The organism is Streptomyces sp. NPDC043876, assembly GCF_056435825.1.
In genome coordinates this window covers 223,277-335,033 of the sequence record NZ_JBWKDV010000010.1, presented here as the reverse complement: position 1 = coordinate 335,033, position 111,757 = coordinate 223,277, and the positions used below count along the sequence as shown (strand labels likewise).

The window sequence follows — 111,757 nt, the reverse complement described above, 5'->3', positions numbered from 1 at the left end:
TCGAGTACCTCGTCTACCAGATCTCCCGCGAGCTCGGGCTGACCCAGGACTGGCCCGTCGTCATCGTCGGCATCGGCAACCTCGGCGCGGCCCTCGCCAACTACGGCGGCTTCGCCTCGCGCGGCTTCCGCGTGGCCGCGCTCATCGACGCCGACCCGGCCATGGCCGGGAAGCCGGTCGCGGGCATGCCGGTGCAGCACACCGACGAGCTGGAGAAGATCATCTCGGAGAACGGCGTCTCCATCGGGGTCATCGCGACCCCCGCGGGCGCCGCCCAGCAGGTCAGCGAGCGGCTGATCGCGGCCGGAGTGACCTCCATCCTGAACTTCGCGCCGACCGTCCTGTCGGTGCCGGACGGCGTGGACGTGCGCAAGGTCGACCTCTCGATCGAGCTGCAGATCCTCGCCTTCCACGAGCAGCGCAAGGCCGGCGAGGGCGCCGCGGCGGCCGCGGCCGCCGCCGGCGAGGACGAGGACCTCCCGGTCCCCGCGCCCTCCCTGCCGCAGCCCGCCGCAACCCGCGCCCCGGCCGCGGCCGTCGCCGCCCCGGCGCGCAAGAACGGCCCGGAGGGCGACGTACCGGCGGTGATGCCGGCATGAGTCTGCTCGTCGTAGGGCTGAGCCACCGCAGCGCGCCGGTCAGCGTGCTGGAACGCGCCTCCCTCACCACCGATGCCAAGGCGAAGCTGCTGCACGACACCCTGGCCGCCGAACCGGCGACCGAGGCGGCCGTGCTCGCCACGTGCAACCGCATCGAGCTGTACGCCGACGTGGACAAGTTCCACGCCGGTGTCGCCGAGCTGTCCACGCTCCTCGCGCAGCACAGCGGTGTCGCGCTGGAGGAGCTCACTCCCTATCTCTACGTGCACTACGAGGACCGGGCCGTCCACCACCTCTTCTCGGTGGCGTGCGGGCTGGACTCGATGGTGGTCGGCGAGGGCCAGATCCTCGGCCAGATCAAGGACGCGCTCGCGCTGGGGCAGGAGCTCCACACCGCGGGGCGCCTGATCAACGACCTCTTCCAGCAGGCGCTGCGGGTCGGCAAGCGGGCGCACTCCGAGACCGGGATCGACCGGGCCGGGCAGTCGCTCGTCACCTTCGGGCTGGAGCAGCTCGCCGGGCGGGTGCCGGTCGTGGACTGGGCCGGCGGCAAGCGGGCGCTGGTGATCGGCGCCGGTTCGATGTCCTCGCTGGCCGCGGCGACGCTCGCGCGGGTGGGGGTGGCGGAGATCGCCGTCGCGAACCGTACCGCTGCGCGGGCCGAGCGGCTGGTGGAGATCCTGTCCGCCGGGGGCGCTGCCGCGCGGGTCGTGCCGATGGGTGACGTGGCCGGTGAGCTGACACGAGTCGACGTGGTGGTGTCCTGTACCGGGGCCACCGGGCTGGTGCTGACCGGGGACGACGTGGCCGGCGCGCTGGCCAAGGGCGATGCCGAGGCCGGTACCGGTACCGGGGGCGCAGGCGCCCTGCCGGGACCCCGGGGCTCCGCCCCCGACCCCGCGCCCCAAGCTCCGGCGGGGCTGGACGTGGCCCGGCCCGGGCTGGACCGTGCGCTCGGTGCCGAGGCGCGGGTCGGGTCCGTGCGGGACGCCGAGGTCGTGGCGCGGCTCGTGGCCGCGGCCGAAGGGGGGCGGCGGCTGGCGGATGCCGGGGCCGCCCGTACCCTGAGCGCCGCCGCGGTCACCGAGGCGGACGGCTGCCCCGTCGGGGCCGACGCGCTCGCCGCCGACGGGCGCTCCGCGCTCACCGGGGTCGACGCGAACGCCCTGGAGCTGCACGGGACCTGGGCCGACCAGGGCGAGGCCGCCGCGCAGCGGCAGCCGCGCCGGACCGGCCGGGCCCTGGACGCGGGTGCCGAGGTACGGCTCGCCTTCCTCGACCTGGCCATGCCCCGCGACATCGACGCCGCCGTGCACCGGATCCCCGGGGTGCGCCTCGTCGACATCGAGTCGCTCGCCGAAGCCTCCGCCGACGCGCCGATGGCCGCCGACGTGGACGCGGTGCGCACCATCGTCGCGGACGAGGTGGCCGCCTTCGGGGCGGCCCAGCGCGCCGCGCGCATCACCCCCACCGTCGTCGCCCTGCGCGCGATGGCCGCCGAAGTGGTGGCCATGGAAGTGGCGCGGCTCGACGGCCGGGTACCCGATCTCGACGAGCGGCAGCGGGCCGAAGTGACCCAGACCGTGCGCCGCGTCGTCGACAAGCTCCTCCACGCGCCGACCGTGCGCGTCAAGCAGCTCGCGAGCGAGCCCGGCGGCGCCGGGTACGCCGAGGCGCTGCGTGAACTCTTCGACCTCGACCCGCAGACGGTGGCATCCGTCAGCCGGGCTGACGCGGCCGATCCGAAGAACGACGACCCAGGACGGGCATCATGAACTCACGTCCCGACCAGCCCCTCCGGCTTGGGACACGGCGCAGCAAACTGGCCATGTCCCAGTCGGGACACGTGGCCGAGGCGGTCAGCGCCGTCACCGGCCGGCCCGTCGAACTGGTGGAGATCACCACCTACGGCGACGTCTCCAAGGAGCTGCTCGCGCAGATCGGCGGGACCGGTGTGTTCGTCACCGCCCTGCGTGACGCCCTGCTGCGCGGCGAGGTCGACTTCGCCGTGCACTCGCTCAAGGACCTGCCGACCACGCAGCCCGACGAGCTGGTGATCGCCGCGATGCCGCAGCGCGAGGACGCGCGCGACGCGCTCGTCGCGCGCGACGGCCTGACCTTCGCGCAGCTGCCCGACGGCGCCCGGATCGGTACCGGTTCGCCGCGCCGCATGGCCCAGCTGAACCATTACGCCCGCGCGCTCGGCAAGGTGATCGAGACGGTCCCGATCCGGGGCAACGTCGACACCCGCATCGGGTTCGTGCGCGGTGGCGAGCTGGACGCCGTGGTGCTGGCCGCCGCCGGGCTCAACCGGATCGGCCGCGGCGACGAGGCGACCGAGCTGCTGTCGGTCGACAGCGTGCTGCCCGCTCCCGGCCAGGGAGCCCTCGCGGTCGAGTGCCTCGCGTCCAACGCGGACCTCATCGCCGCGCTCGGTGAGCTGGACGACCCGTACACGCGGGCCGCCGTCACCGCCGAGCGTGCCCTGCTCGCCGCCCTGGAGGCCGGCTGCAGCGCCCCCGTGGGCGCGCTCGCCGACCTCCTGGCCGACGGGCAGACTGTCAACGAAATGCGCCTGCGGGGTGTCGTCGGAACGCTCGACGGCGCGACGCTGGTGCAGCTGTCCACCACCGGACCCGTCCCCCACTCGTACGAAGAGGCAGTGGCGCTCGGCCGCGAACTCGCGGACGAGATGCTGGCCAAGGGCGCGGCCGGTCTGATGGGGGAGCGATCGCTTTGAACCCCTCACGTCCCACCACCCCCGCCTTCGCGGCCGTTCCCGCGCACGGGCAGGTCACCTTCCTCGGTGCCGGCCCGGGCGACCCGGGACTGCTGACGCTGCGCGCGGTCGAGGCCCTCGCGGCCGCCGATGTGCTGATCGCGGAGCCGGAGGTGCTGGAAGTCGTCCGTACGCATGCGCGCACGGGTGTCGACACGCCTCAGCTGACGGTTGCTGACGAGAAGTCAGCAGCCGCCGGTGTACCGGTCATCCGGGACGCGGCCAATCTTGTCATGGAGGCCGCGCGCTCGGGCAAGCGGGTCGTCCGTGCGGTGACCGGCGACCCCGGTCTCGACGGGACCGCCGCCGAGGAAATGCTGGCCTGCGCCAACGAGGGGATCCCCTTCGAGGTCGTGCCGGGCGTCGCCAACGCGGTGGGCGTGCCCGCCTACGCCGGGGTGCCGCTGCGCGGCCGGTCCGGCGCGGACGTGCGCTTCGTCGACGCGAAGAACGCCTCGGCCCGCTGCTGGAGCGAGGTCGGCGCCAGCGACGGGATCCTGGTGGTCTCCGCGACCCTGGAGACCGTCGCCGCCGCGGCCGCGGAGCTGGTGAGCGCCGGGCGCAAGCCCGACACCGAGCTGACCGTGACCGTGGGCGGTACGACGACCCGCCAGCGGACCTGGACCGCGACCCTGGGCACCATCGCCCAGGTGTTCAAGCAGGGCAAGGTGCTCCCCTCGCCCGAGGGCGGCCGTCCGGTCATAGCCGTGGTCGGTGAGCACGGCGCCGCCGCGCGGCGCGAGGAGCTGGCCTGGTTCGAGTCGAAGCCGCTGTTCGGCTGGCGGGTGCTCGTGCCGCGGACGAAGGAGCAGGCCGCTTCGCTCTCCGACCAGCTGCGCTCCTACGGCGCGGTGCCGCACGAGGTGCCCACCATCGCGGTGGAGCCGCCGCGCACCCCGCAGCAGATGGAGCGGGCGGTCAAGGGCCTGGTGACGGGCCGCTACGAGTGGATCGCCTTCACGAGCGTCAACGCGGTGAAGGCGGTGCGGGAGAAGTTCGAGGAGTACGGGCTCGACGCGCGCGCCTTCGCCGGGATCAAGGTCGCCGCGGTGGGCGAGCAGACCGCGGCCGCGCTGGTCGAGTTCGGCGTGAAGCCGGACCTGGTGCCGAGCGGCGAGCAGTCCGCGGCCGGGCTGCTGGAGGACTGGCCGCCGTACGACCCGGTCTTCGACCCGATCGACCGCGTCTTCCTGCCGCGCGCCGACATCGCGACCGAGACGCTGGTGGCCGGGCTGATAGAGCTGGGCTGGGAGGTCGACGACGTCACGGCCTACCGGACCGTGCGCGCGTCGCCGCCGCCGGCGGACACCCGTGAGGCGATCAAGGGCGGCGGCTTCGACGCGGTGCTCTTCACGTCGTCCTCGACCGTGCGCAACCTGGTCGGCATCGCGGGCAAGCCGCACAACGTGACGGTCATCGCCTGTATCGGCCCGGCGACGGCGAAGACGGCGGAGGAGCACGGCCTGCGGGTCGACGTCCTGTCGCCCGAGCCGAGCGTGTCCAAGCTGGCGGAAGCCCTGGCCGAGTACGGGGCCGCTCGCCGCGACGCGGCGAAGGAGGCCGGCGAGGCCGTGTGCCGGCCTAGCGAGCGCAGGCCGGGGGCGCGGCGGCGTCGTACGACCTGACCTGCCGGTCGTGGAATGACCCCTACCGGGGCCCGGGTGCGATGCGCGCCCGGGCCCCGTGGCATGTTCGGGGCCATGGGGGATCTGATCGCGGCGGTGACGGCGTACGACCACGAGGCGGCCGGGGAGTTGGTGGCGGCCGGGGCGGACCCGTGCCGGGTGCTGCCGGACGGGACGACCCCGCTGCTGCGGGCCGTCGAGGGCGGTTCCCCGGCGGTGGTCTCGGCGATGCTCCATGCCGATCCACAGGCGCGGTGGCCGGAGGCGGAGCGGGCCCGGCTGCTGGCGGCGGCCCGCCGGTGGTCGGAGGCGGGCGCGGAAGCGGAGCTGCGGCGGCTCACGGGGGCGCGGGGGCCGGTGGAGGTGCGCGCCGTCGAGGAGGAGTGGACCGACATCGAGGAGCTCTCCTTCGGCGGGGCGACGGTCCGGGACGGGCACGCGGGCGTGTTGACCGCGCTGGAGCGGGCGTTCGGCATCGCGACGCCGCTCGGGGAACTCATCGACCGGGCGGCCCGGTACCCGGACGTGTGCCACGCCGTGTGGGCGCAGTCCCGGGCCGCGGTGGTGTCGGGGCCCCTCGTGCGGAGCTGGGAGGAGGTGCTGGCCTTCCGGACGCACCCGTCGCCCGACCATCGCCGTTTCGTGATCGACTACTTGGCGTCCCGGAGCTGGTGCGTGAACGTCGGCGCGGACTCCTACGAGGAGGAGTGCCGCGTGCTCTTGGCCTGGGCGGCGGGGGAACCGGACGCGGGCGTGCTCGCCGCGCTCCTCGATGTCTTCACGGGCGAAGAGGACCTGGACACCGAAGCGGCGGCCCTGCCCCATGTGGCGCATCCGGACGCACGGGTGCGCCGCGAGGTGCCGTACTGCCTGCACCGGCTCGGCTTCCCGCTGACGCCCGTGTCCAGGACGGCCCTGCACGCCTTGGCGGGCGATCCGGACGCGGGGACGCGGTGTGCGGCGGCCGGTGTCCTCGGCCATGCGCGGGAGTCGACGGCTGCCACCCGGGAAGTTCTCCTCGGACTGCTGGGCGACCCCGAGCACGCCGTACGGCTCGCCGCCGCCGGAGCCCTGGCGGCGTGGCCGCACCACAGGGCGGAGGAGGTCGAGCGGGCGCTGGTGGCCCTGCTGGACGAGGAGGACCAGCTGCTGCGCCTGGAGGGTGCCTACGGGCTGGCGCTGCGGGACGACCCGCGCACGCCGGAGGCGTACGAGCGGGTGGGCCCGCTGGGGCCGGAGTTTGAGCACGATAGCCGGGCCGACGAGCTGTGGCGCTGGGAATTCAGGCAGCGACCCAGCGGGTGAGGCCGACCCAGGCGGCGGGGGAGACGGCGAGGGTGGGGCCGTCGGTGACCTTGGAGTCCCGGACGTGGACGGTGTCGGTGCAGGGTGCGACTTCGACGCACTGGTCGCCTTGGTCGCTGCTGTGGGAGGACTTCCTCCAGGCGAGGGCGACCTCCAGGCACTGCGCGCCCTCCTCGCCGCTGTAGCTGGACTTGAACCACTTCAGTGGGATGCTCATCGCTCTCCTAGTAGCCGGTCCAACAAAGCTTTCGTGTCGGTGCAGTTGAGGGCTTGCGATCGCAGCATTGCATACCTCTGGGCGAGGTTGCTGACCTCGTTCGGGTCGCTCATGAGAAAACTGCCCCGCTGGGATTCCGAATAGGCGAAGTGCTCGAACTCCGGAGTTTCCAAGAGGATGAACGGGCCGCTCAGGCCCGCATGGGTGGTGCCACCAAGGGGCAGCACCTGGAGAGAGACGGCCGGTCGATCAGCGCAGGCCCGGAGGTGGCGCAGCTGTTCCCGGTGGACGTCGTCACCGCCGAGGCGGTCGCGCAGAGCGGCTTCCGAGATGACGAAGCTCAGCGTTGGCGGGATCGCGCGGTCCAAGACCGTTTGGCGGCCGATACGGCGGGCGGTCTGCGTCTCGATCACCTCCTCGCCCGTGTACGGGATACGGGACTTGAACAGGGCGCGAGCGTATTGCTCTGTCTGCAGCAGGCCAGGTACGAGGAGGACTTCGTACCACGAGAGTGCTACTGCTTCGGCCTCCCGGGCGAAGTACTCCTCCACCCAAGGCGGGAGCACGTCCACGTCAGGCATTCGGTCGGCGGCGACGGTCAGTAAACCCGGCAGTCCCAGGATTTGGTCCATCCGCTTGGCAACATCCGGCATCAGGACGCGGCGGCCCTGCTCAATCGAGGCGAGGGTCTCGACGTCGATATGCAGTTTGGCGGCGAGGGCGCTCTGGGTCATTCCCTTGGCTACGCGGGCTGCGGAGACCAGGGCGCCGACCATCTTCATCGACGTCACGTTGGGCCGTGACTGCTTCCTTGGAGACATGAGGGTGAACTCCCTGTGTCCGCACGAGGGCTATCCGAGCTGACCCGTACTCCTGAGGCAGTACGGGTCCTGGCTCTTCTCCACGCTAGTCACGCACCGCGACCATCACCTTGTGAACGTGGAAATGGATGTGGCCGTGCTGCGTGAGCGGGTCTACCCTCGCAGCCGCCAAACTGTGCACTGTGCAAGGCAGTTCGCCCGAGTGACACTGCACGCGTGGGGTGTCACACAGCGCCAGGACGAGATGTTGCTTTGCGTGAGCGAGCTGGCGACCAACGCCCTGCTGCACGGTGTCCCACCCGGGCGGGGGTACCGGCTGCGGCTGCTGCGGTGCGGGGGCTACGTACGGTTCGAGGTTCACGACAGCGGCGGGGGACGGCCGTGCGTGGCGGACCGGGATCCGGCGGCCGAGGGCGGTCGCGGGCTGCTGCTCGTGGCGGCGCTCGCGGACCGGTGGGGGGTCGGGGTGCGGGTGCCCGGGAAGGTGGTGTGGTGCGAGTTCGGGCTGGGGGAGAACGGCCGACGCGACCCCCTACGCTGGGAGGCGACTGCTGTCGATGCTCGAAGAGGCGACTGAAGATGAGCGCGTACGGATCCTTCCCCGGCTCGCGGCCCCGCAGGCTCCGCACCACCCCCGCCATGCGGCGGATGGTCGCGGAGAACCGGCTGCACCCCTCCGACCTGATCCTCCCGGCGTTCGTCCGGGAAGGCATCAGCGAGCCCATCGCGATCTCGGCCATGCCGGGCGTCGTCCAGCACACCCGGGACACGCTGCGGAAGGCCGCGGCCGAGGCCGTGGCGGCGGGCGTCTCGGGGATCATGCTCTTCGGCGTCCCGGCGGACGAGAACAAGGACGCGCTCGGCACGGCGGGCACGGAGCCGGACGGCATCCTCCAGCTCGCGATCCGCGACGTGAAGGCGGAGGTCGGCGACGACCTCGTCATCATGTCGGACCTGTGCCTGGACGAGTTCACCGACCACGGCCACTGCGGCGTGCTGGACGAGCACGGCCGGGTCGACAACGACGCGACGCTGGAGCGGTACGCCGAGATGGCGCAGGTCCAGGCCGACGCGGGCGTCCACGTGGTGGGGCCGAGCGGCATGATGGACGGGCAGGTCGGCGTGGTCCGCGACGCCCTGGACGAGACGGGCCACGAGGACGTCGCGATCCTGGCGTACACGGCGAAGTACTCCTCCGCCTTCTACGGCCCCTTCCGCGAGGCCGTCGCCTCCTCGCTCCAGGGCGACCGCAAGACGTACCAGCAGGACCCGGCGAACTCGCGGGAGTCGATGCGCGAGCTGGCGCTCGACCTCGAAGAGGGCGCCGACATGGTGATGGTGAAGCCCGCGGGGCCCTACCTGGACATCCTGTACCGGGTCGCGCAGGCCGTGGACGTGCCGGTGGCCGCCTACCAGATCAGCGGCGAGTTCGCGATGGTCGAGGCGGCGGCGGAGAAGGGCTGGATCGAGCGCGAACGCGCCATCCTGGAGACCCTGACCGGCATCAAGCGCGCGGGTGCCGACACGATCCTGACGTACTGGGCGACCGAGGTCGCGGGCTGGCTGCGCGAGGTGCGCTGAGCGGATCCGGGGTCCGGATCCGCCTTCCTGAACCGGTCGCGGGCAGGCGACACTTGGGGTCATGACCGGTGACGACCCCGCCCCCGCGCCGGACCCCGTGGAGTACCTGGAACGGGTGCTGTGGGAGGCCTTCCGGCGGGCCTGCGCCACCATGCGGCTGCACGACGCGGTGCAGCGGCGGATCTGGGCCTTCCGCTCGCCGCGGGTGGAGGCGCTGGGCTGGTTCCCGGACGAGGGCGAGTCGGCGGGCCTGCGGTCCCTGCTGGCGCGGGCGGACGCCGAATGCGCCGTGTACGTACGCGAGTCGCCCGGTCCGTGGCCGCCGGCCGGTCCGGGGGCGGACCCGCGCGGGACGCGGTTGGTGGTGGCCGCCGCCGTCTGGCCGGGCGCGGGCCTCTCGGGCCTGCGGATCGCCGCGTACGGCCGGGACGGATCGCTGGAGGAGGTTACCGGCGACGGGGTGCGGCTGGAGGACACCCACCTCGACGTGCCGTGGCTACGGTCCTGCCTGCCGATGGCGGTGACGCTGCCGGTGCCCCGGCCCCCGCTGCGGGCCCTGGAGCGGTGGCGCCGGGCGGCCGGGGCCCGCTTCGACTGGCTGTAGCGCGGGGCGGGGCGCAGGCTGGAGGCAGAGGCCTGGAGGTGGTCCGTCATGTCCACGCTCGTCGGATGGCATGTGGAACTGGAATTCTCCGAGGAGGGCCACCGCACCAGCACGGCGGCGCTGCTCAGGCTCGGTGACGGCTCGGAAGTGCGGGGCCGGGGGTACGCGATGCGGCACCCCTCCGACCCGGAACAGTTGCGGGTCGGAGAGGAGATCGCGGGCGCGCGGGCCCTGATGGACCTCGCGTCCCAGCTGCTGCAGAAGGCGCACGGTGAGATCGACGCGGCGACCGGCCGGCACTCCTACCCGCTCAACCACTGAACGGACCGCGTCCCCGGGACACCGGAGACACCGGGACGGCCTCCGGTCAGGCGGGCTGTCCCGGGGCCTTCGCCGTGATCACCGCGCGTCCGTCCTGCCCGGCTACTGCCAGAAGATCTCTTCCACCACGATCTGGGGCTCGGCCACCCGAGGAAGGAAGACGAACCGGACCCAGCCGCGGTTGCCGTCGAAGTAGGCGATGTGCGGGCCCCGGGGGACGGTGGAACGTGCGGGCTCCACGTTGTAGCAGTGGTACGGATGGCGTGCGGTCAGCAGCTCGAAAACGGTCTCGCGGAGCGCCTCGCGGACATCGTCCGTGAGGCTGAGCCGGTACTTCTCGGCGTCCTGGGTGTAGTCCACGGCCCAGGGCGGCCCGGTGAACTCTTCGCTCACTCGCCGGGCTCCAGGTCCCGCAGCCCGTGCCGGATGCGGGAAGCCTCGTCCAGGAACTTGCGGGCCGCTTCGGAGTCGGTGGCCGCCGCCGCCCGTGCTTCGAGTTCGGCGACGTGCCGGTCGAGCCCGGGATCGCGTGCGAGGGCGTACTCCGCCCACCAGCGGGCCATGAACCCGGGGACGGGCCCGATGTCGTACGCGTCGGCGATCTGTCGCCGCCAGGAGGCGTCGAAGTCGGGCAGCAGCTCCGGGGCATGAAATGCCATGGCAGCGCGCAGAGCCTTCGGTGTGTACTCCGGCATGGGCGGCACGGATTCGTCGGGCGCGGGCATCGCGGGCGTCATTTCCGCTTCCTCCTCGGATCGGACGCCTCCACCCTAGCCGTCCGCTTCCGGTCCGTCCGGGGAACGCGACGGCCCCCGGGGCGGGTGCGCCGGGGGCCGTCCGGGTGTTAATCGGAGCCGCTGGTGACCGCTTACGGGCAGAGGTGGTTCGGGCGCGGGTGGCAATCGCCGGGGTCGGTCGGGTCGACGGGGCCGCCGGGCCGGTGGTTCGACCACCACAGCGGGGTGGACCCGCTGTAGACCACCATGTTGCCGCCGTCCTGGATCGCCAGGTAGGCGCCCGGGTGGTGGTCGGTCGCGCTGTTCCACAGCGGGCGCATGGCGGCGTCGTAGGAGACGAGGTTGCCGTCGGCCTGCACGTAGAAGGTGTTGCCGTAGCCGTAGCTGCCGACGGCCGTCCAGATCGCGACGTTGTCGCGGTACAGCACCACGTGCCCGTCGTACTGCTGGATCAGCATGGTCCGCTGGTCGGGCGAGTACCAGGCTTCGCCGCGGTTCAGGCCAGCGGTGCCGTGGATGACGGTCTGCGGGACGGTGACGTTCACGGCGGCCGGGGCGGCGACGGACGCCGACGGCGGGGCCGCCGGGGCGGCCTGCGCCGTCGCGGCGCCCAGACCGGCCGGGACCAGGGCCAGGACGGTGGCGGCCACCCATAAGGCGGGGCGGATGCGAACTCGGTTCATGCGGACTCCCTGCGGTCGATCCGGATGGACGTCCGCAGGCTGTCAGTGGAATCCGGGACACAGCAGCAGGAATTCGGCCGTTTCACCACAGGTCCGGAAACGACCGTCGGCCCCGCCTCCGGTGCGGAGGCGAGGCCGACGACGGCCGGTTCCGGGTCGGCGCGGAGCCGGCCCGGAGGCGCGTCAGAGCTTCTCGGGCGTCCTGATGACCAGGAGGGACATGCCCTTGGAGAGGGTGCGGGCGGTGAGGTCGGCCAGGAAGAGGCGGTTCTCGCCTACGGCGAGTTCCGGCTCCGGCTTGATGACCGGGCACTGGTCGTAGAACGTGGTGAAGAGCGAGGACAGCTGGTAGAGGTACGCCGCCAGCTTGTGCGGCGCGTACTCCTTCGCCGCCTCCTCGATCAGTTCGCCGAACGTGTCCAGGTGCAGGCCCAGCGCGCGCTCGGCCGGGGCCAGCTCCAGCTCCGGGTGCGCGAGGGGGCTGCGGTCGCCCGCCTTGCGCAGGATGGAGCGGATGCGGGCGTACGCGTACTGGAGGTAGACCGAGGTGTCGCCGTTCAGCGAGACCATCTGGTCCAGATCGAACTTGTAGTCGCGCGCGGCGGAGGTGGAGAGGTCCGCGTACTTCACCGCGCCGATGCCGACGTGCTGACCGTTCTCGACGATCTCGGCCTCGGTCAGGCCGACCTTCTCGGCCTTCTCGCGCACCACCGCCGTAGCCCGCTCCACGGCCTCGTCCAGGAGGTCCACCAGCCGGACCGTCTCGCCCTCGCGGGTCTTGAACGGCTTGCCGTCCTTGCCGAGGACGGTGCCGAAGGCGAGCTGGACGGCCTTGGTGTCCTCGTTCAGCCAGCCCGCGCGGCGGGCCGTCTCGAAGACCATCTTGAAGTGCAGGGACTGGCGGGCGTCCACGACGTACAGGAGGGTCGACGCCTTGAGGTTGCCGACGCGGTCGCGGATCGCGGACAGGTCGGTCGCGGCATAGCCGAAGCCGCCGTCGGTCTTCTGGACGATCAGCGGGGTCGGGTTGCCGTCCGGGCCCTTGACGTCCTCGAAGAACACGCACAGCGCCCCGTTGGAGCGGACGGCGACGCCCGACTCCTCCAGCAGGCGGCAGGTCTCCACCAGCATGTCGTTGTAGCCCGACTCGCCGACGACGTCGGCGTCGCGGATGTCCATGTCCAGCTTGTTGAAGACGGAGTAGAAGTAGATCTTCGACTCGTCGACGAAGCGCTGCCACAGCGCGAGGGTCTGCTCCTCGCCCGCCTGGAGGTCGACGACCCGGGCGCGGGCGCGGGTCTTGAACTCCTCGTCGGAGTCGAAGAGCGCGCGCGAGGCCTTGTAGAGGCGGTTGAGGTTCGACATCGCCTCTTCGCCCGAGACCTCCTCGCGCGGGCCGTGGTCCAGCTCGTGCGGGTGCTCGATCAGGTACTGGATGAGCATGCCGAACTGGGTGCCCCAGTCGCCGATGTGGTGGCGCCGCACCACGCTCTCGCCGGTGAACTCCAGGATCTCGACCATCGCGGCGCCGATCACGGCGGAGCGCAGGTGGCCGACGTGCATCTCCTTGGCCACGTTCGGCTGCGCGTAGTCGATGACCGTGGTGCCCGCGGTCGGCGAGAGCGGCACGCCGAGGCGCGCGTCGGCGGCGCGGGCCGCCAGGGTCTCGATGATCGCCCGGTCGGTGACCGTGATGTTGAGGAAGCCGGGTCCGGAGACCTCGATCTCCTTGATCAGGTCGCCCTCACCGCCGGCGGGGATCCCGCCGACCACGGTGGTCGCCAGCTCGCGCGGGTTGGCCTTGGCCTTCTTCGCGAGCGCCAGGATGCCGTTGGCCTGGAAGTCGGCCCGGTCGCTTCGTCGCAGCAGCGGGTCCGCGCCACCGGCCTCCGGCAGGGCGGAGGCGAGGGCGTCGGCGACGCGCTGGTTGACGGACGAAGCGAGGGAAGGGACCGAGGCCATGAGCTGCCGTTCCTGTGAGGATGTACTTGAGCGCGCGGCGGGGCGCGCACTTGGGTGTTCCGACAAGTGCCGAGTATCCCACGCGGGCGCCTTCGGTTTCACGGGAGAAAACAACCGCGGAGCCCTCTCTTCCGTCTGGGAGAATGGCAGCAGCCAGCATTCGAGATAGAAGGACGTGTCGTGGCTCAGAGCAGCACCGAGACCGACTGGGTCTCCCGTTTCGCGGACGAGGTCATCGCCGAGGCGGAGCGCCGAGCACCCGGCAAACCTGTCGTCGTCGCGTCCGGACTCTCCCCGTCGGGGCCGATCCACCTGGGCAACCTCCGCGAGGTCATGACCCCGCACCTGGTCGCGGACGAGATCCGCCGCCGGGGCATCGAGGTGCGGCACGTCCTGTCCTGGGACGACTACGACCGCTACCGCAAGGTGCCGGCCGGCATCCCGGGCGTGGACCCCGAGACCTATGGCCAGTACATCGGCATGCCGCTGACCGCGGTCCCCGCGCCGGCCGGCTCCGCGTACGCGACGTGGGCCGAGCACTTCAAGGCCGCCATGGTGGAGGCGCTGGCCGAGCTGGGCGTCGAGTACGACCCGATCAGCCAGACCGAGCAGTACACGACGGGCGTCTACCGCGAGCAGGTGCTGTTCGCGATGAAGCACCGCGGCGACATCGACGCGATCCTCGACCAGTACCGCACCAAGCAGAAGCCGGGCGGCAAGAAGCCCCAGCAGAAGCAGGTCGACGAGGCCGAGCTGGAGGCCGCCGAGGGTTCGGGCGCCGCCGCCGAGGACGACGGCAGCGTGGGCGAGGGCGGGTACTTCCCGTACAAGCCCTACTGCGGTCAGTGCGGCAAGGACTTCACCAAGGTGACGTCCTACGACGACGAGAGCACCGAGCTGACCTACGTCTGCACCGAGGACGCGTTCACCGAGACGGTCAAGCTCAGCGAGTTCAACCGCGGCAAGCTGGTCTGGAAGGTCGACTGGCCGATGCGCTGGGCCTACGAGGGCGTGATCTTCGAGCCCTCCGGCGTCGACCACTCCTCGCCCGGCTCGTCGTTCCAGGTCGGCGGCCAGATCGTGCACATCTTCGGCGGTGAGCAGCCGATCGGCCCGATGTACGCGTTCGTCGGCATCAGCGGCATGGCGAAGATGTCCTCCAGCAAGGGCGGGGTCCCGACCCCGGCCGACGCGCTGAAGATCATGGAGCCGCAGCTGCTGCGCTGGCTGTACGCCCGCCGCAAGCCGAACCAGTCCTTCAAGATCGCCTTCGACCAGGAGATCCAGCGGCTCTACGACGAGTGGGACAAGCTGGAGGCCAAGGTCGCGGACGGCAGCGTGCTGCCCGCCGACGCCGCCGCGCACGCGCGCGCCGTGCGGACCGCCGCCGGTGAGCTGCCGCGCACCCCGCGGCCGCTGCCGTACCGCACGCTCGCCTCGGTCGTGGACATCACGGCCGGGCACGACGAGCAGACGGTCCGCATCCTCAACGACCTCGACCCCGCGAACCCGCTGGGCTCGCTGGACGAGGTACGCCCGCGGCTGGACCGCGCCGAGAACTGGATCACCACCCAGGTCCCGGCCGACCAGCGCACCCTGGTGCGCGAGGAGCCCGACACGGAGCTGCTGGCCTCGCTGGACGACGAGGGCCGCGAATCGCTGCGCCGGCTCCTGGACGGCCTGGACGCGCACTGGTCGCTCGACGGGCTGACCACGCTCGTCTACGGCGTGCCGAAGGTGATGGCGGGCCTGGAGCCGGACGCCAAGCCGACGCCGGAGCTGAAGGTCGCGCAGCGGACGTTCTTCGCGCTGCTCTACCGGCTGCTGGTGACCCGGGAGACCGGGCCGCGCCTGCCCACGCTGCTGCTCGCGGTCGGGGCGGACCGGGTGCGCAAGCTGCTCGCCGTCTGAGTCCGGTGCGAGAAGGGCCCGAACCCCCGCGGGGGTCCGGGCCCTTCTCCATGCCATCCGGTCGGCCGGTCGCCGGGGGGCGTCAGGCGATGTGTTCGTTCTCCAGGTCCGTCTGGTAGCGCTGCTTCAGCTCGGGCATCAGCCGCTTGAGCGTGGTGGAGCTGCGCGGGTGGACGATGCCGTGGCCGTCGGAGAGGTGTATGTCGAGCTGCTCGGGGCTCGGCCAGTTGCCGTGCTCGTCGACGTAGGTGCGGAACACCTCGTACGCCGCCTCGGCGAACTTCACCTCGTCGACCGGGGTGAGGTCCCGGCCGTCGGCCGGGCCGTCGGCCGGGACCGCGCCGGGGGCCGCCGCCACCGGGCCGGGGGCCTGCTGCGCCGCTTCCTGCTGCTGGGCGTCCGGGCCGGTCGGGGGAAGCACCGGGGTGGGCTCCAGGCCCTCGACGTACTGCGGGTTGTAGCCGCCCTCGTACGCCGCCTGCGGGGCCAGCGGGGCCGCGAACCACGCGCTGTTGTGGGCCGCGGGCATCGCGGTCGGGTCGACGGCGAAGGGCGGCGGGGCGGCGCTGTGGACGGGCCCCGGCGCGGGCGCGGGGCCGCTCGCCTGGGCCGGCAGCACGGGCTGCGCCTGCGCCGTGGCGGCCTGCGGCAGTCCGGCCACGTCCGGCTGCCCGGCCGGTTGGCGCGCCTCCAGGGCCGTCGGCGCCGCCTGGGCGTCCGCGAGCGGGGGCAGCAGCGCGGGCTCGATCCCCGCGGCCGCGAGCCCCTCGGGCACCGTCTGGGACAGCGGTACGCCGATCCGGGCGAGGCGCAGCGGCATCAGCGCCTCGACGGGGGCCTTGCGGCGCCACGCGCGCCCGTAGCGGGCCTGGAGGCGGGCCTGGTAGATCAGCCGGTCCTGCTCCATGCCGACCGCCTGCTCGTAGGAGCGCAGCTCCCACAGCTTCATCCGGCGCCACAGCTTGAAGGTGGGGATCGGCGAGAGCAGCCAGCGGGTGATCCGCACGCCCTCCATGTGCCGGTCCGCGGTGATGTCGGCGATCCGCCCCACCGCGTGCCGGGCGGCCTCGACCGTCACCACGAACAGGATCGGGATGACGGCGTGCATGCCCACGCCCAGCGGGTCCGGCCAGGCCGCCGCGCCGTTGAAGGCGATGGTGGCGGCGGTCAGCAGCCACGCCGTCTGGCGCAGCAGCGGGAAGGGGATGCGGATCCACGTCAGCAGCAGGTCGAGCGCGAGCAGCACGCAGATGCCCATGTCGATGCCGATCGGGAACACCAGCGAGAAGCTGCCGAACCCCTTCTGCAGCGCCAGCGCGCGCACCGCGGCGTAGGAACCGGCGAAGCCGATTCCCGCGATGACGACGGCGCCGGCGACGACGACGCCGATGAGTATCCGGTGCGTTCGAGTCAGCTGCATCGCGGCCACCCGCGATCCCCTCCCACTATCGAGCTACGGCAGGCACAGCGTACGGGTGAGGTGATCTCACCTGGTCCGCGGGCCCGTTCGGCCGGGCGAGCAGGTCAGGCGGCGGACGCGGGAGCGGAGGCCGAGGCGGAGGCGGGGGCGGACGGTGCGCCCGAGGCCGCCGGCTGCGCGTTGGCGGCGGCGACCGCGTTCACGGCCTCGCGGCTCGCGGCGACCGCGCCCTCCAGCAGCTTCGCCGGGTCGGGGGCGGCTGCGCCCTCGTAGGCGGCGCCGTTGTAGTCCAGGGAGACCACGACGTTCTGGGTGCGCACGATGACCGTGGTGTTGAAGAAGTCGGCGCCGTCCTTCTTCGTGGTGTAGGTGACCGAGGTGCCCTGGTCGCCGACGCCGCCCACCTGGTCGTTCTTCGCGTTCTGGGCGCCCTGGACGGTCTTGGCCGTCTGGAGCTGCTTGTTGTACTGCTCCTCGGCGCGCTTGTTGCCGCTGCCGAGGGACTCGTGGGAGTCGTAGCGGACCAGGGAGACCGCGAGCCAGTGGTAGTCCGAGCCCTTGAGACCGTTCTCGTCCAGGCCGTTCCAGGAGCAGCTGGCGCGGCTGGTCAGGTCGTTCGACTTGGTGGCCGTGCCGTTCTTGTCCTTCGCCTCGGGGACCAGCGCGTCGATGGTCTTCTCCTGGACCGTCTTGCACGGGTCGGGCAGCGTGGCGAAGGCGGCCTTCTCCAGAGGGGCGGACGGCTTCTTGCTCGGAGCCTTGGACGCGGCGGACGAATCGGACTTCTTGCCCGTGTCGGTGCTCTTGCCCGAGTCGGACGAGCAGCCGGAGACGGCGAGGATCACCGGGACGGCTGCGCAGGCGATGACACGGGTGAGGCGCGAGGCTGATCGGTGCATGATTCCTTCGTACGTTGGTGGTCGGTGGGCACGGGGACCCGGGCAACGGTAGCCCGACCGGGCGCCGGCCTGCTGTGCCCGCCGTCACGCGAGGCTGTGGCCGGGGGCCGGCGGGGGCCCGGGCGGGCCGGTCCGTCCGTCGGCTGTCGGTCGGCCGTCAGTCGTTGAAGCGCTCCACCAGGGCCTGTGCCACCTGCCGCGCCTCCTCCTGCGTCTCCGCGCTGGAGGGGACGCCGCCGGGCAGCGCGGGCTGGACGCTGTACTCGACGGTGACGATGACGTTCGCGGTGCGGAAGACGATGCGTACGGTCCGTGCCTGGGCGGCGGACCCGGCCGCGCTGAGCCGGTCCTCGACGAAGGCGGCGTCCCCGAGCCCGTCCAGGACGCGGGAGCCCAGCTCGGGGGGAGTGGGCGTGGCGGAGGGCACGGGGGCGGTGGTGGCGGGTGCGCCGGTGGCGGGGGTGCCCGGGGCGGGTGCGGTGGCGGGCGGCGCGGTGGCGGGCGGCGCGGTGGTTGCGGGCTGCGCGGCCGTGCCGGGGGCGGGAGCGCCGCTCGGGGCGGTGCCGGGGGCCGGGGGCGTGGTGCTCGCGCCGGGGGTCGGGCCGTTCGGCGGCACGGGGGCCGGCAGGTGGGCGTCGGTGAGGCGGCGCTCGTAGACCTGGCGCGTCTTGGCGTCGTCGCTGCTGGTGGCGCGGTCGTAGGAGACGACCCGCTCGAAGCCGACGGACAGCAGCCGGGTCTCCTCGGGGGTCTGCGCCTTCCAGCGGCAGCCGACGCGGCGGTCGCCGTCGTACGAGGTGTCGGCGGCCCCGGCGTAGAGCTGGTCGCGCTGCGGTGAGGTGAGCGTGGCCGCGGCCGGGAGCATGGCCCGCAGCCGCTTCCCGTCGACCGCCTTGCACGGCGAGGGCAGGCTGCGGTACTTCCCCGGCGGCGCGGCGACGGGCGTGCCGCCGCCCGCCTTGGAGTCGGTGGTGGTCCCGGTCCCGCCGCCGCCGGTGCACCCGGCCAGAAGCGCGGTGAGCATCACGATGCCCGGGAGGACTTGCCGTACCGCGTTGCGCTGCACGTCGTCTGGCTCCGTTCGACAGGCGAAATTGCGTTGCCGCTGCTGGGCCGCGCGTGGACACAATGTCTATCGCACACGCTGGTGCTGACGCCGGTCCCATGTCGTCTTTGGGCCCTGATGCGAGGCTTTTTGCGTATGGAGACTTTTCTGAGGTTGACGGGTGTTGAGGAAGTTATGTCGTATGTAGAGGTGCCCGGGGCGAAGGTCCCGATCCGGATGTGGACCGATCCGAGCGCGGTCGAGGACAGCGCGATGCGGCAGCTGCACAACGTCGCGACGCTGCCCTGGATCAAGGGCCTGGCCGTCATGCCGGACGTGCACTACGGCAAGGGCGCCACCGTCGGCTCGGTGATCGCCATGAAGGACGCGGTCTGCCCGGCCGCGGTGGGCGTGGACATCGGCTGCGGGATGTCGGCCGTACGGACCTCGCTGACCGCGGGCGACCTGCCCGGGGACCTGTCGCGGCTGCGCTCGAAGATCGAGCAGGCGATCCCGGTGGGTACGGGCCTCCACAAGGAGGCGGTGGACCCCGCGCGCCTCTACGAATTCGCGGCGGACGGCTTCGACGACCTCTGGACGCGCTTCGACTACATCGCGGACGCGGTCAAGTTCCGCCGGGAGCGTGCCGCGAAGCAGATCGGGACGCTCGGGGGAGGCAACCACTTCATCGAATTCTGTCTCGACGAGACGGGATCGGTCTGGCTGATGCTGCACTCCGGCTCCCGGAACATCGGCAACGAGCTGGCCGAGCACCACATGGGCGTGGCCCGCGGGCTCGCGCACAACCGGGACCTGGTGGACCGCGACCTCGCGGTGTTCCTGGCGGCCACGCCGCAGATGCAGGACTACCGCAACGACCTCTTCTGGGCGCAGGAGTACGCCAAGTACAACCGCGCCGTGATGATGAGCCTCTTCAAGGAGGTCGTCCGCCGGGAGTTCCGCAAGGCGAAGGTGTCCTTCGACCACGAGATCAGCTGCCACCACAACTACGTGTCCGAAGAGCGCTACGACGGCATGGACCTGCTGGTCACCCGCAAGGGCGCGATCCGTGCGGGCAGCGGCGACTTCGGGATCATCCCGGGGTCGATGGGGACCGGCTCGTACATCGTGAAGGGCCTCGGCAACGAGAAGTCCTTCAATTCGGCCTCGCACGGCGCGGGCCGCAAGATGAGCCGTACGGCCGCGAAGAAGCGCTTCTCCACGCGGGACCTGGCGGAGCAGACCAAGGGCGTGGAGTGCCGCAAGGACTCCGGCGTGGTGGACGAGATCCCGGGCGCGTACAAGCCGATCGAGCAGGTCATCGACCAGCAGACCGACCTCGTCGAGGTCGTGGCCAAGCTGAAGCAGCTCATCTGCGTCAAGGGCTGAACCGGGCCCGGGGCGCAGTTGTCGGGGGAGCGGAGGGACCCGGACCTAGGGTGGTCCGGGTCCCTCCGCGTGTGTGCGGGGGGTGCGCTGCGGTGGCCGGACGGCAAGCCGCAGGTCGGCATCGCCGGGGAGTTCGACATGCGGGGGAGCAGTACGGTGCAGCGGCACGAGCCGTGGAGCGGGTGGCGGCCCGGGGTCGTCGGCGGGGTGGTCGTGCTCGCCGGGCTGGTGGCCGGGTGTTCGGGGGGCGCCGGGGACGGCGCGCCGGCGGCGGGCCGGTCGGCGCGGCAGGTGGCGCAGTGGGTGGACGGGGCCACGGTGCAGTCGGTCGCCGAGGTGCTGCACGTACGGGTGCCGACGACGGCGACCGGGGCGAAGGCGGCGCACCTGCGGGGGCCGCAGGACGACGGCCTGATCATGGCGTTCCAGCTCCCCGCGGGGGAGGTCGACGGGTTCGTCGCACAGCTCAAGCCGGAGCAGCCGCTCAGTCTGCGCGAACAGCCGCTCCCCCGCACCAGGGACCCGGCCACGCCGTTCTCGCACCTGGGTCTGCCGGAGCCGGATCTGCTGGCCGGCGTCCGCGAAGGCCAGGTGTGCGCGCCGTGCGCGGGGAACCTCGACTGGCTGAAGGTCGCGGTGGTACGCGTCGACGAGGGCACGAGTCGCGTCTACCTCACGGGCGTCGACTGAGTCGACTGCGGGGGCAACTTGCCTGCTGTGCGCGGACGTTGGTCGTGCGCGGGGGTTGACGGTCGGAGTTGGTCTAGACCAGGGTGGCGCCATGAGGAGATCTCGGGTCGTTCTCGGTGTGTTCGCTTCGCTGTCGCTCACCTTCGGGGTGGCCGGGTCGGCCGTGGCGGGGGTGGGGGCCGGGGAGCCGGTCGTGGCCGCCGTCGAGGGGGTGGGGCTGCCGCCCGTCGTGTCGCGGGTGCCGACCGACGACCAGGTCGTCTTCCTGACGATCGACGACGGGTGGTACCACGACCCCGCCGCCGCGCGGACGCTCATCGGCAAGCGGGTGCCGGTGACGCTGTTCCTGCTGCCCGGAGCCACCTCGTACGACACGGCGTACTTCACGGACCTCGTCGAGCAGGGGCGGGCGACCGTCGAGAACCACACCGTCGACCACCCGGACCTGACCACGCTCGACGCGGCCGGCAAGGACGCGCAGGTCTGCGGGGCGCGGGCGCGGCTCAAGGGGACGTTCGGGCGGGCGCCGCAGCTGCTGCGGCCGCCGTACGGGGCCGTCGACGACGACGTGCGGCTCGCGGCGAAGGCGTGCGGCGTGAAGACGCTGGTCACCTGGACCCACGACTTCACCACCTGGAACGAGACGCCGCCCACCCCGCGGCTGCGGGCGGGCGACATCGTGCTGCTGCACTTCACGCCCACGCTCGAAGCCGACCTGGAGCGGGCGCTGGCCGCGGCGAAGGCCGCGGGGCTCAAGCCCGCGGCCCTCTCGCCCCGGCTCAGGGACGCCGGGCCGGCGTAGGCGGGAGGCCGGGGCGGGAGCGGGGCGTGGCGTCGTACCGGACGGGCCGGCCTCGTCGGGCGGCCGCGTGCCCCGACCGGCTACAGCTCGCGGTGGACCTTCGTGTTCGAGGCCTGGGCGCGCGGGCGGACCACCAGCAGGTCGATGTTGACGTGACTGGGGCGGGTCACCGCCCAGGTGATGGTGTCGGCCACGTCGTCGGCGGAGAGCGGCTGGGCGACGCCCGCGTACACCTTGGCCGCCTTGTCCGTGTCCCCGCGGAAGCGCGTCGTGGCGAACTCCTCCGTCTTGACCATGCCCGGGGCGATCTCGATCACCCGGACCGGCTGGCCGACGATCTCCAGGCGCAGGGTCTCCGCCAGCACGCGGGCGCCGTTCTTGGCGGCGACGTACCCGGCGCCGCCCTCGTACGTCGAGTGCCCGGCGGTCGAGGAAAGGACCACGACGGTGCCGTCGCCGGACGCGGTCAGGGCCGGCAGCAGGGCCTGGGTGACGTGGAGCGTGCCGATGACGTTGACCTCGTACATCGTGCGCCAGTCGGCCGGGTCGCCAGTGGCGACCGGCTCGGCGCCGAGCGCTCCGCCCGCGTTGTTGACCAGCACGTCGCACCGCTCCAGGGACGCGGCGAACGCGTCGACGGCCGCGCGGTCCGTCACGTCGAGTGCGTGGGCGGAGGCCAACTGCCCGGCCGCCGTGATCTCCGCGGCCAGCTGCTCGATGCGGTCCTTGCGGCGGGCGGTCAGCACGACGTGGTAGCCCGCGCCGGCGAGCTGCCGCGCGGTGGCCGCGCCGATTCCGCTGCTCGCCCCGGTGACGACTGCGATGCGGGGGGTCATGGGAGCGCTCCTCGTTCGGGTGATCGATACCCGGCCAGCATAGGCATGCGCCCGCACGCCCGGTCGGCGGTCTGCGGCGGGTCAGCGACCGCGCGGTGCGTACATGATGAGGGCCATCCCGGCCAGGCAGACCAGGGCCCCGGCGATGTCCCAGCGGTCGGGGCGGTAGCCGTCGGCGACCATGCCCCAGGCGAGGGATCCGGCCACGAAGACCCCGCCGTAGGCGGCCAGCACCCGGGCGAAGTCACCCTCGGGCTGGAGGGTGGCGACGAAGCCGTAAAGGCCGAGGGCGATGACTCCGGCGCCGATCCAGACCCAGCCCTTGTGCTCGCGCACGCCTTGCCAGACGAGCCAGGCGCCGCCGATTTCGAGGACGGCGGCGAGGACGAAGAGGGGCACGGAGCGGAGGAGCGGCATGGGGTCAGCCTGGCACGGGGTCAGCCTGGCATGCGGGTCGGCGCGGGGGGTGCGGGGCGCGGGTGGGGGGCCGGTTCGCGGGCCGGGGCACGGGGGCCGGTGCCGACCGTGGGCGTCGCAGATGGCGGGGAGGCGCGCCCTCGTTCGTGTGATGGTCCGACCGGTGCGCGGCGCGGGTCGCTAGCGTCCGCGCGTGGAGGTGGTGACGGTGACCGTGCGCCGTGGTGTCGTCCGAATCGTGGTGCCCGTGGGGCTGGTCCTGGGGCTGGTGCTGGCCGGGGCCGCGGCCCCGGCGGGAGCCGCGCAGGCGGCCGGGGCCGTGGCCCCCGGGGCGGTGGCGCCTGAGGCTGATGTGGCCTACCACGGGCGGGTGAGCCTGTCCGGCGGCCGGCTCGCCGTCTGGGTGGTCCCGGAGAACGAGGGGCCGGCCGCGCTCGCGAACACCACCCTGCGGCTACGGCTCTCCGCGGACCTCGCCCCCGGCCAGGAACTGGCGCAGGGCTGCGCCCGGGCCGGTCAGCGCGAGGTGATCTGCGAGACGGGAACCCTGCCCGCGCACGGGCAGGGCCGCCACATCGGCCTGCGGCTGCGCCTCAAGGAGCGGCCGCCGGAGGTGGTGGTGCGGCTGGACACGTGGTGGAACGGCGGCGCGACCGACCGCAACCACGCCAACGACGAGCGCGCGGTACTGGCCCTCGACACGGGTGACTCCTACTCCTTCTGATCCCGTGTGGTGGTTTCCAGCCGTTCCTTTCAGGGGCTGGCTCGACCGCGCTACTCCTTGCGAGCCCGCAGGATCCAGCCCGCGAGCGCCCGGTCGACCTCGGCCGCGGTGGGCGCGGGCGCGGACCAGGCGACGTAGCCGTCCGGCCGTACGAGTACACAGGCGGTACGTCCGTACGTGCGCCAGGAGGCGTGGGTGAGCCCGGGCTCCGGCGCGGCCGGAGCGGGGGCGGCGTCCGGCCCGAGCGTCATGCCGGGCGGGGTGATCAGGACGAAGCCGCCCGCCCGCAGCAGCTCGTAGAGCCTGCCCTCGCGCAGGACGGCGTCGGGCGCACGGCGGCCCGCGGGCCGGGCGGCACCGGGCGGCGGCGGGTAGGAGATCCCGATCCCGGAGACCATGCCGAGCGCACGGTCGCGTGCGGGCCGGATCCGGGCCAGGAGTGCGGCGCCGGCGTCGCGCAGCGCGCGGCGGGCGGGCGTGGCGGCCATCGTGATCCGGGTCAGGGCGCCGCTCCCGCGGAGCACGAGGCGGCCGACGGGGTGGCGTTCGCGCTCGTAGCTGTCCAGCAGCGCCTCGGGGTCGGGGGCGCGGCCGAGGAGGACCGCGGCGAGCTTCCAGGAGAGGTTGGCGGCGTCCTGGAGACCGGTGTTCATGCCCTGGCCGCCCGCGGGGGAGTGGACGTGCGCGGCGTCCCCGGCGAGGAAGACGCGGCCCACGCGGTAGTGCGGGACCTGGCGCTCGTCGGCGTGGAAGCGGGAGATCCAGCGGGCGTCGTGCATGCCGTGGTCGGTGCCTAGGGCGGCGCGGGTGGTGGCGCGCAGTTCGTCGAGGCCGACGGGGTCGTCGTCGTGGGCCCGGCTGTCGCGGTGCCAGGCGATGGCCCGGTACCAGCCGTCGCCGAAGGGGACGAGGAAGGCGAAGGCGCGGCCGTTGCTGTCGACGGCGAGCTGGTCCGGGGGCTCCTCGGTCAGGCGCACGTCGGCCAGCACCATCGAGCTGACGACGGCGCGGCCCGGGAAGGGCAGGCCGAGTTCGCGGCGGACGGTGGAGCGGACGCCGTCGGCGCCGACGACGTGCCGGGCGTACAGGGTGGTGGTGCGGTCGGTGGTGGGGGTGCGGAGGTCGAGGGCGACGGTGTCGGGGTCTTGGTGGGGGTGGGGGTGTTTCTGGTGGGGGTGCGGTTGCTGGTCCTGGTCCTGGTACGGGTCCGGGCTTTGGCGCAGTGCGATCAGCTCATGGTCGTACCGGATGTCCACACCTGTGGACAACGCGCGACGCTCCAGCAGGTGTTCGGTCTTGAATTGGGGGGTGATGAGAACGAACGGGAAGCGGGTGGGGAGCATGTCGAGGGAGAGGCTGAGCGAGCCGAAGAGGTTCAGCCGGCGGATCGGACTGCCGGTGGCCACGAGTTCGTCGGCGAGGCCGCGCGCGTCCAGGAGTTCGAGGGTGCGGGCGTGGACGGCGAAGGCCCGCGTGAGGTTGGCGGCGGTCTGCGGACGGCGCTCGATCAGGGTGACGGTCAGACCGGCGGCGGCGAGGTCCCCGGCGATCAGCAGACCGGTCGGGCCGGCGCCGATGACCGCGACGTCCACGATGTCCACGACGTTCGCCGGGCCCGGGGTGTTCGCCGCGTCCGTCGGGTCCGGGGCGTTTGCTGCGTCCGCCAGGTCCGGGGTGGGTTGCGGCCGGGGCGCGGGCTCGGGCTCGGTGGCGGGAGCGGGGGTTGTCATGGTGGGAAGGTCTGCCCACCGCAGCCGGGCCCTACGCGGTGACGCCGCCGCCGAATTCGGCCAGCGCCTCGCTGACGATGACTTCCAGCCGGGCGTGATGCGCGCCCCGCCAGTACACGCGCTCGCAGGCGGCGCACTGGGCGAAGACGTCGTAGGAGCGCTGGGTGCCGCCCTCCAGTAGATCGCCGACGCTGTCCTTGTCGGCGGCGCGCAGCGTGCCGTTGCAGGCGGTGCAGCGGGTCCAGGGGTCAAGGCGCGGTACGAACCGGCCCAGGATGTCGCGCAGTTGCTCGTCCGGCTGGTCGCTGTACACGTAGGCGCCCGCCCAGATCTCGCGGCGGCGCAGCAGCCCCCGGTCACGGGAGAGCAGGACGCGCTGTTCGGCGGCGGAACGGGTGGCGAGCGCGGGGTCGCCGATGTCCTCGTTCTCGTACGCCGCGTCGATGCCGAGCAGGCGCATCCGCCGGGCGAGCGTGCCGAGGTGGACGTCCAGGAGGAAGCGGAGCGGGGCGCCGGGGACCTGCTGGGGCCGGGTGACGCCGCACGCCTCGACGGACTCGCCGCCCCGGGGCACGTACGAGACGGGTGCCTCGTGGCCGTCCACGAGCAGCCGGCCGACCTCGGTGAGCGGGACGCCGACCGATTCGACGACGTGGCCGAGGCTGGCCGTGCCGTCGACGGGCGTGGGCACGCGCTCGCCCCGCCGGCTGGGCGCGGTGAAGAGGCGCAGCTCGGGGGCGAGGGTGAGGCTGATCTCCGGTCCGTTCACGCGTCCCAGCATGCCAGTCCGGCGCGGGGCGGCGAAGGGGAATTTACCGCCGGGGGAGGCCGGGCGGGCACGGGTCGGGGGTGGGGGTCGGGGCGCTGCCCGGGTCGGCCAGGGGGCGGTGGTGACGGTGCGGTGGTGACCGGGCGGGGGTGCGGTGTGGCCGGGTGGTCGGCCCGGCGCTCAGCTTGAGCTTTAACCTCCGGCCGTGCCGTGAGGGCTGAGGTTGATCTCCAGCTCAGACCCGGTGCGAGGCCTCGCGGGGTGCGGGACGGCGGCGCTTGGTCCCGGGCGGCCGTTCGGGACCGGCGCCGCGACGTCGGAGAACACTGGTGACGTCGTAGCCGGCGTCCATGACGATCTTGTGACGGCGGCGGGTTTGCTGGGAAGTGTCGTCGCCGGCGTCAGGCGTCAGGCTCAGGCGGGCATGGCGTCGCGGACCTTGGCGGTGTCCACGAACTGTTCGAAGCGGACGATCTTTCCGCCGCGGACGATGAAGTGGTGGGCGACGCGGACGTTGATGTCCTTCCCGGTGGCCTTGTTGGTGGCGGTGTAGCGGGCCAGGACCACGACGTTCTCGCCGTCGACGACGTAGGTGTCGTCGTGGGCGGTCCAGTCGTCCCACTCCTTCCCGAGCTGCTCCATCACGGCGGAGGTGACGCCGGTGGGGGTGCGGTAGGTGCCGGCCAGGGGGAAGCCGGCCATCTCGGTCCACTCCACGTCGTCGGCCAGGGTGGCCCGCAGCGCTTCGAGGTCGCCGTGGGCGGAGGCGAGGTACTGGCGCCGCACGATGTCGGCGGGGGCGGCGGAGGTGTGGAAGTCGGCGTTCTCACTCATGGTGGCGCCCTTTCTCGGGGCGGGGGAGCGGGCGGGGGAGCGGGCGGGGCGGGGGAATGCCCCCCGGGTCGCGCACCGCCGCGCACAGTCGGTGCCGGTGCCGGGTGGCGCGGAGTGTCCGGCAGCGGCTGCCGACGGGGCGGGTCAGCCCCAGGTCATCTCGCCCTTGGCGACCTTGGCCCCGAGCTGGGCGGCGATGAGCATCCCGGAGTTCGGGTAGCGGGCGACCAGGGCGTTGGTCAGTGCCTCGCCGCTGTCGGCCTTCTCCAGTTCGGCCTCGAACGCGACGAGGTAGTCGCGGGTGTAGGCGATCGGGCCGGCGTCCGGGGCGGCGGTGGTGGGCAGGCGGTGGCCGGGGACGGCGAAGGCGGGGTCCAGGGCCGTCATCTCGTCGAGTACGGCGATCCAGGCGGCGCGGTCCTCGGGCTTGCCGGTGTCGGCGACCCAGACGTGCTCGTTCTGGAACAGCAGCACGCCGGCGACGATCGCCCGGTGCTCGGCCTGCCACAGGTAGTGCCGGTCCGGCAGGCCGAGGTGGCCGCCCTTGAGCTGGAACAGGTGTCCCTCGAAGGTGAGGTCTCCGGTCAGTTCGGTCAGCTCGACCAGACGGGTGGGGCGGTTGGCGCCGACCTGTTCCCAGGCCTTGAGCTTGGCCTCGTAGGCGGCCTCGATGTGCTCGATCACCAGCGGCGTCGCGACGAGTTCCGCCTCGGGGAAGGCGTCGGCGATGACCTCGGCGCCCCAGTAGTAGTCGGGGTCGGCGTGGCTGATGAAGACCTTGGTCAGGGTCTTCCCGGAGTCCAGGACCTCGGCGGCCAGGCGGTGGCCGTCGGCGCGGGTGAAGCCGGTGTCGATCAGGAACGCCTCCTCCGCGCCGGTGATCAGGGTGGCGGTCTTGTTCTTCGAGCCGACGGGGAAGTCCAGGTCGATGACCTTGAAGTCGAGGGTGCTCATGGCGGTCTCTTTCGGGGGGAGGGGGAGCGGGGAGGGCTCGGGGAGCGGCGGGGAAGGAGGTGTCAGGACGCCGTGCCGAGGGCGGTCAGGCGCTGCTCGATCTCCTCGACGGTGGCGTGGCCGGTCGCCAGCGGCACGACCCGCTCGCCCTCGACGGCCAGCAGGGTGGGGAAGCCCCGTACGCCCAGTTCGGCGGTGCGGGTGAAGTCGCCCTGCGCGGCGGCGGCCGCTTCCGGCGAGGCGAACGCCGTCGCGAGGGCGTCGGCGTCCAGGCCGTGTGCCCCGGCGAGCGCGCGGTAGGTGCCCGGGTCGGACAGGCTCAGGCCGTCCGCGTAGAACGCGTGCTGGAGCGCGGCAGCCAGCTCCACGATGCGGTCGGGAGCGGCCTGCCGCAACGCGGCCGTGCCCCGGGCGGCGGCCTCGGAGTCCATCACGAACGAGCCGTCCGCGATCAGCCGTGCGTACCCGGACCCGAACCGCACCCCGGTCAGCTCGCTGATCTCGGCGTTGGCGCCCTGGACGTATCCGAACTCCCCGATGGGTACCCGGCGCGCACCGGTGAACAGGCCGCCGGAGACCACCTCGACGTCCAGATCGGGGTGACGGCGCACGAGCGCGGCAAGGGTCGGCGCGAAACCGTAGGACCAGCCGCAGTAGGCGTCGAAGACGTAGACGAGCTTCATGAGGGTGTGCCTCCCGGTTGCGGGCCCGCTGTCCGCGAGCCATTCACCTGACACAACAGTAACTGACCCGTCAGATATTTCCCTGCGGGAGCACCCCTTCAACCGCTCCCCCTGCCGCTCGTCCCGCCGGGGACACTCAGCGCAGGCGGGGCAGCGCGTCGCGCGCCGCCAGGCTCACCGTCCGCAGGTCGGCCGCGAACCGTTCGCGGTGCTCCGCGGGCAGCGGGTCCAGCAGCAGCCGTCGTACGTTCTCCGCGTGCAGGCGGGCGGCCCGCACCACGGTCTCCTCCCCGAGCGGCGTCAGGGTGAGCAGCCGTCCCCGGCGGTCCTGCGGGTTGTCCTGCCGGTCCACCAGGCCGGCCGCCTCCATCCGGTCCACCAGCCGGGTCACTCCACCGGTGGTCAGGACCCGCTCCTGCGCCACGTCCCGCATCGACATCCCCGGTGCTCCGGCCCGGCCCAGGATCAGCAGCACCTCGAACATCAGGTGGCTGATCCCGCACTCCTCCTCAAGTGCGCGCCCCAGGATGTACTCCAGCCGGTTCGCGGCCCCCTGAAGCCGGCCGAACGCCAGCACCAGCGGGTCGTTCGCCGCCTCCCCGGCCGTCGTGATCTGCCCGTCCCCGGCCACCCGGTCACCCTTCTCCCGCGGCGCGGACGCGCCGCTGCCCATCATCGCGCGCCATCGGAGATCACGGAGCCGGCGCCCCGGGCGGCCCTACGGCACCACGGGCTCCCGGGGCGCCGCCCGTCAGGCGGGCAGGGTGTAGCGCCAGTCGTGGCTCGGGTGGAAGATGCCCGGCGGGTATTCGAAGTTCACGTCACCGAGCGACTCGAAGCCCGCGCGGCGGCATACCGCGTGGGAGGCGGCGTGGTCGGTGCTCGGGAAGGCGTGCACGAAGCGGCGGGAGCCGTGCCGGCCGACGTACGCGAGGAGTTCGGTGACCGCCGCCACCGCGAGGCCGCGGCCCTGGTGCTCGGGGAAGACGGCCCAGCCGGTCTCGTACACGTCCTCGTCCCGCCATTCGCGGGGCCAGAAGCCCACGGAACCGACGGTTTCGCCGTTTTCCGTCAGGCTGACCCGGAACATCCGCCCGGCGGCGGGCTCCCGGTCACTCAGGGCGACGTAACGGCGCTGGCGGTCGGCCAGTTGCTCCTCGGACTCGGGTCCCCCCAAGTACTTGGTCATCTCGGGCTCGTTGGCCCGCAGCAGCAACCCGAAGTCCTCCTGGGACCAAGGGGTCAGACGCAGCGATATTTCCATGTAGAGGAGGGTAAAAGGAATTCCTCCCCGCTGTCCGGGACTCGGACCTATGGCATGGCCGGAACCGGAAGGAAGCGCACCGGCGGCACACGGGCCACACATCGGCAGCACGACAACCGCGCAACAACCGCACACCGGCCGCACATCGGCCGCAAGGCAGTACGGTCAGGGCCAGACCAGGCAGTACGGCTGGTGGCCCGCTTCGTGGAGGCGGTGGGAGAAGTCCTGCCACTCGTGCAGGAGCTGGTAGACGTTGAACGCGTCGCGCGGGCCGCCGCGGTCGGGGACCGTGGACCAGATGAAGGCCGCCGCGCCGACGGACTCCTCGCCGATGCCGCGCAGCGGGTCGACCACCGTCATCGGCAGTTTGACCACCGCGTAGTCGGGGTGCAGGACCACCAGCTCCAGCGGCGGGACCTTGTGCAGGGGTATGCCCTCGATGCCGGTGAGGACCATCGCGGCCACCGTCTCCGGTTTGATCTTGCTGAACAGGCCGCCCATGCCCAGTTCGTCGCCGCCCAGCTCCTCGGGCCGCATCGAGATCGGGACCCGGGCCGCCGTGGCGCCGTCCGGGGCGCCGAAGTACTTGTAGGTCACGCCCATGCCGCGACCTCCCGGTACCGCGCTCGGGGCGGACGGTACGCCGTCCACCGCATCCGCGCCGCGGCGGCGGTGCCTGCCCCGGCGCCGGGCCTCACGGGAAGCGTCGCGGGCTTCGCGGGCACGCTCGGGCCCCAGGCCGTCCGTACCCTCGCCCGGTCCGCCACCGCGTTGCATATCTCCACCCGACTGGTCTTGCCTGCCCCGGCCCCGTGACCCCCGCCACGCGGCCTGATCATCATGGCAGTGACCTCCCCCGCGGCGGCGCGGTGAAACGCCCGCCCGCAAGTCAGTCGCGGCCTCTGAGACCATGGCTGGTGTGAGCTACCCGTATCCGTATGAAGCCCCAGTCTCGCAGAACCTGTTTGACCGCGCGTCCCTCGTGACCCCCGGCGGCGTGAACTCTCCCGTGCGTGCGTTCCGCGCCGTGGGGGGAACGCCCCGGTTCATGGTGTCCGGTACCGGTCCGTACCTCACCGATGCCGATGGCCGCGAGTACGTCGACCTGGTCTGCTCGTGGGGGCCGATGATCCTCGGCCATTCCCACCCCGCCGTGATCGAGGCCGTGCAGGCCGCGGTCGCCCGCGGCACGTCCTTCGGCACCCCCGGCGAGGGCGAGGTCGCGCTCGCCGAGGAGATCGTCGGGCGGATCGCGCCCGTCGAGCAGGTGCGCCTGGTGTCCTCCGGTACGGAGGCCACCATGTCCGCGATCCGGCTGGCCCGCGGTTTCACCGGCCGGGCCAAGATCGTGAAGTTCGCGGGCTGCTACCACGGCCACGTGGACGCGCTCCTCGCCGCCGCCGGATCGGGCCTCGCGACCTTCGCGCTGCCCGACACCCCCGGTGTGACGGGCGCGCAGGCCGGCGACACGATCGTCCTGCCCTACAACGACCTCGAAGCGGTCCGTGCCGCCTTCGCCGCGCACCCCGGTGAGATCGCCTGCGTGATCACCGAGGCCGCGCCCGGCAACATGGGCGTGGTGACCCCCGGCGAGGGGTTCAACCAGGGCCTGGCGGATCTGTGCCGCGCGAACGGCGCGCTGTACATCTCCGACGAGGTCATGACCGGCTTCCGTACCTCCCGCGCCGGCTGGTTCGGCGTGGACGGGGTCGCGCCCGACCTGATGACCTTCGGCAAGGTCATGGGCGGCGGCTTCCCGGCCGCGGCCTTCGGCGGGCGCGCCGACGTGATGGGGCACCTGGCCCCGGTCGGCCCCGTCTACCAGGCGGGCACCCTGTCGGGGAACCCGATCGCGACGGCCGCGGGTCTCGCGCAGCTGCGCCTGCTGGACGACGCGGCGTACGCGAAGGTCGACGCCGTGTCGGCCGAGATCCAGGGGCTGGTGACGGGCGCGCTCCGCAAGGAGGGCGTGGCCCACCGGCTGCAGACCGCGTCCAACATGTTCTCCGTCTTCTTCACCGAGGACGAGGTCAGGAACTACGACGACGCCAAGAAGCAGGAGAGCTTCCGCTTCACCGGCTTCTTCCACTCGATGCTGGAGCAGGGCGTCTACCTGCCGCCCTCGTCCTTCGAGTCCTGGTTCGTCTCCACCGCCCACGACGAGCGCGCGATCGAGCGCATCGCGGCCGCGCTGCCCGCCGCCGCCCGCGCCGCCGCCGAGGCCACCCCGGAGGGCACCGCATGAGCAGCAGCGACATCACCGTCGTCCACCTGATGCGCCACGGAGAGGTGCACAATCCGGACGGGGTCCTGTACGGGCGCCGCGCCGGCTACCACCTCTCCGAGCTGGGCCGGCAGATGGCCGAGCGGGTCGCCGAGCACCTGGAGAACCGCGACATCACCCATGTCGTGTCCTCCCCGCTGGAGCGCGCGCAGGAGACGGCGGCCCCGATCGCCAAGGCACACAGCCTGGACCTGGCGACCGACGACCGGCTGATCGAGGCGGCGAACGTCTTCGAGGGCAAGACCTTCGGCGTCGGCGACGGTGCGCTGCGCAAGCCGGCGAACTGGAAGCACCTGACGAACCCGTTCCAGCCGTCCTGGGGCGAGCCGTACGTCGAGCAGGTCGTCCGGATGATGAGCGCGCTGGACGCGGCGCGCGACGCGGCGCGTGGTCACGAGGCGGTGTGCGTGAGCCACCAGCTGCCGATCTGGATCGTGCGCAGCTTCGCCGAGAAGCGCAGGCTGTGGCACGACCCGCGGCGCCGGCAGTGCACGCTGGCCTCGCTGACGTCGTTCACGTACCAGGGGGACAAGATCGTGTCGGTGGGCTACAGCGAGCCGGCCCGCGACCTGGTCCCGGCGCATCTGCTGGCGGGCGCGAAGCCGGTGAAGGGCGGGTCCAAGGCCTTCGGGGCCTGACCCTGCCCCCGGCCGGGTGGGTGCCGGTCCCTTGGCGGGCGGTGCCCGTGCCCCTGCCGGTCTGTGCCCGTCCCCCGGCCGGGTGGGTGCCGGTCCCTTGGCGGGAGAGTGCCGGTCCCCTGGCCGGGGCGGGTGCCGGTCCCGGCCGGGTGGGTGCCCGTCCCTTGGCGGGAGGTGCCGGTCCCCCTTCCGGTGGGTGCCCGTCCCCCTGCCGGGTGGGCCTGTCGCCCTGCCAGTGGGTGCTTGCCCTCCGATCTGCCGGGTGGTACTCGGCTCCCGCTGAGCGGGGGGCCCGACCCTCTGCGAGTGGCTGGCCCCGGCCTGCGGCCCGTCCCGTGGGGGCCCGTCCCGTCCCGTGCAGGTGTCTGTCCGCCTGTCCGTTCTGCCGGGCGGGTACTCGACTCCCCGCCGGGCGGGGGACCGGTCCGCCGGTGGGTGCCTGACCCCGGCCGGGGGCCAGGTCCGTTCCGTGCGGGCCCGGCGCGTCTGCCCCCGGGCGGGTGCCGACCTGACGGCCGGGTAGCCGAGCCGTCCCGATGGCGGCCAACACCGCCCGGCGGGCGACGTACCGCTGCTGGGGCAAGTGCCCGACACCCGCTGGGCGGGTGCCCGTCCCGGCGTATGCCTGCCCCAGGTGCCGGATCCCGGCCCGGGTGGGACGGATCCCCGTCAGGCGGGGCCCGACCCGTGCCGCGCGGGTGCGGGTGCCCGGTCCCGCGGTGGCGCCTGACCCAGGGCGTGTGTGCCTGCCCCCGGCCGGGCACCCGCGCCCGCCGGTCGGGCGTGCGCCGGCCTCCGCCCGGGGCGCACATCGGCCCCCGCCGGGCGGCCAGGCCCGCCGGGCGCTCGCCCCGGCCCACGGACACCACCGGCGCACCCCGCCACCGGCCCACGCCCGGGCCGGGCGATGCCGACCTGACGGCCGGGTACCCGACCGCATCCCGGTGCCCGCGGCGGCACGGCGAACGCCCGCCGCGCCCCGGCACCTGTGTGGCCCGCCCCCGGCGCACGCCGCCCCCAGCGCACCCCCGCCCCCGCCCCCGGCGCACGCCGGGAGGGCGCCGCCCCCGCCGCACACCGCGCACCGCCGCCCCCAGCGCACCTCCGCCCATGCGCACCCCTGCCCCCGGCTCAGGTCCGGGCCCGGGCGGACGCAGCCCCCGCCGCGCACGCTCGGGCCGGGCAAGCGTCGGCCTCCGCCCGACCCCCGACCGCCGCGCACGCTCGGGCCGGGTAGGCGTCGGCCTCCGCCCGACCCCCGGCCCCCCGGCCCCGGCCCGTCCGGCCCACGCCCGGGCCGGGCGGGCGCCGCCCCACGCCGCGCACCTCCGCCCCCCGGCCCACGCCGGGCGGGCGCCGCCCCCGCCGCACGCCGCGCGCCCCCGCCACCGCCGCCCGCGCGGGACCGCCCCCGCCCCCCGTGATCGTCAAGATTGGCCATGGGTTGGGCTAATTTCATACAAGTCGACGCGCCGTCGCCGTGCGCGGGATCAGTCTCCGGTGGAATGTCCGTTTATACGACATTCCATCAGCGAGGTGAGCGGACATGCGTGAGGTCAGCCGAAGGAGCGCGCTCGGGCTCGGACTTGGGGCCGGGCTCGGGGCGGCGGCCCTGGTGGGGGTCGCGGGGTGTAGCGGGGGCGCCGGTTCCGGGGACGCCCGGATGGGGGCCGGGCCCGGTGAGGCCGGGCCCGCCCCGAGCGGCGGCGCGGCGCATCCGGTCAGGCCGATCGGCGACGGGTCCACCGCCGATACCGGGCCGCAGCCCCACCAGCCCCCGAAGCCCGTTCCGCTCCAGCCCGGCGAGACCCCGCCGCAGTTCGTCGTCTTCAGCTGGGACGGCGCGGGCGAGATCGGCAACGGCCTCTTCCCGCGCTTCCTCAAGCTCGCCAAGGACCACCACGCGGCCATGACCTTCTTCCTCTCCGGGATCTACCTGCTCCCCGAGTCGAAGCGGGACCTCTACCGGCCGCCCAACAATCCCGTCGGCGCCTCGGACATCGGCTACCTCAAGGACGAGAACGTCCGCAACACCCTGAAGTACGTCCGCCAGGCCTGGCTCGACGGCCACGAGATCGGCACCCACTTCAACGGGCACTTCTGCGGCGGCTCCGGCTCGGTCGCCCACTGGAGCGCGCAGGACTGGCAGAGCGAGATCGACCAGGCCGTGTCCTTCGTCACGAAGTGGCGCACCCACACCGGCTTCACCGACCTCGAACCGCTGCCCTTCGACTACGCGAAGGAGCTGGTCGGCGCGCGTACGCCGTGCCTGCTCGGCCAGGACCGGCTGCTGCCCACCGCCGAGAAGCTCGGCTGGCGCTACGACGCCAGCTCGCCCGGCGGCCTCCAGCAGTGGCCGGAGAAGAAGGGGAGCGTGTGGGACCTGCCGCTGCAGTCCATGCCCTTCCCCGGGCACTCCTTCGAGGTGCTCTCGATGGACTACAACATCCTCGCCAACCAGTCGAAGAGCAGCACCCGGGGCGTCCCGTCCAACTACCCGGCCTGGCGCAGCCAGGCGACGGCCGCCTATCAGGGCGGCTTCCGGCGGGCCTACGAGACCAACCGCGCGCCGCTCTTCATCGGCAACCACTTCGAGGACTGGAACGGCGGCATCTACATGGACGCCGTCGAGGAAGCGCTCAAATCGATGGCGGACAAAAGTGATGTACGTCTCGTATCGTTCCGTCAGTTCACGGACTGGCTCGACGTCCAGGACCCCAAGGTGCTGGCGAAACTGCGCGGCCTCGCCCCCGGGCAGCCCCCGACGGGCGGCTGGAAGACCTTCCTGACCGCCGCCTGACCGGGTTCCGGTCACGCCCTGACCGTTCCCTCCCCGAGCCCGTGCCGCCCCGCCGGGGGCCGCGCAAGATCCACAATTCGCTCATGCGAAACTTTTCACATGAGCCTTAGCCGCGCGCGTGTCCGTCGTAGTCGCCGCCGCTCGACCAGCGGTCGCGCCGCCCTGCTGACCGCCGTGGCCGTCGCGGGCGCCCTCACCCTGAGCGCCTGCGGGGACGGGGCGGGCGGCGGCAAGTCCACCGGTTCCGCCGGGGGCAACTACGTCACCGGCCCGGGCGGCATCTCCACCGTCGCCCAGGGCGAGCGCGACGACGCCCCCAAGCTCGACGGCGAGACGGTCGACGGCAAGACGCTGGATACGACCACCCTCAAGGGGAAGGTCGTCGTCCTCAACGTCTGGGGCTCCTGGTGCCCGCCCTGCCGCGCCGAGGCCCCCTACTTCGCCAAGGTCTCCAAGGAGCTGGCCGACGCGGGCAAGGACGTCGCCTTCGTCGGGATCAACACCCGCGACAACAGCAAGCAGAACGCGGCCTCCTTCGAGCAGAACTTCGGCATCGGCTACCCGAGCCTCTACGACCCCGACGGGAAGCTGATGCTCCGCTTCCCCAAGGGCACGCTCAACGCGCAGTCGATCCCCTCCACGATCGTCCTCGACAAGCAGGGCAGGATCGCCGCCCGCACCCTGGTCGCGGTCAACGAGGACCAGCTGCGCAAGATGATCGACCCGCTCCTCGCGGAGAAGTGAGCGCCGTGAACGAGACCGTTCTCGGCGGAGCCCTGCTGCTGGCGCTGCCCATCGCCGTACTCGCCGGGCTCGTCTCCTTCTTCTCCCCGTGCGTGCTGCCGCTCGTCCCCGGCTACCTCTCCTACGTCACCGGCGTCACCGGCGCCGACATGGCGGAGGCCCGGCGCGGCCGGATGCTGGCCGGGGCGAGCCTGTTCATCCTCGGCTTCACCGCCGTCTTCGTCTCCACCGGCGCCCTCTTCGGCTACTTCGGCGACGTCCTCCAGGACCACCGGGCCGTGATCTCGCGGGTGCTGGGCGGTGTGGTCATCCTCATGGGGCTCTTCTTCATGGGCCTGATCCCGGGTCTGACGATGCGGGAGTTCCGCTTCCACAAGAAGCCCACCGGGGGCCTGATCGGCGCGCCCGTCCTCGGTGTCCTCTTCGGCATCGGCTGGACGCCCTGCATGGGCCCGACCCTCGCCGCCGTGAACACGCTCTCCCTGAACGAGGCGAGCGCCGGGCGCGGAGCACTGCTGACCACCGCGTACTGTCTGGGCCTCGGCGTGCCCTTCATCCTGGCCGCGATCGCCTTCCGCAAGGCGCTCGGCGCGTTCGGCTGGGTGAAGCGGCACTACGCCTGGGTGATGCGCATCGGCGGCGGCATGCTGATCCTGACCGGTCTGCTGCTCGTCACAGGTTGGTGGGACACCATCGTCAGCGACATGCAGAGCTGGACACAGGGCTTCACGGTGGGGATCTGAGGACTACACGCACATGAGTACGACCGACAAGGCGCCCACCGAGGCGCCGGACCCCGACCACGCCGCCGCGGAAGCCGCCGCCGAAGTCACCGACGCCGCGGAAGCCGCCGCCGAGGTCACCGACGCCGCCGCGGCGGCCCAGCTGTCCACGGCGCCGCTGGAGGACCCGCCGGCCGGCGGTCCCGCCGTCGGCATCGGCGTGCTCGGCTGGGCCCGCTGGTTCTGGCGCCAGCTCACCTCCATGCGGGTCGCGCTGATCCTGCTCTTCCTGCTGTCCCTCGGCTCGATCCCCGGCTCGCTGATCCCGCAGAACCGGGTCGACCCGATGAAGGTCGAGATCTGGAAGGGCAAGCACGGGTTCTGGGTGCCGGCCGCCGAGAAGCTCCAGCTCTTCGACGTCTACAGCTCGGTGTGGTTCTCCGCGATCTACATCCTGCTGTTCGTGTCGCTGATCGGCTGCATCGTCCCGCGCACCTGGCAGTTCGTCGGCCAGCTCCGCGGCCGCCCGCCGCGCGCCCCCCGGCGCCTGGACCGGCTCCCCGCCTACACGACCTGGCGCACCGAGGCGGCCCCGGAGGAGGTCCTCTCGTACGCGAAGGAGGTCCTCGGCGGGCGCCGTTTCCGTACGGACGCCGACACCGCCGGGAGCGCGGTCGCCGCCGAGAAGGGCTATCTGCGCGAGGCCGGGAACCTGGCCTTCCACATCGCCCTGATCGTGATGCTGGTGGCCTTCGCCACGGGCCAGCTGCTCAAGTCCGAGGGCGGCAAGCTCGTCCTGCGCGGCAAGGGCTTCTCGAACACCCTCACCCAGTACGACGACTTCAAGTCCGGCAGCCTCTTCAGCTCCGACGACCTGCCGCCCTTCAGCTTCACCCTGGACCAGTTCGACGCCGAGTACGAGAAGAGCGGCCCGCAGAAGGGCACCCCGCGCGAGTTCAAGGCGTACGTCACCTACAGCAAGGGCGCGCACGGCACCCCGACGAAGACCGAGATCGAGGTCAACAAGCCGCTCGACGTCGAGGGCTCCAAGGTCTACCTGCTGGGCCACGGCTACGCGCCGGTCCTCTCGGTGACCGACCCCTCGGGCAAGGTCGTCTTCCGGGACGCCGTGCCGATGCTGCCGCAGGACGCGAACCTGACCTCCGCCGGAGCCGTCAAGGTCACCGACGGCTACCAGGACAAGAACGGCAAGAAGGAGCAGCTGGGCTTCAACGCCCGCTTCGTGCCGACCTTCGCGGGCAAGGGCCAGGGCACGATGGCCTCGCAGTTCCCCGCCGCCGACTTCCCGGTCCTGGCGCTGAACGCCTGGCACGGCAGCCTGGGCGTGGACTCGGGGCTGCCGCAGAACGTGTACCAGCTGGACACGGCCAAGATGCAGCAGTTCAAGAAGGAGAACGGCGATCCGTTCTCCCAGCTGATGCTGCCCGGCGAGACGATGACGCTCCCCGACGGCGCGGGCACCGTGAAGTTCGAGGGCATCGAGCGCTGGGCGACCTTCCAGATCTCCCAGGAGCCCGGCACCGGCTACGCGCTGGCGGGCGCGGTGACGGCCATCCTCGGCCTGGCCGCGTCCCTGTTCATCCAGCGCCGCCGGATCTGGGTCCGCGCGGTGACCGGCGAGGACGGCGTGACCGTCGTCGAGATGGCGGGCCTCGGCCGCAGCGAGTCCGCCAGGCTTCCCGAGGAGCTGGCCGACCTCGCCGCCACGCTGAACGAGCAGGCGCCCACCGCCGCCGACCCCGACCCCACCCCTGTCGAAGCAACCGTTGAAGGAGAACGCGGATGACGCTGCTCGCAGCAGCCGCGACCAACACGAGCCTGGCCCACGCCAGCAACGTGCTGATCTATTCGTCGATGGCGGTCTACACGCTCGCCTTCTTCGCCCACATCGCCGAGTGGACCTTCGGCAGCCGCAGCAAGGTGGCCCGTACGGCCAACGCGCTGACGGCCGGCGCCGCCCAGGCCCCCGCCGTCCAGGTCCGCTCCAAGGCGGGCGGCACCGCCGTCCTCGACAAGCCGCAGGTCGTCACCCGCTCGGCCACCGGCACGCGCGACGTGCCGGACGGCCCGGGCGCGGCCGGCGGCACCGTCCAGGGCGACCTGTACGGCCGGATCGCGATCTCGCTGACCGCCCTCGGCTTCCTGCTCGCGGCGGGCGGCGTGGTCGCCCGCGCCCTGTCGGTGCAGCGGGCCCCCTGGGGCAACATGTACGAGTTCTCGATCACCTTCTCCACGGTGGCCGCGGGCGCGTACCTGCTGCTGCTGGCGCTGGGCAAGAACGTCCGCTGGATGGGCCTGATCCTGGTCACCACGGTCCTGCTGGACCTCGGCGTGGCCACGACCTGGCTCTACACCGACAGCGCGGCGCTGGTCCCGGCCCTGCACTCGTACTGGCTGTGGATCCACGTCTCCACCGCGATCATCTGCGGCGCGGTCTTCTACATCGGCGCGGCGGGCACGGTCCTCTACCTGTTCCGCGAGAGCTACGAGAGCCACCTCGCCGCGGGCCGCACGCCCGGCGCGCTGCGCACCTCGGTGCTGGAGCGGCTGCCCTCGGCGGCCTCGCTCGACAAGTTCTCGTACCGGATCAACGCGGCGGTCTTCCCGCTGTGGACCTTCACGATCATCGCGGGCTCGATCTGGGCGAGCGACGCCTGGGGCCGGTACTGGGGCTGGGACCCCAAGGAGGTCTGGTCCTTCATCACCTGGGTCGCCTACGCCTGCTACCTGCACGCGCGCGCCACAGCCGGCTGGAAGGGCCGCAAGGCCGCCTATCTGGCGCTCTTCGCCTTCGCGTGCTGGATCTGGAACTACTACGGCGTGAACATCCTGCTCAACGGCAAGCACTCCTACGGCGGCGTGTAGCCACCGGCAGCACGGACGGCGAAGGGCCGGGCCCCCTCGGGGGGCCCGGCCCTCGTGCGTGCGGCCAGGGGGGGCGGAGCGCCGGGGTCAGCCCTTGTCGGGGTCGCCCCGGTCCTGCTTGTCCTGCTCTTCGCGCAGGGACTTCAGGAACTCCGGATTGTCGTCCGGCGCGACCCACTGCGCGCGCCGCGCGCGGCCGCCGCCGATCGCGGAGCGCTTCTTCCCGGCGAACAGCCACACGACGGGGCCGACGATGGAGAACAGCAGGATGATGATCACCCAGACCACCTTCGGGAGGTGCTTGACCTCTTCCTCGGGCGTGTTCAGGCAGTCGATGAAGGCATAGATGGTCAGCGCGATGATCAGCAGGAACGGCAGATAGCGCAGCACGGTGAGAGCCAGACCCCCAAGACGGTGGCGGGGCCGCGTCGGGCCCCGGTGACCCTCCCAGGGTAGTCCGTGGCCGATACTGGGTCGCATGGCTTACGACGATCTCCGCTCGCTGCTCCGGGCTCTGGAGCGGGAGGGCGACCTCAAGCGCATCAAGGCCGAAGTGGACCCGTACCTGGAGGTCGGGGAGATCGTCGACAGAGTGAACAAGGCGGGCGGTCCCGCGCTGCTCTTCGAGAACGTCAAGGGCTCGGCGATGCCGCTGGCCATGAACGTCTTCGGCACCGACCGGCGCCTGCTCAAGGCGCTGGGCCTGAAGTCCTACGCCGAGATCAGCGAAAAGATCGGCGGTCTGCTCAAGCCCGAGCTGCCGCAGGGCTTCATCGGTGTCCGCGAGGCCTTCGGCAAGCTCGGCTCGATGGTGCACGTGCCGCCGAAGAAGGTGAAGGGCGAGTCCGCGCCCGTCCAGGAGGTCGTCCTGACCGGCGACGACGTGGACCTGGACCGGCTCCCTGCCCTCTTCACCTGGCCCAAGGACGGCGGCTCCTTCTTCAACCTGGGGCTCACGCACACCAAGCACCCCGAGACGGGCGTGCGCAACCTCGGCCTCTACCGCCTCCAGCGCCACGACAAGCGCACCATCGGCATGCACTGGCAGATCCACAAGGACAGCCGCAACCACTACGCCGTCGCCGCCAAGAAGGGCGAGCGGCTCCCGGTCGCGATCGCCTTCGGCTGCCCGCCGGCCGTGACGTACGCCTCCACCGCGCCGCTGCCGGGCGACATCGACGAGTACCTCTTCGCCGGGTTCGTCGCGGGCAAGCGGATCGAGATGGTGGACTGCAAGACGGTCCCGCTCCAGGTCCCGGCGCACGCCGAGGTCGTCATCGAGGGCTGGCTGGAGCCGGGGGAGACGCTCCCGGAGGGCCCCTTCGGCGACCACACCGGTTTCTACACCCCGCAGGAGCCCTTCCCGGCCCTGACGATCGACTGCGTGACGATGCGCAAGCGCCCGCTGATCCAGTCGATCGTGGTGGGCCGGCCGCCGACCGAGGACGGTCCGCTGGGCCGCGCGACGGAACGCTTCTTCCTGCCGCTGCTCAAGATCATCATCCCGGACATCGTGGACTACCACCTGCCGGAGTCGGGCGGCTTCCACAACTGCGCGATCGTCTCGATCGACAAGAAGTACCCGAAGCACGCGCAGAAGGTCATGCACGCCATCTGGGGCGCGCACATGATGTCGCTGACCAAGCTGATCATCGTGGTGGACGCCGACTGCGACGTGCACGACCTGCACGAGGTCTCCTGGCGGGCGCTGGGCAACACGGACTACGCCCGCGACCTGACCGTCGTCGAGGGCCCGGTGGACCACCTGGACCACGCCTCCTACCAGCAGTTCTGGGGCGGCAAGGCGGGCATCGACGCGACGAAGAAACTCCCCGAGGAGGGGTACACGCGGGACGGGGGCTGGCCCGACATGGTCGAGTCCGACCCCGCGACCGCCGCCCTCGTGGACCGCCGCTGGAAGGAGTACGGCCTGTGAGCCCGATCGGAGTGAGCGGACCGGAACTGTTCATCGGTACCGACGCCGCCTACGTGGCCCTCGTACGGCCACAGATCGACCCGAGCGAGCCGGGCGTACTGCTCGCCGCGCGGGAGGCCGGTGTGTCGCCCGAGGAGTTCGCGGGCCCCGGCAACATCTGGGCGCTGATGCTCGACGTGGACGGCGAGGGCGACGGCTTCGAGCTGCCCGGTGCGCGGGACGCCGAAGCCGACGGCTTCGCGGAGGAGCTCCAGCGGGCCCTCGCGGCCGGCGGGTCCTTCACCGCCGAGGCCGGGAGCTTCCTGCGCCTCGACGCCCGCCCCGCGGGCGCCGACGGCTGGCTGCTGACCGCGAAGGTCACTCCGCCCGAGGGCCACGACCAGGGCCCGCAGACGCTGGAACTGGGCCCCCTGCCCACCGCGGAGCTGCTGGCCGACCTCGAAGACTTCCGGAGCAGCCTCGCATGATGACCACCGCCGACGGAGTGGTCGGACCCGGCCCCGCGACCCAGCCCACCGGCAAGGTGAAGGCGTTCCTGCGCCTGGTGATGATCGAGCACTCGGTCTTCGCGCTGCCCTTCGCCTACATCGCCGCGCTCACCGCGATGTTCCAGCTGGACCGGCAGGTCCACTGGGTCACGCTGCTGCTGGTCACCGTCGCGATGGTGGGCCTGCGCACCTTCGCGATGGCCGCGAACCGGATCATCGACCGCGAGATCGACGCCCGCAACCCCCGCACCGCCGGGCGCGAACTCGTCACGGGCGCCGTCTCGGTGCGCTCCGCGTGGACCGGCGCGGGCATCGCGCTGGCCGTCTTCCTCGGGGCGGCGGCGCTGCTGAACCCGCTGTGCCTGGCGCTGGCGCCCGTCGCGGTGGTCCCGATGGTGGTGTACCCGTACGGCAAGCGGTTCACGAATTTCCCGCACGCCATCCTGGGCCTGTCCCAGGCGATGGGCCCGGTCGGGGCCTGGCTGGCGGTGACCGGCGAGTGGTCCTGGGACGCGGTCGTCCTCGGGCTGGCGGTCGGGGTGTGGATCGGCGGCTTCGACCTGATCTTCGGCTGCCAGGACGTGGCGGCCGACCGGGCGGAGGGCGTCAAGTCCGTCCCGGCGCGCTTCGGCATCCCGGCGGCGCTGTGGGGGGCGCGGGTCTGCCACGTCGTGACCACCGGGCTGCTCGTCTGGTACGCGCTCGCCACCGGCGCGGGGGCCTTCTTCTGGGCCGGGATGGTCGTCGTGGTGGCCGCCTTCGGCTACGAGCACACGATCGTGACCCCCAAGGACCTGTCGCGGCTGAACCGGGCCTTCTTCACCGTCAACGGCTTCATCGGGATCGCGCTGTTCGTGTGCGCGCTGGGCGACCTGCTGGTGCGGGGGCTGACCCCCTAAGTCCCGGATAGGCTCGGACGCATGAGTGACGGCAAGCGCACCCCCTGGGTGGTCGGGGTTTCGGGGGCGTCCGGTACGCCGTACGCGGCGTCCGTGCTGCGGGGGCTGCTCGCGGCGGGGGAGAGCGTGGACCTGGTGGTCAGCCGGTCCGCGCGGCTCACACTGCTGGACGAGACCGGGATCGCCTTCCGCGACGCGCACTGGCGCGCGGACCTTGAGCAGTGGCTGGAGCGGGGGGCCGACGGGAAACCGGGCACCTTCGCGGGCTTCGGCCTGGACGCGGTGCGGTACTGGAACGCCGGGGACCTGGCGGCCGGGCCGTCGTCCGGCTCGTACCCGGTCAAGGGGATGCTGATCGTGCCCGCGTCCACGGCGTGCGTGGCGGGGGTGTCGCTGGGGCTGTCGAAGGACCTGCTCCAGCGGGTGGCGAGCGTCACGCTCAAGGAGCGGCGCCGGCTGGTGGTCGTGGTGCGGGAGACCCCGCTGAGCGGTCAGACGCTGAAGGCCCTGGTGGCGCTGGACGAGGCGGGCGCAGTGGTGCTGCCCGCCTCTCCGGCGTTCTACGCGGGTGCGACGCACGTCCAGGATCTGGCCGACTTCGTCGCGGGGCGGGTGCTGGACGCGGCAGGGGTGCCGCACCGGCTGTACCGCCGCTGGGACGGGGAGCTGGGCGCGGCCCGTGCTCCTGGTCCCGGTGCTGGTGAGGACCAGCCCCGGCTGGACCGGTACTAGCGCTTCTTGGCGCCGAACGCCTTGCGGGTCTTGTCGACACGCCGGGCGGCGGCGGGCTGGTGGGCACGGGATCGGTTGGCCAGCTCCTGAAGCTGTCGCATCTGCGCGTAGGCCATCTCGATCGTGTACACGGTGAACCACTCCTGAAGATTGTCAGATCATCGTTGATCTGTTGAAAGATTCACAGGGCGTCGACCCTGTGTGCCTTAGATTCTATACGTAAACTTGCGGGATCGCCGAATAATGGAAGGCTCCAGGTATATGGACACCGTGGACAGGCAGCTCATCCAGGCCCTGCGGGAGAACGGGCGTGCCTCCTACGCGGAGCTGGGCCGGCTCGTGGGCCTCTCCGGCCCCAGCGTCACCGACCGGATCAACCGGCTGGAGACGGCCGGTGTGATCACCGGCTACCGCGCGACCGTCGACGCCGCCTCGCTCGGCCTCGGCGTCACCGCGCTGATCGGCATCTCCCTCTCCGACGCCGCCGACCACGAGGACGTGGCCCGGCGGCTGCGCGACCTCGCGGAGATCGAGGACTGCTGGTTCATCGCGGGCGACGACTCCTTCATGCTCAAGGTGCGCGCGAACGACGTGGACGGCCTGGAGAAGATCATCCGCAGGCTGTCCGGCACCAAGGGCGTCTCCCGGACCCGCACCACCATCGTGCTCTCCACCAAGTGGGAGAACCGGGTCGGGGAACTGCCGGAGGAGCACTGAGAGTACGGTGGGTCGGGGTTTCGCAGCACAGGTACGCACGTAAGCAGGACAGACACAGGAGGCGACCGGCACATGGACGCTGGGCTCAAGCGCGAGCTGGAGGAGAAGGTCCGCTCCGGCGAGCGGCTGACGCGTGAGGACGGCATCGCCCTCTACGAGTCGGACGATCTGGCCTGGCTCGGTGGCCTCGCCCACGAGGTGCGCACCCGTAAGAACGGTGACGTGGTGCACTTCAACGTGAACCGTCACCTCAACATGACGAACGTCTGCACCGCCTCCTGTGCCTACTGCTCGTTCCAGCGCAAGCCGGGCGAGAAGGACGCGTACACGATGCGCATCGAGGAAGCCGTTCGCCTGGCCAAGACCATGGAGAACGAGAACCTCACCGAGCTGCACATCGTCAACGGCCTGCACCCCAACCTGCCGTGGCGCTACTACCCGCGATCGCTGAGCGAGCTGAAGAAGGCGCTGCCGAACGTCTCGCTGAAGGCGTTCACGGCGACGGAGATCCACCACTTCGAGACGATCTCCGGTCTCACGGCGTCCGAGATCCTGGACGAGCTGATCGAGGCCGGCCTGGAGTCGCTCACCGGCGGCGGCGCGGAGATCTTCGACTGGGAGGTCCGCCAGCACATCGTCGACCACCGCACCCACTGGGAGGACTGGTCGCGCATCCACCGCCTCGCGCACGAGAAGGGTCTCAAGACCCCGTGCACGATGCTCTACGGGCACATCGAGGAGCCGCGCCACCGCGTGGACCACGTGCTGCGGCTGCGCGAACTCCAGGACGAGACCGGCGGCTTCCAGGTCTTCATCCCGCTGCGCTACCAGCACGACTTCGTGGACATGAAGGACGGCAAGGTCCGCAACAGGCTCCAGGCGCGCACGACGATGGCGACCGGCGCCGAGGCGCTCAAGACCTTCGCGGTCTCGCGGCTGCTCTTCGACAACGTCCCGCACGTCAAGGTCTTCTGGGTGATGCACGGTGTGCAGACCGCCCAGCTGGCGCTCCAGCACGGCGCGGACGACATGGACGGGTCGGTCGTCGAGTACAAGATCACGCACGACGCGGACAACTACGGCACGCCGAACAAGCTGGGCCGCGATGACCTGCTGGAGCTGATCCGGGACGCGGGCTTCCGTCCGGTCGAGCGCAACACGCGCTACGAGATCATCCGTGAGTACCCGGGCCCGGACGCGGGGCTGCGCGACGAGCCGCAGGCGATGCGGCTCTGAGGTCCGGCGCGAGGCGCTGACGGGATCCGCCGCGACGCGCTGACGGGAAGGCCCTGGTCCCCTCGGACCGGGGCCTTCCGGCGTTGCCGGACGGGCCCTTCACCGTTGCCGGACGGTATGGGTAATGGCTAGTCTGCGCTCGTGACTCTTACAACCCCCGCTTCCCTCACCTTCGCCGCCGACCCGGCCGTCGATGCCGACCTGCACGCGCAGATCCTCGACCTGTGGGTCGAGGTGTCCAACGCCGGGGGCGCCGTGGGCTTCGTGGCGCCCGTCACCCGCGAGACGGTCCGCCCCGCGCTCGTGGGGCACCTCGCCGCGATGGCGGAGGGCCGGACCCGGCTGGTCGTCGGGTACGACGAGGAGGGCCGGGTGGCGGCGACCGCTTTCCTCGCCCTGAACTCGCACGCCCTGATGCGGCACTGGCTCTGGGCCTACACGGTGATGGTCGCGCCGGGCCTCCAGGGCCGGGGCGCCGGGCGTGCGCTGATGGCGGCCGTCGCAGACGCGGCCCGCGCCATCGACGGCATCGACGCGATCCGGCTCGGCTGCCGCGGCGGGCTCGGCCTGGAGCGGTTCTACGCCTCCTGCGGATACCGCGAGGTCGGCCGCGTGCCCGGCGCGATCCGGGTCGCCCCGGGCGACGACCGCGACGACGTCACGATGCTGTTGCCCCTGCGCTGAAGGGCCCCGGCGGGCGGGGGGCGGGGCCGGGCGTGCTTCACTGGACGGGCAAGTCGGGGCGTACCCGACGTTCACCGGCGACGTAGACCGACGTAGACAGAGAGAAGGGGTCACCGTGTCCCTCAAGCCGAGCGCAACGATCCGCTACACCACGATGCGGCTGGCCATCTTCGTGGGCTGCTTCGTCGTCGTCCTCGCCCTGGTCAAGGTGGGTCTGGTGCCGTCCTCGCTCGGTGACGCCAACCTCGCCTGGGTCGCGCTGCTCGCGCTGGTGCTCTCCGCGCCGCTCTCCTTCGTGCTGCTGCGCAAGCAGCGCGACGTGATGTCCGAGCAGATCGCCGGCCGGGTCGCCGGAGCGAAGGAGCGGCTCGCCGAGAACCGTGCGCAGGAGGACGCGGCGGACGACGCCGCCCGCGCGCACTGACCCTCCCCCTCGCTTTTCGCATCGAAGCGCCCCGCCCGGGATCGACCCCGGGCGGGGCGCTTTTGCGCGTCTCGGGGCGGTCCCGCGGGGTTCCGGCTGATGGGTGCTCAAAGCAGTCCTTTGAGATTCTCAAAGGATAAGTGTTAGCGTGTTCAACATGTTGACGTCAGTTGCGCCCTTCGAAGCCATGAGCACCCTGCTCGTGGCGCGCCTGCACGTAGACCTCTGCCGCCGCGCGTCCGCGGCCTGTTGCTGCTGTCGCTGACCCAGCCCCGCATGCAGCAGCGGTCCCGGCCGGCCACCTTCGGCTGCCGTACCGCATCACCACCATCCTCCGGAGAGTGTCCGTGTCCGCGACCCCCGAGGCCCCCGTCAAGGCCTCCCGCTCGTTCAAGTTCCCCTTCTGGGCCCAGATCGTCACCGGTCTCGTGCTCGGCGTCCTGTTCGGCTGGCTCTCGCGCAGCCAGGACATCGGCTGGCTGGCCACCACCCTGGAGAAGGTCGGCGACATCTTCGTCCAGCTCCTCAAGCTGGCCGTGGCCCCGCTCGTCTTCTTCGCCATCCTTGTGTCGGTCACCAACCTGCGGAAGGTGAACAACGCCGCCCGCCTCGCCTCGCGCACGCTGCTCTGGTTCATGATCACCTCGCTGATCGCGGTCGCCATCGGCCTCGCGATCGGCCTGCTGACCAACCCCGGCTCGGGCACCGGTCTCACCGCCGCCGACGGCAAGGAGCCCAAGCGGCACGGCTCGTGGATCGACTTCCTGACCGGCATCGTGCCGAACGACATCATCACGCCGTTCACCGAGCTGAACGTCCTGCAGATCGTCTTCCTCGCCGCCGTCGCCGGTATCGCCGCCCTCCAGCTCGGCGCGAAGGCGCAGCCGGTGCTGACGCTCGCCGAGTCCGTCCTGGAGCTGCTGCAGAAGGCCCTGTGGTGGGTCATCCGGCTCGCCCCGATCGGTACGGTCGGCCTCATCGGCACCGCCATCGCCAGCTACGGCTGGGACCTGATCGGCAAGTACGCCGTCTTCACCGCGGACGTCTACATCGGCTGCGCACTCGTGCTGTTCGGCGTGTACCCGCTGCTGCTGGCCACGGTCGCCAAGGTCAACCCGGTCCAGTTCTTCAAGGGCGCCTGGCCCGCGATCCAGCTGGCCTTCGTCTCGCGCTCCTCGGTCGGCACGATGCCGGTCACCCAGAAGGTCACCGAGCGCCTCGGCGTCCCGAAGAACTACGCGTCCTTCGCCGTCCCGTTCGGCGCGACCACGAAGATGGACGGCTGCGCCGCGATCTACCCGGCGCTCGCCGCGATCTTCATCGCGCAGATCTTCGACGTGCCGCTGGGCATCGGTGACTACCTGCTGATCGCGTTCGTCTCCGTGGTCGGTTCCGCCGCCACCGCCGGTCTGACCGGCGCGACCGTGATGCTGACGCTGACCCTCTCCACGCTGGGCCTGCCGCTGGCCGGCGTCGGCCTGCTGATGGCGATCGACCCGATCCTGGACATGATGCGGACCGCCACCAACGTGGCCGGTCAGGCCGTGGTCCCGGTCATCGTCGCCGCCCGCGAGGGCATCCTGGACCGCACGGCCTACGCCGCCGCCTCGTCCTCCCCGCTGGACGAGGTCCCCGCGGCCGAGCCCGCCGCGTCCGCCGAAGCGGCGGCCGCGTCCGAGGAGAAGGTCCCGGTCAGCGTCTGACCGTACGCCGCCGGCCCCGCGCCGGTACGCACACCCACCGCAGCCTCCGCCCCCGTCCGGGCGGGGGCTGCGGTGCGTCAGCGGGCGGCCGGGCGGGCGGGTTTGCAGCCCGGGTCGCGGATGGCGTGGGCCCAGTCCGAGGGGCGGGCGCCGGAAGCGGAGTGGCGGATGAACTCGACCCCGCCGGTCCGGATGGGGCGGTCGCAGACGGCGCAGATCCTGCCGACGGCGGTGCTCACAGCCGCACCAGGGTGTCGGGGGCCGCGGTGAACTCGACGCCGGTCGCGTCGCGGACGTACGCGGTCCGGGCGTGCCGGGGAGTTCCGGCGACCGTGCCGACGCACTCCTCGACGACGGCCATCAACTCGCCCTCGCGCCCCGACCGCGGGTCGCGGACCCGTGCGTGCAGCAGCGGGTGGCCGACGTGCCCGAATCCCTCGGCCGGCCCGGTCTCGCGTACGTCCATGCTGGTGCTCCTGCCGTTGTCAGCGGGTGGTGTGACAAGGGTGGGGGCGCGGCGCGCGAGGGAGGGGCCCGGTTCGGGCCCCTTTGCCTACGCGGCCAGCAGACCGATCTCCACGGCCAGTCGGCTGGCGCGGCGCCTGCGGGCCGGAATGCGGGAGGCCGTTTCCTCCAGCACGATCGAGCGGGCGTAGCCGTTGTAGCGGATCGTCTCCGGTGCGGCCGCGTGCGCCTGTTCCAGGGTGGCGAGCGCGGTCTCCTGCCGGCCGTCGAGGTAGTAGGCGCGCGCCTGCTCGATGCGGTGCCGGGCCCGGCGCGGCCGGGACGGGATGGCGTCGGCCCCGGCTCGGTCGGCCTGGCGTACGGACTCGCCGCCAGCCCGCAGCTCGACGGCGACGGTGACGCCGTGCGCACCCATCACGGGCCGGCCGAAGGAGGTCACGCGGTGGAAGTACGCGGGGGGCAGGTGTCCGGCGACGGCGCCCGCACGGTCCCACCATCCCCATGCGGTGCCCGTGTCGCGGCGCTTCGCCGCGGTGAGTCCGGCCTCCACCCGCAGGGCCCCCGTGACGGCTCGTACGTCGAGCGGGGCGTCGGCCAGTCCCGGCTCCAGCAGGCGCAGTGCCTGCATCACCACGTCGTCGGCCTCGTCGTAGTGGCCCGGCCCGGAGTCGCGGTGCGCCTGCGCCGCGAGCCACGAGGCCACACCGATCGAGTGCAGGTCCTCGGATTCCTGCGCGGCGGCCATGCCGCGCTCCGCGACGCGCCAGAGGAGGGCCGGGTCCGGCTGGTACGCCACGAAGAACTGGGTCAGGAAGAACGTCTCGGCCTGAAGCACCAGTGCCGCGCGCCGCTCGGCAGCGGAGTCGGCCCGGCGGACGATGGCCTGTGCGTCGCGGATCAGGCCGGGGAGCAGGGCGCCGAGGACGGCACGGTGGTTCGGGGCCTGGTGCCGGGCGGCCCACGCCGAGTCCAGTGCGGCCCGGAGGAAGGCGGCGGAGGGTGCCTCACGGGCACCCGTCGGGTAGGCCGACAACGCGGCACGGACGGCCGGCAGCTTGTCATGGCCGGGGCCGAGGAACAGGTCGGTGTGCGGTTCGGCGTCGACGTCGCCCACGAGATCGTTCAGGCGGCGCACGCGCAGCACTGCGGCGATGCGGAGGATCTCCGGCAGTCGCGGCATCCGCAGGGCGCCGGTCTCGACCTTCTTGACCCAGGAGGGATGGTGGCCGAGGAGTCCGGCCAATTGCTCGCGGGTCATTCCACGGCGGTTGCGGTAGATCTGGACACGTTGCCCGAAAGCGACGGGGTTGTCGTACGGGTCGGGGGGAGCATCAACTGACACGGCCTTGCCCCTTCGTTGTGCAGCTCGACGCTGAACAGCCTAGGTGGGCAGGGCCGTTTACGGGGGTTTCGAATGCTCGCGGGACCGGGCCGTGGGGTTTCGCGATGCGGTGGGGCGCGACGTCAAAGCTTTAAGTACCGGGGGTAAGAACCAACCGACCCACCCCTCCCACTCCCCGCAGGGGTTCGCTCACTCGCATGGGTGAACTCTGCCAACTGGGGTGGATTTCGAGGGGGTTGGCAGGCATATGCTCCGCACATCATCAGACATGAGACGGCCCCCGCCGGGACTGGCATCCCGAACGAGGGCCTGACCAACTAGGAAGTCCTCAACCCTTCCCATGGCTTCAAAACACCTTAGCGCGCCCCCGTGCGCCTCGCCCCGCGTTCGCGCCGGGTTCGTCCGATCCGGTGTCGTCCACGTGAACGTGCGGCTCACCGAACACTTCGTCATCGTGAGCAACCACCTCGCCCAGCACCACCAGATGTCGCTGACCGCGATCGGGCTCGCGACCTACATCCAGTCGATGCCCGAGGGCACAGCCATCGGCGTCAAGGCGCTGGCCGGGCGCTTCCCCGAGGGGGAGATCCGGATCGCCTCGGCCCTGCGGGAGTTGGTGGAGCACGGCTACCTGGAGCGGGTGCGCGTCCGGCTGGAGACCGGGCGGATCGTCACCCGCACGCTGTCCTACAACCAGCCGCGCGGCCTGACCCCCGCCGGCCCGAAGCCCACACCGCTCCCGCCCCGGGACGACGGACCAGGGCCGGAGCCGACTCCCGCGCCGACCCCCGTGCCCCGCCCCGCCCCGGCCCCCGCGCCCGCCCCCACCCCCGAACCCCGCCCTGTACGTCCGCCCCGCGCCGAGGAGCCCGTAGAGCCCAACGAGCCCGCCCAGCCCGCCGGACCGGCGCGGCAGGAGGCCGTCGAGCTGCTGGCGCGGCTGCGGCTCGACGATCCCCGGCTGCTGCTCTCGCAGCGCGCCGTCCAGCGGCTCGCGCCGGGCGTCTCGCAGTGGCTGGAGCGCGGCGTCGAGCCGGACGCCGTGGGCCGCATGCTCGCCGCCGACCTGCCCGCCGACCTGCGGTACCCGGCCGGCCTCCTCGGGCACCGCCTCCGGGAGCAGATCCCGCCCCCGCTGCCGCCCGCCCGGGTCGCCCTGCCCGTCGCGCGGCCGGCCCCCTTCCAGACGTGCGACGGCTGCGAACGGGCCTTCCGGGCCCCGGCCCCGGGCCGCTGCCGGGGCTGCTCCGACGTCCCCTCGGCGGCGGCAGCGGCCTGACGCGGCTCGTGTCGACGGCGTGGAGCCTCGGTGAAAAAGGGGCCCAGGGGCTGGTCGGACGGGGTTACCGGTGCGTAGATTACCGGCGGTAACACTCGTGCCGGGTCAAGGAGCGTGCACCGTGGAAGCCGAGCTGGAACAGCCTCCGCAGCTGGTGGAACCCGTCAAGACGGTGATCGACGGGGTGGTCCGGGAGGTGTCGGTGCCCGCGCTGGTCGGCGCCTCGGCCCACGGGACGCTGGGGGACATCCCCTTCGACAACGCCCGGCAGGCCCCCGCCGAGCCCGTGCTCGCCCGCAAGGACGCGAACGGCGTCTGGCACGACGTGAGCGCCGCCGCCTTCGCCGCCGAGGTGCTCGCCGTCGCCAAGGGCCTGATCGCCGAGGGGCTGCGGCCCGGCGACCGGCTCGCCATCATGGCCCGCACCACCTACGAGTGGACCCTGCTCGACTTCGCGGGCTGGGCGGCCGGGCTGGTCACCGTACCGATCTACCCCACCTCCTCCGCCCACCAGGCCCGCTGGATCATCGAGGACTCCGGCGCCGTCGCCTGCGCGGTCGAGGACACCGCGCAGGCCCGGGTGATCAGCGGCGAACGGGTCGCGCTGCCGGGCCTCGCGCACCTGTGGGAGTTCGACACCGGTGCCATCGCCCGCCTGGTCAAGGCCGGGGAGCGGATCCCGGACGCCCTCGTGCACGAGCGCCGCGCGCGCTGCGAGCCCGGCTCCGTCGCCAGCCTCCTCTACACCTCGGGCACCACCGGGCGTCCCAAGGGCTGCGTGCTGACCCACGGCAACTTCCTCGCCGAGGCCGACAATTCGGTCGCCCTGCTGCACCCCGTCTTCCGGTCCGTCAGCAAGGACCCCGCCTCGACGCTCCTCTTCCTGCCGCTCTCCCACGTCTTCGGCCGCACGGTCGCCATCGGCTGCATGCGCGCCCGCGTCAAGCTGGGCCACGCCCCGAGCATCCAGACCGACGACCTGCTCGCCGACCTGGCCGGATTCCGCCCGACCTTCCTGCTGGCCATCCCCTACGTGCTGGAGAAGGTCTACAACACCGCCCGAGCCACCGCCGAGTCGATGGGCCGCGCCGCCTCCTTCGACCGGGCCGCCCGCATCGCGCAGCGCTGGGGCGAAGTGGCCGAGGGCGCGTCCCCGGGGATCGGGCTGCGCGCGGCCCGGGCGCTCTACGATCCGCTGGTCTACCGCCGGATCCGGGCCGCCCTCGGCGGCCGGGTGCGCTACGTCCTGAGCGGCGGCTCCCCGCTCGGCCGCCGCCTCGCCGCCTTCTACACGGGCGCGGGCATCGAGGTGTTCGAGGGGTACGGGCTCACGGAGACGACCGGGGCCAGCACGGTGACGCCGCCGTTGCGGCCCCGCCTCGGCACCGTCGGCTGGCCGCTGCCCGGCTCCGCCGTGCGGATCGCGGACGACGGCGAGGTGCTGCTGTGGGGCCGCCACGTCTTCGCCGGGTACTGGAACAGCGGCGAGGGCCTGCCACCGGGCAGCTGGTTCGCCACCGGCGACATCGGCGAGCTCGACGCCGACGGGTACCTGACCATCACCGGCCGCAAGAAGGACGTCATCATCACCTCGGGCGGCAAGAACGTCGCCCCCGCGCCCCTGGAGGACTGGCTCCGCGCCCACCCGCTCGTCAGCCAGTGCATGGTCCTGGGCGACAACCGGCCGTACGTCACCGCGCTCATCACCCTGGAGCCGGAGGGGCTGACGCACTGGCGGCAGATGCACAAGAAGCAGCGGATGCCGCTGCCCGAACTGGTGCGCGACCCCGAGCTGCACGCGGAGATCCAGAAGGCGGTGGACGAGGCCAACAAGCTGGTCTCGCGTGCGGAATCGATTCGCCGCTTCGCGGTGCTGCCCACGGACTTCACCGAGGCGCGCGGCCACCTCACCCCCTCGATGAAGATCCGGCGGGCGGCGGTGGCCCGCGACTACGCCCGGGAGATCGAGGAGCTGTACCGGCGGTAGGGGGTCCCGCGTGCGCGGGCGGGACCGGAGCGGCCCGTTTATGGTGGTCCGGGGGCAGCCGCCGAGGAGGGCGCCGTGCACCGGTACCGTTCCCGTCGTTCCCACGCGTCCCGCCGCCCCCGCAGCGGCCCCGGCCCCCGTCGCGGCGCCGCCGTGTGCCTCGCCCTGGCGGCCCTGGCCGCCCTCGGCACCGGCCCGGGCGCCGCACCGGCCGTCCGTACGGGCGCCCCACCTGCCACGCTTACGGGCCCGGGCGCCGCACCGGTCACGGGCCCCCGCACCGGCCCCGACCCGCTCGCCCGCTTCGCCGGGCAGCGGCTGCGCTGGGGCGGCTGCCCGGACCAGCCCGGCGCCCCCGCCGCGATGCGCTGCGCCACCCTCACCGTGCCCGTCGACCACGCCGACCCGGCCAAGGGGACGCTCGGGGTGGCCATGGCCAGGATCCCCGCCACCGGCAGCAAACGGCTCGGCTCGCTGGTGCTGAACTTCGGCGGCCCCGGCGCCCCCGGCATCGAAGCCCTGGCCGCCGACCCCAAGAGCTTCGCCGACCTCGGCGAGTCCTACGACCTGGTCGCCTTCGACCCGCGGGGGGTCGGCCACAGCGCCCCGGTCAGCTGCGGCGGCTCCCTCGACCCGGACCCCGGGACCGGGGACGACCCCGCCGCGCAGCTCGCGGCCCTGCGCGCGGTGGCCGCGCGCTGCGCCCGGCACTCCGGGCCCGTGCTCCCGTACATCGGGACCGTCCACGTGGCGCGCGACCTGGAGGTGATGCGCCGGGCGCTCGGCGAGGAGAAGCTGCACTACCTCGGCTTCTCCTACGGGACCCGGCTCGGCGCGGCTTACGCTGCCCAGTTCCCGCACCGCGTCGGGCGGATGGTCCTCGACGGTGTGGACACGCTGACCGAACCGCTGGACCAGCAGGCGCTCGCCACGGCCGAGGGGCAGCAGCGGGCGCTGGAGGACTTCCTGCGCTGGTGCACCCGCCGGGCGGGCTGCGCGGCCGGGACCAATACGCGCAGCGCCAAGGAGCACCTGAACGCGCTCGTCGCACGGCTGGACGCGGAGCCGCTGACCGGCGGCGACGGCTCGCCCTTCACGGGGAAGGACCTCGTCGCGGCCATCGCCGGGGCGCTGTACTCCGAGGAGTCCTGGCCCGCGCTCGCCGACGGACTGGCGACGGCCGAACGCGACGGCGACCCGACGGGCCTGCTGGTGCTGGGCGGCCCGGCCGGCCCGCCGCCCCCGCAGACGGGCCCGGCCACCGGGCACCAGGTGCCCGCCGACAACCCGGCCGCCGCGCTGGTCGCCGTGAACTGCGCCGACGATCCCGACCGGGGCGCGGACAAGGCGTCCCCGGCCGCGATCGAGAAGGAGATCGAGTCCCGGGCCGCCGAATTCCGCGCCGCCTCGCCGCTCTTCGGGCCGCACCAGCTGAAGACGGTGCTGTCCTGCTACGGCCGCCCCGCGGGCAGCGGCTACCTGCGCACCATCGACCGGCCGGGCGCCCCGCCGATGCTGCTGGTCGGCACGCGCGGGGACCCGGCGACCCCGTACCGCTGGACCGAGGAGACCGCGGCGCGGCTCGGCTCGGCGGTGGTGCTGGACTACAAGGGCGGCGGGCACGCCGCCTACTTCCACTCCGGGTGCGTGCGCGAGCGGGTGAACGCCTTCCTCGTCGACGGGGAGTTGGCGCACGGGACGCGCGCGTGCCCCGCCGGTGAATGACCGGCGGGGCGGTGAAAGGCCTGATGCAGGTCAGCAGTTGCCGTGCGCGGGGCGTCCGGCGAAGCGGTCGGCGAGCCAATTGCCCGCCGCGACGGCCTCGGTGATGACCCCGGTGACGTGGCCGCCGACCCGGATCGGGTTCCAGTCGACGTCGGCGCCCTTGGCGCACCAGTCGGCGCGCAGCTGCTTGCCGACCGCGTAGGGGATCAGCTCGTCGCCCACCGCGTGGTACTGGTACACCGGCGCGGCCGGCGCCGTCCGGCCGAGCTTCGACTGGTTCAGCCGGGCCTGCCAGTCGGGCTGGGCCAGCGGGTCCCTCGTCGTCATGTCGGCGATCCGCTTGAAGGAGCCGACGGCCGCGTCGATCGCGACGCAGTGGGTCTTGAGGTGGTCGACGAGGAGCTTGCCCGCCGGGTTGAGGTAGGAGTCCAGCTTCAGCTCGGGGAAGGCCGCGTCCTGGCCCGCCGCGGCCATGAAGACGAGGCCGGAGCCGTAGGAGCCGTCGTTGAACGCGGCGACCTTGAGCAGGTCCGCCGGGACTCCGCCGGTCGCGGTCCCCTTGACCTGGAGTTCGGGGGCGTACGAGCCGTGCAGCTCGGCGGCCCAGCTGGAGGCCTGGCCGCCCTGCGAGTACCCCATGATGCCGACCGGTCCCGCGGCGGAGAGGCCCGCCTCGGGCAGGCGCTGGGCCGCGCGCGCCGCGTCGAGGACGGCGTACCCGGCCGACTGCCCGACGGTGTAGGTGTGCAGGCCGGGGGTGCCGAGGCCCTCGTAGTCGGTGACGACCACGGCCCAGCCGCGCAGGGTGAGCTGCTGGATGAGGTTGGCCTCCAGGCCGGTGCCCTTCGGGAAGTTCTCGCTCGGCGCGCAGGAGTCGTCGAGGCCGACCGTGCCGACGGCGTAGGTGATCAGGGGGCGGGGGCCGGTGCGGCCGTCCTGCGGGACGATCACGGTGCCGGACACGACGTCGGGGGCGCCGGCGGCGGTGGTCGAGCGGTAGTGGATCTTCCAGGCCCGGGTGTTCGTGGGCTGGCCCGGCAGCGGGTGGAAGGAGGAGGGGGCGCTGGCGACGATGTCACCGGGCCGGGCGGCGGCGTCCGCCGGGGCGGCCGGATCGGCCGAGGCGTGCGCGGTGGTGGCGGGGATCCCGGCCGCCAGGGCCAGGGCGGCCACGGCGGCGAGCGCGGTGCTTCGGATACGCATGGGGCGGCTCTCCCAAGGGGTCCGTGTGGGGGTGGTGGTGAGGAGACCGTAGTGACCGACCGGTCGGAAGGTCGCTGACCGGGCAGCTCACCTTTGCTGACCCGACCCCTCACACCCGGCTGACCCGCCGCCGCACACCCGGCTCCCCCGACCCCTCACACCCGGCTCACCCGCCGCCGGACGCGCCGGGGCCGTCATCCGAAAGGGGACACCGCTCCACGGAATCCGCCGCTCCGGAGTGCGCGCGGTAGGCGCCCGGCGTGGTGCCCGTCCAGCGGCGGAACGCCCGGTGGAAGGCAGTGTCCTCGGAGAACCCCAGCCGCGCCGCCAGCTCCGCGATCGGCTCCGCGCTCTCCGCCAGCCCGGCGATGGCCGCGTCCCGCCGCACGTGGTCCTTGAGCTGCTGGAAGGAGGTCCCGTCCGCCCGCAGTCGGCGCCGCAGCGTCGCCGGGGACACCGCGAGGCGCGCCGCGACCTCGCCCAGCTCCGGCAGCCGCGGGGAGACCCGGAGCTGCCGGCTCAGCGCCCGGCGCACCTGCTCGGCGACCGTGGTCCCGTACTCCGGGCGCGACAGCAGGTCGAAGGGCGCGCGGCGCAGCATCGCGTCGAGCGCGGCCTCGTCCCGGACGAGCGGCGCGCCCAGCCAGCGCGCGTCGAAGGCGGCACCGGTCCGCGGCTGCCCGAACCGGACCGGGCAGTCGAAGAGCAGGTCGTACTCCTGGGCGTGCGGCGGCGGGGGATAGGCGAACGCCGTGTGCGCGAGCGGGATCCGGCGGCCGATCAGCCAGCTGCACAGCCGGTGGAAGATGGCGAGCAGGCACTCGGTGAGGAACCGCTCCTCGTCGCGCCCGAAGTCGTTGTGGACGATGAACAGGGCCTGCCCTCCCGCCACTTCGAGGTGCAGTTCCGGGCCGCCGGGGAAGAGCCGATAGAAGGCGGCGCCGCGCTCGACGGCCGCTCCCAGGTCCCGGCAGCCCAGCGCGGCGTGACACATCATGGCGAAGGTGCCGGGACGGCTCGGGGCCGCGGCGAGGCCGAGGAACTCGTCCTGGGTGCTGCGGTACAGGGCGCGGAAGAGCCGGGCGAACTGCGCGGGGGTGACGCGCGCCCGGTCGTCGCCGAGCAGCAGCGGCGGTATCTGCGCCTCCTGCAACAGCGGCACGACGTCCGTGCCCGCGGCGCGCGCACCCGCGAGCACGGCGCGCACGTGGTGCACGGTGACCGTCCGCCTCCCCATGACCGCGACGGTAGCCGCACATGAGCGCTGCGGTCAGCGGGGGTGACGCTTCCGGTCATGCCGCGGGGGGCGAACGGCTGCCTAGCGTCGTCCGTACGCACCCCGCACATCCACCCCACGCCCGCACACCCACCCGTCCCGTTCGCGCGGGCAGCCCTGGAGGCGATACCGATGGACGCTGTGCGACCGGACACGCTGGCGGTGTTCACCCGCTGGACCGCCCGGCGGTACGGGCCGCGGACCGCCCTGCGCTATCGGCGGGAGGGCGCCTGGCGGACCCGGACGTACGCCGAACTCGACGCCGCGGCCACCGAGGCCGGTCGGGCGCTGCTGGCCCTCGGGGTGGCGCCGGGGGAGCGGGTCGCCGTACTCGCCGAGACGCGGCCGGAGTGGACCTGCACCCACTTCGGGGTGCTGGCGGCGGGTGCGGTCATCGTGCCGGTGTACCCGACGGCGGGTGCGGAGGAGCTGGCCTGGGTGCTCGCGGACTCGGGCGCGGTGGTCGCCGTCTGCGACGACGAGAAGCAGGCGGCGCGGGTGACGGCGCTGCGTGGCGGGCTGCCGGAGCTGCGCGCGGTGGTGCTGATGGAACCGGTGGGGGCGGCGGACGGGGCGCGGAGCGGCACGCCGTTCCTGTCGTCGTTCGCGGCGGTCGACGACGGGGACGGGGAAGGTGACGAGGCCGGGGCGGACGCACTCGGGTGCCGGGCGGCGGCGGTCCGGCCGCAGGACGACGCGTCCCTCGTCTACACCTCCGGCACCACCGGCCTGCCGAAGGGCTGCCGCCTCACCCACGGCAACCTCGGCGCCATCCAGGACGCCACCCTCCCGCTGGTCAACGGCGGGCCGGGCGACTCGACGTACCTCTACCTGCCGCTGGCCCACCTGCTGGCCCAGCTGATCCAGTTCACCACCCTGCTGGAGGGCGGGGAACTGTGCTACTTCGGCGGCCGGATCGAGGACGTCATCGCCGAACTCGCCGAGGCGCGCCCGACCCATCTGCCGTCCGTGCCGCGCCTGTTCGAGAAGCTGCACTCGGTCGTCCTCTCCCTCGCCGAAGGCCGGGAAGGCGGCCGGGAGCGCTTCGAGGAGGCGGTCCGGCTCGGCCTCCTGGCGGCGGACGGCGCGCTGCCGGACGCCGAGCGGGACGCGTACGAGGCGGCGGAGAAGTCCCTCCATTCACTGGTGCGGGAGGCGTTCGGCGGGCGGCTGCGCTGGGCGCTGACGGGCGGCGCGCCCATCGCGCCCGCGACCCTGGACTTCCTGCGGGGCTGCGGGATCGCGGTCTTCGAGGGGTACGGAATGACCGAGTCGGCCGGGGTCATCAGCCTCAACCACCCGGGGGCGGTCCGCCACGGGACGGTCGGGCGGCCCGTCGCGGGCTGCGAGGTGCGGATCGCGGACGACGGCGAGGTGCTGGCCCGGGGCCCGATGGTCTTCCCGGGCTACCACGCGAACCCGCGGGCCACGGCGGAGGCCGTCGACCCCGGAGGGTGGCTGCACACGGGGGACCTGGGCGCCCTGGACGAGGACGGGTTCCTGCGGATCACCGGCCGGAAGAAGGAACTGATCATCACCTCGTCGGGCAAGAACATCACCCCGACGGAGGTGGAGTTCGCCGTCCAGCGCTCCCGCTTCGTCTCCCGGGCGGTGATGATCGGCGACCACCGCCCCCACCCGGTCGCCCTGATCACCCTGGACACCGAGGAGATCACCGCCTGGGCCGCCCGGGAGGGGCACGACCTGGCCGGCGCACCGTCCGCGCATCCGGCGGTGCGCGCGCTGGTGGAGGCGGCGGTGGCCGAGGCCAACGCCACCGTCTCCCGACCGGCCCGCATCCGCGCCTTCCACATCCTGGACGCGGAATTCACCGTGGAGTCGGGCGCCCTGACCCCGACCCTGAAACTCCGCCGCGCGGCGGTGGCGAAACGCTACGCGGCGGAGATCGACGCCTTGTACGGGTCGTGAGGGGGCGGGTCGGGTGCCCGAGGCGGGCGCGGGGCCCGTAACCGGTCCGGAAGGATCAGATCTTGTTCCAGGTGCCGGACTGCCAGAGGGCGCCGCCCTTGCCGGGGCCGCCGTCCGCCGTGTAGACGACGAAGTTGCCGTCGTCCTGGAGGAGGGCGTAGGCGCCGGGGTTGTTGGTGGTGCCGGCGCTCCAGACGACCTTCTTCCCGCCCATCCAGTCGCGCATGAACAGGTCACCGTCGGTGCCCATGCGCAGTTCCAGCACCTGGAAGCCCGTGCCGTACGTGCCGGTGTTCCAGATGGCCTTGCCGTCGCTCTTGCGGTACATCACGAGGTTGTTGTCGGGCTGGATGACCAGCCAGACGGACGCGGACTGGGCCCAGTCGCCCGTGAACCAGTAGCGGTACTCGTGCTGCGCGTCCTCGGCGCACACCTTCGTGGTGTTCTCCGACCGCAGGGTCGTCCAGTGCAGCCCCCACTTGTCGTCCTTGCGGCCGATGACCTTGAAGTTGCCGTCCGCCTCCAGCTTCGCCACGGGCGTGTTCTCCGCGTGGTCGCCGTAGGTGGCGGTGTGCCAGATGCCGCCGCCGGTCTCGGCGCTGCCGCCCTGCTTGTAGATGACGAAGTTGCCGTCCTGCTGCATGGTGGCGTAGGCGCCGGGGTTGTTGTAGGTGGCGCTGTTCCACAGCGGGAGCCTGTAGCCGCCCGGATTGCCGAGCGCGTACAGCACCAGGTTCCCGTCGCCCTGCATGACCAGCTCGGTCGACCCGGTCGGGCTGGTCATCTTCTCGCCCGGTGCGAGCCGCTGGCCGGCGTTCAGGAGGGTCTCGCGGCGGTCGTAGGGCTCGTCGCACTCGGCCATCCCGGGCAGGGGCCCGGGCGCGGCGTGCGCCGTGGCCGGGACCAGCGAGGCCAGGGCGGTGGCGGCGAGTGCGGATATGAACGTGGTGCGGACGAAGCGGTGGCGCATGGTTTTTCCCCCGTGGTGCATAAGGTGCTGCTCGGTCAGATCTTGTTGTACGTGCCGGTGTTCCACAGGCCCCCGCCCTTGCCGGGGCCGCCGTTCTGCTTGTAGACGACGAAGTTGCCGTCGTCCTGGAGGAGCGCGTAGGCGCCGTCGTTGCCGCCGGTTCCGGTGTGCCAGCGGACCGTTCCGTTGCGGTCCCCCTCGCGCAGGACCAGGTCGCCGTGGTCCCCGATCTCCAGGTTCAGGGCGCTCCGGCTGCCGTAGGTGCCACTGCCCCAGATGGCCTTGCCGTCGCTCTTGCGGTACATGACGAGGTTGTCGTCCCGCTGGAGCACCAGCCACACGGACGCGGACTGGGCCCAGAAGCCGCGGCCCCAGGCCATGTCGGAGGAGCACACCCTGACGTGCTGCTCGGGGGTGTTGGACCAGAACGAGTTCTGGGCGTGGCCGGACACCACGAGCTGGCCGTCGTCCCGCATGGAGGCGGCCGGGTAGCTGTTGGCCCGGTCGCCGTAGGTGGCGGTGTGCCAGATGCCGCCGCCGGTCTGTGCGCCGCCGCCCTGCTTGTAGATGACGAAGTTGCCGTCTTCCTGCATGGTGGCGTAGGCGCCGGGGTTGCCGTAGGTGCCGCTTTGCCACAGCGGAAGCTTGTAGCCGCCCGGAGTGCCGAGCGCGTAGATGACGAGGTTCCCGTCGCTCTGCATGACCAGTTCCGTCTTGCCGGGCGTCGGGACGAGGCTCGCGCCCGATGCGAGGCGCTCGCCGGGGCGCAGGTCGGAACTGCGGCCGGTCGCACCGGTCCGGCACTGGCCGGGGTCTTCGGTGGCCGACGCCGTCGCCGGGACCAGGACGGTCGTGGCGCAGGCGGCGAGCAGGGCGCTCAGGGCTCCGCGGAGCAGGTGGTGGCGCATGGTCGGGCTTCCCCCGTGGTGCATAAGGTGCTGTTCGGTCAGATCTTGTTGTACGTGCCGGTGTTCCACAGGCCCCCGCCCTTGCCGGGGCCGCCGTCCTTCTTGTAGACGACGAAGTTGCCGTCGTCCTGGAGGAGGGCGTAGGCGCCGTCGTTTCCGGCCGTACCGGTGCGCCAGCGCACCGCGGTGCGGTTCTCCTCGACGAGCGTCAGGTCGCCGCGGTCCTTGGGGGCCATCTGCAGGTTCAGCCGGTAGGCGCCCCCGTAGGTGCCGCTGTTCCAGATGGCCTTGCCGTCGCTCTTGCGGTACATGACGAGGTTGTTGTCCCGCTGGAGCACCAGCCACACGGACGCGGACTGGGCCCAGTTCCCGGACCACCACGCCTCGGCGGCCGTCGCGTACTCCGAGCAGAGCCACGCCTCGCGCTCCGCGCTCCCGGTCGACCAGTACGGGCCCGGGTTGCGGCCCTCGACGACGAACGCGCCCCCGAGCAGGGAGGCCCGTACGGTACCGGTCCCGCTGCCGTAGGTGGCGGTGTGCCAGATGCCGCCGCCGGTCTGTGCGCTGCCACCCTGCTTGTAGATGACGAAGTTGCCGTCTTCCTGCATGGTGGCGTAGGCGCCGGGGTTGCCGTAGGTCCCGCTGTTCCACAGGGGGAGCTTGTAGCCGCCCGGCGTGCCGAGTGCGTACAGCACCAGGTTCCCGTCGCCCTGCATGACCAGCTCGGCCGCGCTGACCAGGTCCGCCAGGCGGGCGCCGGACTCCAGGCGCTGGCCGGGGCGGATCTCCGCGAGCGTGCCGCCCTTGGGGCCGTGGCACTCGGCCGGTGCGGCGGCGGCCGGCGAGGCGGCCGCCGGGATGAGGACGCTCGCGGCGGAGGCGGCGAGCAGGGATACGAGCGCTCTGCGGAACGCGCGGGTGCGCATGGTTGATTTCCCCCCAGGAAATGCGTGCCGGTCGACCGGCCGATCATACGAGGTGCCTTGGGCATCCCTTTGGGGTCCCTTGGGCATCTCTTTCTACACCGGGGGGTGCGGGTCCGTTCAACGGATTACCCGGGCGTTCCGTCCCGCGCGCGCCGGGTCGCGGATGTCAGGTCGCGTTGAACGACCAGAAGACGCCCACTTCGCCGACCTCGGGCGGGGCGGTCACGATCAGGCCGACTTCCTCGGCGTAGTCGGTGAGAGGGGTCCCGCCGCCTTCGAGCCGGGCCCGGAGGAAGTCCGGGGCGGTGGTCGTGCGGGCGAGCGGGGAGGTGGTCCAGTACGACGCCGCCCCGGCCGGGCCGAAGCGCCGCAGCAGTGTGCGGGCGTCCTCCCGTACGGCCTCCCGCTCCGCGGGCGCGCGGCCGTACAGCGGGGCCGGCTCGAAGGTCCACTCCTGGGTGAGGGAGGCGAGCAGGTCGACGGCGGCGGCGTGCTCCAGCGGGTGCAGCGCCGCGCGCAGGCCGTCGGGGGTGAGGCCGGCGCGGAAGGGGAATGAGGGTCCGGCCGCGGCTCGTTCCTCGCCGTCCCGGTCCCAGTCGAGACCGGCCCAGCCCCGGGGGTCGGCGTTCTCGCGGCGCAGCACGGCGAGGACGTCCGCGGCCCAGTCCGGGTGCCGGCGCGCCCCCGCCGCGGCGAACACGTACGGGTCGTCCAGGAGCCGCAGCAGGGCGCTCTGCCACTCCTGCGCGTCGCCGTCGGCCGGGGCCGTGCTTGCGGGTGCGTTCACGAGGTCGGGTCCAAGGAGGTGAGGGCCGGGAGGCGGGTCGTTCAGAGGTACGGGGCGTACTCGTCCAGGGTCCGCAGGACCTCGGTCGCGTCCGCCGAGGGCAGTTGCAGGACGACCTCCTCGATGCCCAGCTCGGCGTAGTGGGCGAGTTTGCCGGGGGTCGGCCGGACGGCGTACGGGACCACCTGGAGCGATTTCGGATCGCGTCCCGCCGCCTCCCACACCCCGCGCAGCGCGGGCAGCGACTCGGTGAGGCCGCCGCCGCCGATGGGCATCCAGCCGTCGGCGTGGTCGGCGATCGCGGCGAAGAGCTTGGGTCCGGCGGCGCCGCCGATCAGGGTGCGCGGACCGTACAGCGCTGCGCCCGGGGTGAGTTCGCGGGGCGGCTGCACCGGCTTGGGGAAGGCCGAGCTGGCCCGGACGCTGCCGAAGGGGCCGGTGTACGCGGTCGGTTCGGGCGCCCACAGCGCGCGCATCAGCGCCATCCGGTCCCGCACCAGCTCCCGCCGGACCCGCCACTCCACGCCGTGGTCGGCGGCCTCCTCGACGTTCCAGCCGTAGCCGAGGCCGAGGGTGAACCGGCCGCCGGAGAGGTGGTCGAGGGTGGCGACCTGCTTGGCCAGCCCGATCGGGTCGTGCTGCGCGACCAGGGTGATGCCGGTGCCCAGCCCCAGCCGCTCGGTGACGGCGCCGGCCTGCCCGAGCGCCACGAACGGGTCGAGGGTGCGCCCGTACTCCTCGGGCAGGGCGCCGCCCATCGGGGCCGGGGTGTCGCGGCTGACCGGGATGTGGGTGTGCTCGGGCAGGTAGAGGCCGGAGAAACCCCGCTCTTCGAGCGCGCGGGCGAGCGGCACGGGCGCGATGGTCCGGTCGGTCAGGAAGACGGTGGCGGAGATCCGCAGGGTCGGCGTGCTCGGCATGGGTACTGACACCTCCGTGACGTGGGTGGGGTCACGCTACGGGCTCCCGCGCACGGTGGGCAGGGTGAACCGGCGGCCAAGTGGGCCGTACCGCGCGGCCGTTACCGGCGGCTCAGCCCCGCGGGTAGCGGGCCAGCCAGCCCGGGGAGGAGAGCGCCGGGCCGTGGAGGGCGGGGCCCTGGGTCATCTCCAGGGCGAAGTCGTCGCAGAGCTCCAGCAGCGTGGCGCGTCCCTCCAGGTCGGCCAGCCAGGCCGCCGGGAGGGCGGTCTCGCCGTGCAGGGCGCCCAGCAGCGCTCCGCAGAGGGCGCCGCTGGAGGCGGAGTCGCCGCCGTGGTTGACCGCGAGGCGCAGCCCGTGGCGCACGTCCTCGGCGACCATCGCGCAGTACACCGCCACCGCGAGGGCGTCCTCGGCGCTGCGGCCGTCGCCCGCGGGGAGCGATTCGATGATCCGGGGAGAGGGGACGCCCTGGGTGACGGCGGCCGTGGCCCGCTGGAGGGCGTCGGTGACGGGCTGCCCGCCGGCCCGGGAGCCGAGCAGGCCCAGGGCCCGCTGGACGGCCGCGTCGAGGCCCTCGCCGCGGGTCAGGCCGTGGACGATGACCGCGAAGGCGCCCGCCGACAGGTAGGCGGCGGGGTGGCCGTGGCTCTGGGCGGCGCACTCGACGGCCAGCTGGAGCACCAGGGCGGGCTCCCAGCCGACCAGCAGGCCGAAGGGGGCCGAGCGGACGGTGGCGCCGGAGTCCCGGGCGGCCGGGTTCTTGGGGTGCTCCAGCGTGCCGAGGATCGCGTCGCCGAAGCCGGTCAGGCAGGCACGGGCGGGGTCGCGGCGGGCGTAGAGCCACTCCTCCTGGGCGAGCCAGCCGTTGTCCGCGCGCCGCTCGTCCGGGCCCCAGTCGTGCTGGGTGGCCGCCCAGCGCCGGTAGGCGTGGTGGACGTCGGTGGGCGGGTGCCAGGCGCCGGTGTCCCGGCGCACGTGGGCCCGTATCAGGCCGTCCACGGTGAAGAGGGTGAGCTGGGTGGCGGCGGTGACGGCGCCGCGCCGGCCGTGGGCGGGGACGCATTCGGTCAGGCCCTGCGCGCCGTGGGCCTCGCGGATCCCGTCCAGCGAGAGCTCGGCGACCGGCGCGCCGAGGGCGTCCCCGAGGGCGGACCCGAGCAGGACGCCGCGCACCCGGCCGCGGAAGTCCTGCTGTTCGACCCGGCCCCACAGGCCGGTGGCCAGGCTTCCCGTCGTCACGCTTTCCGCCGCCAAGTCCATGAACGCATCCCCCCGCTGGGCTCTGGCGCGCACTGTAGTGGACCGCCCTGTTCGAATCCGGAGGCAGGCCTGCGCGCGGCCCGTTAGTGGGCGGAGAAAGGCCGGAATGAGGGTACTTCCGGCCACCCCGCCGCCGCCCGCACGCTGTCGCGTCCCGGCCTACTCCAGGACGGGCAGCAGCGCGGGCAGGTGCCCGTCCGAGGCGCGGGCCGCCCGCTGCCGCTCCTCGGGGACCTCCCCGTACAGCGTCGTACGGGCCCGCGCCGGACGCCCGGCGGCCTCCGCGATCGCGACCAGGTCCCGGACCGACTTGTACGAGCCGTAACCGGAGCCCGCCATCCGGGAGATGGTCTCCTCCATCAGCGTCCCGCCCAGGTCGTTGGCGCCCGAGCGCAGCATCTCGGCCGCGCCCTCGGCGCCGAGCTTGACCCAGCTGGTCTGGATGTTGGTGATGTGCGGGTGCAGCAGCAGCCGGGCCATCGCCATCACGGCGCGGTTGTCGCGGGCCGTCGGTCCGGGCCGGGCGATGCCCGCCAGGTAGACCGGCGCGTTGGTGTGGATGAAGGGCAGCGTCACGAACTCCGTGAACCCGCCGGTCCGCTGCTGGATCCGGGCCAGGGTGCGGAAGTGGCCGAGCCAGTGCCGCGGCTGGTCCACGTGCCCGTACATCATCGTGGACGAGGAGCGGATGCCCAGCTCGTGCGCGGTGGTGACGACGTCGATCCAGTCGGCGGTGGGCAGCTTGCCCTTGGTGAGCACCCAGCGGACCTCGTCGTCCAGGATCTCCGCCGCGGTCCCCGGGATGGAGTCCAGCCCGGCCTCCTTGGCCGCCGTCAGCCAGTCGCGGACCGACATCCCGGTGCGGGCGGCGCCGTTGACGACCTCCATGGGGGAGAAGGCGTGCACGTGCATGCCGGGCACCCGCTCCTTCACCGCGCGCGCGATGTCGAAGTACGCCGTCCCCGGCAGGTCCGGGTGGATGCCGCCCTGCATGCACACCTCGACCGCGCCCACGTCCCAGGCCTGGGCGGCGCGGTCGGCGACCTGGTCCAGGGAGAGGGTGTAGGCGTCGGCGTCGGTGCGGCGCTGGGCGAAGGCGCAGAAGCGGCAGCCGGTGTAGCAGACGTTGGTGAAGTTGATGTTCCGCGTGACGATGTACGTCACGTCGTCGCCGACCACGGACTTGCGCAGGTCGTCGGCGATCCGGCAGAGCGCGTCCAGCGCCGGTCCGTCGGCGTGCAGCAGCGCGAGGGCCTGGTCGTCGGTGAGCTTCGTCGGGTCGTCGGCCGCCCGGGCCAGGGCCGCGCGGACCTCGGCGTCGATGCGTTCGGGGTCCGAGGAGGCCGCGCCGGCGTCCGGCACCATGCCGGGCGCCGCCGCCTCGCGCAGCGCGTCCCAGTCGCCGTAGACGTGGTCGAAGTCCTCGCGCCGGTCACCGGTGCGGCCCTCGGTGTCGATGGTGCTGTGCAGATCGGTGCGCCCGGTGGCGGTGAACCCCTCGTCGGGCTCCTGCCACGGCCGTCCCTCGACCCGCGCGTGCTCATCGGCGAGCCCGGTCGCCGGGTCGGCCAGCGCGCGGACGTGCGGGAGCAGCCGGGGATCGAGCCAGGGCTCGCCGCGCTCCAGGAACTCCGGGTAGATGGTGAGGCGTTCGCGCAGCTCGAAGCCGGCGGCGGCGGTCCGCTCGGCCAGCTCCTCGATGTGCGGCCAGGGGCGCTCGGGGTTCACGTGGTCGGGGGTGAGCGGGGAGACGCCGCCCCAGTCGTCGATGCCCGCGCCGATGAGCAGGGCGTACTCGGCGTCCACCAGGTTCGGCGGGGCCTGGATCCGGGCGGACGGGCCCAGGATGTGCCGGGCGACGGCGATGGCGGCGGCCAGCTCCTCCAGCTCCGCGTCGGGCATCGCGCGCATCGCGGTGTCCGGCTTGGCGCGGAAGTTCTGGACGATCACCTCCTGGATGCCGTGGTAGGCGCGCTGGATCCGGCGCAGCTCGAAGAAGGCGTCCGCGCGCTCCTCGTAGGACTCGCCGATCCCGATCAGCACGCCGGTCGTGAAGGGGACGTTCGAGCGGCCCGCGTCCTCCAGGACGCGCAGCCGCACGGCCGGCTCCTTGTCGGGCGAACCGTGGTGCGGGCCGCCCGGCTCGGACCACAGCCGGGTCGCGGTGGTCTCCAGCATCATGCCCATGGAGGGGGCGACGGGCTTCAGACGCTGCAGGTCGGACCAGGTCAGCACGCCCGGGTTGAGGTGCGGGAGCAGGCCCGTCTCCTCCAGGACCCGGATCGCCATGGCGCGGACGTAGGCGAGGGTGTCGTCGTAGCCGTGCGCGTGGAGCCACTCGCGGGCCTCGGGCCAGCGGTCCTCCGGCCGGTCGCCGAGCGTGAAGAGGGCTTCCTTGCATCCCATCGCCGCGCCCTGGCGGGCGATGCCGAGGACCTCGTCGGGGGAGAGGTACATGCCGTGGCCCGCGCGGCGCAGCTTGCCGGGGACGGTGACGAAGGTGCAGTAGTGGCACGTGTCGCGGCAGAGGCGGGTGAGGGGGATGAAGACCTTGCGGGAGTACGTGATCACCCCCGGGCGGCCCGCGGCGGCGAGCCCGGCGTCCCTGACCCGGGCGGCGGACGCCGTGAGGTCCTCCAGGGCCGCGCCCCGCGCCTGGAGCAGTACGGCCGCCTCGGCCGCGTCGAGCGCGACGCCGTCGCGCGCCCGCTTCAGCGCGCGGCGCATGGAGTTGTCGGTCGGGCCGGCCGGAGCGTTGCTCGGAGTGCTCATGGTGCGAGCATACGATCCGAGGATCCGGCGGCGAGGAGTGTCGCGCCGCCCGTCATCGCATCAGCTCACCGGCGTTGACCAGCAGGGACTGGCCGGTTATCGCCCGGGCCCGGTCGGAGGCGAGGAACGCCGCGGCGTCCGCGACGTCCCCGTCGGTGGCCAGTTCGGGCAGCGCCATCCGCTGGGTGAGCCGGGCCAGTACCTCCGCCTCCGGAACGTTCTCGGAGTGCGCGCTGAAGGTGACGAAGGCCTGCACGGGCGGCCCCCACATCCACCCGGGCAGCACGGTGTTGACCCGGATCCGGTGCGGGCCCAGTTCGCGCGCCATGGAGTACATGGCCGAGGTCAGCGCGCCCTTGGACGCGGCGTAGGCGGCCTGCTGGACCTCGGAGGGGGCGGCGACGGCGGACTGCGTGCCGATGATGACGACGGACCCGCCGCGTTCCTTGAGGGCGGGCAGGCAGGCCCGGGTCATCCGCAGGGTGCCCAGGAGGTTGACGTCGAGGACCTGCTGCCAGGTGCCGAAGTCGGCGTCCTGGAGCCCGCCGAAGTAGGAGTCCCAGGCGGCGACGTGCACGACCGCGTCGATCCCGCCGAAGCGGTCCCGGGCGAGGGCGGCGAGGGCGGCGCACGCGGCCTCGTCGGTGATGTCGGTGGGGAGGTGGGCGGTGTGGGCGCCGTCGGGGTCGATCTCGACGGCGGTCTTGGCGAGGTTGGCCTCGGTGCGGGCGCCGAGGACGGCGTTGCCGCCGTCGCGGACGACGGTGGCGGCGACCTGGTGGCCGAGCCCGGCGCCGACGCCGGAGACGATGACGGTCTTGCCTTGCAGCAGCATGCGGGGCTCCTGGCGGGGCGGGGGCGCGGGATGCGTGACCTGACGGTGCGTCAGGGTACGGCGCCGTCCCCGGGGTGTGAACCCCCGTGCCGGCGCCTTCCCGGGCGCACGCGGGCCCGGATCGGCCGGTCCCGACCCTCCCCATCTGACGTCGCATCAGCTAGACCGTTCCCATGACACGAGAAGACCAGCACGCGCCGTCCGCGGACACCCGCCCCGACGACTACGCCGCACTCGCGTCCGTCGGCCCGTACGGCGTCCACCCGGGACACGCCCTGATCACCATGGTCGAGCCGCACCCGGGCCACGAGTTCGCCTACAACCGCTGGTACGAGGACGACCACTACTACGCGGGGGCCATGGCCATGCCGTGGATGTTCGCCGGGCGGCGCTGGGTCGCCACCCGCGAACTCCAGGAGCTGCGCTACCCCGAGAAGTCCGCCGTCGCCCAGCCGGTCACCACCGGGTGCTACCTCTCGACGTACTGGGTGACCGAGGGCCGCTACGACGAGCACATGAAGTGGACCGTCGGCATCAACAAGCGGCTCAACCGCGACGGCCGCGTCTACCAGGACCGCACGCACGTCTTCACCGCCTTCCAGGACCACGAGGCGACCGTCTACCGCGACGGCGCCGCCGGCCCCCGGGACTACCACGCGATGGACCACCCGTACGGGGGACTCGTCCTCCAGGTGATCGACGCGGAGGGCTCCGGGCAGCGGGCCCGGCTGCTGGAGTGGCTGCGCACGCGGCACCTGCCCCAGCGCCTCCAGGGCTCGCCGGCCGCGATGGTGACGGTCTTCCGGCCGACCCCGCTGCCGGGCGACCGGATGACGTACGTCAAGCAGGTCGAGGGGGTCGGCACCCGGCTGACGCTGCTGTGGTTCCTGGAGGCCGACCCGCGCAGCTGCTGGGACGGCTTCCGGGGGCTGGATGCGGAGGTCGCGGCGGCCGGCCTCGGGGGGCGGGTGGAGCTGGTGGCGCCGTTCATCCCGACGGTGCCGGGCACGGACCGGTACGTCGATCAGCTGCGCTAGCGCGACCGGTGCGTGGGCCAGTGGCGCCGGCGCCCGCCCGGACATGGCCGAGCCCCCTCGGCCGGGACGGCGGGCCAGTCGAGAGGGCTCCAGTCAGTACTGCGGGTGGTGCCGTGTGCATCTGCTGAGCTTGTCCTGCTTGTTCTGCCTGTGGTGCGCGTTCTGCCTGTGCTGCGGGCAGGCCGGTCGGGGAGTTCGCCGTGATGCTCAGACGAGCTGTCCCAGCCGGCCTTCGTTGACCTCGGTGACGAACGAGGTCCAGGACCCCGGAGCGAAGGCGATGGACGGACCGTCCTGCACCTTCGAGTCGCGGACCGCGATGGCCTCGGTGACGGGGGACTTGACTTCGACGCACGCACCGTTGCCGCCGGAGTACGAGGACTTCGTCCAGTTTTCCGTGGCGCCCAGTCGAATGGCCATGTTTTTCTCCGGTTCAGCGAGTCGTTCCGAATTGGCGCCAACCCATTCCCTGGTTGACGTGATCGACGCTACCGGCACCGCCCGAGAGGTGAAGGGGTCGTTCACCCGTCCGGATGGCATATTCAGGCCAGGCCTTCCATGGCCGGGCGGTGACGGTGTACGGTACCGGCGCTCATCGCCACCTGCCCGGTTTGGTGCGCTTTTACCGGCGCTTGCCTGCATGGTCGCTGATGATGTCGGAGATGAACTCCCGCGTCTGCTCGACATTGAGCGCCTGGGCGCGCAGGTGCTCGTACATCACGCTGTACTTCTGAACGTCATTGCCCTTCTCCAGGTACAGATCGCTCGTGACGCCCTCGATGTACACGACCGTCGAGTCGGAGGCGTCCGGGAATTCCAGAATGGCGTACTGGCCGTTCACGCCGGGGTGTGCGCCCATCGCGAAGGGCATCACCTGGACGGTGACGTACGGCTGTTCCGACTGCTCTATCAAGTACTCCAGCTGCCGGACCATCAATTGGCCGTCGCCGACCCGTCGGCGCAGGGCGGCCTCGTCGATGACCGCCCACAGGCGCAGCGGACCGACGTCGGCGTTGCTGTTGTCGGTCTCCGAAAGCCGCTTCTGGCGGTGCATCCGCACCTGGACGCGCTTCTCGATGTCGACGGGCGCGGTCTCCGGCAGCGCGCCGCGGATCAGTGCCTGGGCGTACTCGGGCGTCTGGAGCAGCCCCGGGACGACCTGGGGCTCGTACGTCCGCAGGCTGGCCGCGTCCGTCTCCAGGCCGATGTAGACGCTGTACGGGATGTCGCCGAAGGCGTGCCACCAGCCCTGCTGGCGCGAATCCTTGGCCATCTGCATCAGGGAGTCGACGAGCCGGCGGTCCTCGACCTCGTAGACGTCGCACAGGTCGCGGACGTCGCGCTGGCTGATGGAGCGACGGCCGTTCTCCAGCCGGCTGATCTTGGACTGGGATACGAGCAGGCGTTCGGCGACCTGCTCGGCCGTCATGCCCTTGTCCTCACGGAGCTTGCGCAGCTCCATGCCCAATCGGCGCCGTCGGACGGTGGGGTTGACATTGGACGCCACGGTTACGGCACCTCCGCTTGCTTGCTGTTTGCTTACTGTCTCTCTGCGTGTCTGATGTTGAGCAGACTGCCATCGAAGGGCGCGACCCCGCTGGGGAACGGGCCGGAACGGTTCCGCGGAGGCCGGGGAAACCCGTTCGGGAAACGCAGACGCGCGGGGTGGCGGGGCCGGCGGACCGGCCTCGCCACCCCGCGCGCTGGCGGTGCCCGCACCGGGTCCTTGGGGGATTCCCGGCTGCGGCCATGGCGTTCGTCGTGCGGTGGGGTGTGTCGGTGGAGCGGTCGATCTGCGGATCGGTGGTGCGGTGGGTCAGTGTGCGACGGCGCGTGCCATCGCACCCGTGCGGCGCGGCTGCAGCGGAACGCCGGTGGCCGTCGCACGGGCGGGCGGCGGCGCGGGTGCCGGTGCCGGAGCACGGTCACGGCGCGGCTGTGCGGCCACACCGTTCTGGACGTCCATCACGGCGTGTGCCACGAGGCCGCCCATGGGGTCGTGCCGAATCAGGTCCCGCAAGCGGGATCTGGACGAACGCCCCTCGTTGCCGGGGTACAGGTGCTTGCCGAGTCCGACCGCGTGGGCCAGGGCGGCGAGCGCCGCGGTCCGCGGGTCCGGCGGTACGCCGGTGCGGATCGCACTGTCCAGCCGGGCACGGATCTCCCGGCTGATTGCCGTGTCGGTCGCCTGGTAGCGAGTCGTCGGCAGCATTCCGCACATCTGTCCCGCGACGGCATGGACCATGCCGCAGCGCTCCAGGTGAGCGAGGTACACCTGGCGGAGCCCCAGTCGGGGTCCGCCGATCCAGTGGACCGCCCGAACCGGGCTGCCGCGACGGCGCAGCAGTTCCAGTGCGGAGTCCAGGGTCGGATCTCCTGTCGGCCGTGGCATCACCACGGCGATACGATCCCCGTCTGGGGCTATCCGTCCTGCCAGAGCCAGCTCCACTAGCTGTGCCCCGGCCAGGCCGAGGTCGAGCGACTGCGGCTGCGCCGTGGTTCCCGTGGTCGGGTCCAAAGCGAGCAGCAGAAGCTCCTCCGGAATTGTTCTGCGGCTCCTGCCCATCCATGCCTCCCCGCGTGGATGAGTGACAGGGTGACCCCTCTCACATTCATCTGTCGAGAGCGCCTGGCCGGTTTGTGTGGGAACCGGCAAGTATGTCGTTCTCGTCTCGCACGGGGGCGATGCCCCCTAGACGGGACACTGTTAGACGGTTCGGACAGCGGTCCGGGCAGCGGCCGGACGTCGATCGAGGAGGAACTGGTGGCGGGCGAGTCCCCCGACAAGTCGGTACAGCAAGGCGCGGGTGCGCCGGGGGCGGCGGAATCCGACCCTCGCCTGTCGGTGTTCCGCCCCCGGGACCCGGAGCCCGCCCCCGAGCCCCGGGACGACCCGGAGGCCGGGAGCGACTCCGAGCCCGGGGACGACCCCCTGCGGGCCGCGGTCGCGGCCTGGGTGGCGTCGGCGGACGAGGCGGATCCGGATGCGGGTCCGGGTGCGGAACCGGAACCGGATGCGGAGTCGGATCCGGAACCGGGGGCGGATGTGGCGTCCGGGTCGGCTCCCGAGCGTGCCGAGGGGTCGGCGGCCGAGGCTGCCCCCGAGCGTGCCGCCGGACCGGGCGGCGAGCCCGAGGCCACCTCCGGGGCGGCCGCCGAAACGGCTCCGGAAGCGGCAGCCGAGGCTGTTCCCGAGCCGGTTGCCGAGCCTGCCCCCGGGTCGGCCGGTGGGCCGACGCGCGAGCGTGACGGCGGGGCGGAGGGCGCCCGTACGGACGTCCGCGCGCCCCGGACCTCGACCGCTGACCGGGATTCCGCTTCGGCGGCACCGGTGGCGCCGGCGGGTGCGGACGTGGCCCGTGAGGCCTCGGCCAAGCCGTCCCCGACCCCGCGCGCGGATGCCGACGTAAACGGTCCCGAATCGTCAGATTCCGAGCGCACATCGGTGTTCCGCACCGTTCCCAAGGACTCCGCCGAGGTCGCGGACTCCGCTCCGGCGGAGGAGAAGGCCACGGCCTTCGAGGCTTTCCGCCGCAACGCCGGCTCGCCGAAGAAGGATTCCGCTTCGGGCCAGGACCCCCGCTCGGCGGCCCCGGCGGACAACGACCGCACGGCGGTCTTCCGCGCGGTGCGTCCAGACGCCGAGGACGCTGACGCGCGTCCCGCGGGGGCCAAGGACGCTGCTCCCGAAGCCAAGGCCCCGGCCAAGGCCCCGGCCGACAGCGAGCGCACGGCGGTCTTCCGCGCGGTGCGTCCGGACGCGGCCCCGGCCGACACCAAGGACGCCGCTCCCGAACCCGAAGCCAAGGCCAAGGCCCCGGCCGACAGCGAGCGCACGGCGGTCTTCCGCGCTGTCCGCCCGGACGCGGCCCCCGCGGGGGCCAAGGACGCCGCTGCCGAATCCGACGCCAAGGCCCCGGCCAAGGCCCCGGCCGACAGCGAGCGCACGGCCGTCTTCCGCGCCGTCCGCCCGGACGCCGCCCCGGCCGACAGCAAGCGCCCCGCCCCCGCCGACCCCACCGGCTCCGCCCCCGAGGAAGCCACCGGCCGCGGCACCGGCCAGGGCACGGGCACGGCCGCCCGCCAGGACCCCGGCACCCGCCAGACCCCCGGCAAGCCGGCCGACCCCGCTCCCGGCCAGGGCGCGGGCACAGGCACGGCCGCCCGCCAGGGCGCTGGTACGCGCGCCGACAAGTCCACCACCCGGCCGCGCGAAGGGGCGGCCGAGCGGGCCAGTACCTTCGTGCCGCTGCGCGGCGAGGGCGCACCCGCCCCGGCGGAGCCCAAGCCCACCCCGTCCCCGGCGTCGAAGACGTCCCCGCCCCCGCCCCCCGTCACCCACACCGGCTCCGAGCGGACCACGCAGCAGCCCCTGCCGCCCCGGCCCCCGCTCGACATGCTCGCCGAGCTGACCAACAACCCGCCCCCGCCGCCGAGCCCGATCCGCACCACCGTGCGCCGGGTGAAGATCTACGCCCCGCTGCTCGCGCTGCTGGCGGTCGTCCTCGGCATCGTCCAACTGGTCCGCCCGCTGCCCGCGCCGACGCTGGCCATGACGGCGAAGCACTCGTACGCCTTCGCGGGCGACAAGCCCGACCTGCCCTGGCCCGACGGCGGCCAGGCGTACATGGCCGCGGCGGGCCTCGGCACGCTCGGTTCGTCCGGCGAGATGAAGCCCGTACCGATCGCGAGCGTCACCAAGTCGATGACGGCGTACATCATCCTGCGCGACCACCCCTTCAAGAAGGGGGAAAAGGGCCAGATGATCGACATCGACAAGACCACCGAGACCGAGGGCAAGAAGAACAACTCCACGGACAACGAGTCCACCCTCGACACGGTCCTGGAGGGCCAGAAGATCTCGGAGTACGACGCGATCGCGGCCCTCATGATCCCCTCGGCCAACAACATCGCCCGGCTCCTCGCCCGCTGGGACTCCGGCAGCCAGGAGGCGTTCGTCGCGAAGATGAACGCCACCGCCAAGGAGCTCGGCATGGCCAACACGACGTACACGGACCCCTCGGGTCTGGACGCCACGACGGTCAGCACCGCCGAGGACCAGGTCAAGCTGGGTCTGCGGCTGGTGGAGATGGACGCGCTCCTCGACATCACGCGCAAGCCCAGCTGGGTCGACCCGTCCGGCAAGACGTGGCCGAACTGGAACCGGCTGGTCCCCTTCAACGACTCGCTCGGCATCAAGACCGGTACGACGACGAAGGCGGGCGGAAACCTGCTCTTCGCCGCGCAGAAGAAGGTCGGCGACACCAACCAGCTGATCGTCGGCGCCGTCCTCGGCCAGCACAAGCCGCCGATCATCGACACGGTGATCGCGGCGAGCAAGCAGCTGCTGGTCGCGACGCAGAAGTCGCTCCAGGGCGCGACGGTCGTGAAGAAGGGCGATGTGGTCGGGTACGTCGACGACGGACTCGGCGGCCACACCCCGGTCGTCGCCACCGCCGACGTCCAGGCCGTCGGGTGGTCGGGTCTCACGGTCACCGTCAAGCTGAGTGACGGCGGTACGAAGATCCCGGGGACGGCGAAGGCCGGTACCCAGGTCGGAGTGCTGACCGTCGGCGAGGGCGCGAGCCAGGTGAAGGTGCCGGTGGCGCTCCAGCGCGAGCTGGCCGCGCCGGGCATCGGCAGCAAGCTGACGCGCGTCGGCTGACAGCAGGCGCGGGACGGGCACACGGCGCTCCGGGCAACCCCGGGGCGCCGGGTCGCGTCTTGGCACAGGACGGACGTGTGGGGAGTGCGGCAGTGACCACCGCTGAGCGGGGCCGGAAAGAAACGCAGGGCCGGGAGCACGGCCGGGACGCCGGCGACGCCGCGGGTGGCGCCGCGGGTGGCGCCGCGAGCGGCGCCGGGGGTGCTGCGAGCGGCGCCGGGGGTGCCGCCGGGGAAACCGGCATACCGACCGGCGGCGCGGACCCTGACGCCGCTCGGGGCCGGGGCGCGGCCCCGGCCCCGGAGCCGAGCCCCGCGTCCGGCCGCCCGGGACGGCGGCGCACCCTGCGGCTCCGCTGCCGGGACGCGCTCGCCTTCGGCCACCGTCACCCGATCGGCGTGACGACCGCCCTCGCGGCCCTCCTCCACGTCGCCTGGTTCTTCAGCTTCGCGAACAGCGGCGGCGACCTGGCCGCCCAGGACGCCTGGGCCGAGTTCGTCGGCCGTCACCCGGATTCCGCGTACAACCTCGCCTGGTACGGCGGCATGCACCCGGTGTCCTACAGCGTCGTCTCGCCGTACCTCATGCACGTCCTCGGCGTCCGCACGACGATGATGATCGCCGGAACCGTCTCCGCCGCCCTGCTCGCGCTGGTCCTGACCCGCTGCCGGGGCTCCGTGGCGCACCCGCTGTGGCCCGCCCTCGCGGGCGTGTACGGGCTCTTCTGCAACGCGGTGTCCGGCCGGGTGACCTTCGGCCTCGGGGTGATGTTCGCGCTGGGCGCGGTCGCCGCGGCCTTCTGCTGGCCCCGCAAGTGGGCCGAGCGGCGCTGGGCCAAGGCAGCGGTCGCCGCCGTGCTGGCCGCGCTCGCGACCGCCTCCAGCCCGGTGGCCGGGCTCTTCCTCGGGGTGATCGCGGCCGCCCTGTTCCTGAGCGGCCGACGCCCGGGCGCGTACGCCATCGGGCTGCCCCCGGTGGCCGTGGTCGGGCTGTCGGCGTGGCTGTTCCCCTTCTCCGGGACCCAGCCGATGGGGGTGGGGTCGGCCTGGCTGCCGTTCGTGTTCGGCGTGCTGATCGCGGTCCTCGTACCGAAGCGGTGGAAGACGGTCCGGATCGCCGCGGCCGTCTACGCCTGCGGCGTCTTCCTGACCTGGGCGATCGATTCGCAGATCGGCTCGAACGTCACCCGCCTCGCGATGCTCTTCGCCGGCGCCGTCCTGGTCGCGGCCCTCCCGCACGCCCTCCCGCGTTCGCGCCGCCGCTACGCGCTGGTGCTGGCCGTCGTCGGCGTGACCGCCTGGATCACCACGAACAGCGTGCAGGACATCGTCCGCACCACCCCCCTGGCCTCCTGGAACCGCGAGCTGGCCCCGCTGATCGACCAGCTGCAGAAGGCGGGCGCCGACCGCGGCCGGGTGGAGGTGGTCCCGGCCAGCAGCCACCGCGAATCCTCGGCGATCCCCTCGTACGTGAACCTGGCCCGCGGCTGGAACCGGCAGGCCGACCTGGAGCGCAACCCCGTCTTCTACGACGACACGCTCACCGCCGAGACCTACCGGAGCTGGCTGGAGCGCTGGGCCGTGCACTACGTGGTGCTGCCCGCCGACAAACCCGACAAGGGGGGCGAGGCCGAGGCGAAACTCGTGCGGGACGGGCTGCCGTACCTCCAGCAGGTGTGGGGCGACGCGAACTGGCAGCTGTTCAAGGTCGACCGGCCGACCGCGCTGGTCTCCGGCCCGGCGACGGTGGTCCGCGCGGGCGCGGACCAGCTGGTGGTCGACGTACGGCAGCCCGGCCGCGTGCTGGTGCGGATCCCGCACTCGCCGTGGCTGGGCCTGGTCGACGCGGCGGGCAAGCCGGTGGAGCCGCCGCAGGAGACGGAGGCCTCGAAGGCCCGCGGCGCGGCGGCTCCCAAGGGCGCCGCGAAGGTGCCGAAGGAGTACGCGAACACGGTCGGCTGCCTGTTCAAGGCGGAGCCGGACGCGTCGGGCGACGTATGGACCGAGCTGCTGGCCCCGGCGCCCGGGGAGTACCGGGTGGCGGCGAAGTACCAGCTGCCGCGGGGGACGCCCTGCCCGGAGGAACTGGTCCGCGCGGCGGTGGGGACGCCGGAGCTTCCGTAGGTGCCGTCCGCCGAGGCGAGGGCCGGTCCGCCGGGATGAAGTCCGGTCCGTCGGGATCGGTCCCGTCCGCTGGGGTGCGTTCATCCTCATATCTGCATACGATCCCCATAGGTCCGATTCAGGTCCGGTCCTCCAGGTGGTGGAGGGGCGGGCCGATGGGCCGAAGAGCCGAATGGATGCTTCCCGAGGGAGTTGACGGCGGGATGAGCGAAGAGCAGAAGCAGGACTTCCGTACGGCGGTCGCCAAGGCGCTGGAGATGCCGCAGGCCCCCAAGGGGCCGGGCCACGGCTACGAAGGCGAACTGCGGAGCAAGGTGAAGGGCGGAGCGCACACGAAGGCGGCCCTGAAGCGGGCCGGCACCCCACAGGGCGACCGCATCGGAGAGCGCAGCAGGGGCCTCAGCTGAGGGGTCCGGGGACCTGACCACCCTGGTGGACGAGAGCGCGCGGCTCGCGCTCGGAAGCCCTTCCGGCACAGGTGCCGGGAGGGCTTCTTCACGCCTTCGCGCGCGGGTGTCCGGCCAACTGTTACGTGGCCGAGGGCCGGCCAGAACATGACCCTCGTAACCTTTCAGGTGTCACGGGGGCACCGCCCCCGTCCGCCCCCGCTCTGCCCCGGAGTCGCGCCATGACCGGCACCCCCACCGCGTCGCCGGACACCCCGGGCGCCCCGCGTACCTCGGGCAGCCGTCTGCGGCTGCGGCTCCCGGTGTGGACGGCGACGCTCACCTGGAAAGCGGCGGTCTTCATCACCTGCATGTGCTGCGGGCTCGCCGCGCTCCTCGGCGGCCTCGTGCACAGCGCCATGACCGACCAGACCATCGGCACCGCCCGCGAGAAGGCCCTCGACCGCCTCGACCGGATCACCGAGGCGTACGAGACCGGCACGCGCACCCCGCGCGGCGAGGGCGTCGACCCCACGGCCCTGCCCGCCGAGCTGCGCGCTTACGCGGCGGACGGGCGGCGCGGCACCCTCGTCGGCGAACTCCGCAACAAGCCGGTCATGTGGGCGGCCGGCCCCGCCGACCGCGGCGGCGTGATCGCCGCCGCGGTCGACTACAGCGCCAGTGAGCAGACCATCGTCGATCTCGACCGCGCCATCCTCGGCTCCTCGGTCCTCGCCATCGGCGGCACCCTGCTCATGGGCGCCCTCGGCGTCACCCGCATCACCCGCCGGCTCCACCAGACCGCCCAGGTCGCCCGCCGGATCAGCGCGGGCGATCTCGACGCGCGCGTCGAGGACTCGGCGCGGACCCGGGACGAGGTCGCGGCCGTCTCGGGCGCCCTCGACATCATGGCGGCGTCCCTCCAGCGCAAACTGGAAGCGGAACGCCGCTTCACCGCCGATGTCGCCCACGAACTGCGCACCCCGCTGACCGGCCTCAACGCCGCCGCCGAACTCCTCCCGCCGGGCCGCCCCGCCGAACTCGTACGGGACCGGGTGCAGGCCATGCGCGCGCTGACGGAGGACCTGCTGGAGATATCCCGGCTGGACACCCGCAGCGAGCGCCCGGAGCTGGACGCGTACGACCTCGCCGAGCTGGCGGCCCGTACGATCCGCGCCTCGGGCACGGACACCCGCCTGCGCGTCCTGTCCGCCCACCTGGTGGAGACCGACCGCCGCCGCGTCGAGCGCATCCTGGGCAACCTGATCGCGAACGCCCACAAACACGGGGCGGCCCCGGTCACGGTCACGGTGGACGGCGCCACGCTGACGGTGACGGACGAGGGCCCGGGCTACCCCGAGTACCTGCTGACGAGCGGACCGCAGCGGTTCCGCACGGAGGGCATGAACAAGGGCCACGGCCTGGGCCTGACCATCGCCGCGGGTCAGGCCCGCGCCCTGTCCGCCACCCTGACCTTCACGAACCGCCCCGAGGGCGGCGCCGAAGCCCGCGTCACCCTCACCCCACCCACACCCCCAACTCCGGCCCCACCCCCCTGAACCGCCCCGGCGGCCGCCCCACGCGAAGACCCCCCGACCGCGAACGGTCGGGGGGTCTTCCTCATACGTGCCCTCGGCAGGATTCGAACCTGCGACACCGGCTTTAGGAGAGCCGTGCTCTATCCCCTGAGCTACGAAGGCGAACGAAGGCGGGCAGCCCAGGGACAGGGTAGCGGATCGGCGGGGCGCTCCGCCGGGGCAATGGCGGGCGGCCGGACCGCACCACGAGCGGTACGCGTCCGGACCCACCGTCCTTGCGGCGGCGCCCCCTTCCCCCGCATCCTTCCCCCGCCGACGTGAGGTGGAGCACATGCAACGGGGCGGGCCGTGCGGACACTACTCAGCGTGGACCCCCAACTGTTCGCGGACCTGTACGCGGCCCACGCCCGGGCGGTGTACGCGCACGCCGTGCGCATGACCGCAGACGTGGCGGGCGCCGAGGACATCGTCTCCCTCACCTTCCTCGAAGCGTGGCGGCTGCGCGAGACGCTCGACGACGTCGGCAGCCCGCGGGCGTGGCTCTTCGGCGTCGCGACGAACGTCATGCGCAACAGCCGGAGGGCGGCGCGCCGTCACCGCCGCGCCATGGACCGCCTTCCGCCGCCGGACCTCGTGCCCGACCCGGCGGAGGGGGTCGTGTCCCGGCTCACCGACACGGCCCGGGCGGCGGCCGCCCTCGCGGCCCTGAAACGGCTCAGGAGCGCGGACCGGGAGATCCTCCTGCTGTGCGTGTGGTCCGGGCTCAGCCAGGAGGAGGTGGCGCGGGTGTGCGGGGTGCCGGTGGGGACCGTGCGCTCCCGGCTCTCGCGCGCGCGGGCCCGGCTGCGCAAGCTCGCGGCGGATCCGCCGCAGGAGCCGCCGGCCTCGCGACGCACCGGCACCACCGGGGCACCGGGTCCCGAAACTGTGTCAGGGAGGGGGAACCTGTGAACGCCACCGATGACCCGAGAGGCGGTCCGGACGAGTCCCTGGACGTGCTCCGGCGCTTGCCCGGCATCGCGGATGAGGACCTGCCGTTCCACGGGCACCACCGGATCGGGGAGCACCTGATGCGGGAGACGGGGGAGACGGGGGCGATGGGGGCGATGGGGGCGGCTGCGGAGGAGGCCCGCTCCGACCGGGCGCGGTACCGCCGTCGGCTGGTCCTGGCCGCCGCCGCGGGCGCCGCGGCATGCGCGGCGATGGCGGCCGTCACCCTCGGCGTGAGCGGGCCCGGCGAGCACCCCGCCGCGGTACGGACCGAACCGGCGGCCGTGCGCTTGCTGGACCGCGCGGCGCTGGCGGCGCAGGCGGCCCCCGCTCCGACCGTGCGCGACGGGCAGTTCCTCTACACGAGGACGGTCGGACACTCCACGTCCCTGTCCGAGACGGCGAACGGCGGGATGGCAGCCGCCCCCACCGACGAATCGGCGGAGCGCTGGGTACCCGTGGACGGAGCGGGCGGCACGCTCACGCGCACCGCCCGGGGCACCTCGACGGACCCGGCGGCAGGTGCGGTCAAGGCGAACATCAACCACCCCACCTACCGCTTCCTGGAGAGCCTCCCGACCGACCCCGACCGGCTGTTGGAGCTGATCTACGCCGACGCCCGACGGAACCACGGCGAAGGCTCCGGCTCGACCACCGGCCCCGACCAGGAAGCCTTCGTCGCCATCGGCGACCTGCTGCGGACGGTCGAGGCCCCGCCCGGGCTGAGCGCCGCCCTCTACCGCGCCGCCGCCCGCATCCCGGGCGTCGTGCTCGTTCCCGAGTCGACGGACGCGCTCGGCCGTACGGGCGTCGCGGTCGCCCGTGTGCACAATGCCGAGCGGACCGAGTGGATCTTCGACCCGGCGACCACGCGCCTCCTGGGCGAGCGCACGGTCCTCCTCAAGGACGGCCCGTGGGGAAGGACCGGAACACCGGTGACCTCCGTGGCCATCGCCGCCCGCGGCATCGCGGACGAGCCGGGCCAGGTGCCGGAGCGGTAGCGCTCCGGCATGGGGCCCTGGGATCCGCGCCCCGGGTTACGGGGTCAGCAGGCGGGTGCGCAGGGTGGTGGCGGTGGTTTCGGTGATGCCCACGCGGTCGGTGAGGTAGGCCCGGACCGAGCCGTGGCGGGTGGTCAGGTCCGCGAGGACCAGTTCCATGATCTTGGCGGGGGCCCGGCCGTAGGAGGGCCAGTTCAGGGTGCGGTCCGGGTGGGCGGCGCGCCAGTCCGCGGCGAGGCGGTCGGTGGCGAGCTCCGTGAGGGCGAAGTCGGCGAGGATCTGCTCCTCGCCGACGCCGAGCAGGGTGAGGACGAGGGCGGCGATGAGGCCCGTACGGTCCTTGCCGGAGGTGCAGTGGAACACGGTGGGGCCGGGGTCTTCGGCGATCAGCTCGATCGCCTGCCGGATCTCGGCGGCGCCGTCCTCGGCGACCTCGGCGAACCGGTCGGCGAGGTAGCGCCACGGGTCGAGGGCGGGGTCGATCTCCGCCTGGTCGTAGGGGCGGTGCTCGATGCTGAAGTTGGCGTAGGTGAAGCGCCCGGCCTCCGGCACACGGCCCTTGGCGTCGATCTCCCAGGGGTAGCGCAGGTCGATGACGGTGCGGATGCCGAGGTCCAGGAACCGCTTCCAGTCGTCCCCGGCGAGCTTTCCGAGCGAATCGGCGCGGTAGAGCCGCCCCCAGGCGACGACGCGCCCGTCCGCGGCACGGTAGCCGCCCAGGTCACGGAAGTTGTGCAGCCGCTCGAACGCGATGTGACGCCCTGCGCTGGGCGCTGCGTGACGCGCTTCCTGGTCCATTTCCATGCCCGTCCCCCTGTGTGCGGAGCATCCCGCTCGTTGATCAACAATCAACTGCGCACGCTACCGCAGGGGTTGCGGGGCAGGGCGGGCGCGCGGCCGATCGGACCCGTCGATCGGGAGCAGGGTGAGGGGTGACTCCGCGCCGCCGAGGCGGAGGGTGAACTCGCCCTCGGGGGTACGACCTTGCGTGACCAGGGCCAGGAGTGCGGAGGCGGCCGCCGCGGGGTCCGGCCCGCGGGCGGCGTAGCAGCGGCCGTCGCGCAGGCACAGGAGGGCGTCCTCCGTGACGACCAGCGCGCAGGCCGGGTGGCGGGCGAACAGTTCGGCGGGGGTGGAACCGCGGGCCAGCAGGATCTCGGCGAGGTCGCGCCGGCGCGGGTCGGTCTCGGCCTCGTCCGCCACCAGGTGCGCGCCCTCGCCCAGGTGCGCGTCGATGCGCCCCTGCACCTCGGCGGGGTAGCGCCGTACGGTCACCAGCGCGCCGGAGCGGGTGTCCTCGAGGCGGGCGTCGACGTACCGGGCCGCGCGCAGCGGCGAGCGCGCGGCGGGCGGGAGCACGGGCAGCGGCACCGGGCGCGGCGGGCAGGGCGCGGCCGGTTCGGCGAGGCCCAGGTGCTCGTAGCAGAGGCCGCGCAGGAGGCCCAGGGCCTCGCCGGGGCGTGACGTGACCCGTGCGGCGGCGTCGGGGAGGCGTACGGCGCGCTCCAGTTGGGGACCCAGCGGGCGGTCGCCGCAGACCCGGGGCAGGGTCCGGCCCAGCCAGGCCATGGGTGAGCCGGGCGCGACGGCGTCCTCGTCGAAGGCGGCCAGCAGGCCGGGCAGGCCGAGGGCGGCCGCGTAGAGGGAGAGGCTCCCGTGATCGCCGACGTAGGCGTCGGCGGCGCAGAGCGCGGCCTTCCACGTGGGCCCGGCGGGGTGGGGCAGGATCAGCCCGGCGCGCAGGGCCGCGCCGAGCCAGTTGCGGATCTGGTGGCCGCCGTGTTCGTACCAGGCATTGGGATGGATCGCGGCGAGCACCCGGTATTCGTCCTGGGGCAATTCGGCGAGCGCGCGTTCGGCCAGCCCGAAGGAGAAGCCGAGGAGGGAATGCGGCCCCCAGGTGGAGGTGACCAGCAGGAGTTTCTGCTCCGGCCGGATGCCGAGGACCGATCGGTATTCCCGGCGGAACGGGAGCGAGGCCCGGAGTTCGTCGACGACCGGGTCGCCGATAACGCGGGCGCGGGGAAGGGCTTCGGGGCAGCCGTGGCGCAGGCGGGCCAGCTGTTCATCGTGGGAGAGCGCGATGGCGGAGGGGATGGGGAGGCCGTCGTGCAGGAGCCATTCGGCCGAGAGGCCGAAGGCCTCGGAGCGGGTGCGGGGGCCGCTTCCGGGGGTGGGCGCGGGTCCGCTCCCGGCGCCCTCGACGCCTGCTCCCGCTCCCGGATCCTTGCTGAGTTTCTTGTTGTACCCGGCGCCGTGGGCGCAGCCGATGAGCGGGGCGGTGATTTCTTCCAGCGGGCCGCCCCGGCTGGTGCTCATCGCCAACTGGAATTCCGCACCCCGGTCCCGAGCCTGCTCCCACGGCAGGAAACTCAGTTCGTGGTCGGCGATGAACTCGGCGATCCCGTTGCCGAAGGCCGATGACCCGGTGCAGGTGAACACCACCGCCACGCGCGGGTCCCCCTCGAACACCGCGAGGAGATCCAGCAGCCGGGTCGCGGAGGTGACGTTGTGGATGACGCCGAGCACCTTGCGCACGGCGGGCACCGTCTCCCACGCCCGCGCGGACCGCACGGACGGCCGCTGATCCCCCTGCACCCGCATCACTCGCCTTCGTGTTCCCCCGTCGGTGCGCTCAGCTTACGGAGCCGGGCCGTTCGGCTTCCGCGCGCTGCGGATCGTCGACGTCGTGAAGTCGTGCGCGGTGTGGGCTCGTTGCTCGCGGAACCGGGTGGGCTGGGGGAGGGTGGGGGCGGGAGTGTCCCTCTGTCGTAGACCGGAGACCGTGCATGCTGGACATCGCCGAAGAACTGCACCGGTGGGTCGGGCAGGGGCGGGATTTCGCCGTCGCCACCGTCGTGGCGGTCGGGGGGAGTGCGCCGCGGCAGCCGGGGGCGGCGCTCGCCGTCGACGGTGCGGGGGCCGCGATCGGTTCCGTATCCGGTGGGTGCGTGGAGGGTGCGGTGTACGAGCTGTGCCGGCAGGCGCTGGAGGACGGGGAGACCGTTCTGGAGCGCTTCGGGTACAGCGACGACGATGCCTTCGCGGTGGGTCTGACCTGCGGTGGGGTCATTGATGTCCTGGTCACCCCCGTTCTGGTGGGCAGTCCCGCCCGGGCGGTTTTCGAGGCCGCATTGGCCGGCGCTGCCCGGGGTGAGGCGGCTGCGGTCGCCCGGGTCGCCGAGGGGCCGGCCGAGCTGATGGGGCGCGCGCTGCTGGTGCGCGCGGACGGTGCGTACGAGGGCACGCTCAAGGGCCGTCCCGAGCTGGACCGCACGGTCGCCGAGGAGGCTCGCGCCATGCTGGACGCGGGGCGGACCGGGACGCTGGAGGTGGGCGCCGACGGTGGGCTGTGCGGGCGTCCGGTCACCGTGCTGGTGGAGTCGAGCGTGCCGGCGCCGCGGATGATCGTGTTCGGGGCGATCGATTTCGCCTCGGCTCTGGTGCGGGTGGGGAAGTTCCTCGGCTACCACGTGACGGTGTGTGACGCGCGGCCGGTGTTCGCCACGCGGAACCGTTTCCCCGAGGCCGACGAGATCGTGGTGGACTGGCCGCACCGGTATCTGGCGTCCACGGGTGTGGACGCCCGTACGGTGCTGTGCGTGCTGACGCACGATGCGAAGTTCGACGTACCGCTGCTGGAACTGGCGCTGCGGCTGCCCGTGGCCTATGTGGGTGCGATGGGTTCGCGGCGTACGCACGAGGACCGCAACGCGCGGCTGCGGGAGGTGGGTGTGACCGAGCGGGAGCTGGCTCGGCTGCGTTCGCCCATCGGTCTGGATCTGGGGGCGCGTTCCCCGGAGGAGACCGCGCTGTCCATCGCGGCGGAGATCGTCGCCAGTCGGCGCGGCGGCAGCGGACGCGCCCTCACCGGCGCCCACACACCGATCCACCACGACGGCCCCGCGCCCGTGGTCGGCCGGATAGGCGCCGTCGCCTGACGCGCCGGGGCCATGCTCGCCCCGCCTCGTGACGGCCCGCGCCCTCAGCCGCTCTTCGGTACGGACGGCGGGTGGCCCGGGTACACGTGCGCTGGGGTGGCGATGGCGGTCAGCGCCTCGCCGAAGAAGGCGGTCGGCTCCTTTCCCGCGTGCGGGACGTCGGTGTTGAGGAGGACGACCAGGGTGGCCCCGGCCTGCGGAAGGTGGACCGTCAGGCTTTCGTACCCCGGGATCGAGCCGTTGTGCCCGATCCAGCCCTGGACGTCGAAGATGCCCAGCCCGTAGCCCGCGCCGGGGATGCCGGTCGGGGTGGTCTTCAGGCGCTCGGCCTGGGTCGCGGGCGTCAGCAGGGCGCCGGTGGCGAGGGTGCGGGCCCAGCTGCGCAGGTCCCGCAGATCGGAGATCATCGTGCCCGCGGCCCAGCTCCACGACGGGTTCCGGCCGGTGGCGTCCACGACCCCTTCGGTCTTGCCCGCCGGGGTGGATTGCTCGGTGTAACCGTGCGCGTGGGGGTCGGGGAACTCGGCGCCGGTCGGGAAGAGCGTGCGGTGGAGCCCGGCCGGGGCCAGTACGTCATTGGCGATGACGTCGTGCAGCGGCCGCCCGGTGATCTTCTCCACCACCAGGCCGAGCAGGATCAGGTTGGTGTTGGAGTACGCGAACCGCGCTGCACGGCCTCCTGTCGGCCGACGGCCAGGGCGACATCATCCGCGCGAGCCCACGTCATCACGTCATCACGTCATCCGCGGCATCACGGCATCAGCGGCATCCCAGTATGTCCGCATCATCAGCGTAGGTCCGCGCCCAGCCGGTCGCGCGACGGACGTACGCGCCCCGCCCCGCCGGTCGCGCGGCGGGGACGCACGCGCCTACGGCCGCGGGGACGCACGCGCCTACGGCCGCGTGATGCGCACCTGGTAGCCGCCGGTGCGCAGCTCGCCGACCACCGAAATGCTGATGCCCGCCGCCTCGTCGGTGAAGGTCTCGCCCGGCTTGTACGGCGCGTCCGAGAGTTCGCCGTGCACGTTGGAGCGCCGGGTGCAGCCGCCGCTCGCGGCCTCGCTGTCGGCGACGGTGACCGGGCCGCGGCCGGTGTCCACCTCGGAGTCCACCTTGTAGATGAGGACCCCCGGCTTGCAGACGGCCTCGTCGTTCCCGGCCTGGGTGCGCACCTCGACGGCGTAGCCCGCGCTCTCGGAGGTCGGCACGAAGGCCAATTTGGTGCCGCCCTCGACGGCGAGCGGGGTCAGGACGTGGTCGCTCGTGCCGGACTTGGCGGCGCAGCTGATCTGGTTCGCGTCCAGCCAGCCGAGCTTCCACTTGTGCCAGCCCAGCAGGTCGTTCCCGGCGCCCCAGTCCTCGCTCATGATGTCCCAGTGGCCGACCGCGCCGCCGCCGTCCTGGGTGTAGAGGTCGGGGAGCCCGAAGACGTGGCCGTTCTCGTGCGGCAGCACCCGGTAGCCCGTCTCGCGGTAGGAGCCGGAGCCGTCGTCCTGGCGGCTGTAGACGAAGGACGTGTTCGCGAGCGGCACGCCGTCCGCCATCGGCGCCTCGCCGTTGCCGGAGAAGGTCACCGAGAGCACGGTGTCGAGGGCGGAGGGGCCGGCGTTCGGCGTGACCAGGACGTTGATCAGGTCGTACCGGCTGAAGTCCACCTTGGGGTCGGCGGCGCGGGCTATGTGCTCGACGAGCTGGCGGTAGCCGGGCTCGTAGGCGGAGCCGCGTTCGATGCCGTACGCCGCGAACGGCATCGGCATCCGCAGCCAGCCGCGTATCGGAGCCTCGGGCTTGTAGCTGAGCCGCCCGTACGAGCTGGTGCGGAACCAGTCGGAGGTCTGCGGGAAGAACTCGGCCAGCCGGTCGAGGGCCGAGCCCTCGCCCTTGGCGTCCGGGAAGTCGATCATCAGGTTCAGTGCCCGGACCTCCCCGGTCGAGCGGGAGTACCCGGGCGCCGTCGGCAGGCCCTCGGACATCTGCACGCCCATGGCTCCGGAGATCCGGCAGGGCGCGAGGGCCGATTCGTTCGACGCGGCCGACGGACCGGCGGCGGTGTGCGCCCGGCCGGATATACCGACGCTCGCGGTCGCCGAGATGCCTATGGCGACGACGGTGAGGCCGATGTAGGCGCTCGCGCGACGGGGTGTGCGTATCCGGTGGCGGGTCTGCGGCATGGACAGCGCCTTCGGCTCCGCGGCAGCCGGCCGGGTCCGGTCTGCGCTCTGTTCGCTCACCCTCCGACGGGTACGACGCGCCCGCCCGCCGGGAGCGGCCATCCGGGCACGGAGCACCGAAGGGGGTGTGTCTCAGGTCACACGGGAGGGTGAAATAAGCGGGGACCGAATCCCCGTTTGCACGGGGGTGGACGTAAGCGGGGACTGGCTCCCCGGTTACGACGCAGCATCGGACCTACGACGTCAGGGAGGCCAGGAGTGAAGCGTTCGTCGACTGCCCCGTCCGCGGAGCCGGCGGCTCCGGCCGCCCTGCCGGACCTGTCGCGGGCCCTGGCGCCCGCGCGGTGCGCCGCGTCCGCCACCGGCGAGCGGGTGCCGCGGCCGCGCGCCGACGCCGTGCGCAACCGGGAGCGGATCCTGCTGGCCGCCCGTGAGATGTTCGTCGAGTTCGGGGCGCAGGCCCCGCTGGACGAGATCGCGCGGCGCGCGGGCATCGGCAACGCCACCCTCTACCGGCACTTCCCCGAGCGGTCGGACCTCGTCCACCAGGTCGTGCTCTTCGTCATGGACCGGGTCGCCGCCCATGCCGAGGACTCGCTGGCCGCGACGCGCACCGGTGGCACCACCGAAGTCGCCGAAGTCGCCGAAGCCATCGACGCCTTCGAAGCGCTCTGCCGCTTCACGCACGCCGCCGCCGACGAGCGGATCGGCGCCCTCTGCCCCATGCTCGGCGGGGACTTCGACCGCGAGGACCCCGAACTCCTGGCCGCGCGCGACGTCCTGGAGTCGGCCGTCCAGCAACTCCTGGCGGTGGGGCAGCGCACCGGGCTGGTGCGCACCGACATCGCCGTCGGCGATCTCATGGTCGCGCTCTCGCAGCTCAGCCGCCCGCTGCCCGGCATCGTCTGCCTGGACGCGGACCGCTTCGCGCACCGGCACCTCCAGCTCTTCCTGGACGGGCTGCGCGCTCCGGGCCGATCCGAGCTGCCGGGTTCCCCCGCCACGCTCGAAGACCTGAGGCGGAAGACCATGTGACGCCCGGGCCGCGCCGGTTCAGCGTCGGGCTCGCCGCCCGGAACGCCATCTTTTCTTTTCGAGTCATTCCGCACCTTTAAGTCATTCCGCACCGTGAAGTGGGTACCTCCATGTCCAAAACAGCCGCGAGCCTGCCGCAGGCCGACCCCAGTCGCTGGCGGGCGCTGGTCTTCATAGCCCTGGCGCAGCTGATGGTCGTCCTCGACGCGACCATCGTGAACATCGCCCTGCCGTCCGCCCAGCAGGACCTCGGGATCTCCGACGGCAACCGCCAGTGGGTCATCACCGCCTACGCCCTCGCCTTCGGCGGTCTCCTCCTCTTCGGCGGCCGCATCGCCGACCTGTGGGGCCGCAAGAACGCCTTCGTCGTCGGCCTCATCGGCTTCGCCCTGGCCTCCGCGCTGGGCGGCGCCGCGAACGGCGAAGCGATGATGCTGGGCGCCCGCGCCCTCCAGGGCGCCTTCGGCGCGCTCCTCGCGCCCGCCGCGCTCTCCCTCCTCGCGGTGATGTTCACCGACGCCAAGGAGCGGGCCAAGGCCTTCGGCATCTACGGTGCGATCGCGGGCGGCGGCGGCGCCGTCGGCCTGATCCTCGGCGGATTCCTCACCGAATACCTGAACTGGCGCTGGACCTTCTTCGTCAACATCCCCTTCGCGATCATCGCGGCCGTCGGCGCCTGGCTGGTCATCCGTGAGCCCGCGGGCACGCGCAACCGGTCCGCCCTCGACATCCCCGGCGTGGTCCTCTCCACCCTCGGTCTCGTCTCCCTCGTGTACGGGTTCACCCGCGCCGAGGCGAACGGCTGGACCGACCCGCTCACCGTGGGCCTCTTCGTCGGCTCCGTCGTCCTGCTCGGCGCCTTCGTCCTCGTCGAGTCCAAGGTGAAGTCCCCGCTGCTGCCGCTGCGCGTCCTGATGGACCGCAACCGCGGCGGTGTGTACCTCTCGCTGGGCCTGGCCGTCATCGCGATGTTCGGCCTGTTCCTCTTCCTGACCTACTACCTCCAGGTCGTGAAGGGCTTCTCGCCGGTCAAGACCGGCTTCGCCTTCCTGCCGATGATCGTGGGCATGATCACGGGTTCCACCCAGATCGGCGCCCGGCTGATGACCCGCGTCCCGCCGCGGCTGCTGATGGGCCCCGGCTTCCTGGTCGCCGCCTCCGGCATGCTGCTGCTGACGCAGCTGGAAGTGGACTCGTCCTACCCCGCGCTCATCCTTCCGGCGCAGTTGCTGCTGGGCCTCGGCATGGGCTCCGCGTTCATGCCGGCGATGTCGCTGGCGACGTACCGGGTGAACCCGGCCGACGCCGGCGTGGCCTCCGCGATGGTCAACACCTCGCAGCAGGTCGGCGGTGCGATCGGTACCGCGCTGCTGAACACGATCGCCGCCTCCGCCACCACGGCGTACCTGACCGCGCACGCCGCCGAAGCGGCCGGTGGCGGCGCGGCCGCCAAGCTGGTGCAGGCCCGCGCCATGGTCGAGGGCTACTCCTCGGCGATCTGGTGGGCGGTCGGCATCCTCGTCGCCAGTTCGCTCATCGCGCTGACCCTGATCAACACGGGCCGTCCCGACACCGGGGCCGCGGCCGCCGGTGAGGGCGCGGATGCCGAGGCCGAGGCCCGGATCCCGGTCATCGCCCACTGACCCGGGGACCCGCCGCCGCGCGGGGCACGACCGCGGAATGACCGAAGGCCCCCGCCCCGTTCACCAGAACGGGGCGGGGGCCTCCGTCGTCTTCGGGCGCGTATCCGGCAATCCGGTCATCCGCGCAGGCAACCAGATGCGGTGCCGGGCCGTCTTCAGGGCAGAAGGGCTACGGACGCACGGGCCGGGGGTACGCCGACACGTGCGCCGGGCGGTACGCCGACACGTGTGCCGGGGGTACGCCGACACGTGTGACGGCTGTCTCACCCGGCGTGGGGCGGGCCGTCCCGGCGGAAGGCGGCGGGGTGCGGGGCAGGCTCCCGTCCCCGGCCTGACCTGCACCTCCGCGGGATCCGACGCCGCCGCGCACTGCCCTGCGCGCGTTCGTGGCGGGGCAGGATACTGCAAGATCTCGAAAAAAGGACGCGCCACGGGAATTCTGTCCCGATTCCAGTCGTTGTTTCCTTCGGATGCGGGCACTCGGGAGAGTGTCCGGCCCAGTAGGAGCCGCAGTACCGCGACCGAACTCATCGCAAGGGAGCACGCATGGCAACCCGCGCCGTCGCCCGTCGTCAGTCCTCCAGTTCCGGCAGCGCGCGCGCCGTGGGCGGGGAGATCGCCGATCGCGACCTGGTCGGCATGTACCTGGACGAGATCGCGCGCACCCCGCTGCTCGACGCGGCGAAAGAAGTCGAGCTGTCCCAGATCATCGAGGCGGGCGTGTACGCCCAGCAGATCCTCGACGGCCGGATAGAGAGGGAGGCGGACGGGCTCCGTCCGCTCCCCACCCCGCAGGAGCTGGAGGCGCTCGCCGCCGAGGGCGAGCGGGCCAAGGAAGTCTTCATCCGCTCCAACCTGCGCCTGGTCGTCGCGGTGGCGCGGCGCTATCCGCGCAGCGGCCTGCCCCTGCTGGACCTGATCCAGGAGGGCAACGCGGGGCTGGTGCGCGCGGTCGAGAAGTTCGACTACGCGAAGGGCTTCAAGTTCTCCACGTACGCCACGTGGTGGATCCGCCAGGCCGTCACCCGCTCCATCGCCGACCAGTCCCGCACGATCCGCCTGCCCGTGCACCTCGTCGAGGAGCTGGGCCGCATCCGCCGGGTGCAGCGCGAGTTCAACCGGGAGAACGGCCGGGACCCGGAGCACGCCGAGATCGCCGCCGAGCTGGACACGACCGAGAAGCGCGTCGGCGACGTCCTGGACTGGGCGCGCGACCCGGTCAGCCTGAACATGGCGGTCGACGACGAGGGCGACACCCAGTTCGGGGACCTGCTGGAGGACACCTCCGCCGTCTCGCCGGAGCAGTCGGTCATGTCGCTGCTGCGGAGCGAGGAGCTGGAGGAGCTGATCGCCAAGCTCGACCAGCGCACCGCGTCGATCATCAAGATGCGGTACGGGATCGACGACGGCCGGGAGCGGACGCTGACGGAGGTCGGCAAGCGGCACGGGCTGACGCGCGAGCGGATCCGGCAGATCGAGAAGCACGGGCTGCTGGAGCTGAAGCGGATGGCCCGCGACACGGGCTTCGACGCGGTGGCCTAACCCCGGCCCCCTTCCCCCATACCGCCCCGGCGCCTACCCCCCCAAGGTGCCGGGGCTTCCCCGTCCCCCCCGCACGCCTTTTGCCTCCGGCGTGCCCTCAATCGCCGGGCGGGCTGGAGGTGGCCCTCGGGCTGGATGTGGGCCCTCGGTCCCGGGGCACCCCAGCCTCGCCGGGACCACCCCCAGCCCCGCCGGCGTTTGAGGCGCGGGTCCGGGCGGAGCCCGGGATGTCGGCCGTCAGGCCGTCCTGGGCCGCTGCTGCCTCCGGCGGGCCCTCAAACGCCGGGCGGGCTAGAGGTGGCCGGCGGGCCGGGAGCGTCCGGCAGGCCGGCGGCGTCCGGCGGGCCAGGGGTCCCCGACCCCGCCGACAGCAGCCGCGCCCCCAGCGACCGCGCCGTTTCCGCCAGGGCCGGCGGGGACACGACCGTGAACGGGAGGCCCGTCAGGGCGAGTCGGGCCGCCAGCCATTCCGGTGCGTCGCCACAGGCGAACCGGACGCGGCACCCGCCGACCCCGTCGGCCTCGGCCTCGGCCGCGCCCACCCACGCCGGTACCGCCTCCGGCGAAACCGCGAAGCGCAGCTCCACGTCGTACGTCTGCGCGGGCCCGCCCCGCAGCCCCCGCTCCACGAACGCCACCGCGTCCATCGGCAGCTCCCGCGGAGCGAACCGGGCCCCCGTCGCGAACGGCTCGCTCACCCGGTCCACCCGGAAGGTCCGCCAGTCGTCCCGGTCCAGGTCGAAGGCAACCAGGTACCACCGCCACCCGGTGCTGACCAGCCGGTTCGGCTCCACCAGCCGCCGCGTACCGGCCCCGTCCCGCGCCCGGTAGGCGAACCGCAGCCGCTCCCGCCCCGCCGTCGCCGACGCGATCGCCGTCAGCGTCCGCGGGTCGATGCTGGCACCGTCCCCCCGCGTCAGCGCGACCGTGGCGGACTGCAGCGTGCCCACCCGGTGCCGCAGCCGCGAGGGCAGCACCTGCTCCAGCTTGGCCAGCGCCCGTACGGACGCCTCCTCGACCCCGTCGATCGCGTGCCCGGCCCCGGCCCGCAGCCCGACCGCGATGGCCACCGCCTCCTCGTCGTCCAGGACCAGCGGCGGCATCGCCGCCCCCGCCACCAGCCGGTACCCGCCCTCCGCGCCCAGCGTGGCCTCGACCGGGTACCCCAGGTCCCGCAGCCGGTCGATGTCGCGCCGGATGGTCCGCGCACTGACGCCGAGCCGGCCCGCCAGCTCGCTGCCCGGCCATTCGCGGGGCGTCTGGAGGAGGGACAGCAGGGTCAGCAGCCGTGCCGGGGTGTCGGTCATGGCGTCCACACTGCCAGGGAAATAGGACACCACCTGACCTACATGCCGTCTAGGTTTCTCCTCATGAGCACGGAGACCTCCAAGACATCGCCCGAGAACGAGACCGGGCCCGAACCAGCGGCAGCGCCCCCGACGGCGCCGGTAGCCGAGGAATGGGGCGAGACCCCACTGGACGCCAAGGCCGACCGCCGCCGCTGGCTGGCGCTCGCCATCGTCATGACCGCGGCCTTCATGGACCTGGTCGACGTCACGATCGTCAACATCGCGATACCCAGCATGCGGGGCGACCTGCACGCCTCGACCAGCGCCATCCAGTGGATCACCGCGGGCTACGCGCTCGCCTTCGCCGCCGGCCTGATCACCGGTGGCCGCCTCGGTGACATCTACGGCCGCAAGCGCCTCTTCCTCCTCGGCATCGCCGGCTTCACCGCCGCCTCGCTGCTGTGCGGGATCGCCGCCAACCCGGCCATGCTCGTCTCGTCGCGGCTGCTCCAGGGCGCGATGGCCGCCATGATGGTCCCGCAGGTGCTGGCCATCATCCACGTCACCTTCCCGCCGCACGAGCGCGGCAAGGTCTTCGGCATGTTCGGCGCGATCGTCGGCCTCGGCGCCGTCTCCGGTCCCATGCTCGGCGCGCTGCTCACCGAGTGGAACCTCTTCGGCCTCGAATGGCGGCCGATCTTCCTGATCAACCTGCCGGTCGGCATCGCGGGCGTGCTCCTCGGCCGCAAGTTCATCACCGAGTCCAAGGCGCCCAACGCCCTGCGCCTCGACCTGGTCGGCGTCCTCATCGCCACCGCCGGCATGGTCATGCTGATCTACCCCCTCACCCAGGGCCGCGAGAACGACTGGCCGCTGTGGGGCTTCCTGTGCATGGGCGCGGTCCCGTTCCTGATCGCCGGGTTCATCGCGTACGAGAAGTACAAGATCCGCAAGGACGGTTCGCCGCTCGTCGAGCTGTCCCTGTTCAAGGTCAAGAGCTTCGCGGCCGGCATCGCCGTCCAGCTCACCTTCGGCGTCGCCACCGGCATCTTCTTCCTCGTCTGGACGCTGTACATGCAGATGGGCCTCGGCTGGAGCGCGCTGCGCGCGGGCACCACCGGCATCCCCTTCTCGATCGCCGTCTCGGCCGCCGCGGGCCTCTCCGTGCAGAAGCTGGTGCCGCGCTTCGGCCGCAAGGTGCTCCAGGCGGGCGCCCTGACCATGGCCGCGGGCCTGCTCCTCTACATCTGGGAGTCGCAGCACTACGGCATGGGCATCGCCTCCTGGCAGATGGCCGCCCCGCTGGTGGTGATGGGCGTCGGCATGGGCCTGATCGTGGCGCCGCTGACCGACTCGGTCCTCTCCGAGGTGCCGCGCGAGCACGCCGGCTCCGCTTCCGGCCTGATCAACAGCACGGGCCAGATGGGCAACGCGCTCGGCCTCGGCCTCACCTCGGTCGTCTACTTCGGCGTGATCGAGAACGACACGGTCTTCGGGCCGCCGTACGTCGAGGCCTTCCGCAGCGCGCTGTGGTGGGTGGTCGCCGTCCTCGTCGTGATCTTCGCGGTGATGTTCGCGCTGCCGCGCAAGCAGGCCGCCGTCCCCCACGAGGACGGCGCCGCCGGTGCCGTCGTGAGCGCCGACGGCGACGAAGAAGTCACCCTGGAGAAGGTCCCGGTCGCGTAGCTCGTCCGGACCGCGTCCACGGGCATGTCCGCCTTTGTTGGCGGGCGTGCCCGTTTTTCTTTGTTTGCGGGCCGATCGGGCGTACTCTCGAAGAGAACCCACCGAGTCGGGCATCGAACGGACGTAAACCCACATGTACGCACCGGAGCGCCAACAGGAGATCCTCCGCATGGCCCGCGAGGCCGGGCGGGTCGACGTCCTCTCCCTCGCCGAGCAGTTCCAGGTCACCGCCGAGACCGTACGCCGCGACCTCACCGCCCTGGACCGGGCCGGGCTCGTCCGCCGCGTCCACGGCGGGGCCATCCCGGCCGGGCGCCTCGACTTCGAGCCCGACCTGACCGAGCGCGAGGCCACCGCCGCCGACGAGAAGGACCGCATCGCGGCCGCCGCCCTCGCCGAGCTGCCCGACGGCGGCAGCGTGATCCTGGATGCGGGCAGTACGGTCGCCCGGCTCGCGGCGGCCGTTCCGGTCGACACCGCCCTCACCGTGGTCACGCACGCGCTGCCCGTCGCCGCCCGGCTCGCCGACCACACCGGCATCGACCTGCACCTCGTCGGCGGCCGGGTCCGCCACCGCACGCGCGCCGCCGTCGACGCCTGGGCGCTGCGCGCGTACGCCGAGATCCGCGCCGACGTCCTCTTCCTCGCGACGAACGGCTTCACCGCCGAGGGCGGGCTCACCACCCCCGACCTCGCCGAAGCCGCCGTCAAGCGCGCCGCGGTCGCGGCGGCCCGCCGCGTCGTCGTCCTGGCCGACTCCTCGAAGTCCGGACAGGAGCAGTTCGCGCGCTTCGCCTCCTTCGCCGAGGTCGACCTGCTCATCACGGACCGGGGCCTGGCCCCGGCACACAAGGCGGCGATCGAGTCCGCCGGTACGGAAGTCGTGCTCGTATGATCCTCACCGTCACCCCGAACCCCTCCCTCGACCGGACGTACGAGGTCCCCGCGCTGGACCGCGGCGGAGTGCTCCGCGCCACCGCCGAGCGGGTCGACCCCGGCGGCAAGGGGGTCAACGTCTCCCGGGCCGTCGCCGCCGCGGGCGTCCGTACGACCGCGGTCCTCCCGCTGGGCGGCGCCCCCGGCACCCTCATCGCCGAACTCCTCGGCGCCCAGGGCGTGGACGTCACCGCGGTCTCGATCACCGGCCAGACCCGCTCCAACATCGCCATCGCCGAACCCGACGGCACCCTCACGAAGATCAACGCGGCCGGTCCCGAACTCAGCGCAACCGAATCGCTCCTGCTCCTGGAGACCGTCCGCGGCTGCTCCGGCGGCGCCGACTGGATCGCCTGCTGCGGCAGCCTCCCGCGGGGCCTCGCGCCCGAGTGGTACGCCGAACTGGTCGCCCGCGCCCATGCGGCGGGCGCCCGGATCGCCCTCGACACCTCCGGCCCGGCCCTGACGGCCGCGCTGGCGGCCCGCCCGGACGTGATCAAGCCCAACGCGGACGAACTCGCGGCGGCCGTCGGCCGCCCGCTGGCCACCCTGGGCGATGCGGTCAAGGCCGCCGAGGAGCTGCGGAGCCTGGGCGCCCGGGCGGTACTGGCCTCCCTCGGCGCGGACGGCCAGCTCCTGGTCGGCCCCGAGGGCACCTACCACGGCACGGCGAGCGTCTCGGCGGTACGCAGCGACGTGGGCGCCGGTGACGCCTCCCTGGCCGGGTTCCTGATCGCCGGGGGCACCGGGTCCGTGGCCCTCGCCTCGGCCCTGGCCCACGGCGCGGCCGCCGTCCAGCTTCCCGGCAGCGCCATGCCGACCCCCGCGGACCTGCGGCCGGACGCGGTGCGCGTCACCCGGGACGTCCCGCTGGACCTGGCCCTGGGCCTCCCCCTGGATCTGCCCCCGTCCGAACGGAGCGACGAGCGATGAGCGAACCGACCACGATGATCACCGCGGAGCTGGTCGATCTCGACCTCGCCGCCGACTCCAAAGAGGCGGCCGTCCGGTCGCTGGCCCGGCGGATGCTCGCGCTCGGGCGGGTCACGGACCTGGAGGGGTTTCTCGCGGACGTGGCGGCGCGGGAGGCGCAGATGCCGACCGGGCTGGAGGGCGGGATCGGCATCCCGCACTGCCGCAGTGCGCACGTGTCCGCCCCGACCCTCGCCTTCGGCCGGGCCCCGGCCGGGGTGGACTTCGGTGCGCCGGACGGGCCGGCGGACCTGATCTTCCTGATCGCCGCCCCCGCCGGGGCGGACGACGCGCACCTGACGATCCTGTCCTCGCTGGCGCGCCGCCTGATGCGCCCCGACTTCGTCGCGTCCCTCCGCACGGCCGCCTCCGCCCCCGAAGCGGCCCTGCTGATCGCCCCCGCCCCCGCCACCGATGCGACGCCCGTCGTCCCGGGCTCCGCCCGGACCCGCGCCTCAAACGCCGGCGAGGCTGAAAATGCCCCCGAGCCCGGGCCGGGCCGGCCCCTCCCCGAGGCTGCGGTGGCCCAGCCCCTCCCCGAGGCTGCGGTGGCCCAGCCCCACCTGGAGGCTGAGGCAGTGGCCCAGCCACATCCAGCCCGCCCGGCGTTTGAGGGCCCGCCGGAGGCAGCGCCAGCCGCCGCCGACGCGACGCCCGTCGTCCCGGGCTCCGCCCGGACCCGCGCCTCAAACGCCGGCGAGGCTGAAAATGCCCCCGAGCCCGGGCCGGCCCGGCCCCTCCCCGAGGCTGCGGTGGCCCGGCCCCTCCCCGAGGCTGCGGTGGCCCAGCCCCACCTGGAGGCTGAGGCAGTGGCCCAGCCACATTCAGCCCGCCCGGCGTTTGAGGGCCCGCCGGAGGCGGCGGCGACCGGGGGCGGCGTGACGGCCGACGCCCCCGGGTTCAGGGTCGTGGCCGTTACTTCGTGTCCCACCGGGATCGCCCATACCTATATGGCCGCGGAAGCCCTGCAGCGGGCTGCCACCGCCGCGGGGATCGAGATCGCGGTCGAGACGCAGGGCTCGGCGGGGTTCACCCCGCTGGATCCCGCCGTCGTCGCGGCCGCCGACGCGGTCGTGTTCGCCCACGACGTGCCCGTCCGCGACCGCACCCGCTTCACGGGCAAGCCCACCGTCGACGTCGGCGTGAAGGCCGGCATCAACCGCCCGGCCGAACTCCTCGCGGAGGCCCGCGAGAAGGCCGTCCGCGGCGAGACGGGCACCGCACCGACCCCCGTGGAGCAGCAGCCGGCCGCCGAAGGTGAGGGCTACGGATCCAAGCTCCGCACCTGGCTCATGTCCGGCGTCAGCTACATGGTCCCCTTCGTCGCCGCGGGCGGCCTCCTCATCGCCCTCGCCTTCGCCATCGGCGGCTACGGCATCAACGAGGCCCCCTCCGTCGCCGACCACTTCGTCTGGACCGAGTCCGCCAGCTGGGCGGCCCTCCTCTTCCAGACCGGCGGTCTCGCCTTCGGCTTCCTCGTGCCCGTGCTCGCCGGCTACATCGCCTACGGCATGGCCGACCGCCCCGGCCTGGTCCCCGGTTTCGTCGGCGGCGCCGTCGCCCTCACCATCGACGCCGGCTTCCTCGGCGGGCTGATCGCCGGCCTGATAGCCGGTGGCACGGTCCTCGCCGTCCAGCGGGTGAAGGTCCCGGCCGCACTGCGCGGGATCATGCCGGTGGTCGTGCTGCCGCTCCTCGGCTCGGCCGTCACGGCCTTCCTGATGTTTCTCGTCGTCGGCAAGCCGGTCGCCTCGCTCCAACGGGCCTTGACCGACTGGCTGTCCGGCCTCTCCGGCGCCAATGCGGTCATCCTCGGGATCGTCCTCGGCATGATGATGTGCTTCGACCTCGGCGGCCCGCTCAACAAGGTCGCGTACGCCTTCGCCATCGGAGGTCTCGCCACGCCCAACGAGGGCAGCCTCAAGGTCATGGCCGCCGTGATGGCCGCGGGCATGGTGCCGCCGCTCGCCATGGCACTGGCCACCACCGTGCGCGGCCGGCTCTTCTCCACGACGGAGCGGGAGAACGGCAAGGCGGCCTGGTTCCTGGGCGCGTCGTTCATCAGCGAGGGCGCCATCCCCTTCGCCGCGGCCGACCCGCTGCGGGTGATCCCGGCCTCCATGGTGGGCGGCGCGGTCACCGGCGCCCTCTCGATGGCCTTCGAGTGCACCCTGCGCGCCCCGCACGGCGGCATCTTCGTCATCCCGCTGATCGGCAACCCGCTGCTCTACCTGATCGCGATCGCCGCCGGTACGGGCGTCACGGCGGGCCTGGTCATCCTCCTCAAGGGCATCCGCCGGGCGGACGGCGGGGCCACCGCGCAGACCCCGGCGCAGGCTCCCGCGGAGGCAGCCGCCGAGACGAAGGCCCCGGTCACCGCCTGAACCCCGGCCCCGGCCCGCCTCACCTCACCCGCGCGCGGAGCTCCATCGCTCCGCGCGCGGCCGTCTCGCTCTCGTAGACCTCGCACATGTGCCGCCCGTCGGGCGTGGCGGTGTGCTCGACCTCCCACAGGCTCAGCTCGCTCCCGTCCAGCAGGACGAAGGCGTGCTCGTAGAGGCTGAAACCGGCGCCCCGGCCGTCCGCGAGGCACTGCCGGGTGCCGAACGCCTGGGTGATCCGGTGCGCGTACGCCGAGGTCAGCCGGTGCGCGACCGCCTCGCCCGGCCGGTCGGTGTTCTCCGCCCGGCGCAGCACCCGGCGGGCGTGGTCCGCGGACTGCTCCACCGCGTACTCCCGGTGCGGCCGCACCGGCGCGGACGCCGCGAAGAGGCTGCCGAGCACCTGGTCGCCGAGACCGCTCTCGGCCTCCTCCATCAGCGTGAAGTCCCGCACCGCCGCGGGGTCCTCGCCGAACAGCCGGACCGCGGCGAGGGCGGCCTCCGCCTTGCTGGTGAAGATCTCGTGCCGGGTCGCCCGGTCGTGCTCCAGCCGGTAGGCCAGCTCCCACAGCGTGACGGAGCCGCCGTCGGCGAGCAGGTAGGCGTGCCGGCGCGTCTCGCGCCGGTGGCCGGCCGCCGGGCCGTGCTGCGTGCTGTGGAGCGAGGAGCTGTGGGCGAGCGCCGTGCCGAGCCGCTCGACCAGGCGGTCCGGCAGGTCGAAAGAGTTGAGGGCGCGGCCCAGGAGTCGCTCGACGTGCGCCTCGGTTGTCTCGTACGGATCGCTCAAGGTGGGTCTCCAGGCCGTCGCAGCTTGTCACGTCGCGGAAGCTCAACGTAGCCCCTGGCTCTGACATCACGTCCGGGGTTCGGTAAAACGTCCGGGAAGTGCCCGGTGTTCCCGGCACTCCATCCGGTCAACTTCCGTGCGAACAGCCCCGGTTCACCATGATCCGTACCGAAGTGCGGGACTATGGCCCGTATGGCAACGAATACAGTGGGCGTCCCCCGCCAGCAGGGGCCGGCCCGCGGTCGACACGAAGGCGAGCCGGGCGAACCGGTCGCGGCCCCCCGCGCACTCGCCTGGCTGCTGGTTCTCACGGGAGCGGCCGGGCTGCTCGCCTCGTGGGTGATCACCCTCGACAAGTTCCTCCTGCTGGAGGACCCGGACTTCAAGCCCGCGTGCAGCCTCAACCCGGTGGTGTCCTGCGGCAGCGTCATGCAGAGCGACCAGGCGGCGGCCTTCGGCTTCCCGAACCCCATGCTGGGGCTGGCCTGTTACGCCGTGGTGCTGTGCACCGGCGCGGCCGTCCTGGCCGGTGCCCGCCACCGCGGCTGGTTCTGGCTCGGGCTGAACGCGGGCACGTTCTTCGGCGTCGGCTTCTGCACCTGGCTGATGGTGCAGTCGCTGTACGAGATCAACGCGCTGTGCCTGTGGTGCTGTCTGGCCTGGGTGGCGACGCTGCTGATGTTCTGGGCCGTCACCGCGCACACCGTCCGCAGCGGCATCCTGCCCGTCCCGGCTCCGGTCCGGACCTTCTTCACGGAGTTCGGCTGGGCCCCGCCCGCCCTGCACGTCGGCGTGATCGGGATGCTGATCCTCACGCGCTGGTGGGAGTTCTGGACCGGCTGAGCGCGCTGGACCGACCGCAACCGCCCCACGACGGGCGAGGGCCCCGGCAGCTGGACGCTGCCGGGGCCCTGTCACTTCGCTCCACGGGCGCGGGGGCCCGGACCGGAATCGAAAGCGGTGATCAGCTGCCCGCGGAGAGGTTGCCCGAGAGGACCGGGATGTTGTCCAGGATGTGCGACAGGGACTCGTCGCCCTTCGCCTGGGTCGAGTTCTCGGTGCACTGCTGGTTCATCGGGTTGGACAGGACGTTGATGTCCTGGACGCCGACGTTGACCAGGGCCACCAGCGACTGGGCGTTGATCTTGGCCGGCAGGCCGATGCAGGGCTTGTTGGCGGAGCCCTGGACCAGGCTGAGCTGCGGGCTCATGTCGCCGGTGGTCTTCTGGTTGCCGTACACCTGCGAGGCGCCGTTGCCGTTGACGGTGTTGACGCCGTTGTCGTTGCCGATGGCCAGGGCCGGGGCGGCCGTGGCGACACCCGCGGTGAGCACGGACGCGCCGATCAGGGTGGCCTGGACGAGCTTGTTCATCATGTTCCTTTTGTCGCACGAGTGCCCGCTAGTGGAGCGCCCTGATCAACTGCCCGGTCGCGGGGTTGGTTCCGCTGCTTCACTCAAACGGCCCGCACCGGGCCCGGTTTTCCCCAGCCCGGGTGAGAGCGCCCCGGACGCCTGCGCGAAGCCCGTACGCAGCCCTCAGTGGACGCGGTCCGGTTGCGGTCTGTTGAACCTATTAGCACGGTGGGTGAGAGAAGCGGACCCCCATGGTCCGATCTGGCCCGATCCCCGAAGGAACCGTCATGCACCGCATCAAGGCGTCCCGTGTCCGCATCCTCGTCCCGTCCGCCCTGACCGCGGTCATACTGCTCGGCGCCGCGGCTCCGGCGAGCGCGGTCGACGGCGGGAAGGCCGCTGAGCTCACCGAGCGGGTGGCCGCGGTCCAGCAGCAGATCGACGAGCGCGTCGCGGCGGCCGGACCCATCGACGACCTGCTCGCGACCCTCACCAAGACCCTCGAAGACCTGCTGAAGTCCCTGACGGGCCTGATCAAGCTCCCCGAGATTCCGGGGGTCAAGCTCCCGGACACGAAGGTCCCGGACGTCAAACTGCCCACCCTCCCCACCGTGCCCAAGCTCCCGGAGGTGCCGAAGGCGCCCGTCGTGGACGACAAGCTGGTGCCGGAGATCCCGGACGTGCCGGACCTCCCGTTCCGCTAGCCGGAGCGGGGGCGGGGTCACGGTTACGACTATTGGTCTGAACAGGTGGGATTGCGTTCCGGGCCGTGTCGTCCGGGGAGTTGAACCGTTTCGCTCCATGTGAGCCCCGGTTCGGGGCAGGACATCGAACAGAAGGTGCAATTCCCATGAACTCTGCCAAGAAGGCCGCCCTGGTCGTGGCCGCGGCTGGTCTCGCCGCGGCCGGTGCCGCCGGTTCCGCTGCCGCCGACTCCTCGGCCGAGGGCGCGGCCGTGGGTTCCCCCGGTGTCCTGTCGGGCAACCTGGCCCAGGTCCCGATCCACGTGCCGGTCAACGTCTGCGGCAACTCCGTCAACGTCATCGGCCTGCTGAACCCGGCGTTCGGCAACGTCTGCGTCAACGACTGACGTCAGCCCCGCACGTAACCGTGGGCGCCACCGGCATCGCCGGTGGCGCCCACGGTCGTTCGTGCGCGGCGCGGTGGGATCAGTTGCTGCCGTTGTTGAGCTTCACGCCGCCCAGCATGGGCGTCAGCTGGGTGACCGTGTTGGCGGCGCCCAGCGCCTCCGTGGGTCCGGCGTTGCGCAGCTTGTTCACCTTCTGCGCGGTGCCCACCACCTTGCCGACCGTGTCGCCCTGCTCGGCCAGGCCGTTGCCCACCGTCTGGGGGAGCGAGGCGGAGATGGGCGCCGCCGCGTTGAGGACCTCGGTCGCACCGCCCGTCAGGCTCATGGGGGGCATGGCTCCCGCCTCGGCCGCGAAGGCGGGGGTCACGGCGCCGAGGGCGGCGACGGAACCGGCGAGCACGGCGGCGACCTTCGTGTACTTCATCGTCGAAATCCTTTTCCAGTGACGACCGTCGCGTCACTTTCGCCCTGCGTAACGATTACCCGCCGCTCCGGAAACTCTGTCGCCCGAACCGTCCCGAAATTTGTCGAACACGGGCATGCGGAGGGGGTGGAGATCAGGCCATGCGGAATCGGCCGGAGAATCCGAGGGGATTCTCCGACCGACGTCTTTTCCGAATCTTTTCCGATGACCTTCACCGGGGCGCGCGGCCCGGGGTCAGGAGACGCGCGACCGCCGGTAGAGGATCGAACCGCCGAGCAGCAGGGCCGCTGCGAGGGCCGCGGCGGCGGCGGGCTGACCCGCGCCGGTCTCGGCCAGCATCGGTCCCGTCATCGGGGCCCGGGCCGGGGTCTGCGGCGCGGGCGCCGGCAGCGTGACCGGGGCGGGCTCCGGGGCCGGGAGCAGGTGGATCGGCGCGTCGCCCGCCGGAGCGGCCGGGGGCTGGTCCGCCACGGGCGCGGCGGGACGTACGGCCCCGGGCGCGGGAACCGGCGCGGGGAGCGGTACCGCGGCGGGCGCGGGCGCCGGAGCGGGAGCCGCCTGCGGCGCCGGCGCCGTCGGGTGCTCGATCACCTGGCTGCCGTGCTGCGGCGGCCGGGGTCCCGGGGCTTCCTCGGGGGCCGGGGCCTCGTGGTGCACCGGGGCGGGCTTCGGCTTGGCGTGGGCGGGCCGGGGCGCGGGGCGCGGTGCGGGCGGCGCGTGGTGGGCCTCCGGGGCCGGGGTGGCCCGCGGGTGCTCGTCGCAGTCCTCGTCGGATCCGCCGCCGGGGCCGTCCGGCCGGGCATGGGCGCCCTCGGGCCGGCCCTGCCCGTGGTCCGGCCCGTGGTCCTGGCCGTGGTCCCGACCCTGGTCGTGGTCCGGCCCGTGGTCCTCGCCGCGCTGCTCCGGCACCCGGTGCTCCGGGGTCCGCTGCTCCGGCATGCGGTGCTTGCCGCTGCCCGGACGCTCGTCGTGGTGCCGGGGCTCCGCCGCCGGTGCGCGCTCGGCCCCCCGCTGGTGCTCGTCGAGGTAGCGCTCGAAGGCTTCTGCCTGCTCGGGGCTCAGGTAACGCTCGTACGCGGCGCGCTCGCCGTGGTCGGAGTGGTGCGCCCCGCCGTCGGTGGTCACGCAGGTGCCGCCCATGGCCGGGTTCAGTCCGGCGCCCGCGTCCACGCTGTTGCCGCAGACGTTCGGCGAGAACGTGACCGGTACCGAGATGCTGTTGCCGGCCAGCACGCCCGGTGAGTGAGCGACCTCGGCCGCGGCTCCCGTGTGCGCGTACGCGGCGCCGGTCGCGATCGACAGCAGGCTCGACGCGGCCGCGGCCGTGAGCACTCCCTTGCCCAGTACCTTTCGGCTCAGTACCTGTCGCATGGGTCCTTCCCTGTCTACCGGCGAGGCCGCCGGTGCTGAATCGGAGGTGGCCCCGGAGTGCACCGCCGTGCACTCCGAGGCCACCCCGAGGAGGTCTGCCCTTGCGGGCTCAAGCGCTTCGTCAGGCGTTGACGCAGGTGTTGCCGAACGCCGGGTTGAGCAGCGCGATCACGTTGACCGTGTTGCCGCAGACGTTGACCGGGATGTGGACCGGCACCTGGAGCAGGTTGCCGGACAGCACGCCGGGGGAACCGACGGCCGCACCGTGGGCGTCGGCGTCGGCCATGGCGGGGGCGGCGGCACCGACGGCCATCAGAACGCCGGCGGCCAGCACAACTGCCTTCTTGTACGTCATGAGAATTTAGATCCTTTCCCGCAGAGGCGTGTCCACTGCATGGATAACAACGAGCCGCCCGGGGAAAAGAAACCGCAGAAATCGCAGGAACCCGAGGAATCGAAAGAAATCGCCGGAGCCGGAAAATTCCGGTATCCCGCCGCGGCCGACCGGGCCGAATTCGCGGGTCCGTGCATTTCCGGGACGCGGAGCGGACGCAAGGCGGGGCCGCCGCGACCCGAAGGTGCGGCGGCCCCGACTGCGTGTCCTTCGGTCAGCTGCCGTTCGAGACGTTGCCCGAGAGGACCGGGATGTTGTCCAGGATGTGCGACAGCGGCTCGTCGCCCTTGGCCTGGGTGGAGTTCTCGGTGCACTGCTGGTTCATCGGGTTGGACAGGATCGGGATGTCCTGGACGCCGACGTTCACCAGGGCCAGCACCGACTGCACGTTGGCCTTGGCCGGCAGGGCGATGCAGGGCTTGTTGAGGGAGCCCTGGACCAGCGCCATCTGCGGGCTCATGTTCCCGTAGGTGGCCTGGTTGCCGTAGATCTGGGCGGAGTTGTTGCCGTTGGTGGTGTTGACTCCGTTGTCGTTCCCGATAGCCATCGCCTGCGGGGCCATGGCCGCGCCCATGCCCACGACGGAGGCGGCAACAGCCGCGGTGGCCATCATCTTCTTGATCACAATCGTCCCTTTTCTGCAAGATTGCCCGGTACAGGAGCACCCGGAACAACTGTCGCCAACCGCGATGGGTTGCGTCGATTCACCCGGATGCCGACGTTTCGGGCGGTGCGGTTGACGGTCAGGCGTTCACACAGGTGGCGCCGAAGGCGGGGGTCAGCACGCCGACCAGGCTCGCGGTGTTGCCGCAGACGTTCACCGGGACGTCGACCGGGACCTGGAGCAGGTTGCCGCTCAGGACGCCGGGGGAACCCGTAGCCGCGCCCTGCGCGGAGGCACCGTCCCCACCGTGGGCGGAGGCGAGGCCCGCGCCGCCCATCAGCACCGCCGCGCCCGTCGCGGCCAGCGTGGCGCCGCGCATCAGCCTCTTCTTCATCTCCGTTTTCCCTTTCGGCTCGAACAATGGTGCACCCCCATAACGACGTCCCATCCGCAAGGGTGCGTGGTATCGCCCAAAAGGCCGTACGCGCGAGTCCGGCGTGATTTCCAGCTTGATTTCTGACAAAGTTCACTCCTGTTTTGTTCCCTTGATCGAAAAATGGAGACAGGGTCATGGGTTCCTCCCGCAGAATCCTCGGTTCGCTCGCCCTGCTGTCCTGCCTCGCCCTTTCAATGAACGTTTCTGCGGCCGGTGCCGCGGGCCCCCCGACGGCTCCCGCCGGGCGGGAAATGGCCCGTATCCCCTTCACTCAGCGCTACCAGGCCGAGCTGCACGGCGGTCTCGTACGGGCCTCCAACGCGGGCATCGGCTGCCGCGGGGAGGAGCCCGCCCAGGCCGCCTCGTGCGACGAGGTCAAGCGGGGGGCGGCGGGGGTCAACAGCGATTTCGAGATGTTCTACAGCGAGGTCGACAAGGACCCCGACACCTACAACTCCACCCGCGCCGAGCTGAAGATCCCGGCGGGGGCGAAGGTCGCCTACGCCCGGCTGTACTGGGGCGGGAACCTGCGCGTGGGGGAGCAGAAGCCGCCGGAGGACAGCGGCCGCGTGCTCGTCGCCGAACCGGGCGGCGCGTACAAGGAAGTGCTGGCGGACACGGTCATCGGGCACCGTTCCGACGCGGGCAGCGATGCCTACCAGGCGTCGGCCGACGTCACGCCGATGGTCCGCAAGGGGGGCACCGGGATGTGGACGGTGGCCCAGCTGAACATCGCCATGGGCAACTCGCCCGTGGGCGCGTGGGGCGGCTGGACGCTGGTCGCGGCCTACGAGCAGCCGCAGGAGCCGGTGCGCCGGGTGTCGGTGTGGGACGGCTTCGAGGAGCTGCGCGCCGGGGCCGGTGCGACGGCCGCGGAAACGGTGGAGCTCGCCGGTCTGGACGCACCCGTGGGGGCGTCGGGCCGGGTCGGGGTGGTCGGTTACGACGGGGACCGCGGGGTGCTCGGCGACTCACTCATGGTGACCGCGGACAGTGGTCGGCGGTTGAATCTGAGCGACGGCGAAAACCCCTTCAATGACGTGATGAATTCGACCATCACCGATTTCGGGCATTCCGCGTCGGTACGACAGCCTGAAAATATGAATAATCTCGGATATGACGCGGACGTGTTCGACCTGAGTCCCGCCCTGTCCGGTGGTGCCCGCAACCTGACCTTCAGGTTCACGGGCGAAAACCAGGGTCATTTCCTCGGCGTGCTCTTCGTTCAGACCGACGCGCGCCGCTGATCGCAGGAGACCGCTCCACGTGCCGTCAGAACCAGTGCCGGAGCATGTGTCAGAACATGTGACCGTCTTCCATCTCGTCCAGCCCGTGGAGGGCGGTGTCGCCCGGGTCGTCATCGACCTCGTCCGCGCCCAGACCGCCGCCGGCCTGCGCGCCGTCGTCGGCTGCCCGCCCGGCGGGCAGCTCGCCGACGGCGCCCGGGACGCCGGAGCCGAAGTGGTCACCTGGCGGGCCGGCCGGGCCCCCGGGCCCGGGCTCGCCGCCGAAATCAGCGGCGCCGCCCGGCTGGTCCGCCGGATCCGCCCCGACCTGCTGCACGCGCACAGCGCCAAGGCCGGCCTGGCCGGCCGGCTCGCCGTGCGCGGCGCGCTGCCCACCGTCTTCCAGCCGCACGCCTGGTCCTTCGACGCGGCGGGTGGCGCCACCGGAGCGCTCGCCCTGCGCTGGGAGCGGTTCGGGGCGCGCTGGGCCGACCGGGTGCTCTGCGTCAGCGAAGCCGAACGGCGCGCGGGCGAGTCGGCGGGCGTCCGGGCCCGCTGGTCCGTGATCCGCAACGGCGTCGACCTCCACCACTTCCGCCCCGGTGGACGCGGCGGCGCCGACGAGGGCTCCCGGGCGGTCGACACGAAGGAGGCCCGGGCCGCACTGCCGCTGCCCCCCGGCTTCGCGGACGGTGCGCCGCTCGCCGTCTGCGTCGGCAGGATCTGCCACCAGAAGGGCCAGGACGTGCTGCTGCGCGCCTGGCCGGAGCTGCTCGCCACGGTCCCGGGCGCGCGCCTGGCCCTGGTCGGCGACGGCCCCGACGCGGAGCGGCTGCGCCGGGCCGCCCCGCCCGGGGTGCACTTCGCCGGAGCCGCCGCGGACATCCGGCCGTGGCTTCGGGCCGCCGATCTCGTTGTACTTCCGTCGCGGTGGGAAGGGATGGCGCTCGCACCGCTGGAGGCGATGGCGTGTGGCCGCCCGGTCCTGGTCTCCGACGTGAGCGGCGCCCGCGAGAGCCTGCCGCCGGGCCAGGGCGCCCTGTGCCTGGTGCCGCCGGAGGACCCGACGGCGCTGGCCAAGGCGCTCGGCCGGCTGCTGGCCGATCCCCGGCTGCTCGCCGACCTGGGCGAGCGGGCGGGGCAGCACGCGCGGACGGACCTCGACGTGCGGCGGACCACGGACGCGGTCACCGGTCTGTATCACGAACTGCTGGGCAGGCCCCGGCCCTTGAACCAGGAGCGCATCAGCCGATGACGATGGACAGCGCACACGCCCGGCCCACCGGGCAGAGCGGTACGGGGCCCGCGGGCACCACCGCCGTCCGGCGCTCCGCGACCGCCATCCACCCGCCGCGCGGCCCCAAGGCGGCACAGGCCCGCCCCGTCCTGCGGCCGCAGCGGGTCCGCCGCCGCGACGGGATCGGCCCGCTGCTGACCGCCGACGCGCTGGCCGCCGTACTCACCACGACCACGCTGCCCGGACTGGACCTGCCCGGGCAGGCGGCCGCCCCGATCGCGCTGCTCGCGGCCGCGCTGCACGCCCAGGCCGGGCTCTACCGGCCCCGCCTCGCACCCTCCGCACTCCTCGAACTGCCCGCGCTGGCGGGCCGGGCGACGGTGCTGTGGTGCGCGGTCGCCGCCGTCGTGGCCGCGGCCGAGCCGCACCGGGCCCTCGGTTGGAGCACCCTGCTCACCTGCGTCGGCCTGCAGTTCCTGCTGGCCTGCGCCGGGCGCGGAGTGGTCAACCAGATCCGCAGGCGCACGGCCCTGCGCTCCCCCCGCTCCGCCCTGGTCGTCGGACCCGGCGCCGGGGCGGGCGCGGTGGCCGGCGCCCTGCACGGACGGCCCGAGTACGGGCTGCGCCCGGTCGGCCTGGCCGACACCGGGGGCGGCGCCGACGACGTCACCGGGACCGGGCTGCCCGTCCTCGTCACCCACGAGGACATCCGGCGCGCCGTCATCCAGAACTCCGTGCGCCACGCGGTCTTCACCCGCCCGCCGGAGGCCGACGAGCGCACCGCCTCGCTGGTGCGGCTCTTCCACGACCACGGCTGCCGCCTGTGGCTCGCCGACCCGGCCGGCACCGCCAAGGTCACCGGCATGCGGGTGGCGCAGCCCGCCGACCACCTGTGGGGCTACTCCGTACAGCCGCTGCTGCCGCGCCCGGCCCGCCCGCTGGAGCGCTACGGGAAGCGGCTCATCGACTCCGCCCTCGCCGCCCTCGCGCTCTGCGCCGCCGCCCCCGTCATGGGCGCCTGCGCGCTCGCCGTCCGGCTCAGCGACGGCCCCGGGGTGATCTTCCGGCAGGAGCGCGTGGGCCTGTACGGGCGCCCCTTCACCCTGCTCAAGTTCCGCACGCTGCGCCCGGCCGACGAGCACGAGTCGGCGACCCGCTGGACCGTCGCGAACGACAACCGGATGGGCCCCGTCGGCTCCTTCCTGCGCAAGTCCTCGCTGGACGAGCTGCCCCAGCTGTGGAACGTGGTGCGCGGTGACATGAGCCTGGTCGGCCCCCGGCCCGAACGGCCCTTCTTCGTCGCGAAGTTCGCCAGCATCCACCTCGGCTACGAGGCCCGCCACCGGATGCCCGTCGGCATCACCGGCCTGGCCCAGATCAACGGCCTGCGCGGTGACACCTCCATCGAGGACCGGGCCCGCTTCGACAACCACTACATCGACACCTGGTCGCTCTGGCAGGACCTGTGGATCCTGGCCCGCACCGCGGCCTCCTTCTTCCGCTTCCGGCTGGGAGGCAGCTGAGCATGAGCACCGCCCTCGCCCCGTCCCCGGTCCGCTTCGACCTCCCGGGCGCGCTGCGCCGGCACTGGCCGCTGCTGCCGCTCGCCGCGACCGTCCTGCTGCTGTGCGCCCCGCTGCCCGCCGGGGACGCGACCGCCTCCGGCAAGGTCACCCCGGCCGACGCGGCCTCCCTGCTGCTGGTGTTCTGCTGCGCGGTGCAGGCGCTGCGGGGGCGGACGCGGCGGCTGAGCCCGCTGGGCGCGTTCCTGCTGGGGCTGCCCGCCGCCGGGCTGGCCGTCGCCACCGTCACCGCCGCCGATCCGTACGCCGCGCTGCCCGGGTTCGTGCGCTACCTCCAGGTGTTCGTGCTGGTCCCGGCCGCGGTGGTGCTGCTGCTGCGGGACGCACGGGAGTTCCGGCTGGCGGGGGCGTGCTTCGTGGCGCTGGCGCTGGTGCAGGGCGCGGTGGGCGTCGTGCAGTTCGCCACCGGCACCGGGGCCTCCTACCAGGGCTCCGACATCCGGGCGGTCGGCACCTTCGGCCCCGGCGACGTCATGGGCATGGCCACCGTGGTGGCGTACGGGCTGATCATCGCCACCGCCGCCGCGCTGACCCCGACGCTGGCGCACCGGGTCCGGCGCGCGGCCGCCGTCTCGGCTCTCGCCCTGCTCGTGCCGCTCGGGCTGTCCTTCAGCCGGGGCGCGTGGATCGCCACCGTCGGCGCCGGGCTCGTCGTGATGCTGATGGCCGGGGTGCGGCGCGCGCTGAAGGTGCTGGTGGCGCTCGGCGCGGCCGGGGTGGTCCTGGTGGGCGGCTTCGGCCTCGGCTCGGAGATGATCGCCGAGCGGCTGGGCTCCATCACCCAGGTCTCCAGCGCGCCCGACCAGTCGGTGACCGACCGGTACACGATGTGGGCCGCGGCCGAATCGATGTGGCGGGAACGGCCGGCCGCCGGGGTCGGCCTCAAGGGCTTCCCGGCCAACCGCGACAGCCACTCCTCGCTGGGGCTGTCCTCGGGGAGCGACACGGCGGGCGCGGGCCAGGCCTTCATCCGCCAGCCGCTGCTCTCCCCGCACAACATGTACCTCCTCGTCCTGAGCGAGCAGGGGCTGATCGGGCTGACCGCGCTCGTGGGCGGCTGGGCGGCGCTGCTGGTAGCCGGGGTACGGCGGGTGCTGGCCCCCGATCCGGCCGCCCGCCGGATCCGGGACTGCGGGCTGATCGCGGCCGGGCTCTTCGTCTGGCAGCTGACCGACTTCCTGTACGCCGACATCGGCGGCCCCTCCACCGTCCTCACCGGGGTGATCATCGGCCTGGCCGCGTGGTGGGCGCTGCCGTCCCCGGCCGGTGACGGGGCCTTGGACCGCGCGGCCGCCGCGTGAGCGATACGCCGCCCCTGACGGGCGCCCGGAGGCCCGCCCCCGCCCCTGTGGCCGGGGCGGGCCCCGCCCGCGTTCCCCCGGCCGGGCCCGCCCCGGCCGGGGGAGCCGGATCCGTCCCGGCGGCCCCCGCGTCCGCACCGGTCCCGGTACCGCCGCGCGGGCACATCCTCGGCACGGGCCCGAACACGGGCCTGCGCCCGCTGCCGTCCGGCCACGCCCCCTGGCCGGCGGCCCGGACCGCGGTCACCGACCCCGGCGCCGTCCACGGTGACCGCGCCCGCGAACCGGTCGTCGGGGTCCGGCCGCCCGAGTTCGGCGGCGGCCCCGCCGGGCGGCGCGCGCCGGGCCGGGACCCGGCGGCCCCGGCGGCCGGGCGGCGCCGGGCCCACGGCCCGGCCACCGGACGCGCCCCCGGCGCACGACCGGGCGGGCCCGGGGGGGGGGGGGGGGGGGGGGGGGGAAGGGGGGGGGGGGGGGGGGGGGGGGGGGGGGGGTGGGGGGAGGGGGGGGGGGGGGGGCGGGGGGGGGGGGGAAG

Annotated in this window: 105 protein-coding genes, 1 tRNA gene and 1 pseudogene (1 of these 107 only partly in view); 57 read left to right on the top strand and 50 right to left on the bottom strand. The window is 72.9% G+C overall.

Annotated features, from left to right (window positions below; translation table 11 throughout):
* The 5 genes from AC0693_RS29460 to AC0693_RS29440 all read left to right on the top strand — a co-directional run.
* On the top strand, positions 1 to 599 hold the 3' portion of the coding sequence (locus AC0693_RS29460; RefSeq protein WP_469318083.1) for a redox-sensing transcriptional repressor Rex. It extends 229 nt beyond the left edge of the window; only the last 599 of its 828 coding nucleotides appear in the window; its start codon lies beyond the left edge, outside the window; it ends in the stop codon at positions 597 to 599.
* A complete protein-coding gene (locus AC0693_RS29455) occupies positions 596 to 2,374 on the top strand; it encodes a glutamyl-tRNA reductase (RefSeq protein ID WP_478803328.1) in 1,779 nt (592 codons plus the stop codon). Before AC0693_RS29460 ends, AC0693_RS29455 begins: the two co-directional genes overlap by 4 nt.
* Complete coding sequence (gene hemC / locus AC0693_RS29450; RefSeq protein WP_478740372.1) at positions 2,371 to 3,339, top strand: hydroxymethylbilane synthase; 969 nt, start codon at positions 2,371 to 2,373, stop codon at positions 3,337 to 3,339. Before AC0693_RS29455 ends, hemC begins: the two co-directional genes overlap by 4 nt.
* Positions 3,336 to 5,003, top strand: a complete 1,668-nt coding sequence (locus AC0693_RS29445; protein WP_469318086.1) for a bifunctional uroporphyrinogen-III C-methyltransferase/uroporphyrinogen-III synthase — start codon at positions 3,336 to 3,338, stop codon at positions 5,001 to 5,003. Before hemC ends, AC0693_RS29445 begins: the two co-directional genes overlap by 4 nt.
* A 75-nt stretch (positions 5,004 to 5,078) precedes the next feature.
* Positions 5,079 to 6,308: a HEAT repeat domain-containing protein gene (locus AC0693_RS29440; protein ID WP_478803327.1), complete on the top strand. Its 1,230-nt coding sequence runs from the start codon at positions 5,079 to 5,081 to the stop codon at positions 6,306 to 6,308.
* Here the strand turns inward: AC0693_RS29440 and AC0693_RS29435 are convergent.
* Together AC0693_RS29435 and AC0693_RS29430 are read right to left on the bottom strand one after the other, a co-directional pair.
* The gene (locus AC0693_RS29435) at positions 6,286 to 6,525 is read right to left on the bottom strand and encodes a DUF397 domain-containing protein (protein WP_478803326.1); all 240 of its coding nucleotides are present in this window, start codon (positions 6,523 to 6,525) and stop codon (positions 6,286 to 6,288) included. The genes AC0693_RS29440 and AC0693_RS29435 overlap by 23 nt on opposite strands.
* Positions 6,522 to 7,307, bottom strand: coding sequence for a helix-turn-helix domain-containing protein (locus AC0693_RS29430; protein WP_478803325.1), 786 nt, complete (start codon positions 7,305 to 7,307; stop codon positions 6,522 to 6,524). The genes AC0693_RS29435 and AC0693_RS29430 overlap by 4 nt, the downstream gene beginning before the upstream one ends.
* Positions 7,308 to 7,470: 163 nt before the next feature.
* On the opposite strand from AC0693_RS29430, the gene AC0693_RS29425 reads away from it, so the two are divergent.
* The 4 genes from AC0693_RS29425 to AC0693_RS29410 all read left to right on the top strand — a co-directional run bounded on the left by AC0693_RS29425 (position 7,471) and on the right by AC0693_RS29410 (position 9,852).
* On the top strand, positions 7,471 to 7,923 hold the full coding sequence (locus AC0693_RS29425) for an ATP-binding protein (protein WP_478803346.1): 453 nt from the start codon (positions 7,471 to 7,473) through the stop codon (positions 7,921 to 7,923).
* Between the two features lie 2 nt (positions 7,924 to 7,925).
* Positions 7,926 to 8,927 (top strand): porphobilinogen synthase, encoded by a 1,002-nt coding sequence (gene hemB / locus AC0693_RS29420; RefSeq protein ID WP_469318090.1) that lies wholly within the window; start codon positions 7,926 to 7,928, stop codon positions 8,925 to 8,927.
* A gap of 61 nt (positions 8,928 to 8,988) precedes the next feature.
* Entirely contained in the window at positions 8,989 to 9,531 is a 543-nt protein-coding gene (locus AC0693_RS29415) for a hypothetical protein (RefSeq protein WP_356416513.1), read from the top strand.
* A 48-nt stretch (positions 9,532 to 9,579) separates the two neighbouring features.
* Complete coding sequence (locus AC0693_RS29410) at positions 9,580 to 9,852, top strand: DUF1876 domain-containing protein (protein ID WP_356416516.1); 273 nt, start codon at positions 9,580 to 9,582, stop codon at positions 9,850 to 9,852.
* Between the two features lie 102 nt (positions 9,853 to 9,954).
* On the opposite strand, the gene AC0693_RS29405 is transcribed toward AC0693_RS29410, so the two are convergent.
* From AC0693_RS29405 to argS, 4 genes are all read right to left on the bottom strand, one after another.
* The gene (locus AC0693_RS29405; protein ID WP_478803324.1) at positions 9,955 to 10,245 is read right to left on the bottom strand and encodes a hypothetical protein; all 291 of its coding nucleotides are present in this window, start codon (positions 10,243 to 10,245) and stop codon (positions 9,955 to 9,957) included.
* Positions 10,242 to 10,589 carry a DUF6247 family protein gene (locus AC0693_RS29400; RefSeq protein WP_478803323.1) on the bottom strand — a complete coding sequence of 116 codons (348 nt, stop codon included), beginning with the start codon at positions 10,587 to 10,589 and terminating at the stop codon, positions 10,242 to 10,244. Before AC0693_RS29400 ends, AC0693_RS29405 begins: the two co-directional genes overlap by 4 nt.
* A gap of 131 nt (positions 10,590 to 10,720) precedes the next feature.
* Complete coding sequence (locus tag AC0693_RS29395; RefSeq protein ID WP_478803322.1) at positions 10,721 to 11,272, bottom strand: hypothetical protein; 552 nt, start codon at positions 11,270 to 11,272, stop codon at positions 10,721 to 10,723.
* A gap of 183 nt (positions 11,273 to 11,455) precedes the next feature.
* Positions 11,456 to 13,234 (bottom strand): arginine--tRNA ligase, encoded by a 1,779-nt coding sequence (gene argS, locus AC0693_RS29390; protein WP_478803321.1) that lies wholly within the window; start codon positions 13,232 to 13,234, stop codon positions 11,456 to 11,458.
* Positions 13,235 to 13,414: 180 nt separating this feature from the next.
* Here argS and lysS point away from each other — a divergent pair, with 180 nt between their 5' ends.
* Positions 13,415 to 15,145: a lysine--tRNA ligase gene (lysS, locus tag AC0693_RS29385; RefSeq protein WP_468471672.1), complete on the top strand. Its 1,731-nt coding sequence runs from the start codon at positions 13,415 to 13,417 to the stop codon at positions 15,143 to 15,145.
* Between the two features lie 82 nt (positions 15,146 to 15,227).
* Here lysS and AC0693_RS29380 read toward each other — a convergent pair whose 3' ends face one another.
* The 3 genes from AC0693_RS29380 to AC0693_RS29370 form a co-directional block, all read right to left on the bottom strand.
* Entirely contained in the window at positions 15,228 to 16,574 is a 1,347-nt protein-coding gene (locus tag AC0693_RS29380; protein WP_478803320.1) for a DUF2637 domain-containing protein, read from the bottom strand.
* 95 nt (positions 16,575 to 16,669) lie between these two features.
* Positions 16,670 to 17,464, bottom strand: coding sequence for a DUF3558 family protein (locus AC0693_RS29375; RefSeq protein ID WP_356411529.1), 795 nt, complete (start codon positions 17,462 to 17,464; stop codon positions 16,670 to 16,672).
* 157 nt (positions 17,465 to 17,621) lie between these two features.
* Complete coding sequence (locus tag AC0693_RS29370) at positions 17,622 to 18,530, bottom strand: DUF3558 domain-containing protein (protein WP_478803319.1); 909 nt, start codon at positions 18,528 to 18,530, stop codon at positions 17,622 to 17,624.
* A gap of 174 nt (positions 18,531 to 18,704) precedes the next feature.
* Here AC0693_RS29370 and AC0693_RS29365 point away from each other — a divergent pair, with 174 nt between their 5' ends.
* From AC0693_RS29365 to AC0693_RS29355, 3 genes are all read left to right on the top strand, one after another.
* Positions 18,705 to 19,898, top strand: a complete 1,194-nt coding sequence (locus AC0693_RS29365) for an RtcB family protein (RefSeq protein WP_478803318.1) — start codon at positions 18,705 to 18,707, stop codon at positions 19,896 to 19,898.
* A gap of 69 nt (positions 19,899 to 19,967) precedes the next feature.
* Entirely contained in the window at positions 19,968 to 20,588 is a 621-nt protein-coding gene (locus AC0693_RS29360) for a hypothetical protein (RefSeq protein WP_478803317.1), read from the top strand.
* Positions 20,589 to 20,679: 91 nt separating this feature from the next.
* Positions 20,680 to 21,390: a polysaccharide deacetylase family protein gene (locus AC0693_RS29355; RefSeq protein WP_478803316.1), complete on the top strand. Its 711-nt coding sequence runs from the start codon at positions 20,680 to 20,682 to the stop codon at positions 21,388 to 21,390.
* An 80-nt stretch (positions 21,391 to 21,470) separates the two neighbouring features.
* Here the strand turns inward: AC0693_RS29355 and AC0693_RS29350 are convergent, their stop codons facing one another.
* Together AC0693_RS29350 and AC0693_RS29345 are read right to left on the bottom strand one after the other, a co-directional pair.
* A complete protein-coding gene (locus AC0693_RS29350) occupies positions 21,471 to 22,226 on the bottom strand; it encodes an SDR family NAD(P)-dependent oxidoreductase (protein ID WP_478803315.1) in 756 nt (251 codons plus the stop codon).
* A gap of 81 nt (positions 22,227 to 22,307) precedes the next feature.
* On the bottom strand, positions 22,308 to 22,643 hold the full coding sequence (locus AC0693_RS29345) for a YnfA family protein (RefSeq protein WP_469318102.1): 336 nt from the start codon (positions 22,641 to 22,643) through the stop codon (positions 22,308 to 22,310).
* Positions 22,644 to 22,836: 193 nt separating this feature from the next.
* Between AC0693_RS29345 and AC0693_RS29340 the strand changes: the two genes are divergently transcribed.
* Positions 22,837 to 23,367, top strand: coding sequence for a hypothetical protein (locus AC0693_RS29340; RefSeq protein WP_478803314.1), 531 nt, complete (start codon positions 22,837 to 22,839; stop codon positions 23,365 to 23,367).
* Positions 23,368 to 23,417: 50 nt separating this feature from the next.
* Here the strand turns inward: AC0693_RS29340 and AC0693_RS29335 are convergent, their stop codons facing one another.
* The 8 genes from AC0693_RS29335 to AC0693_RS29300 form a co-directional block, all read right to left on the bottom strand.
* Complete coding sequence (locus AC0693_RS29335; protein ID WP_478803313.1) at positions 23,418 to 25,097, bottom strand: FAD-dependent oxidoreductase; 1,680 nt, start codon at positions 25,095 to 25,097, stop codon at positions 23,418 to 23,420.
* A gap of 31 nt (positions 25,098 to 25,128) precedes the next feature.
* Entirely contained in the window at positions 25,129 to 25,866 is a 738-nt protein-coding gene (locus tag AC0693_RS29330) for a Mut7-C RNAse domain-containing protein (RefSeq protein ID WP_478803312.1), read from the bottom strand.
* Positions 25,867 to 26,280: 414 nt separating this feature from the next.
* Positions 26,281 to 26,700 carry a nuclear transport factor 2 family protein gene (locus AC0693_RS29325; protein ID WP_478803311.1) on the bottom strand — a complete coding sequence of 140 codons (420 nt, stop codon included), beginning with the start codon at positions 26,698 to 26,700 and terminating at the stop codon, positions 26,281 to 26,283.
* Between the two features lie 144 nt (positions 26,701 to 26,844).
* On the bottom strand, positions 26,845 to 27,654 hold the full coding sequence (locus AC0693_RS29320; RefSeq protein WP_469334311.1) for an MBL fold metallo-hydrolase: 810 nt from the start codon (positions 27,652 to 27,654) through the stop codon (positions 26,845 to 26,847).
* 62 nt (positions 27,655 to 27,716) lie between these two features.
* Positions 27,717 to 28,337, bottom strand: a complete 621-nt coding sequence (locus AC0693_RS29315) for a DsbA family protein (RefSeq protein ID WP_478803310.1) — start codon at positions 28,335 to 28,337, stop codon at positions 27,717 to 27,719.
* Positions 28,338 to 28,473: 136 nt separating this feature from the next.
* On the bottom strand, positions 28,474 to 29,010 hold the full coding sequence (locus AC0693_RS29310; RefSeq protein ID WP_356411750.1) for a MarR family winged helix-turn-helix transcriptional regulator: 537 nt from the start codon (positions 29,008 to 29,010) through the stop codon (positions 28,474 to 28,476).
* Between the two features lie 78 nt (positions 29,011 to 29,088).
* The gene (locus tag AC0693_RS29305; protein WP_468471700.1) at positions 29,089 to 29,601 is read right to left on the bottom strand and encodes a GNAT family N-acetyltransferase; all 513 of its coding nucleotides are present in this window, start codon (positions 29,599 to 29,601) and stop codon (positions 29,089 to 29,091) included.
* A 165-nt stretch (positions 29,602 to 29,766) separates the two neighbouring features.
* Positions 29,767 to 30,378, bottom strand: a complete 612-nt coding sequence (locus AC0693_RS29300; RefSeq protein WP_468471702.1) for a hypothetical protein — start codon at positions 30,376 to 30,378, stop codon at positions 29,767 to 29,769.
* A 133-nt stretch (positions 30,379 to 30,511) separates the two neighbouring features.
* On the opposite strand from AC0693_RS29300, the gene hemL reads away from it, so the two are divergent.
* The 7 genes from hemL (at position 30,512) to ccsB (ending at position 39,675) form a co-directional block, all read left to right on the top strand.
* Entirely contained in the window at positions 30,512 to 31,846 is a 1,335-nt protein-coding gene (hemL, locus tag AC0693_RS29295) for a glutamate-1-semialdehyde 2,1-aminomutase (RefSeq protein ID WP_356411574.1), read from the top strand.
* A complete protein-coding gene (locus tag AC0693_RS29290; RefSeq protein ID WP_356411577.1) occupies positions 31,843 to 32,523 on the top strand; it encodes a histidine phosphatase family protein in 681 nt (226 codons plus the stop codon). Before hemL ends, AC0693_RS29290 begins: the two co-directional genes overlap by 4 nt.
* Positions 32,524 to 34,069: 1,546 nt before the next feature.
* The gene (locus tag AC0693_RS29285; protein WP_468471705.1) at positions 34,070 to 35,323 is read left to right on the top strand and encodes a polysaccharide deacetylase family protein; all 1,254 of its coding nucleotides are present in this window, start codon (positions 34,070 to 34,072) and stop codon (positions 35,321 to 35,323) included.
* A 99-nt stretch (positions 35,324 to 35,422) separates the two neighbouring features.
* Positions 35,423 to 36,067 carry a TlpA family protein disulfide reductase gene (locus AC0693_RS29280; RefSeq protein WP_356411581.1) on the top strand — a complete coding sequence of 215 codons (645 nt, stop codon included), beginning with the start codon at positions 35,423 to 35,425 and terminating at the stop codon, positions 36,065 to 36,067.
* The gene (locus tag AC0693_RS29275) at positions 36,064 to 36,810 is read left to right on the top strand and encodes a cytochrome c biogenesis CcdA family protein (RefSeq protein WP_468471708.1); all 747 of its coding nucleotides are present in this window, start codon (positions 36,064 to 36,066) and stop codon (positions 36,808 to 36,810) included. The genes AC0693_RS29280 and AC0693_RS29275 overlap by 4 nt, the downstream gene beginning before the upstream one ends.
* A gap of 13 nt (positions 36,811 to 36,823) precedes the next feature.
* Positions 36,824 to 38,596 (top strand): cytochrome c biogenesis protein ResB, encoded by a 1,773-nt coding sequence (gene resB, locus AC0693_RS29270; protein ID WP_478803309.1) that lies wholly within the window; start codon positions 36,824 to 36,826, stop codon positions 38,594 to 38,596.
* 2 nt (positions 38,597 to 38,598) lie between these two features.
* Positions 38,599 to 39,675 carry a c-type cytochrome biogenesis protein CcsB gene (gene ccsB / locus AC0693_RS29265; RefSeq protein WP_469318258.1) on the top strand — a complete coding sequence of 359 codons (1,077 nt, stop codon included), beginning with the start codon at positions 38,599 to 38,601 and terminating at the stop codon, positions 39,673 to 39,675.
* Between the two features lie 87 nt (positions 39,676 to 39,762).
* Here the strand turns inward: ccsB and AC0693_RS29260 are convergent, their stop codons facing one another.
* Entirely contained in the window at positions 39,763 to 40,065 is a 303-nt protein-coding gene (locus AC0693_RS29260) for a PLD nuclease N-terminal domain-containing protein (RefSeq protein WP_478740349.1), read from the bottom strand.
* A gap of 88 nt (positions 40,066 to 40,153) precedes the next feature.
* Between AC0693_RS29260 and AC0693_RS29255 the strand changes: the two genes are divergently transcribed.
* From AC0693_RS29255 to AC0693_RS29240, 4 genes are read left to right on the top strand one after another with little or no spacing between them, the layout of a single operon-like run.
* Positions 40,154 to 41,611 (top strand): menaquinone biosynthesis decarboxylase, encoded by a 1,458-nt coding sequence (locus AC0693_RS29255; protein ID WP_356411593.1) that lies wholly within the window; start codon positions 40,154 to 40,156, stop codon positions 41,609 to 41,611.
* Positions 41,608 to 42,078 (top strand): hypothetical protein, encoded by a 471-nt coding sequence (locus tag AC0693_RS29250; protein WP_469334302.1) that lies wholly within the window; start codon positions 41,608 to 41,610, stop codon positions 42,076 to 42,078. Before AC0693_RS29255 ends, AC0693_RS29250 begins: the two co-directional genes overlap by 4 nt.
* On the top strand, positions 42,078 to 42,998 hold the full coding sequence (mqnP, locus tag AC0693_RS29245) for a menaquinone biosynthesis prenyltransferase MqnP (protein ID WP_478803345.1): 921 nt from the start codon (positions 42,078 to 42,080) through the stop codon (positions 42,996 to 42,998). The genes AC0693_RS29250 and mqnP overlap by 1 nt, the downstream gene beginning before the upstream one ends.
* Positions 42,999 to 43,019: 21 nt before the next feature.
* Complete coding sequence (locus AC0693_RS29240) at positions 43,020 to 43,730, top strand: UbiX family flavin prenyltransferase (RefSeq protein ID WP_478803308.1); 711 nt, start codon at positions 43,020 to 43,022, stop codon at positions 43,728 to 43,730.
* On the opposite strand, the gene AC0693_RS29235 is transcribed toward AC0693_RS29240, so the two are convergent.
* Positions 43,727 to 43,861: a hypothetical protein gene (locus tag AC0693_RS29235; RefSeq protein WP_356411773.1), complete on the bottom strand. Its 135-nt coding sequence runs from the start codon at positions 43,859 to 43,861 to the stop codon at positions 43,727 to 43,729. The two genes, AC0693_RS29240 and AC0693_RS29235, sit on opposite strands and share 4 nt — an antisense overlap.
* Positions 43,862 to 43,991: 130 nt before the next feature.
* On the opposite strand from AC0693_RS29235, the gene AC0693_RS29230 reads away from it, so the two are divergent.
* The 6 genes from AC0693_RS29230 (at position 43,992) to AC0693_RS29205 (ending at position 48,494) form a co-directional block, all read left to right on the top strand.
* A complete protein-coding gene (locus AC0693_RS29230; protein WP_330331057.1) occupies positions 43,992 to 44,447 on the top strand; it encodes an Lrp/AsnC family transcriptional regulator in 456 nt (151 codons plus the stop codon).
* A gap of 72 nt (positions 44,448 to 44,519) precedes the next feature.
* On the top strand, positions 44,520 to 45,683 hold the full coding sequence (mqnE, locus tag AC0693_RS29225; RefSeq protein WP_478740346.1) for an aminofutalosine synthase MqnE: 1,164 nt from the start codon (positions 44,520 to 44,522) through the stop codon (positions 45,681 to 45,683).
* A gap of 141 nt (positions 45,684 to 45,824) precedes the next feature.
* The gene (locus tag AC0693_RS29220) at positions 45,825 to 46,367 is read left to right on the top strand and encodes a GNAT family N-acetyltransferase (RefSeq protein WP_469318118.1); all 543 of its coding nucleotides are present in this window, start codon (positions 45,825 to 45,827) and stop codon (positions 46,365 to 46,367) included.
* 115 nt (positions 46,368 to 46,482) lie between these two features.
* The gene (locus AC0693_RS29215; protein WP_469318119.1) at positions 46,483 to 46,791 is read left to right on the top strand and encodes a DUF4229 domain-containing protein; all 309 of its coding nucleotides are present in this window, start codon (positions 46,483 to 46,485) and stop codon (positions 46,789 to 46,791) included.
* 187 nt (positions 46,792 to 46,978) lie between these two features.
* Positions 46,979 to 47,056 (top strand): putative leader peptide, encoded by a 78-nt coding sequence (locus tag AC0693_RS29210; RefSeq protein ID WP_330335068.1) that lies wholly within the window; start codon positions 46,979 to 46,981, stop codon positions 47,054 to 47,056.
* A gap of 76 nt (positions 47,057 to 47,132) precedes the next feature.
* Positions 47,133 to 48,494 carry a dicarboxylate/amino acid:cation symporter gene (locus AC0693_RS29205; RefSeq protein ID WP_478803307.1) on the top strand — a complete coding sequence of 454 codons (1,362 nt, stop codon included), beginning with the start codon at positions 47,133 to 47,135 and terminating at the stop codon, positions 48,492 to 48,494.
* Positions 48,495 to 48,571: 77 nt separating this feature from the next.
* Here the strand turns inward: AC0693_RS29205 and AC0693_RS29200 are convergent, their stop codons facing one another.
* The 3 genes from AC0693_RS29200 to AC0693_RS29190 all read right to left on the bottom strand — a co-directional run bounded on the left by AC0693_RS29200 (position 48,572) and on the right by AC0693_RS29190 (position 50,301).
* Positions 48,572 to 48,733: a hypothetical protein gene (locus AC0693_RS29200; RefSeq protein ID WP_469318121.1), complete on the bottom strand. Its 162-nt coding sequence runs from the start codon at positions 48,731 to 48,733 to the stop codon at positions 48,572 to 48,574.
* Positions 48,730 to 48,960: a hypothetical protein gene (locus tag AC0693_RS29195; protein ID WP_356411619.1), complete on the bottom strand. Its 231-nt coding sequence runs from the start codon at positions 48,958 to 48,960 to the stop codon at positions 48,730 to 48,732. The genes AC0693_RS29200 and AC0693_RS29195 overlap by 4 nt, the downstream gene beginning before the upstream one ends.
* 87 nt (positions 48,961 to 49,047) lie before the next feature.
* Complete coding sequence (locus tag AC0693_RS29190) at positions 49,048 to 50,301, bottom strand: helix-turn-helix domain-containing protein (protein WP_469334294.1); 1,254 nt, start codon at positions 50,299 to 50,301, stop codon at positions 49,048 to 49,050.
* A 421-nt stretch (positions 50,302 to 50,722) separates the two neighbouring features.
* Between AC0693_RS29190 and AC0693_RS29185 the strand changes: the two genes are divergently transcribed.
* The 3 genes from AC0693_RS29185 to AC0693_RS29175 all read left to right on the top strand — a co-directional run bounded on the left by AC0693_RS29185 (position 50,723) and on the right by AC0693_RS29175 (position 55,292).
* Entirely contained in the window at positions 50,723 to 51,580 is an 858-nt protein-coding gene (locus AC0693_RS29185) for a helix-turn-helix domain-containing protein (protein WP_478803306.1), read from the top strand.
* Positions 51,581 to 51,701: 121 nt separating this feature from the next.
* Complete coding sequence (locus AC0693_RS29180) at positions 51,702 to 53,567, top strand: AMP-dependent synthetase/ligase (RefSeq protein WP_478803305.1); 1,866 nt, start codon at positions 51,702 to 51,704, stop codon at positions 53,565 to 53,567.
* Between the two features lie 75 nt (positions 53,568 to 53,642).
* Positions 53,643 to 55,292, top strand: a complete 1,650-nt coding sequence (locus AC0693_RS29175) for an alpha/beta hydrolase (RefSeq protein ID WP_478803304.1) — start codon at positions 53,643 to 53,645, stop codon at positions 55,290 to 55,292.
* 30 nt (positions 55,293 to 55,322) lie between these two features.
* Here AC0693_RS29175 and AC0693_RS29170 read toward each other — a convergent pair whose 3' ends face one another.
* Positions 55,323 to 56,495, bottom strand: coding sequence for a lipase family protein (locus AC0693_RS29170; RefSeq protein WP_478803303.1), 1,173 nt, complete (start codon positions 56,493 to 56,495; stop codon positions 55,323 to 55,325).
* 166 nt (positions 56,496 to 56,661) lie between these two features.
* Positions 56,662 to 57,732 carry an AraC family transcriptional regulator gene (locus AC0693_RS29165; RefSeq protein WP_478803302.1) on the bottom strand — a complete coding sequence of 357 codons (1,071 nt, stop codon included), beginning with the start codon at positions 57,730 to 57,732 and terminating at the stop codon, positions 56,662 to 56,664.
* Positions 57,733 to 57,903: 171 nt separating this feature from the next.
* Between AC0693_RS29165 and AC0693_RS29160 the strand changes: the two genes are divergently transcribed.
* Positions 57,904 to 59,700, top strand: a complete 1,797-nt coding sequence (locus tag AC0693_RS29160) for an AMP-dependent synthetase/ligase (protein WP_478803301.1) — start codon at positions 57,904 to 57,906, stop codon at positions 59,698 to 59,700.
* A gap of 55 nt (positions 59,701 to 59,755) precedes the next feature.
* On the opposite strand, the gene AC0693_RS29155 is transcribed toward AC0693_RS29160, so the two are convergent.
* The 8 genes from AC0693_RS29155 to AC0693_RS29120 form a co-directional block, all read right to left on the bottom strand.
* A complete protein-coding gene (locus AC0693_RS29155; protein ID WP_478803300.1) occupies positions 59,756 to 60,670 on the bottom strand; it encodes a hypothetical protein in 915 nt (304 codons plus the stop codon).
* Positions 60,671 to 60,705: 35 nt separating this feature from the next.
* A complete protein-coding gene (locus AC0693_RS29150) occupies positions 60,706 to 61,578 on the bottom strand; it encodes a hypothetical protein (protein ID WP_478803299.1) in 873 nt (290 codons plus the stop codon).
* Between the two features lie 38 nt (positions 61,579 to 61,616).
* Positions 61,617 to 62,504 (bottom strand): hypothetical protein, encoded by an 888-nt coding sequence (locus AC0693_RS29145; RefSeq protein WP_478803298.1) that lies wholly within the window; start codon positions 62,502 to 62,504, stop codon positions 61,617 to 61,619.
* A gap of 166 nt (positions 62,505 to 62,670) precedes the next feature.
* Positions 62,671 to 63,291 (bottom strand): hypothetical protein, encoded by a 621-nt coding sequence (locus tag AC0693_RS29140; RefSeq protein ID WP_478803297.1) that lies wholly within the window; start codon positions 63,289 to 63,291, stop codon positions 62,671 to 62,673.
* A gap of 41 nt (positions 63,292 to 63,332) precedes the next feature.
* Positions 63,333 to 64,193, bottom strand: coding sequence for a TIGR03619 family F420-dependent LLM class oxidoreductase (locus tag AC0693_RS29135; RefSeq protein ID WP_478803344.1), 861 nt, complete (start codon positions 64,191 to 64,193; stop codon positions 63,333 to 63,335).
* Positions 64,194 to 64,323: 130 nt separating this feature from the next.
* Positions 64,324 to 65,472 (bottom strand): ADP-ribosylglycohydrolase family protein, encoded by a 1,149-nt coding sequence (locus tag AC0693_RS29130; protein WP_478803296.1) that lies wholly within the window; start codon positions 65,470 to 65,472, stop codon positions 64,324 to 64,326.
* Between the two features lie 159 nt (positions 65,473 to 65,631).
* Entirely contained in the window at positions 65,632 to 68,244 is a 2,613-nt protein-coding gene (locus tag AC0693_RS29125; RefSeq protein ID WP_478803295.1) for a bifunctional FO biosynthesis protein CofGH, read from the bottom strand.
* Between the two features lie 52 nt (positions 68,245 to 68,296).
* Positions 68,297 to 69,079: an SDR family oxidoreductase gene (locus tag AC0693_RS29120; protein ID WP_478803294.1), complete on the bottom strand. Its 783-nt coding sequence runs from the start codon at positions 69,077 to 69,079 to the stop codon at positions 68,297 to 68,299.
* Between the two features lie 173 nt (positions 69,080 to 69,252).
* On the opposite strand from AC0693_RS29120, the gene AC0693_RS29115 reads away from it, so the two are divergent.
* On the top strand, positions 69,253 to 70,116 hold the full coding sequence (locus AC0693_RS29115) for a hypothetical protein (protein ID WP_478803293.1): 864 nt from the start codon (positions 69,253 to 69,255) through the stop codon (positions 70,114 to 70,116).
* Positions 70,117 to 70,323: 207 nt separating this feature from the next.
* On the opposite strand, the gene AC0693_RS29110 is transcribed toward AC0693_RS29115, so the two are convergent.
* From AC0693_RS29110 to AC0693_RS29100, 3 genes are all read right to left on the bottom strand, one after another.
* A complete protein-coding gene (locus AC0693_RS29110) occupies positions 70,324 to 70,536 on the bottom strand; it encodes a DUF397 domain-containing protein (protein ID WP_330331026.1) in 213 nt (70 codons plus the stop codon).
* A gap of 202 nt (positions 70,537 to 70,738) precedes the next feature.
* Positions 70,739 to 71,623, bottom strand: a complete 885-nt coding sequence (locus AC0693_RS29105; protein WP_356411666.1) for a helix-turn-helix domain-containing protein — start codon at positions 71,621 to 71,623, stop codon at positions 70,739 to 70,741.
* A gap of 309 nt (positions 71,624 to 71,932) precedes the next feature.
* Positions 71,933 to 72,682: a GOLPH3/VPS74 family protein gene (locus AC0693_RS29100; RefSeq protein WP_356411669.1), complete on the bottom strand. Its 750-nt coding sequence runs from the start codon at positions 72,680 to 72,682 to the stop codon at positions 71,933 to 71,935.
* A 198-nt stretch (positions 72,683 to 72,880) separates the two neighbouring features.
* On the opposite strand from AC0693_RS29100, the gene AC0693_RS29095 reads away from it, so the two are divergent.
* From AC0693_RS29095 to AC0693_RS29080, 4 genes are all read left to right on the top strand, one after another.
* Complete coding sequence (locus AC0693_RS29095; protein ID WP_478803292.1) at positions 72,881 to 75,781, top strand: hypothetical protein; 2,901 nt, start codon at positions 72,881 to 72,883, stop codon at positions 75,779 to 75,781.
* A 92-nt stretch (positions 75,782 to 75,873) separates the two neighbouring features.
* A complete protein-coding gene (locus AC0693_RS29090; protein ID WP_478803291.1) occupies positions 75,874 to 77,904 on the top strand; it encodes an MFS transporter in 2,031 nt (676 codons plus the stop codon).
* A gap of 203 nt (positions 77,905 to 78,107) precedes the next feature.
* Positions 78,108 to 78,311, top strand: a complete 204-nt coding sequence (locus AC0693_RS29085) for a hypothetical protein (protein ID WP_356411674.1) — start codon at positions 78,108 to 78,110, stop codon at positions 78,309 to 78,311.
* 221 nt (positions 78,312 to 78,532) lie between these two features.
* Positions 78,533 to 79,849 (top strand): sensor histidine kinase, encoded by a 1,317-nt coding sequence (locus AC0693_RS29080; protein ID WP_478803290.1) that lies wholly within the window; start codon positions 78,533 to 78,535, stop codon positions 79,847 to 79,849.
* A gap of 68 nt (positions 79,850 to 79,917) precedes the next feature.
* On the opposite strand, the gene AC0693_RS29075 is transcribed toward AC0693_RS29080, so the two are convergent.
* A tRNA-Arg gene (locus AC0693_RS29075) sits at positions 79,918 to 79,990 on the bottom strand.
* Between the two features lie 204 nt (positions 79,991 to 80,194).
* Here AC0693_RS29075 and AC0693_RS29070 point away from each other — a divergent pair.
* Entirely contained in the window at positions 80,195 to 80,779 is a 585-nt protein-coding gene (locus tag AC0693_RS29070; RefSeq protein ID WP_478803289.1) for an RNA polymerase sigma factor, read from the top strand.
* The gene (locus tag AC0693_RS29065; protein ID WP_478803288.1) at positions 80,776 to 81,819 is read left to right on the top strand and encodes a CU044_5270 family protein; all 1,044 of its coding nucleotides are present in this window, start codon (positions 80,776 to 80,778) and stop codon (positions 81,817 to 81,819) included. Before AC0693_RS29070 ends, AC0693_RS29065 begins: the two co-directional genes overlap by 4 nt.
* A 36-nt stretch (positions 81,820 to 81,855) precedes the next feature.
* Here AC0693_RS29065 and AC0693_RS29060 read toward each other — a convergent pair whose 3' ends face one another.
* Both AC0693_RS29060 and AC0693_RS29055 read right to left on the bottom strand, forming a co-directional pair.
* Positions 81,856 to 82,623, bottom strand: coding sequence for a tyrosine-protein phosphatase (locus AC0693_RS29060; RefSeq protein WP_478803287.1), 768 nt, complete (start codon positions 82,621 to 82,623; stop codon positions 81,856 to 81,858).
* A gap of 57 nt (positions 82,624 to 82,680) precedes the next feature.
* Positions 82,681 to 84,357, bottom strand: coding sequence for a hypothetical protein (locus tag AC0693_RS29055; protein WP_478803286.1), 1,677 nt, complete (start codon positions 84,355 to 84,357; stop codon positions 82,681 to 82,683).
* Between the two features lie 251 nt (positions 84,358 to 84,608).
* Here AC0693_RS29055 and AC0693_RS29050 point away from each other — a divergent pair, with 251 nt between their 5' ends.
* Positions 84,609 to 85,760 (top strand): XdhC family protein, encoded by a 1,152-nt coding sequence (locus AC0693_RS29050; protein ID WP_478803285.1) that lies wholly within the window; start codon positions 84,609 to 84,611, stop codon positions 85,758 to 85,760.
* A 44-nt stretch (positions 85,761 to 85,804) separates the two neighbouring features.
* On the opposite strand, the pseudogene AC0693_RS29045 reads toward AC0693_RS29050, so the two are convergent.
* Both AC0693_RS29045 and AC0693_RS29040 read right to left on the bottom strand, forming a co-directional pair.
* Positions 85,805 to 86,428: pseudogene (locus tag AC0693_RS29045) on the bottom strand (serine hydrolase domain-containing protein); the annotation flags it as partial.
* Between the two features lie 225 nt (positions 86,429 to 86,653).
* Positions 86,654 to 87,931, bottom strand: a complete 1,278-nt coding sequence (locus AC0693_RS29040) for a M6 family metalloprotease domain-containing protein (protein ID WP_478803343.1) — start codon at positions 87,929 to 87,931, stop codon at positions 86,654 to 86,656.
* 330 nt (positions 87,932 to 88,261) lie between these two features.
* On the opposite strand from AC0693_RS29040, the gene AC0693_RS29035 reads away from it, so the two are divergent.
* The 3 genes from AC0693_RS29035 to AC0693_RS29025 all read left to right on the top strand — a co-directional run bounded on the left by AC0693_RS29035 (position 88,262) and on the right by AC0693_RS29025 (position 92,151).
* Positions 88,262 to 88,966: a TetR/AcrR family transcriptional regulator gene (locus AC0693_RS29035; RefSeq protein WP_478803342.1), complete on the top strand. Its 705-nt coding sequence runs from the start codon at positions 88,262 to 88,264 to the stop codon at positions 88,964 to 88,966.
* Between the two features lie 110 nt (positions 88,967 to 89,076).
* A complete protein-coding gene (locus AC0693_RS29030) occupies positions 89,077 to 90,609 on the top strand; it encodes an MFS transporter (protein ID WP_478803284.1) in 1,533 nt (510 codons plus the stop codon).
* Between the two features lie 546 nt (positions 90,610 to 91,155).
* Complete coding sequence (locus AC0693_RS29025; RefSeq protein ID WP_469334248.1) at positions 91,156 to 92,151, top strand: sigma-70 family RNA polymerase sigma factor; 996 nt, start codon at positions 91,156 to 91,158, stop codon at positions 92,149 to 92,151.
* A gap of 275 nt (positions 92,152 to 92,426) precedes the next feature.
* On the opposite strand, the gene AC0693_RS29020 is transcribed toward AC0693_RS29025, so the two are convergent.
* The gene (locus AC0693_RS29020; RefSeq protein WP_478803283.1) at positions 92,427 to 93,458 is read right to left on the bottom strand and encodes a helix-turn-helix transcriptional regulator; all 1,032 of its coding nucleotides are present in this window, start codon (positions 93,456 to 93,458) and stop codon (positions 92,427 to 92,429) included.
* 63 nt (positions 93,459 to 93,521) lie between these two features.
* Between AC0693_RS29020 and AC0693_RS29015 the strand changes: the two genes are divergently transcribed.
* The 4 genes from AC0693_RS29015 (at position 93,522) to AC0693_RS29000 (ending at position 99,418) form a co-directional block, all read left to right on the top strand.
* On the top strand, positions 93,522 to 95,126 hold the full coding sequence (locus tag AC0693_RS29015) for an MFS transporter (RefSeq protein ID WP_478743149.1): 1,605 nt from the start codon (positions 93,522 to 93,524) through the stop codon (positions 95,124 to 95,126).
* A gap of 133 nt (positions 95,127 to 95,259) precedes the next feature.
* Positions 95,260 to 96,021, top strand: a complete 762-nt coding sequence (locus AC0693_RS29010; RefSeq protein WP_478743151.1) for a DeoR/GlpR family DNA-binding transcription regulator — start codon at positions 95,260 to 95,262, stop codon at positions 96,019 to 96,021.
* The gene (pfkB, locus tag AC0693_RS29005) at positions 96,018 to 96,995 is read left to right on the top strand and encodes a 1-phosphofructokinase (RefSeq protein ID WP_478803282.1); all 978 of its coding nucleotides are present in this window, start codon (positions 96,018 to 96,020) and stop codon (positions 96,993 to 96,995) included. Before AC0693_RS29010 ends, pfkB begins: the two co-directional genes overlap by 4 nt.
* Positions 96,992 to 99,418: a PTS fructose transporter subunit IIABC gene (locus tag AC0693_RS29000; protein WP_478803281.1), complete on the top strand. Its 2,427-nt coding sequence runs from the start codon at positions 96,992 to 96,994 to the stop codon at positions 99,416 to 99,418. Before pfkB ends, AC0693_RS29000 begins: the two co-directional genes overlap by 4 nt.
* Positions 99,419 to 99,437: 19 nt before the next feature.
* On the opposite strand, the gene AC0693_RS28995 is transcribed toward AC0693_RS29000, so the two are convergent.
* Positions 99,438 to 100,202, bottom strand: a complete 765-nt coding sequence (locus AC0693_RS28995; protein ID WP_356411712.1) for a DUF6227 family protein — start codon at positions 100,200 to 100,202, stop codon at positions 99,438 to 99,440.
* A 192-nt stretch (positions 100,203 to 100,394) separates the two neighbouring features.
* Between AC0693_RS28995 and AC0693_RS28990 the strand changes: the two genes are divergently transcribed.
* The gene (locus tag AC0693_RS28990) at positions 100,395 to 101,045 is read left to right on the top strand and encodes a vitamin K epoxide reductase family protein (protein WP_478803280.1); all 651 of its coding nucleotides are present in this window, start codon (positions 100,395 to 100,397) and stop codon (positions 101,043 to 101,045) included.
* A gap of 121 nt (positions 101,046 to 101,166) precedes the next feature.
* Here AC0693_RS28990 and AC0693_RS28985 read toward each other — a convergent pair whose 3' ends face one another.
* A complete protein-coding gene (locus tag AC0693_RS28985) occupies positions 101,167 to 101,574 on the bottom strand; it encodes a rodlin (RefSeq protein WP_385787603.1) in 408 nt (135 codons plus the stop codon).
* A 269-nt stretch (positions 101,575 to 101,843) separates the two neighbouring features.
* Here AC0693_RS28985 and AC0693_RS28980 point away from each other — a divergent pair, with 269 nt between their 5' ends.
* Entirely contained in the window at positions 101,844 to 102,260 is a 417-nt protein-coding gene (locus tag AC0693_RS28980; protein WP_478803279.1) for a hypothetical protein, read from the top strand.
* Positions 102,261 to 102,406: 146 nt separating this feature from the next.
* A complete protein-coding gene (locus AC0693_RS28975) occupies positions 102,407 to 102,646 on the top strand; it encodes a chaplin (protein ID WP_356411723.1) in 240 nt (79 codons plus the stop codon).
* A 79-nt stretch (positions 102,647 to 102,725) separates the two neighbouring features.
* Here the strand turns inward: AC0693_RS28975 and AC0693_RS28970 are convergent, their stop codons facing one another.
* The 5 genes from AC0693_RS28970 to AC0693_RS28950 all read right to left on the bottom strand — a co-directional run bounded on the left by AC0693_RS28970 (position 102,726) and on the right by AC0693_RS28950 (position 105,833).
* The gene (locus AC0693_RS28970; protein ID WP_356411726.1) at positions 102,726 to 103,070 is read right to left on the bottom strand and encodes a hypothetical protein; all 345 of its coding nucleotides are present in this window, start codon (positions 103,068 to 103,070) and stop codon (positions 102,726 to 102,728) included.
* A 234-nt stretch (positions 103,071 to 103,304) separates the two neighbouring features.
* A complete protein-coding gene (locus AC0693_RS28965; RefSeq protein WP_478803278.1) occupies positions 103,305 to 104,441 on the bottom strand; it encodes a chaplin in 1,137 nt (378 codons plus the stop codon).
* Between the two features lie 121 nt (positions 104,442 to 104,562).
* Positions 104,563 to 104,796, bottom strand: coding sequence for a chaplin (locus AC0693_RS28960; RefSeq protein ID WP_356411732.1), 234 nt, complete (start codon positions 104,794 to 104,796; stop codon positions 104,563 to 104,565).
* Between the two features lie 253 nt (positions 104,797 to 105,049).
* Positions 105,050 to 105,460: a rodlin gene (locus tag AC0693_RS28955; protein ID WP_356411735.1), complete on the bottom strand. Its 411-nt coding sequence runs from the start codon at positions 105,458 to 105,460 to the stop codon at positions 105,050 to 105,052.
* Between the two features lie 118 nt (positions 105,461 to 105,578).
* Entirely contained in the window at positions 105,579 to 105,833 is a 255-nt protein-coding gene (locus tag AC0693_RS28950) for a chaplin (RefSeq protein WP_478803277.1), read from the bottom strand.
* Between the two features lie 176 nt (positions 105,834 to 106,009).
* Between AC0693_RS28950 and AC0693_RS28945 the strand changes: the two genes are divergently transcribed.
* The 4 genes from AC0693_RS28945 to AC0693_RS28930 are packed head-to-tail and all read left to right on the top strand — an operon-like array spanning position 106,010 to position 111,222.
* Positions 106,010 to 107,122: a DUF3344 domain-containing protein gene (locus AC0693_RS28945; RefSeq protein WP_478803276.1), complete on the top strand. Its 1,113-nt coding sequence runs from the start codon at positions 106,010 to 106,012 to the stop codon at positions 107,120 to 107,122.
* 58 nt (positions 107,123 to 107,180) lie between these two features.
* Positions 107,181 to 108,356 (top strand): glycosyltransferase, encoded by a 1,176-nt coding sequence (locus AC0693_RS28940; protein ID WP_469318254.1) that lies wholly within the window; start codon positions 107,181 to 107,183, stop codon positions 108,354 to 108,356.
* Positions 108,353 to 109,861 carry an exopolysaccharide biosynthesis polyprenyl glycosylphosphotransferase gene (locus tag AC0693_RS28935; RefSeq protein WP_478803275.1) on the top strand — a complete coding sequence of 503 codons (1,509 nt, stop codon included), beginning with the start codon at positions 108,353 to 108,355 and terminating at the stop codon, positions 109,859 to 109,861. Before AC0693_RS28940 ends, AC0693_RS28935 begins: the two co-directional genes overlap by 4 nt.
* Before the next feature lie 2 nt (positions 109,862 to 109,863).
* Complete coding sequence (locus tag AC0693_RS28930; RefSeq protein ID WP_478803274.1) at positions 109,864 to 111,222, top strand: O-antigen ligase family protein; 1,359 nt, start codon at positions 109,864 to 109,866, stop codon at positions 111,220 to 111,222.
* The last annotated feature ends 535 nt before the right edge of the window (positions 111,223 to 111,757 follow it).

What these genes read in the sequence shown, in the direction of transcription:
- AC0693_RS29455 (WP_478803328.1), top strand. Translation starts at nt 596, where the DNA reads ATGAGTCTGCTCGTCGTAGGGCTGAGCCACCGCAGCGCGCCGGTCAGC.
- hemC (WP_478740372.1), top strand. Translation starts at nt 2,371, where the DNA reads ATGAACTCACGTCCCGACCAGCCCCTCCGGCTTGGGACACGGCGCAGC.
- AC0693_RS29440 (WP_478803327.1), top strand. Translation starts at nt 5,079, where the DNA reads ATGGGGGATCTGATCGCGGCGGTGACGGCGTACGACCACGAGGCGGCC.
- AC0693_RS29435 (WP_478803326.1), bottom strand. Translation starts at nt 6,525, where the DNA reads ATGAGCATCCCACTGAAGTGGTTCAAGTCCAGCTACAGCGGCGAGGAG.
- AC0693_RS29430 (WP_478803325.1), bottom strand. Translation starts at nt 7,307, where the DNA reads ATGAAGATGGTCGGCGCCCTGGTCTCCGCAGCCCGCGTAGCCAAGGGA.
- AC0693_RS29425 (WP_478803346.1), top strand. Translation starts at nt 7,471, where the DNA reads ATGGATGTGGCCGTGCTGCGTGAGCGGGTCTACCCTCGCAGCCGCCAA.
- hemB (WP_469318090.1), top strand. Translation starts at nt 7,926, where the DNA reads ATGAGCGCGTACGGATCCTTCCCCGGCTCGCGGCCCCGCAGGCTCCGC.
- AC0693_RS29415 (WP_356416513.1), top strand. Translation starts at nt 8,989, where the DNA reads ATGACCGGTGACGACCCCGCCCCCGCGCCGGACCCCGTGGAGTACCTG.
- AC0693_RS29410 (WP_356416516.1), top strand. Translation starts at nt 9,580, where the DNA reads ATGTCCACGCTCGTCGGATGGCATGTGGAACTGGAATTCTCCGAGGAG.
- AC0693_RS29400 (WP_478803323.1), bottom strand. Translation starts at nt 10,589, where the DNA reads ATGACGCCCGCGATGCCCGCGCCCGACGAATCCGTGCCGCCCATGCCG.
- AC0693_RS29395 (WP_478803322.1), bottom strand. Translation starts at nt 11,272, where the DNA reads ATGAACCGAGTTCGCATCCGCCCCGCCTTATGGGTGGCCGCCACCGTC.
- argS (WP_478803321.1), bottom strand. Translation starts at nt 13,234, where the DNA reads ATGGCCTCGGTCCCTTCCCTCGCTTCGTCCGTCAACCAGCGCGTCGCC.
- AC0693_RS29375 (WP_356411529.1), bottom strand. Translation starts at nt 17,464, where the DNA reads ATGCACCGATCAGCCTCGCGCCTCACCCGTGTCATCGCCTGCGCAGCC.
- AC0693_RS29365 (WP_478803318.1), top strand. Translation starts at nt 18,705, where the DNA reads ATGTCGTATGTAGAGGTGCCCGGGGCGAAGGTCCCGATCCGGATGTGG.
- AC0693_RS29355 (WP_478803316.1), top strand. Translation starts at nt 20,680, where the DNA reads ATGAGGAGATCTCGGGTCGTTCTCGGTGTGTTCGCTTCGCTGTCGCTC.
- AC0693_RS29350 (WP_478803315.1), bottom strand. Translation starts at nt 22,226, where the DNA reads ATGACCCCCCGCATCGCAGTCGTCACCGGGGCGAGCAGCGGAATCGGC.
- AC0693_RS29345 (WP_469318102.1), bottom strand. Translation starts at nt 22,643, where the DNA reads ATGCCGCTCCTCCGCTCCGTGCCCCTCTTCGTCCTCGCCGCCGTCCTC.
- AC0693_RS29335 (WP_478803313.1), bottom strand. Translation starts at nt 25,097, where the DNA reads ATGACAACCCCCGCTCCCGCCACCGAGCCCGAGCCCGCGCCCCGGCCG.
- AC0693_RS29325 (WP_478803311.1), bottom strand. Translation starts at nt 26,700, where the DNA reads ATGAGTGAGAACGCCGACTTCCACACCTCCGCCGCCCCCGCCGACATC.
- AC0693_RS29320 (WP_469334311.1), bottom strand. Translation starts at nt 27,654, where the DNA reads ATGAGCACCCTCGACTTCAAGGTCATCGACCTGGACTTCCCCGTCGGC.
- AC0693_RS29315 (WP_478803310.1), bottom strand. Translation starts at nt 28,337, where the DNA reads ATGAAGCTCGTCTACGTCTTCGACGCCTACTGCGGCTGGTCCTACGGT.
- AC0693_RS29310 (WP_356411750.1), bottom strand. Translation starts at nt 29,010, where the DNA reads ATGGGCAGCGGCGCGTCCGCGCCGCGGGAGAAGGGTGACCGGGTGGCC.
- AC0693_RS29305 (WP_468471700.1), bottom strand. Translation starts at nt 29,601, where the DNA reads ATGGAAATATCGCTGCGTCTGACCCCTTGGTCCCAGGAGGACTTCGGG.
- AC0693_RS29300 (WP_468471702.1), bottom strand. Translation starts at nt 30,378, where the DNA reads ATGCAACGCGGTGGCGGACCGGGCGAGGGTACGGACGGCCTGGGGCCC.
- hemL (WP_356411574.1), top strand. Translation starts at nt 30,512, where the DNA reads ATGGCTGGTGTGAGCTACCCGTATCCGTATGAAGCCCCAGTCTCGCAG.
- AC0693_RS29290 (WP_356411577.1), top strand. Translation starts at nt 31,843, where the DNA reads ATGAGCAGCAGCGACATCACCGTCGTCCACCTGATGCGCCACGGAGAG.
- AC0693_RS29285 (WP_468471705.1), top strand. Translation starts at nt 34,070, where the DNA reads ATGCGTGAGGTCAGCCGAAGGAGCGCGCTCGGGCTCGGACTTGGGGCC.
- AC0693_RS29280 (WP_356411581.1), top strand. Translation starts at nt 35,423, where the DNA reads ATGAGCCTTAGCCGCGCGCGTGTCCGTCGTAGTCGCCGCCGCTCGACC.
- resB (WP_478803309.1), top strand. Translation starts at nt 36,824, where the DNA reads ATGAGTACGACCGACAAGGCGCCCACCGAGGCGCCGGACCCCGACCAC.
- AC0693_RS29255 (WP_356411593.1), top strand. Translation starts at nt 40,154, where the DNA reads ATGGCTTACGACGATCTCCGCTCGCTGCTCCGGGCTCTGGAGCGGGAG.
- mqnP (WP_478803345.1), top strand. Translation starts at nt 42,078, where the DNA reads ATGACCACCGCCGACGGAGTGGTCGGACCCGGCCCCGCGACCCAGCCC.
- AC0693_RS29240 (WP_478803308.1), top strand. Translation starts at nt 43,020, where the DNA reads ATGAGTGACGGCAAGCGCACCCCCTGGGTGGTCGGGGTTTCGGGGGCG.
- AC0693_RS29230 (WP_330331057.1), top strand. Translation starts at nt 43,992, where the DNA reads ATGGACACCGTGGACAGGCAGCTCATCCAGGCCCTGCGGGAGAACGGG.
- mqnE (WP_478740346.1), top strand. Translation starts at nt 44,520, where the DNA reads ATGGACGCTGGGCTCAAGCGCGAGCTGGAGGAGAAGGTCCGCTCCGGC.
- AC0693_RS29210 (WP_330335068.1), top strand. Translation starts at nt 46,979, where the DNA reads ATGAGCACCCTGCTCGTGGCGCGCCTGCACGTAGACCTCTGCCGCCGC.
- AC0693_RS29195 (WP_356411619.1), bottom strand. Translation starts at nt 48,960, where the DNA reads ATGGACGTACGCGAGACCGGGCCGGCCGAGGGATTCGGGCACGTCGGC.
- AC0693_RS29170 (WP_478803303.1), bottom strand. Translation starts at nt 56,495, where the DNA reads ATGCGTATCCGAAGCACCGCGCTCGCCGCCGTGGCCGCCCTGGCCCTG.
- AC0693_RS29165 (WP_478803302.1), bottom strand. Translation starts at nt 57,732, where the DNA reads ATGGGGAGGCGGACGGTCACCGTGCACCACGTGCGCGCCGTGCTCGCG.
- AC0693_RS29160 (WP_478803301.1), top strand. Translation starts at nt 57,904, where the DNA reads ATGGACGCTGTGCGACCGGACACGCTGGCGGTGTTCACCCGCTGGACC.
- AC0693_RS29155 (WP_478803300.1), bottom strand. Translation starts at nt 60,670, where the DNA reads ATGCGCCACCGCTTCGTCCGCACCACGTTCATATCCGCACTCGCCGCC.
- AC0693_RS29150 (WP_478803299.1), bottom strand. Translation starts at nt 61,578, where the DNA reads ATGCGCCACCACCTGCTCCGCGGAGCCCTGAGCGCCCTGCTCGCCGCC.
- AC0693_RS29145 (WP_478803298.1), bottom strand. Translation starts at nt 62,504, where the DNA reads ATGCGCACCCGCGCGTTCCGCAGAGCGCTCGTATCCCTGCTCGCCGCC.
- AC0693_RS29130 (WP_478803296.1), bottom strand. Translation starts at nt 65,472, where the DNA reads ATGGACTTGGCGGCGGAAAGCGTGACGACGGGAAGCCTGGCCACCGGC.
- AC0693_RS29125 (WP_478803295.1), bottom strand. Translation starts at nt 68,244, where the DNA reads ATGAGCACTCCGAGCAACGCTCCGGCCGGCCCGACCGACAACTCCATG.
- AC0693_RS29120 (WP_478803294.1), bottom strand. Translation starts at nt 69,079, where the DNA reads ATGCTGCTGCAAGGCAAGACCGTCATCGTCTCCGGCGTCGGCGCCGGG.
- AC0693_RS29115 (WP_478803293.1), top strand. Translation starts at nt 69,253, where the DNA reads ATGACACGAGAAGACCAGCACGCGCCGTCCGCGGACACCCGCCCCGAC.
- AC0693_RS29110 (WP_330331026.1), bottom strand. Translation starts at nt 70,536, where the DNA reads ATGGCCATTCGACTGGGCGCCACGGAAAACTGGACGAAGTCCTCGTAC.
- AC0693_RS29100 (WP_356411669.1), bottom strand. Translation starts at nt 72,682, where the DNA reads ATGGGCAGGAGCCGCAGAACAATTCCGGAGGAGCTTCTGCTGCTCGCT.
- AC0693_RS29085 (WP_356411674.1), top strand. Translation starts at nt 78,108, where the DNA reads ATGAGCGAAGAGCAGAAGCAGGACTTCCGTACGGCGGTCGCCAAGGCG.
- AC0693_RS29080 (WP_478803290.1), top strand. Translation starts at nt 78,533, where the DNA reads ATGACCGGCACCCCCACCGCGTCGCCGGACACCCCGGGCGCCCCGCGT.
- AC0693_RS29060 (WP_478803287.1), bottom strand. Translation starts at nt 82,623, where the DNA reads ATGGAAATGGACCAGGAAGCGCGTCACGCAGCGCCCAGCGCAGGGCGT.
- AC0693_RS29050 (WP_478803285.1), top strand. Translation starts at nt 84,609, where the DNA reads ATGCTGGACATCGCCGAAGAACTGCACCGGTGGGTCGGGCAGGGGCGG.
- AC0693_RS29040 (WP_478803343.1), bottom strand. Translation starts at nt 87,931, where the DNA reads ATGCCGCAGACCCGCCACCGGATACGCACACCCCGTCGCGCGAGCGCC.
- AC0693_RS29030 (WP_478803284.1), top strand. Translation starts at nt 89,077, where the DNA reads ATGTCCAAAACAGCCGCGAGCCTGCCGCAGGCCGACCCCAGTCGCTGG.
- AC0693_RS29025 (WP_469334248.1), top strand. Translation starts at nt 91,156, where the DNA reads ATGGCAACCCGCGCCGTCGCCCGTCGTCAGTCCTCCAGTTCCGGCAGC.
- AC0693_RS29020 (WP_478803283.1), bottom strand. Translation starts at nt 93,458, where the DNA reads ATGACCGACACCCCGGCACGGCTGCTGACCCTGCTGTCCCTCCTCCAG.
- AC0693_RS29015 (WP_478743149.1), top strand. Translation starts at nt 93,522, where the DNA reads ATGAGCACGGAGACCTCCAAGACATCGCCCGAGAACGAGACCGGGCCC.
- AC0693_RS29010 (WP_478743151.1), top strand. Translation starts at nt 95,260, where the DNA reads ATGTACGCACCGGAGCGCCAACAGGAGATCCTCCGCATGGCCCGCGAG.
- pfkB (WP_478803282.1), top strand. Translation starts at nt 96,018, where the DNA reads ATGATCCTCACCGTCACCCCGAACCCCTCCCTCGACCGGACGTACGAG.
- AC0693_RS29000 (WP_478803281.1), top strand. Translation starts at nt 96,992, where the DNA reads ATGAGCGAACCGACCACGATGATCACCGCGGAGCTGGTCGATCTCGAC.
- AC0693_RS28990 (WP_478803280.1), top strand. Translation starts at nt 100,395, where the DNA reads ATGGCAACGAATACAGTGGGCGTCCCCCGCCAGCAGGGGCCGGCCCGC.
- AC0693_RS28985 (WP_385787603.1), bottom strand. Translation starts at nt 101,574, where the DNA reads ATGAACAAGCTCGTCCAGGCCACCCTGATCGGCGCGTCCGTGCTCACC.
- AC0693_RS28980 (WP_478803279.1), top strand. Translation starts at nt 101,844, where the DNA reads ATGCACCGCATCAAGGCGTCCCGTGTCCGCATCCTCGTCCCGTCCGCC.
- AC0693_RS28975 (WP_356411723.1), top strand. Translation starts at nt 102,407, where the DNA reads ATGAACTCTGCCAAGAAGGCCGCCCTGGTCGTGGCCGCGGCTGGTCTC.
- AC0693_RS28970 (WP_356411726.1), bottom strand. Translation starts at nt 103,070, where the DNA reads ATGAAGTACACGAAGGTCGCCGCCGTGCTCGCCGGTTCCGTCGCCGCC.
- AC0693_RS28965 (WP_478803278.1), bottom strand. Translation starts at nt 104,441, where the DNA reads ATGCGACAGGTACTGAGCCGAAAGGTACTGGGCAAGGGAGTGCTCACG.
- AC0693_RS28960 (WP_356411732.1), bottom strand. Translation starts at nt 104,796, where the DNA reads ATGACGTACAAGAAGGCAGTTGTGCTGGCCGCCGGCGTTCTGATGGCC.
- AC0693_RS28950 (WP_478803277.1), bottom strand. Translation starts at nt 105,833, where the DNA reads ATGAAGAAGAGGCTGATGCGCGGCGCCACGCTGGCCGCGACGGGCGCG.
- AC0693_RS28945 (WP_478803276.1), top strand. Translation starts at nt 106,010, where the DNA reads ATGGGTTCCTCCCGCAGAATCCTCGGTTCGCTCGCCCTGCTGTCCTGC.
- AC0693_RS28935 (WP_478803275.1), top strand. Translation starts at nt 108,353, where the DNA reads ATGACGATGGACAGCGCACACGCCCGGCCCACCGGGCAGAGCGGTACG.
- AC0693_RS28930 (WP_478803274.1), top strand. Translation starts at nt 109,864, where the DNA reads ATGAGCACCGCCCTCGCCCCGTCCCCGGTCCGCTTCGACCTCCCGGGC.